Here is a 115,343-nt window from a genome sequence, read left to right on the forward strand (position 1 = left end):
GGCGCCTTTATTGCCGCGCTCTTCTTTAACAACCTGCACCAGAACAACCTGACGGCGTTGAATAACATCTTGAATTTTATAACGCTTGCGTAAGGCCATCCGCTTCTGGCGTGCCTGATCGCTGGCTTTGGCTACGTTATTTCTGCCGCCGCGACCACCGCGACCGCCATTGCGACCATTGCCACGTCCTCTGGACTTGCCGTCGCGATTGGACGATTCTTCATCGGATGCGTCGTCATCATCGCTATCATCGTCATCATTCCCATCTTCCGTCGGCACTTGACCTTCGCTTACATCGATGGTGTCGACACTTTCGTCCTGCTCGACGTCTTCCAAGGTTGTATCCAGCTCTTCGGTCGCTTCGGATCCGATAACCTCTGCTGGTCCTTCGCCTTCTTCTTCCTCGCGCTCACGAAGCTGTGCTTCTTCAGCTGCATGCTCGGCCTCTTCGGCGAGTAAGCGGTCGCGATCTTCTTTGGGGATCTGATAATAGTCGGGATGGATTTCGCTAAAGGCCAAAAATCCGTGACGATTTCCACCATAGTCAACAAAAGCTGCTTGAAGCGATGGTTCTACTCGCGTCACTTTTGCTAGATAAATATTGCCTTTTAACTGTTTATGTTCTGAAGATTCAAAATCGAATTCCTCAATTTTGTTCCCTTTTACGACCGCCACTCGGGTTTCTTCCTGGTGGCGCGCGTCGATTAACATGCGCGTTGTCATTTAATGTACTCCTGGCATGGTGCGGCGAGTATTTTTCCGTCGCGACCATGCAATATAAAAGGGATAACGTCTTCTTGCGCGCGGCCACTCCGATGGTTGTCCATCGATCTGGGGTGCGCAGCGTTATCCGGTTACGTTCAAATATCTTTGAAAAAAATGTGTCTGCAACAAATGCATGGCCCGGGCCGTTAGCCAGAGTCTTTCCGTCCATAGAAACACTTCCCTGTGGAAGAGTTCCGGAGCCGGAGATGTCATGCCTCATGTTGCGTCAACCTGTATGTGCCGGATCTATATCCAGCTTAGCTATGCCGTTTTTGAAATAGTTACTACGACATACATGGGGTGCTAGCACCGCAATTACAAATCAGCAACACAAACTATCGCATGATTGGCCTGCTATGCTAATTTGATGATTGGATTAACGTTAAACAAGAGTGAAACACGGTAAACGCACGGTTAACCAACTCATTTTACGAGAGATTACGATTATGTCCTTAATGGAGTTTTTACCGCAAATAGTGGCGGGAAACCAAGGACGTTATACCTAAATATGAATTTTCACTGGACCAATATGGCAGACGCACTGCATAAGGCATCTATGCCATTTGCAGCAATTATAGCTTCATCGTTATTGACATTAAACCCTGCAATTGCCGGCTCGGTAAGCCGTATTGATAGTAATGATAGCCAAATTATAGTATCCTTTGATGGTGTGGTAGAGGGCGCATCCACATTCTCGCTAATGGGTCCGGACCGGATAGCCATTGATGTTAAAGGGGGCATCGCTGGACGCGGAGGTCGGGCGATGGGCATAGTGAAATCTGTGCGTCAGGGACAATATGACTCCAATACCGCGCGCATCGTATTTGATCTCGATCGCCCGGCCGTCATTACCGGAGGCGGTTTTTCTGCCGATGGGAAAAGTCTGACATTGAGTCTTAAGTCCAGTGGTGCCTATCCTTTTATAACGAGCCGCAAGTCGTTTCTCCCGCCGGCCCAATTCCGCGCTGAGCCGCCTAAGAATAGTTATAGTGTAAAGGTACCGCTGGGTAAGCCGCAAGATACGGTGACATTGCCTAAGATCAGCGGCCCTAAAAATAGTAACCGGCCTCTCGTCGTCATCGATGCAGGGCATGGGGGGCATGATCCCGGAACGGTTTCACCTCACGGCGGCAAATATGAGAAGAACGTGGTGCTGGCCATTGCTAAGGCTGTTCGGGATCAATTGCTTGCTAGTGGACGGGTTCGTGTGGCTTTGACACGCGATACTGATAAATTCCTCGTGCTCGAAGAACGATATGGCATCGCACGGCGGCTTGACGCGGATCTTTTTATATCCATTCACGCAGATGCAGCCGGTAACGAAGCTGCTTCTGGGGCAACCGTTTACACTTTGTCAGAAGTTGCGTCAGACCGGGAAGCAGCAAAATTAGCCGCGCGAGAGAATCGCGCGAATATTATCAATGGTATTAATCTGGGCGGTGCCAATCAAGAGGTGTCGTCAATCCTCATTGACCTGACACAGCGTGAAACGCTGAACGTATCCGCTGATTTCGCCAAATTGCTGATCAGGGAAGGGGAGCGGGCAATCAAATTCCGTACCAATCCGCACCGGTTCGCTTCTCTAGTCGTGCTAAAGGCACCTGATACGCCATCGGTTTTGTTTGAAAGCGGTTATTTGACCAACAAAGATGACGTGGCGTTATTGATTTCCCGTTCGGGGCAAGGCAAAGTTGCCCGTGGAATCGCCAATGCCGTAGAGGCACATTTTGCCCGGAAATTGGCTCAGCGCTGATAGCTGAGCTTTGTCGGTTAATCTTTGAGACATAGCACTATTGTAACATTTGGTACCTGAGGGTGGATCGATAAAATATTTCGTCGATATTTTCTGGAAAATGCCTCCGATAGTGCTAGACAGCGCTCCATATGGACGAATATATACCTGATAATCAAAGCGCCGGTACGACGGAAAGTCTCGCGTATAAGCTGGAACGCAATACTGGCGGTTTTATTAACCGATTAGAGCAGCTGTGGCAGAAACGACTTTTCCGTCTGTTTTTGGGCTTTGTTGCACTATGTCTATTAGCGTGGTTGCTGATTTGGGTCATTTTTGCACGCGATTTGCCTGATGCAAAAACGCTGCAACAATATGAGCCGCCACTGCCAACTATGGTCCGCGCTTACGACGGCGAACCGGTTCATAGTTATGCCCGAGAACGGCGGGTACAACTGGAATATGCTGAATATCCTGCATTGTTGGTGCGTGCTTATCTAGCGGCGGAAGACAGAACATTTTTTGAACACGGCGGTCTCGACTATCCCGGTATCGCTAGTGCGATGATCAGCAATATATCGAGCAGTGGGCGACCCATCGGTGCTTCCACGATCACGCAGCAGGTCGCCAAAAACCTGTTGCTGACAAACGAAGTGTCCTATCGCCGTAAAGTGCGTGAGGCTTTATTGGCCTATCGTATTGAAGAAGTGCTGACCAAGCAGGAAATTCTTGAACTTTATCTCAACCAGATTTTTCTTGGTCGAAATGCTTACGGCGTACAAGCAGCGGCGCAAGCCTATTTTGGGAAAGATGTCGATCAGTTGGCTCTGCATGAAATGGCTTATCTGGCGATTTTGCCAAAGGGGCCGTCTAACTATCGCCCTGAAAATAACGAGCAGCGTGCTATAAATCGTCGGGACTGGGTCTTGGGCCGGATGCTGGAAAATGGTTGGATCAAGAAAGAGCAGCATGATCGTGCGGTTGCACAGCCGTTGGGCGCCATTCGCTCTGGCGGCGCTCGTTTTGAACGGGTTGGTGGTTATTTTATCGAAGAAGTTCGCCGTCAGCTGATCGAGCAGTTCGGCGAGAACGAGAAGGCTGGACCTTTTAGCGTCTATTCGGGCGGTCTTTGGGTTCGGACTTCGCTCAATCCCGAGTTGCAAGAATATACTAAGGATGCTCTGCGCACCGGTTTATTGCGTTATAGTAGCGGCAAGGGCTGGAGCGGTCCGATCAACAAGATCGAAATAGATAATAAATGGGCGCAACGGTTGGCTTCTACCTTCATCGGTACCGATTATGCAGATTGGCGGATAGCAGTCGCCTTAAAGCGTGAGGGCAATGGCGCTGAAATCGGGTTTTCTGATGGCGCAAGGGGGCGTATTGGCGGCGCGCCAAGCGGTTTGGCTGCTGGCGATATAATCGCGGTTAGCCCAGCGGGTGGCAGTAATTATATCTTGCGAAATGTGCCAAAGGTTTCCGGCGGCATGGTTGTTCAAAATCCGCGCAACGGCCGGATTTGGGCTATGCAAGGCGGATTTGATGATCGCATGAGCTCGTTTAATCGGGCAACTCAAGCCGAGCGGCAACCGGGTTCGACGATCAAGCCTTTCGTTTATGCGACTGCGCTCGACCACGGTATGACACCGGCCACGCTCATCGTTGATAGCCCGTTCTGTGTGTATCAATCCGCTTCTTTGGGTCGCAAATGTTTCCAGAATTTCGGTGGTTCTCGCGGAGCAGGGGAACAGACATTGCGATGGGGTGTAGAGCAATCTCGTAACCTGATGACCGTTCGCGCGGCCAATGATGCGGGTATGGAGAATGTCGTCAAAACCATTAAAACAATGGGTATTGGCGATTATAAACCTTATCTCGCTTTCGCACTGGGCGCAGGCGATACAACGGTTGAAAAGCTGACCAATGCTTATTCCATGCTGGTCAATCAAGGCCGTGAGTTAAAGCCGACCGTGATTGATTTTGTTCAGGACCGGCACGGCAAGGTCATTTTCCGCGCCGACAAACGCATTTGTGAAGATTGCAATCTGGATGATTGGGATGGACATTCAATGCCTCGTCCGAAACCTGCAGGCAAGCAACTCATGGACCCTATGACGGCCTATCAGATGGTGAATATCATGGAAGGCGTTATTACTCGCGGGACAGCTCAAAATCTAAAAAGTCTGGATCGTCCACTTTTCGGCAAAACCGGAACGGCGAGCGGTCCGACTAACGTGTGGTTCGTGGGCGGATCACCGGACATGGTCGCTGGTGTCTATATGGGCTTTGATCAACCTGCCAATATGGGGGGCTATGCGCAGGGCGGCACAATGGCTGCGCCGATTTTCAAACAATTTGCTGAAAAAGCAATGGCCGGTATGCCGAAAACTCCTTTCATAGCACCACGCGGTATTCGTATGGTGAAGGTGGACCGCAAGACCGGGAAGCGGGTTTTCGGTGGCTGGCCGTCTGATGATCCAAAATCTTCTGTTATATGGGATGTGTTTAAACCAGAAACAGAACCAAAACGTTCCATCCGCAAGGAAGATCTTTTGGCGCGTTTGGAAGCTAAGAAAGCGCAATTAAAGGCGTCCAAGATTGCTGCGCGCAACCGGGATGCAGCAAATGCCAGTCGTAATAACGGACCGGCACAAAATGATAGTGATTTCCTTCAGGACGAAGGCGGAATTTACTAAGATTTCGTTCGTTTCTATTGAAATAAGCTAATTGTCGTTCATCCGTTAGATTAGCGGAAAATCGGAAGATATGGCTTCTGCAGCCTGAAAAAATGCATGCTGCCAGATCATAGCGGTTAAAGCTGCGTACATTTTGCGCGTTTCCCTGCTGACAGCAGCTATAACCCCTGCTATCGGCGCCCATATGACCGAACGTTCCCATATCCGTAATTTTTCGATTATCGCCCATATTGACCATGGCAAATCAACGCTGGCGGATCGCTTGATCCAGCATACCGGTGGGTTGACTGAGCGCGAAATGAGCGAGCAAGTGCTTGATAATATGGATATTGAGCGTGAGCGCGGTATCACGATTAAAGCGCAGACGGTGCGTCTTCGTTATACTGCCAAAAATGGCGAAACCTATGAACTCAGCCTTATGGACACGCCGGGTCATGTCGATTTTGCTTATGAAGTATCGCGCAGCCTTGCAGCCTGTGAGGGGGCTTTGCTCGTCGTTGATGCGGCGCAAGGCGTCGAAGCGCAGACCTTAGCCAATGTTTATCAATCGATAGAACATGACCATGAAATCATCCCCGTTCTGAACAAAGTTGATCTGCCAGCGGCAGAGCCAGAGCGTGTGCGTCACGAAATTGAAGAAATTATCGGACTTGATGCATCCGAGGCAGTTCTCGCATCCGCGAAATCAGGCATCGGCATTGAAGATATATTGGAACAGATTGTTGCCAAGATACCGCCTCCCGGTGGAGACCGCGATGCGCCGTTAAAGGCCATGCTAGTCGATAGTTGGTATGATCCTTATCTCGGCGTTGTCATTCTTGTTCGCGTTATTGATGGTGTAATAACCAAGGGCCAGCGGATCAAATTCATGGCCCAAGGCACCGAACATCTGGTGGACCGCGTCGGCTGTATGACGCCGAAGATCGAACAATTGTCGGAACTCGCTGCTGGTGAAATTGGCTTTATCACGGCGCAGATCAAGGAAGTCTCCCAAACCGCCGTGGGCGATACGATCACGACAGTGAAGGGCGGCGCGACCGAAGCATTGCCCGGTTTTAAAGAAGTTCAGTCGGTTGTCTTCTGTGGCCTCTTCCCTGTTGATGCTGCGGATTTTGAAAAATTGCGCGAAAGCATCAGCAAGCTACGGCTGAACGATGCGAGCTTCACTTTCGAAATGGAAACCAGTGCCGCATTGGGGCAGGGCTTCCGTTGCGGTTTTCTCGGGCTCTTGCATCTCGAGATTATTCAGGAACGTCTGACCCGCGAATATGACCTCGACTTGATCACCACGGCACCATCGGTGGTCTATCGTATGGTGATGAACGATGGGTCCGAGCAGTTTCTGCACAATCCGGCTGATATGCCCGATGTCGTCAAGATTTCGGCCATTGAGGAACCATGGATTGAGGCGACTATTTATTGCCCGGATGAATATCTCGGCGGTATTCTAAAGCTGTGTCAGGACCGGCGCGGCGTACAGAAAAATCTGACTTATGTCGGTGACCGTGCGCAGGTGGTTTATGAATTGCCGCTCAACGAAGTCGTGTTTGACTTCTACGACCGGCTCAAGAGCATCTCGCGTGGCTATGCGAGTTTTGACTATCATCAGGTTGGATTGCGAACTGGCAATCTGGTCAAGATGAATATCATGGTCAATGGCGATCCTGTTGATGCGCTCAGCATGATTGTTCACCGCGATGCTGCTGAAACACGTGGGCGGCATATGTGTGAGCGGCTGAAGGATTTAATCCCGCGCCATTTATTCAAGATCCCGATACAAGCAGCCATTGGCGGCAAGGTGATCGCGCGCGAGACTATTGCGGCAATGCGCAAGGACGTGACGGCGAAATGCTATGGAGGTGATATCAGCCGCAAGAAAAAGCTGCTCGACAAGCAGAAAAAGGGCAAGGCCAAGATGCGCGAATATGGCAATGTGAGCATCCCACAGGAAGCATTTATTGCTGCGCTGAAAATGGGTGACGAAGGTTAGCTAAGTCCTATTGCCAATCATTGCCAATGGCTATTGTTGTAATGCGCAGGGTTTGATTTCTCCCGGCAACGGCGCTTTGCCGATTGGACGAAACCGTGCGAAATAACCACCTAGTGCTGGCCGCTCCATATAGCCGACTAACTGATAGCCGACGGCCTCGAACTCACAGAAAAGTTGTTTGGGCGGGATACCGTGTTGTGTAAGTTTACGGTCCACATCGACAACAATGACTTCACCGCCATTATATCTGCCACCATCGCGGTCTGAACGGATGGCGGGACGAAGCCGCGAGAGAAAAGCATAAGGCTCTCTCACTTCATGATACATATGGACTAGGAAGATGCGATCAAAGCTGTCTTTGGGCAGGCGCGGATCATCAGGCGCGCCCAATTTGATTGAGACATTGTCGAGTGCATCGCGCGCCACTCGGTCAGCCAGACGTTTAATCGCATCTTCGTCAATATCCTGCGCCAGCACTCGTCCATCGGCCCCGACTTTTTCGGCAAGCCGTACGGTATAATAGCCTTCACCGGCTCCAATGTCCGCGACCGTCATGCCCGGCTCCAGTCCTGCGGCCTTCATAATTTCTTCCGCCTCACCCACCGTATCTCGGGCCGTTTCCGTTGACCATTGATTGCCCGCTAGGTCGGAAACCGGCCGAGATGCTGGCGGGAAAGCCCGCGCAGTTTCTGGCCGATCTGCGTCGACATCGGGTACCCGTTTGCACCCGGTCAGTGAAGTCGCCACCGCAAATGCGGCAAGCGCCATGAGGGGAAGCGAGAGACGGTGCAGCTTAAAAATGTTCATGCAATTATAATTAGGCGAGGGGAGCAAGGGGAGCAATGGTGATTTTTTGCGGTGGTCAAATTGCAGATGTTATTTTGTTGGTCCTATATTGCAGGCGGGTCGGCTGACGACAGCCATAGGTTTGTATCAGGACATATACGGACTGTTGACGGACTAATATCAATTTAGCCTAATAAAGACTGTGAAAAGCAGCGTTTTTTTGGCAGAACGAAATTAGACTGGATAGGTCTGATGATTGAAGGAACAATATGGCTGATCGGGATTCCTATTTACAGGACGTAATCAATTCTCCTGAAGGGCCGCATATCGCTGCTCTGTTCGATTTTGATGGTACGATCATCGCCGGTTATTCCGCGACCGCTATGCTTTGGGAAAAAATCAAGCGTGGGGAATTGGGTGCCGAGGAGCTGATCGAAACAGCCAATGTTATGGCGCAATATTCGATGGGCAGCATGGGCTTTTCTGGTCTGATGATGGCGGCGGCAAAATTCATGAAAGGTGTGACCGAGGACAGCTATTTCGAATTCGGAGAAGAACTTTACGAAAAGCATATAGCGCGCAAAGTCTATCCGGAATCACGCGCTTTGATTGAGGCGCATATTGCAAAGGGACATACGATTGCGATTGTCTCTTCCGCGACGATATACCAGATAGAGCCAACTGCGCGGGATTTGAATATCGAGCATGTATTATGCTCTCAATATGAAGTCGAAAATGGAGAGTTTACGGGCAATATCATTCGCCCGCTATGTTTTGGAGCGGGCAAAGTCATCGCCGCGGAAAAACTGGCAAAGGAGTATAATCTCGATCTCGACAAGAGCTATTTTTATTCGGACAGTGACGATGATCTGGAGCTGTTGGAACGGGTCGGTAAGCCGCGTCCGTTAAACCCCAACGGTAAGCTGACAGAAATTTCCAAGGAACGCGGTTGGCCGCTGCAAAAATTTGATAGCAGGGGGCAGGGTAGGCCAGTTGACTATTTGCGGACGATATATGCAACGGGTTCACTTGTTACGTCTTTTGTCGCGGGATTGCCGATTTGGGCGCTGACCGGATCACAACGTGAGGCAACGAATTTTTCCACCGGACTTTTTGGCGACATAGCAACGGCTTTGACTGGTGTTGAGCTGGATGTTTCGGGTGAAGAAAACCTTTGGGTCAATCGCCCGTGCATTTTCGTCTTTAATCATCAGAGCAAAGCTGATGTGATGATCATGGCAAAGTTGGTTCGCAAGGATGTCGGCAGCATAGCCAAGCACGAGGTCAGAGATACGCCGATTATCGGAAAAGTGATGGAATTTGCCGGAACCGTATTTGTTGACCGCGCAAATGGTCGGAATGCAATCAAGGCAATGGCGCCGCTGGTTGACGCGATAAAGGTTGACGGAAAATCCATTTGCATTGCACCAGAAGGGACACGCACCTTGTCGCCCAAAGTGGGCCCATTCAAAAAAGGTGCGTTCCATCTGGCGTTGCAGGCCGGTGTACCGATGGTACCGATCGTGATCCACAATGCTGGTGATGTTGCTCCCAAAAATGAATTTGTTATGCGCCCTGCAGTCGTCAAGGTGGATGTTCTACCTCCTGTGGATACCAGCGGTTGGACGAGGAAAACGCTGAATAATCATGTTGCAGAGGTACGCGGCATGTTCCTGAAAGCGTTGGGACAGTCAGATGAGGATGCGGTGGTTGCTGCGGCGCCTGTGAAAGCCGAATCCGCGCCGAGAAAGCAGGCAGCTGTAAAACAGACAACACCGGCCAAAAGCGCGCGAGGCGGGAAAACCGAGGAGGCGATCGCTCATACAAAAATAACGCCGATTAAGAAACCTGCATCGCAAAAAACACGCGTAGCGGCAAAGGTCAGCTCCAGAACATCTACAGACGAAAAGGCTGTGAAAAAGCCTGTTGTAAAAAAGACGGTTGGCCGGAAGGCTTCCCAACAAACAGCATCTACAAAAAAGGCTGCTTCTACAAAAGCGGCCATATATAAAAATTAGGGAGCAGGAATGGACGAATCAACGACAATAGCAAAATCTGTACCTCTGCTCGCACAGGGGCCTAAACTATTTGTCATTGATGCCCGTAATCGTGTCGAACGCCGCTATCTTCTCGACTGGCTGAATAGTTCGCTGGCGGAAGGCGGGCAGGCACACGAGTTTAACTGGGTCAGCCTGCCCATTTCCGATGAACGAGTTCACCTGCGGTTGAAGGGATTAAGCCAGAAGCTGGATGCTGAGCCTGATACACTTGTAATACCAGTCCGGATTGCTTGGCGCATTCCGAATTTTGAAAAAAGCAGGGCGCTAAAAAAGCGACATGCGCTGTTTGGTGATCCCCGCACACCGGGCAGCTTTCGCGCGCGGATGATCTTGCTTCGCAACAAACGCCGCGCACAATGTCTCACCGGGCAACCGGCGACCATTGCCGATTTGAAACAGCGTTTTGATCAACAAAATGCAGTTTCTGTTCCTGACGATGAAGAAAATGAATTTGCCGGATTTGTTATTCGACAAGCTAGTCTGGTTCTCGATATCGAAGAACGGGGGCTTCGAGGGCGCCGCTACAAAGTCCCGCGGTTCGTTGCAGATGGTCTGCGTACAAGCCCTAAATTCCGCGCAGCCATGACCGAACTGGCTACAGATCTTAATAAGTCAGAGAGTGCACTGTACGACGAAGCTGGCAAATATATGAGGGAGCTCATTGCTCGTCCCAGTGCGTTATTCATTGATATGAAAGCTCGTCTGGATCGTTTCATGCTTTCGCAAGGCTATGAAGACGAAGTGGTGTTCGACAAGAACGAGTTAACACGGTTGCGTAAAACCATGCGGGATCATCCGACTTTGCTGCTGTTCACGCATAAAACCTATATAGATGGCGTGACGCCCACGGACCTCGCTTATCAAAATGACCTGCCGATGTTGCATGTTTTTGGCGGTATTAATCTGGATTTTTTTGGCCTTGGATTTGTTTTGAGGCGCGCAGGAACAATTTTCATTCGTCGCAGCTTTGAGAATAATCCGGTTTATAAGCTCGTCCTGCGCCATTATGTTAGTTATCTGTTGGAAAAGCGATTTCCGATGACATGGGCATTTGAAGGCACAAGGTCGCGTTTAGGGAAGCTGATGCCGCCGCGTTACGGCTTGTTGAAATATGTTATGGATAGCGCCAATTTGAATGATATTGAAAATGTTCATATCATTCCGGTTGTCACCAGCTTTGATTTGATCCGTGATGTGGAAGAATATGCCTCGGAACAAACCGGCCGGATTAAAAAGGCAGAATCGTTCAGCTGGTTCATAGGCTATTTGCGTAGCTTACGGGAGCCCATGGGCAAGGTTTACGTGGACTTCGGCAAGCCCGTGGTTATCAAAAAGGCGCCGCGGCCCAATGATCGGATTGGGCTATCAAAAATAGCATTTGAGGTTGCTGTGGAAGCCAACAGGGCAACACCGCTGACTCTCACTTCGCTAATGTGCTTGAGTTTGTTGGGTACTGCACCCCGCGCCATGACTGCTGATGAATTGCGCGCTGTAATTAACTTTTTTGTAAAATGGGCAAAGGCGCGGAATATCCGGTTCAGTGATGATCTGACGGAGAAAAATCTCGAAGGTCTTCAGACGGTAGTTGATACGCTGGTGAATAGTGGCCTGTTTCTTCGCTATGATCAGGGGTCGAGTACGGTTTATACCATACAACCGGAAAAACATCCGCTGGCCAGCTATTATCGCAATTCGATCATCCATCATTTTCTCGATAAGGCGATTATCGAATTGTCATTACTCAAAGCGAGGGAAGACAAGGATAAAATAGCGGTCGATGTGTTCTGGGCAGAAACTGACAGATTGCGTGATCTGTTTAAATTTGAATTTTTCTATCCGCCCAAGGAAGAGTTTCGAGAAAATCTGAAAGCGGAATTGACTCGTGCATGCCCTGATTGGGAAATGAAATTGGAACATGGCGGCATTTTGTTGAAAAGCCTGACCAACCGTTTCCAGCCACTCATAGGCCATGCTGTGTTTTTACCATTCGTGGAATCTTACACCGTTGTGTTAGATATATTGTCCCGATTAGGTCCCGGACAGACCATAGACAAAAAAACTTGTGTTGCCGAAGCGTTAAAGGAGGGGCGGCAGGCTTATTTGATGCGGCGTATAACCAGCGAAGCTTCCATCGGTAAAATCCTGTTCGAAAATGGCTTTAAAATGGCGGCTAGCCAAGGTTTGACGAGTGAATCGTCAGAAGAAACTATCGTCAAGCGTAAGGCATTGCTTCGTAAATTTAGGGCATTGTCGCGGAGAATGGAAAAGTCGCGTCTAGAGGTGCTGAGTCTTGCCGACAAAATATTTGAATGAATGAGCCTATAGGAAAGGAGTCTCCCATGACAGGCAAACCGCAGCTCCATCAGCTTAGTGCGCAGGACGCGCAGTTTGTGTACATGCAAACCCCGAACAATCCGACGCATGTCATGGCGGTCTATATTTGCGATCCTTCTTCTATTTCCGGCGGAAAAGTAAGATTTAAGGATATTATCGAACATATGCGTGGTCGTATGAAGGCTTCAGCAATGTTCAAACGCAAATTATACAGACTACCATTGGATATGGATCATCCCTATTGGGTTGAGGACGAGCATTTCGACCTTGAAACGCATATTTCGCACAGCCGATTACCGGAACCGGGAGACTGGCGGCAATTTTGTATTGAAGTCGCAAGGCACCACAGCAAATCTCTCGATATGAACCGCCCGTTGTGGGACATGTCTGTTGTGGAGGGACTGGATAATATCAAGGGGATTGCAAAAGGCAGCTATGCAATTTTGACGCGGATCCACCACTCGACCATTGATGGCGCTTCTGGTGCGCATTTTTTTGCGTCTATCTCGGATATTGATATGAAGGGTACGCCTGCCATCCCGGTTCCGACGGAGGAAACGGAAATCGCATCGCTGCCTGACCCGGTCGAAATTCTGGGCCGTGCGATTAATAGTGCTGTGACATCACCGGTAAAATTGACTCAAGCTGTGTTAAAATTAACCCCTGCTTTGTTAAAAAATGCAGAGAAAAATATCATAGGGGCGCAAGAAGGAGGGGGAGGAAAAGTCCCTGACACTCGTTTCAACGGCCCCGTCTCTCCCCATAAAATGTTTGAGGCGGTAACATTTGATCTGAGCGACTTGAAAACGATCCGTTTGAAGGTCGATGGAACCACTATAAATGATGTTGTGCTGGCCATTTGCAGCGGGGCGCTGCGCAAATATCTGACAAAGCATAAAGAGCTTCCTACCGAATCTTTGGTTGCGGTTGTCCCCATAAATGCGAGGAGCAGCAAGGGAGAAGAAGCCAATCCGGGAACGAATATATCGGCTATGACCGTAAAAATATGGTCGAATATTACAGATCCTTTGACAAGGCTGGAAGCGATCAGAGACACGACGCGTGAAACAAAGGCAGCTAAATCTGGCCTTAGCGCGCGGATTATGACGGATATTACGAAGCATATTCCCGGCGCCACCATGTCTGGGGTTGCCCGTGTACTAAATAGTGAACGATTTTCCCAAAAAGTGAGCAACCTCTTCATTTCCAATGTGCCCGGGCCCCAAGTCCAATTGTATATGAACGGTGCAAAGATAACGCATCAATATGGTTTGGGACCGTTAGGTAATGGTATGGGGCTGTTTATCGCAACACCAAGCTATAACGGAACGATTGCGTTTAGTATTGTTTCTGATAGAAAAATGATGCCGGATATTGAATTTTTTCGGGAATCTATTCAAATAGCTTTTGACGAGTTGTTGGATGCCAAGCCAGTGGTTGGAAAAGCCAAAACAGAGGCAAAGGCCGCGCCAGTGAAAAAGGCTGCGGAAACCGAAGGTAAGTCGGTCATGTACCGGCGGGTATCCAAATCGCCAAGACGAGCGCAGCCAGTGAAGTCGAAATAAAGGAGAGGCAAATATTCCGGGACGCCCGTTAACAGGTGTCTTTCCGCGGCGACACGTGTATTCCGTATCATAGTAAGCGAGTAAGATATGATTTTAAGCACCACTTTAAAGATGGAAAAGGCGATGGCTCAGGCGGAAAATTATTCCGACTGGTCAGATGCTGCCGCAGCGCATGATCGGTCCACTGGCGTCGACAAGTGGAAGGAATCGGATGAGAGTAAGCATTTCGATAGCGCCTCCATCCGTCGCCGTTTGAAAAGGATTTCTAAGCTTTGGAAAGAACAGGATAATGCAGGTCTGCTCTATGCTCTGAACGAAGGTATACACGGAAATATGGACGGTATGGGCAATGATCGCCTGCATCAGAAAGCCAAATTCGGGACCAAGCAATTAATTCAGGATTATGTCGACGCGATTGTTAATTCTTTGGAATATCTGGCCAGTGATAAGGTCGATGATATCCCTTTTGAAGAAAAGTTGGATTTCTTTCGCAGAGCGCAGCATTGTTATGGCCGCTCGGCTTTTTTGATGAGTGGTTCTGGCGCATTTCTTTATTTTCATGTGGGCGTCGTGAAGGCATTATGGTCTGAAGGTCTGTTGCCGCATATCCTGTCGGGGTCCAGTGGCGGATCCGTCGTTGGCGCGTTGGTTAGCACGCATGTCGATGAAGAAATTTCTCCATTTTTTGAGGCTGAAAATCTGGTAACAGAAGGCCGGGACGATGATAATCAGGGTTTTGGTTTGTTCGGTGGTTCCAGAAGCCTTAAAATAGATCAAATACGCGCTCGTATTACCAAGATGATCCCGGATCTGACGTTTCAGGAAGCCTATGAATTGACGGGTCGGCATTTGAATGTATCGATAGCGCCAGCTGAAAAGCATCAGACATCACGGCTGCTAAACGCTATCGCATCGCCCAATGTCTATATTCGTGAAGCGGTTATGGCTTCATGCGCTGTGCCGGGCATTTACCCGCCTGTAACATTAGCTGCGAAAGACCATACTGGGGAGCGTAAGCCCTATTTGCCCAATCGCAAGTGGGTTGATGGTTCGGTTACCAATGATTTGCCCGCCAAGCGGTTAGCGCGGCTTTATGGGGTTAATCATCATATAGTAAGCCAAGCCAATCCCCTAATCACGCCATTTACGACAGATGTGAAGCAACAAAATAACCCGCTTTCCGCTATTAGAAATGCTACGACATCAACAATGAAGGCATGGCTCAACGCCAATGTTGAGATAATGCAGAAACCGCTGTCCCATTTTCCACGGCTCAACAGCTTGGCCAATATGACACTGTCGGTGATTAATCAGGACTATACCGGTGACATTAATATCATTCGCCCTGCGATGTTCTGGAGCCCGGCTAAAATCCTTAGCGATTTGTCTGTCGAGGAAATAGCCGAACTTATTCAACTGGGTGAGCGTATGACGTGGCCGGAAATTGAAATGGTGCGTACCCAGACGAAAATTAGCCAGACGCTGGACCGGATATTGTTCGAATATGAATCTGAACTGGCGCATGATCATGTGGTTGCGATGAAAAGAAAAATCGCATGAAGCACCAAGAAGGTGCGCTGAATCTAATTTCGCCGTCCGCCGGTGCGGGGGCAAGGCTATATTGCCAGAGTTGGAGCCCGGAAGGTCGTTCCAACGCGGTCATCATTCTGGTGCATGGCTATGATGAGCATAGCGGTCGATATGGTTATTTTGCTGAACATTGTGTCAAAAATGGCTTTGCGGTTCACAGTCTTGACCATTGGGGGCATGGAAAATCGGAGGGAGTTAATGGCTTTATTCCCGACTTCTCTGTCTATCATGACGGGCTGGATGCGCTGATTGATGGACTGCCGGCTGATCAACAGGTGTTACCTCGGATATTGGTCGGACATAGTTTGGGCGGATTAATTAGCACGACTTATTTGCTGAAAAACCAGTCTCAATTTGTAGCGGCTGTGCTTTCGGGGGCTGCAATCAAGGCTACCGAGGAACCTTCTTCTCTTATGAAGGGGTTGAGCAAATTGCTGTCAAAAGTTGCTCCAAAAATGGGCGTTTTGGCGCTGGATGCCAATGGCGTTAGCCGTGATTCAGAGGTTGTGGCTGACTATCTTGCAGATCCTTTGGTATCCGGAAGCAAGATCAGCGCGCGTCTTGCGGTTGAGATGATGGCCAATATGGATTTGGTACAAAGAGAGGCCGCTAAGGTTACGCTGCCGCTGCTGTTCCTGCATGGCGGAAATGATAGTCTGGCTGCTCCTAAAGGGGCAATTTTTCTGCATGAGCACATTAGTTCGGATGAGAAGCTGCTTAAAATCTATCCCGAGCTTTTTCACGAAATTTTTAACGAGCCTGAAAAAGACAAGGTGCTGACGGATATGACCAACTGGATAGAGGGTATATTGGCAAAATAGCTGCGTTAAATGCGAACGGGGGAGTTTCATGATGATGATCATTTTATATATTTTGGGCGCAATAATGTTGGCCGGGATGATCGCATATCATGTTTTTCCGCAAATATTATATCGAGCGATATCGGCCATGATCCGCGCGCGCGGCGGTATGCGACCAAAATCGATCAGAGTTGGCGATGATACCTGGCCTTATCTGGAAGGTGGCGAGAGCGACGGCGTGCCGGTGATCTTGCTACATGGCTTTGGTGGCGACAAGGATAACTGGTCTATTTATGCCCCGTATATAACAAAGTGGCATCGTTTAATTGCCCCTGATCTGCCCGGTTTTGGCGAAAATGACCGTTCCCTCGATAGGGAATATGATATTTTGTCGCAGGTACATCGCCTGAACGCTTTTCTCGAGGCCATGCATATCTCCACATGTCATATCGGTGGCAATAGTATGGGGGGCTATATTGCTCTGCAATTTTCAATGGAATATCCTGAGCGGGTTTCATCTCTTACTCTGTTTAATAACGCGGGCACGGTCGGAAAGGATAAAAGTGAATTGGAAATCGCTGCTGAAAAAGGCGACAATTCATTAGCTTTGAATAATCTATCGGACGTGGATCGGCTTATGGCATTTATATCCTTTAAGCCGATACCGATGCCGAAAAATTTCAAGAAATTATTCTTCTCAGAGGCTAAAGCGCATAAAGATGTTCTGGACAAGATATTCTGGCAAATTGCTGGCTCAGGTATCAACAATCCGCTTAATGACCGGTTGGCCGAGGTCAAAGCGCCTAGCCTGATTATATGGGGGCGCAATGACCGTCTGATTGACGTCAGTTGTGTATCGGTTCTGGAAAATGGCATTAAAAATAGTGAGGCTGTAATTTTCGAAGAAACGGGACATGTTCCGATGATAGAAAAGCCGAAAGATACTGCATCTGTACATCTAGCATTTCTTGCAAAACATTGAGTTTCTGGTCAGTTTGATCGCAGGCTTCTCTTTTTGAGAAACACAGTCGCAGGAAATATAGGGAAAAGGCATGAAATTGCGAGTTGGCATATTGGGCGGAGGTTCTTGGGGGACAACGGTAGCCTCGTTAGTGTCGCGCAATGCTCCCGTAAAAATTTGGGCAAGAAACAGTGATACCGTTCATGATATCAACATAAACCACCGCAACAGCAAATACCTACCCGATGCGATAGTGCCGGATGCTGTGAAGGCCACTCATGTTATTGGGGAAGCTGTTTCCGATGCAGACGTGCTAGTTATGGCAATTCCGTCCAGTAATTTTCGCACAGTACTCGAAGAAGCCAAGCCCTTTTTGCGGCCATGGGTCCCGGTAATCAGTCTGACCAAAGGTTTGGAACTGTCCACTGGCAAACGGATGACCGAAGTTATTGAAGATGTGCTGCCGGGACATCCCGTTGGGGTGCTAACGGGTCCCAATTTAGCCCGCGAAATTATGGCAGGACAGGCTGCTGCCAGTGTGATTTCAATGGAAGACGAGATTATCGTCAAACAATTACAGCAACTATTCCATTCTGGTTTATTCCGTGTTTACACTAATACTGATTTATTGGGCTGTGAATTAGGTGGAGTACTCAAAAATATTATCGCTATTGCAGTCGGCATGGGCGACGGTTTGGGGGCAGGAGACAATACCCGCTCTGCTTTGATTACCCGCGGTCTGGCTGAAATTACACGGCTAGGCGTTGCCATGGGCGGGCGCTCGGAAACTTTCTCTGGTCTCACTGGAATGGGTGATATGATTGCAACCTGCACCAGTCCGTTGAGCCGGAATAGACATGTCGGTGTTGAGCTTGGAAAAGGTCGTAAAATCGACGATATTATTGAAGAAATGCTGATGGTTGCAGAAGGTGTGAAAAGCGCGCCCACCGTGATAGCTCTCGCGAAAAAATATAACGTGGCAATGCCCATTGCGGAGGATGTCTTTGAAGTTACGCAAGGCACTAGATCGGCGGTTCGTGCGTATCGCGGTTTGGTGAGTGCATCGGCAGGGTCCGAAGCAGAGGCAGGGTAAATGGTAGCGAAAAAGGTGATTTTTTTTATTCAACTCCATCGGATTGCGGTGGACATACCTGTGCGGACAATATGATTTAACATCAGATTTTATCCAATTTTACAATTGGTTGTTAACCATTTTGTCCCGCATAAGCCTATGGATTTCTCACTTCATTAAGGATGTTGATTAATATATTTACTTTTACTTGCTTCTTTTTGGGGCGTATCATAAAAATATCACCCAAGCGCTTCGGAAATTGTTACGACAAAGTATCGACGTAACCCCGATTATGTGGAGTGTATATATGGACTTACGAAGCCAGGCGGTGAATGATATTGAGAGTGAATTGATCGTTGATGGACATGATTCTCCGATCACAACGCAATTTGGTCTCGACCAAGATATACTGACACAAAAGTTCAATGAACTTGATTTGCGGTTCGATAAAACAGATGAAATTTTCTGGTGTTATATGAACCAAAAATCACGCCCCAGTTACACTTATGAACTGGGTGATGAAATCCAACAGGTTCAGGATTGGATACACACAAATTACGCGATGGATGTATCCCACAATACGGACCCGTTGCGCTATTTTGTCTCTGGATCGCACACACCGGGCATTTACAATCTGGGCGGTGATCTAACACATTTTGCGGATTGCATCCGGCGACGTGATTTAGGCGCGTTGAAGAAATATGCGCGGACTTGTGTGCATATGCAATATGCCAATAGCACAGGCTTTGGCGCTCCCATCATTACCATGGCTTTGGTGCAGGGGGATGCTTTGGGTGGAGGTTTTGAACATGCTCTGGCCTTTGATATTCTCGTTGCGGAAAGAAGTGCGCGGCTCGGTTTGCCCGAAATTTTGTTCAATTTATTCCCGGGTATGGGAGCCTATAGTTATCTCCGACAGCGGCTAAGCCGCCGTGAAACAGAACAGTTCATATTGGAAGGGAAATTGTTCGGGGCCGCAGAGCTTTATGACATGGGCGTCGTCGATATTCTGGCTGAGGATGGCAAGGGCGAAGAGGCAATTGTCGAATATGCCAAGCAAAATGGCAAACGATTCCATGCCGAACGCGCAGTCTATAAAGCGCGGCGCCTGGCCAATCCGGTCACATTAGATGAGTTGTTGGAAATTACAGATATGTGGGCGGAAACTGCGCTTCATCTTGAAGAAGCCGATGTGCGGAAAATGGAGCGATTAGCTAAGGCGCAAGACCGCAAAATCGCGCGTTCACTTGAGGTGGTTGGATAGCAGTTTATCCGGCTGCGCTATAATCCTTGTCGATCCGGCTATTCTGAACAAATTCCGGATCAATCAGATAGCTCGTAATCCGTGACACTTCCTGATTAATCTGGGACAGGTATTCAAAGCGACGTTCGGTGAATTTTAATTCCGTGATGATTTCCAATTCTCCGCACATCTGGGCCAATTTCATTGCGCCAACATTATTGGCACCGCTTTTGAACGCGTGGGCTTGAAAACGGAAAGCTTCGACGTCGCACTCATTTACCGATTGATCAAAGGCGTGCATTATGTCTGTTGTATCTTCGATATAGGCATCAACGATTGACTGAACAAAATCATCGTCACCGATGGATCTTAAATAATCAATCTTTTCTGGGTCGAGTGGCGGGGCAAGTTCGTTGATCCGTGTCGATGTGATGGAACGAACGACGTTAAACGGATCGGATTGTTGAGATAGTCCCACTTCATCGACGCTGATATAATTGCCTGTCTGCTCAGCTACCATATCGAGCAAGAGTCCTGCTTCAATCGGTTTTGTGAGGCGTAAATCCATGCCTGCATCAAGACATTTCTTCTCTGTTTCGTCAGTGGAGTCTGCAGTAAGGCCGATGATCGGAATATGCTCGCGTGGTCCTTCGATCTGACGCCATATTTTACAGCATTCGATGCCCCCAATATTGGGCATGTTGACGTCGAGAAACACTATATCAAAACTTTGCTGTTCAAGTTCATCTAAGGCTTGCTCACCGTCGGAAACAGCGACAACCTTATGGCCCGCATTGGCAAGTATGGTTTGCAAAACCATTTGATTTGTGCGGTTGTCATCCGCCACAAGAATGTTCAGTCCAACGTCGTTGCGGATGGTCCGTCCGACATCATCTTCTGGTTGATTACGGTTTCGGTTGAAGGAACAACCAATTTGAACGACGCTGCGTATCGTATCAAAATCCGGAGATGCAGGTAAGACAGAGGCAAAAGCGGCACGCAGTTTAATCTCATCAAGACTTTTGCTGTTGTTTGAGGAAAGTAGGACCGGCGGCAAATTAGCATCGCGGAAATAGTTCCAAAATATAGCATCATCTTTATGTTGTTCCGCTATCTGATCATCAAGCAGAGCGAGGTCATAAGAGGATAGCTGAAAATTCTGTAGGATCGTTGCCAACTTGTCTGTTGTTGTGCATTGGATATGTTCGATATGGAATTCTTTGGCGTCTTCATGCGATATAAGCGGGCCATGTGGGGCGAAACCCAGTGACAATATCTTGAAGTTTTCGCCATGCAGCGCGTCTTCGTCGTCTTTGATCATGTCAATCGGGCAGGATAGGGTGAAGGTGCTGCCCTCTCCGATAGCACTTACTAAACTCACCTCGCCGCCCATTTGCATCGCGAGTCTTTGGCAAATAGCCAGTCCAAGTCCTGTGCCGCCGAAAGTGTCGACGATGCCGTCATCCGCTTGTTGGAAGACACCGAATATTTTATCGTGGGATTCTGCCGCTATGCCCGGTCCGGTATCAGTCACTGAGCACCATAGCTTCGGCGCTTGTTGTGTGTCGTCGATCCAGCATTTAAGTGTCACAGAGCCGGTAGAGGTAAATTTCACCGCGTTACTTGTCAGATTGATCAGGATATTACGGATATAGTCGAGTTGTCCAGAGACGCGGTGGTCGCTCATCGCTTCGGCTTGGAGATGGATCTCTAAGCCTTTTTCGGTAGCCGCTAATTGCATGATGTCCCGCACATCAGTCAAAATATCCACTACGCTGAATTCTTTGGGTGTGGGCAGCTCTTCTTGCGTGTCAGATTGCGCAAAACTGAGCAATTGGTTTATCAGGTGGAGCAAATGCTTGCCGGCTGAGACACTTGTTCCAACCATTTGTTGCTGGGCTTCGGGCAGCTTCATATCTAACAAATGGGTGCCATAGCCGATAATGGCATTCAGCGGCGTGCGGAGTTCGTGACTAATGCTTGCGAGGAAAAGACTCTTCGCTTTGTTTGCTTGCTCTGCTTCTTTGGTCGCCTGTGAAATTTTGATGATCAGGGTTGAACAATAAGTAGGAACAACTATCAGACCGATTACCAATCCCAATGATAGTGACATATTATGATGCCAGTACGGCACGCTATAAACGGTCCAGCCGAATGAGAGCGCTCCCATCGCCGCCGCTATGCCTAGCCATTTGATACCGAAGCGAAAGCCATAGCCCAATATCACCCAAAGATATAACGGGTAGAGCGCGGCTACAGCCCCGCCAGCTATTTCAAATAGGTAGGTGGAGGCGCCGAAGTCAACCACCAGTCCAGCAAAACGTCTGGCGTTGCTTGGCTCAGGATTGAAACGATAACCGATCAACAGTGCTAAGCTTCCTATTAGATGAAGCTGAAGGCCGAGCATCACATTGGGAGCACCACCTAGGAGATATGTCACTGCTAGCGTTATGATAATTAATATTAGCCGGTTGACGATCATCTCGCGCTCACGGTCGCGGCCACGTGTTACTATATCGTTATGGTGCCCATGATGATGGTGAGCCGAATGTCCGTGTCTATATTTATGCTTATGTTTGCGGAAATGTGTGGGCCGGACAAAGAATAGCATTGGGGCTATCCTATCGCCGAATCGGGGAGGAACTTATTTTGCTTACCGAATAGTTTGGGCAAATTATCGACATGCTGTGGCCGGGCAATTTTAAAGCCCTGTATTTCATCACATCCAGAGACCTGCAGCAATTCCAGTTGTGCGTCATTTTCGACGCCTTCAGCAATAACCCGCATGTCCAGTGCATGGGCCAAATGGGTAATCGTACCAATAATTGCGCGATCGGCGGCAGAATGCTCAATTCGTGAAATGAAGGTGCGATCAATTTTCAGGCAATTGGCGGGCAGGTCACGAAGATATTGGAGCGACGAATATCCAGTACCGAAATCATCAATGGAAATGCCAACACCCGCATCGCGGAGGCGGTTTAACGATTGGCTGACATGGGCGTTATTATTAAGCAGCAATTCCTCAGTAATCTCGACGACTATTTTCGATGGATCGATCCGGTTCAGTTCAATGTTTTCCAATATGTCTTGCCAGACATCCTGATTCTGGAACTGACGCGGTGACACGTTTATGGCCACGCGCGGAAGGTCAACTCCCTCATCCGCTGACCGACGGATTTGGCTGCATACTTCGGCAATGACCCATTTTCCAAGAGTATCCATGATCCCGGTATCATCGGCAACCCGAATAAATTGTAATGGAAGCAAGCGTCCGCGGGTCGGATGGTCCCACCGTAGCAACGCTTCAAGTCCGACATAGTCTAGGGTTTTTGCATCAACAATCGGTTGGTATTCCAACGCAAACTGATTCTGGCTCAACGCATCGCGAAGTTCGATTTCGAGCGCAGCATCAGCTTGGGCGATCTGGTTCATGCCTTCTGAAAAGAAGCGATGGCAATTACGGCCATTGGCCTTTGCATCATACATGGCAAGGTCTGCAAGCCGCAGTAATTCTTCATATTCATCGCCATCGTTCGGAATTAAGCTTACTCCGATGCTGGCTCCAATAACTTGCTCAATACCGCTAATCGAATAGGGCTCGTTTATTGCTTTTAATATCTTGTTGCAGCGGGAATTAATGGCATCAGGACCATCAATTTTTCCCAGAATTATCGCGAATTCATCGCCGCCAATACGCGCTGCAAAATCATCAGGACCAATAATATCAACGAGCCGTTCAGCTACCTCCCGTAAGAGAGTATCGCCGCTGTGATGCCCGCGCGTATCATTTATGACCTTAAAACGGTCGAGATCGAGCAGCAATAGCGCCGCTTCCTGTCCGGTACTCTTACATGTATTAATGGCTTTGCGCACTTTTTCGGCCAGCAAAGCACGATTGGGTAGGCCTGTTAACATATCATGCAGCGCTAGATGGGTCCTATGCTCTTCGGCGAACTTACGTGCGGTAATGTCAACGGCTGTCGACAAAACACCGATTGTTTCGCCATTATGATTAAGGAGAGGGGATTTGTTGCAGTGGAAGATCAGTTCGACGCCATCGCTAGTATGCTTTTCTTCATAATGCGGGATCGGTTGTTCTGATTTCAATACGATGCTGTTTCGGCGTTCAGCGTTTATGGCTAGATCTGGAGCCAATAGTTCGTTGAAATCACGACCGACCATTTCATCAGGCGTTTTGTCGAACAAAGCGGATTGATAAGCGTTGGTAAAAAGGCATCTACCGGAGCGGTCCGTTGCGTTGATCATGATTGGGATCGTATCGATGATCTGTTCCAACATGCTTTTGTTGGCAGGCGCACTTTCATCCGCGATATCATTCAGTGATGCGTGTTTGCGCTCGATTTCCGATGCACGCTTTCTTAAGTTTACACTTTTCTGACTCTTGGTAAGTAGAGACATTGCGCGTTTGCAAAATTCGACATGAGACACAGGACTTTGCAGGAAATCGGTGGCACCGGCATCCAGCGCTGACAGACGGCATTCGCGGTCTTGATGTGCAGTAATAACAATGGCCGGTACGTCGCTGCAACTTGACATTTTACGGACTTTTTTGATGAACTCCGCGCCATTCATCTGAGGCATCCGATAGTCCACAACCAGCAAGTCGGCGCTATTAGAATTCAGCCATTCCAGTGCTTCTACAGGGTCAGCAAAGGTCACGGCGGAGTATTCCTCCCCCATGATTGTTACAAACTGGGCGTAAATCCTTAGATTTGTGGGCCGGTCGTCGACGATGAGAACGCGAGTGGTCATAGGATTGCAATACGTACCGATAATCAAAATAAGGTTAACGTTGCATTGGGATTCTCATTTAAAAGTTCCGATGAACTTTCTATGAAAAATAATCGATAAATGGCTTATTTTAGGTATTTATCCGGGTTATATCACCTCAGGCTGCCGCTATATTTAAGGTGACCGCTTTTTGATGAAAGCGCTCCTGTAAATTTTTATTGTCGTTAAGAGTGGTAAAATAGCCCATTCCCTTACGGCAATCACATTGCTTAAGAAGTGTCTATCGGGTGCCTCATCTTTTCACGAATTTATACGGTGAGCTTGATGTAGCTTGCTATCGAAGCTCAAATTTAGCACTTGTTAGTCCGGCCGAAACAAGAACAATGATGTTCATCACCGACTATCAAATTATCGCTGCATCGGAATAGGGGAAAACCGTGGAATTCACATATGCTGAGATACTGGATATTCTAGTTACCAAGCACAATATTGCGAATAGCAAGCAGGTTGCCTTTCGTGGCCGGTTGCAACATTTTCAGCGCCTCGGGTTTCCGGAAGGTGCCAATACCGGCAAAGGCAATACGGTGTCTTATTCATGGCGGGAATTATTTTTAATCGGCATGGCATTGGATTGTCTGGAAATCGGATCCACGCCCGACCGTAGTGTGAATGAGATTGTAAAATTTGAAGATGTTTTCCTGTCGGCAGTCGCCAGTGTCGCGATTGGTAACAAAAACGAGGAAAATAAAGAGTTTAAATGTTTCCTCATCGTCGAATTGTCGAACCTTATGTCCTTAAAGGAAGAAGCTGATTGGAGCCAAATAGTAAAATTGCTCTCCCATCACGATCTGATGCAAATTCTATCCAGTGAAGGTTTGGACGCGCATCGCTCACCCTATGCATTAATTGATCTGCGACAGTTTCTAGCGGCCATTTTGAACGGAATTTTCAATTGTGTCGCGGGCTCGAAGAAAACCGTTGTCACTGATTTGAAGGTTTGGGCCCGCGAGCAATTATAGCAAAGCTATAGTCGTGTAGAGTGCCGCACTTTCACGTGAAGCATGGATTTGGACACTATTTGCAGACCTTTTTCTAACGATAACGTCAAGGCGCGGACCCAAAATAGAGGCCCCCGTTTAATCCGATGTGGGGTTTAGACTTCGCAATTTTGAAACCAATTGTTCGAAAATTTTGGGGTTTAGCGTTCGTGTAAATTGACATCCATAGTCCTTAAAACCTTCCCACCTGATAGTTGCGCTCAGCGATTGAATTCCCGGTAATCGTATGAAAACGGGTTGAGCGGGGTTGAGGCTTCGTTTGCTCGTCAATTTAAATCCGGAAACTGAAATATCGGACAAGGTAGCACGGCTTAATTTTTGTCCGGATTGGCAAATTAGTATCTCGGTATGGATAGGCTCTCTGGTCGCATTCCTACTCTCGATGACAGAATCGTTGCCGTCAGCAGGATTGATATTATTTGCAATGCCCATGTTTGCCTTCCGATTTTATATATATATTCTTCTCAGAACGGCAAGTTGCTCAAATTTTGAAGGGTAGTAGGGTAAAGATTATTTGCCATGTGATGATTGGACTGACGCAAGGGCGATACGATCTCTGCATTTACCCTCTTTCTGGATGATCGAGATTGCAAATATCTCTGTCTGTTGGTCAGGAAGAGAGAATTTGAACCTTCAGCCTCTTTGTCCTGAATGAGTTTTTCGACCAGGCTGTACTGATAATAAATTGTCAGGTTGAGGATCACAGCCGGGCGGTATAGCGTGACCTGGAATATATAATTGGAGTGAGCGTTGTGATTCCCGGCCAGCATTACGAACAACAATATCTCGATCTGATGCGTCATATCTGGACGCATGGCGATGAACGAGTGGATCGCACAGGGGTAGGAACCAAAGCCGTATTTGGCGCGACGATGCGCTTTGATCTGGCGGACAATGCTATTCCACTTCTCACTACTAAACGGGTGTTCTGGAAAACTGCGACCAGAGAAATGTTGTGGTTCCTGACCGGAGACACGAATATTCGTTCACTGGTGAAACAAAAAGTCCATATCTGGACCGATTGGCCTTTGGATAAATATCGGAAGGAAACCGGCGAGGATATTGATCGTGATGCTTTTGAACAGCGGATTATCGACGATGATGCGTTCGCGCAACAATGGGGTGATCTGGGCCCTGTTTACGGTAAGCAATGGGTTAACTGGCCGCGCTATACGCCAGTAGGAGAGGACCTGTATCGCCTCGAGGAAAAAGGGATTAATCAGATAAAGTTGCTGATTAATGGGTTAAAAAATAACCCAGGCTCGCGGCGGCATATATTTACTGGCTGGAACGTGGCTGAACTGGATCAAATGGCATTGCCCCCATGTCACAAAACCTATCAGTTTTACGTGTCGGGCGGTAAATTATCTGCGATATTATATCAGCGCAGTTGCGACCTTGGACTGGGTTTTGCGTTTAATGTGTATTCTGCTGCATTGTTGGTTCGGATGATCGCGCAGCAATGTGATCTTGAGCCGGGTGAATTGGTTTGGAACGGCGGCGATGTGCATCTTTATCTCAACCATTCAGAGCTTGTGGAAGAACAATTGTCTCGTGAACCCACTGGAGCACCGAAGTTTAAAATATTGCGTAAGCCGAAGTCAATTTTTGATTATCAAATTACGGATTTTGAGGTGCAGGACTACGTTCCGCAATCCCATATTTCTGCGCCTGTTGCTGTTTAATTTCAATGTGAACCAAGCTCTGAAAAGTTGCGATAAATTATCATTGAATTTCCTTTGCAGATAATTTTATTGCAGGGCGGGAATGTATATTCGCGCCAATCTGTGATAATAATGATTTTGTAACGAGTCGCGTAATGCCGAAAATACAGTAGTAAAGTCAGTTCCGAGAGTAGTGAGGCGTAGTCCAAACAATTTTCAGGGAGCTTTACAATGAAATTCCGTAGCAGAACTCGCCTATTACTGATAAATATATCTCCAATCGCCTGTATTGCTGCCTTGGTTGCACCGGCTCAGGCCCAAACCGCTCCGACGATGGTGGAAAATACTCCCCATATTGTCATTCGCGATGACCTAACGCTAAACGATCCGCCACCCGGCGGAATTTTAGACAATATTGTAGATGTCACAGGCGTTGGGCAGATGACTGTTCGATCTAATCAGAACACCACTTCTTTGGGTCTTTGCACGGGTACCCTCATTAACCCGCGTACTGTCATATTCGCCGCCCATTGTGTCAATGACCAAGCCGCTAATAGCTACGGGTTCGCTACGGGAGGCACTGCTATCGCCTTTGGCTTTAGTGCCAATAACCTTCCTGCCGTTCGCCGCTGGGTTGGACTTGACGGTGGTATAGCAAACCAGACGGACTTGGGTTTCAATATCTATAATGTTGAGCAAGTTTGGTATGACGAACGCTCCCTAGCAACAGGATTTCTTGAGGCAGATGTTGCGCTGGCAACTCTTGATACACATGCTGACGGAGTGCCGACTTGGACCATGTTATTCTCTCCATTAACTGCAGAAACGCACGGCATTATAAACGGTTATGGGGCAAGAGGTTTGGGGCCTAATGGTTCAAATCTGGGCATTGATTTCCGTCGCCGTATTGCCGAGAATATGATTTCGTCTGCAAGTTCGCTAAACGATAGAAATAACTTCCTCTTCGGCCCGGATGATTATGGGTTACCGCAAACTCTATATAATACCGATTTTGATAGCCCGGCTGGTCAAGATGCTTTTGATGACACAAATGGGATGTTCGACTTCGACCTTTATGACGGCGCCGCGTTGCCGCGCGAAGGAACGACAGCCGGCGGTGATTCCGGCAGCGCATTGGTTGCGGATGAGCTTTTCGACACGCCAGTTATAACCGCGGTTTTGTCCGGTGGTTCGAGGTTCTTCGGCAATAATCCGGCAGACCCTTTAACATATCAACCATTTTCATCTTATGGGACACAAAGCTTCTATCAACCGCTTTATTTGTTCTGGGATCAGATCGTAGCCAATAATAGCTATGTTTACGCTTCGAGCCGCTCTGGAACGCGCAACTGGTTAAACCCGAACCATTGGGTGCAGGATATGGACCCCAATTATGGGATTAGTGTTGATGGCGAACTCGTCAACGCACTCCCCGGGTTTGAAGCACCCGGTGTTACAGGAGATACACCAAAATTTGGTAATCTCTGTTTTCTTGATGATTGTATCGACCTTTCAACTTTAAGCGTCGAATTAGATGAGGGAACGCCTAATAGCGTTTATATCGAAGGTGGCCCTGGTAGCCTAAACTTCGTTCCTAATAATATCGTTGCTGATCCATCGGCTGACATTCGAGCTCGCTATTATGAAGTGACATTGGCAGCGAACGGGACAACTAGATTGCGCGATGACGTGACTATTGATCGTCTTAATATAGAGGGAGCAGCGAGGCTTGATATCCTTAGGCGCGGCAACCTGAAAGTCTGGGGTGATTATACCCAAACCGGCGGGTGGCTCGACCTTCGCGGCAGCCTAACAACAGGAGAGGCTTTCCTTGGTACAGGGCTTTTAACAGGTGATGGTTTCTTTGATCCCACTTATCTGACTTCGGTTAATGGAACGATAGCGCCTGGTCAGGACTTCGGGGATACCGGCACTTTAACAATTGCGGGTGATGTGATTCTGGCATCCGGCACGTTGTCTATTTTTGATGTCGGACGTTACGGTAATGACAAATTAGCGGTAATTGGTGACGATGATAATCTTGGTGTGATTTCGTTGGGCGGTACAGCTGCCGTGATCAACGCCTTTGGTCGAGGCAGTGCTCGTTACGGCCAGACTTTCCAGATTATCACAGCAGAAGGTGGCGTCGAAAATAGTTTTGATGACGTTGTCGGACGGATTGGCATATTATATCCAGAGCTGATTTATGGTCCGAATAATGTAACCGCGCGGATGCGGGCGCTTCGGTTCTCTGATTTCTTCAACAGTCACGGTATTACCAACCCATTTTCACTAGCATTTGGTAACGCATTAGATAGCGCTCGAGGCAGCTCCTACACTGATCTTTCTAATGTTTACGGGTTGATTGATGTGATGGAAGCCGGTGAATTAAACGCAACTTTCCAGAGCCTGTCAGCATCGCAAGCTGGGAGAACAACAACTTTAGACGAAAAACAGAGCAGATCTATGCGGACATTGGTTTCAGACCGATTGTCGTTGCTCGGCACAGAGCAAGGCGGTGCGGGCAAAATTCGTATCATTGGCGCGCCGGAGGTTCTTGATAGCCGACAGCAACTGACTGGAAGTACGGCATCTCAGATTAGCTTCGCCAAAAATTATCAGTCATCCAATTGGAACGCGGTGAGGCTTCCAGAGAATATAAGCGGCTTTATGTCTGTAGGATATAATCGGTCGTCTCTTGCCTTTTCGGGTGACAATGTCGGAGCGACGCAAGGTAGCTGGCATATCGCGATGGGACTGGAATTTGGCTTAAATGATCGTACCACATTCGGTACCGCCTTTGGCTATGCTGATGGCATCCAAGAGGTTGGCGGTAGTGTTGCCAATGTCCAGACAAACCAAGCGTCCGTTTATGGCAATTATCGTCTAGGTGGAAACTTCTATGTCGGCGGACAGGCATCCATGTCTCATTCTCGGATTGATTCTAATAGCCGGATTACTGGGGGGCTGTCGGTAAATAGTCTGAATACCACTTCGTTGGCTTTTGCGAGTGAGATTGAAGCCGGGTATAATGTCGATGTGGATGGGTTGATGCTCACACCGCGTGCTAGTATTGGTTATTCGTCCTATAATGTTAACGGATTCCGAGACAGCGCGGGCAGTCTGGGAATGGCAGTGGATGAGATTAACCGCTCAGGCTTGGAAGCTAAGGTGGGATTGAAGCTATCCGGTAGCACCAAAATGGCGTTTGTATCGGGATGGTCTTTCCAACCTGAAATGAAGCTGGATTATATAAACAGGATTTCCGGGAATGATACGGATTTCCGTTTACGGTTCCTCGACGCTGACAATCTTCCATTTGCTTTGCCCATAGGATTGCAAGATGCATCTTATGGCGAGATGAAAGGCGGGTTTAACTTTACCAATGGAGCTCTGAGCTTTGGTGCCGCAGTTGAAAGTCGGCTGGGGCAACAGCTTTATCGGGATGACCGGGCGATGGTGAACATGGCGATGCGCTTCTAAAAACTGATATCGCTGTAGGTGGCGTTGAAAGGAGGAGCAGTGAACTGCTCCCCCTTTTTATTTGTAAGCATAGGACAGAGGTATTGACCTTTATGGACAGTTGAAATAATATAACAAATAATTGAAATAAATCTAAGCTGTAGCGTTGCAGCCGAACAGGAGAATTTGGATGGCTGATGACAATAGCAAAATCAATTTGCCGCCATTGTCTTTGCATATTCCCGAGCCGAAATTTCGGCCGGGTGATCCGGTCGATTATAGCGATGTAATCATTCCCAAAGCAGGCGACCAGTTGCGCCCTGATACAAGTTGCGCTCCGGACGATATGCGCGAAATGGTCTATGACATGATCCGCGTGTTGGATGATGACCATAAATCTGTTGGACCTTGGGATCCTAAATTATCTGACGATAGTTTATTGAAAATGCTGAAGACCATGGCGCAGGTTCGGGCTTTTGATGACCGGCTTCACCGAATGCAGCGGCAGGGTAAAACCAGCTTCTATATGAAATGCACTGGCGAAGAGGCGACATCGGTTGCTGCTGCAATGGCGTTACACAGCGACGATATGTGCTTCCCGAGCTATAGGCAGCAGGGCATCTTGTTTGTACGCGGCTATCCCATGGTGGATATGATCAACCAGATTTTCTCTAACCGGGAAGACAAGTTGAAAGGCCGCCAGCTGCCCATCATGTATTGTTCGCGCGAACATGGATTTTTCTCGATCTCGGGCAATTTGGCAACTCAGTATCCGCAAGCGGTTGGCTGGGCGATGGCCAGCGCGGCCAAGGGAGATACAAGGATCGCCGCGACTTGGTGTGGTGAAGGTTCAACGGCAGAGGGAGATTTCCATAGCGCGATGACCTTTGCGACTGTTTATAATGCGCCCATCATAATGAATATAGTGAACAATCAATGGGCAATCTCTTCCTTCTCAGGCTTTGCCGGTGCGGAACGAACGACTTTTGCGGCGCGTGCGGCTGGCTATGGTATCGCTGGATTGCGCGTTGATGGTAATGACCCTCTAGCCGTTTATGCAGCAACCCAATGGGCTGCGGAGCGGGCGAGAACGAATAACGGGCCTACGTTGATTGAGCATTTTACCTATCGCGCAGAAGCGCATAGCACTTCCGACGATCCAGGTGCCTACCGCAGCGCGCAAGAGCGAGAAGAATGGCCATTGGGGGACCCGATTAATCGGCTGATGCACCATCTGATTCAGCGCGGAATCTGGAGCAAGGAGCAGCATGAGGCACTCGACAAAGAGTGCATCGAAGCCGTGAAGATTGCGACTAAGGAAGCCGAGAAAAACGGCATCCTAGGCCATGGCCTGCATCAGCCGTTTGAAACGATGTTCCAGGACGTGTTTGAAGAAATGCCGTGGCACTTGAAAGAGCAGAGCGAACAGGCGAACAGAGAACGGGAAATCAAATGGCCGTCATGAACATGATAGAGGCCATTAACAGTGGCCTGGACAATATGATGGCGCGCGACGACAATGTCGTCGTCATGGGTGAGGATGTCGGCTATTTCGGCGGCGTATTTCGCGCGACGGCTGGTCTTCAGGAGAAGCATGGCAAAACGCGTTGTTTTGACACCCCGATTAGCGAATGCGGGATTATCGGCGTGGCTGTCGGTATGGCGGCTTATGGCATGCGGCCCGTGCCTGAGATTCAGTTTGCTGATTATATCTATCCGGGCCTTGATCAGTTGGTCTCCGAAGCAGCGCGCTTGCGCTATCGGTCTGCTGCTGAGTTCACCAGCGCGATTACCGTGCGGTCACCCTTTGGCGGCGGTATCTTTGGCGGTCAGACACATAGTCAGTCGCCAGAAAGCATGTTTACGCATGTTTGTGGTTTGAAGACGGTCATTCCGTCAACGCCATATGATGCGAAGGGCCTCTTAATTTCTGCGATTGAAGATAATGATCCGGTGATGTTCTTTGAACCTAAGCGGATATATAACGGCCCGTTTACTGGCTATTATGACAAGCCGGTGGAGCCGTGGTCGAAGTTTGAAGCGTCCCAAGTTCCCGAAGATTATTATAAGATACCTCTGGGCAAAGCGAACATCGTCCGCGCCGGTGAAGCGGTGACCATATTGACCTATGGAACAATGGTGCACGTCGCCAATGCGGTTGTCGAAGCGCATGGGGTGGACGCAGAAGTTATAGATTTGCGTACGCTCGTCCCGTTGGATATCGAGACGATTGAAGAGTCGGTCAAAAAGACCGGGCGCTGCATGATTATTCATGAAGCCACGCGGACTAGTGGTTTTGGTGCAGAGCTATCGGCTTTGGTTCAGGAGCGCTGCTTCTATCATCTGGAAGCACCGATAGAGCGCGTTACTGGTTTTGATACGCCTTACCCCCATTCCCTCGAATGGGCTTACTTCCCGGGACCGGTTCGGATTGGTGAGGCTTTGGATAAGATAGTCGGAGAACTGACGTCATGAGCATTTATACTTTCAACCTCCCAGACATTGGTGAAGGCATTGCAGAAGCAGAGATTGTTGCCTGGCATGTGAAGGTAGGTGACCGGGTTGAAGAAGATGACCGGATTGCCGATATGATGACGGATAAAGCGACCGTGGAGATGGAAGCGCCGGTATCGGGGACGGTGGTTGCGGTTGCTGGTGAAGAGGGAGACATCATCGCCATTGGTTCGATGCTGGTTCAGATAGAGTCTGAAGTTGACGAAGGTGCCGTGGAAAGCGAAGAAACACAAAGCGAGATAGCAGCGATTGACGGCAGTCATGACGCCTTGACGTCAAGTCAAGTAATTGATAATAAACAAAATATTGAAATTGAATCAGATTTTCCAGCGTCCGCGCCAGAAACCCCTGAAGCAGCGCCTAAGCCACCGAAAACTGACGTCATGGCGGCGGATTTTAAGCCATCGACAAAGGTTCTTGCAACCCCCGCCGTGCGTAAACGCGCCGCTGATCTGGGCGTCGACCTTAGCTTGGTAAAAGCGCAGGGAGATCATATCCGGCATAGCGATCTCGACACCTATTTAAACTATGGCAGCGGGCAGGGATATCGTCCCTCAGGCGTCTCTCAGAAGCGGGATGACGAGACGATAAAGGTCATCGGCATGCGCCGTAAAATCGCACAAAATATGGCAGAATCGAAACGCCATATTCCGCATTTTTCCTATGTCGATGAAATTGATATGACGGCGCTTGAAGACATGCGGGCAGACCTGAATGCCAATCGCGGTGACCGGCCAAAGCTGACCATGTTGCCGTTAATGATCGTCGCGATCTGCAAATCCTTGCCGCAATATCCGATGTTAAACGCCACCTATGATGACGAAGCAGGCCTTGTGACACGTTATGGCGCCGTGCATCTGGGAATGGCCACACAGACCGATCAAGGGCTTATGGTGCCCGTTATACGGGATGCTCAGGACAAGAATATATGGCAGTTGGCAGCGGATATCGGTCGTTTATCGGCCGCTGCACGCGATGGCAGTGCCAAGGCAGAGGAATTGTCCGGTTCTACGCTGACATTGACGTCTCTGGGGCCTTTGGGCGGTATCGCGACCACACCCGTGATCCAACGCCCGCAGGTCGCCATTATTGGCCCCAACAAGATCGTCGAACGCCCCATGATCATCGACGGCGAGATTCAAGCGCGCAAGCTTATGAATCTGTCGATCTCGTGTGATCACAGGGTCGTGGATGGCTATGATGCCGCCAGTTATGTGCAAGCGCTCAGGCATTTGCTTGAGACACCTGTTTTATTATTCGCTGACTAAAAGGCAGCGAATTTTAAACCAACCAACCCTTTAAAGTCCCAAACTTCCAAGAGTTTGCTGGTCGAATTTCAGGCGGAAGGTGATGAAGGGCCCATCTCTGGTATAGCGGCTTTCTTCAAAGTCGCGGTCTTCAAAACCCACCACATTATAACCGAGCGAGATATAGCCGTTTTTAAACGGTGTGATCCCGACACTCGGTCCCCCGCTATAGGCAATGGTATCAAAATCAGTGCCTATGCGCGCGGTCGCCTGTCCGCCGATATCAATGGTATCGGAAAGATCGAACTTGACGTCCGCCCCGATAACATTGCTCCAGCCTTCGACATCATCTGCACCAAATTTATCGAAAACATAGCGGCTTCCCCAAAAGAAGCTATATTCTCCGGACTCAGTGAAAATTCCGTCATCCACGTCAATCGGCGTATAATTGACGCTTAAACTGTTGATAATTCTACGGGAAGTTACGTCTCCGTTTACGAGCAGCGGCGCGCCGCCAATCGGTCCGGATGTGCCCGCTGTTGCATTGCGGATTTTATCTTCACGAAACTCGAGTTTTTCAAGCCAGGACCAACGGCTATCTATTGGGCGATGGGCCCAGCTGGCTTCCGCTTCGATGACTTGCGTGCTGGTTCCGGTTTCATCTTCTGCGTGGAAGATGCTGCCCAATGCTCCCAAAGCGCTGCCTTCGCCGATTTGTTTCAATACGGCAGAGGTAAAACCATAACGCTCACTGAGATCACCATCACGATATTCTGCGCGGGATACCCAGCTCCAGTCATCATCGCGATAGGTTGCGCCAGCGGTGACCGCGACGAAATCTTCCGTCAACGAGCCATCATTGCCAAGGAAACCGCCCGACGCGACAGGTTGTTCATCATTAATCACATCGCTGCGATCAAAACCGCCCAAGGTTTCATTGCCGTCGAGCGAGAAATCGATTGTCCACTTGTCGTCCAGCGGAATGCTCTGCGTCAGGCCGTAAGCGGCAAAGGTGCGCGGACCATATTCGGTAATTTCCTGTTGATTGGCGCTAACCACGGCGCGGGCTCCATCCCACGGCGCGACATCAACACCAATACGGGCAGTGCGCGCATCAATATTCTCGCCATCGGCAATTTCATAGGTACCCACCAATTTAACGTCATTGGTTATAGCATAGCGTGCCGTAAAGGTATGACGGGCAGGGAAATCAATGCTTTCATCCTGTCCGCCGAGCGCGAATTCGGTTTGTGCGTCCAGTTCCAACTTGCCGTCGAACAATTTTTGTGTGGCGCCAAGGCGGGCCAAAGTGGAACGATTGACGCTACCGTCAGACAATTTGTCTTCAGCGTGAACAATGCCTGCGCGCAGGACCGTATCATCGTTACGATATTCGACTTCTGCGGTACCGGCCCGCCGACGGGCAGAGGAGGTCAGGAAATTTTCCTGATAGCCGCTGGCGGATAGCGATAGCTTGTCGCTGATACGAACCCGCGTATCGATGCCGAATTTGCGGGTGCCGCTTTCCGAAGCGTTAAGCTGGCCCAAGCCAAAACCTGCCGTCTGTTCGCGCACATAGGCGAGTATATCGAATTGAGAGCCATGATGTTCTGCTTCGACTAGCCATGCTGTGGCGCTACCGCTCGAACTAGGCGTGCCATCCAATATATCGGCCAGTTTTTCTTCATTGTCGGTTGAAGCCATTTCGGCGCGAAATTCTGTATTAAGATTAGGGCGATAGCGCACGTCGACGCCTACCAAATCGCTTTTAACGCTTTCGTCTTCATCATGAATCGCAGTTGCGCCGATTTTGAATTTTTGATCTTTCGATTGATAGGTCATCCGTCCACCAGCGTTTAAATCACGGCCACCAATACCCAAAACTTCATATTCAGCGATGATAAATTGCGGATCAAGGCCACTGCTGCGGCTCAAAACAGGTTCGCGGAAACGCACAGTACCAGCGAGATAATCGATATCATAATCGATATGACGGGTTAATTCACGGCGCTCGATAATCCGGTCAGAACGTAATCTATCTCTTGTTTCCAAGGTGATATGCTCGCTATTTGCGATAATATCTCGGGTAGAAAGGGCATAAGGACCCGATAAACCATTGCCTTGTATCTCCTCACGCCGGAAACGGTTGGCGGCGTCGGCACCAAATGCCAATGCACTAACTTGATCGTTGCGATATTCGGCTTTGACGCCATTAAACGCACGCTGATAACGGGCCAGTTCCGGTTCGTTAATGCCGGTCTCATAATCGCCAAATAACGCGTAAAATTGCGGACGTTCAAGCTTCAGATACAGACGGCGCACCGAAGCGGCATCGTAACGCTGTTCCGAACGATCAGCATAAACCGTATAATAGCGGCGCGGATCGATAATACCTGCAAAGCGGGTTTCATCTTCTTGCTTGTCCGTGTCATAGGCCAGCGTCATCAGCCATTTGCCGGTGACACGGCCTTTTGCATACAGCGCAACACGGCCATCGACATTGATATTATCATCATCGTCAACCAGATCTTCGAGCCGTTCATCAAGCGTGTTAAAACCCACGGTTCCGGCTGCAAAGCCGACGACTGTCCATGGACGATTACCCGGATCAAGCCATGTTTCGATGCGCTGTTCGCGCGATACTTCGCCGTCCTGGAAGGGGAAGGTAATGCTAACAGAGCCGGAAGCCGTTGTCGGTGCCAATTCAATATAGGCAATACCTTCGTCGCCCTCTACGCGCCACACAGGAGCACCGCGTTCCAGACCGGAAAGCTGGTTGGCCTGTTGTGCATCAACCTCAATGGCCGGCGTATAGGGGGCAGGAACGCTGAAATCACCTACCAGACCATGATGGGCAGGCTTGCCGTCGCGATCTGTCAGCCGCACGGCGATAACGGGCCGTGTAACGCCATCGGCTATCAAGACAGATTTGTCTTTAAGCAGCTCGGCGTGCAGCGGACTGGCGGAATAATGGACTTCACGGGTGAGTTTTTCAACCAGCTTGCCATTTTCTGTCAACACACGGGCCGTAAGTATGTTTTTCCGGTTCTCAATTTCCAGACCGCGCCAAACGCTAATCTGAACTTCGCCATTTGCACTTTTCTTGGTTCCGTCAAAGGCGAAGGCGTTTACCGGCTTGCCATTGACAGAAAGCTCGACTTTCTGATCGGGGTGATGTTTGATTGCAACGCGCAGCGCCTTGACCCGCGGATTATAATCTTCCGCGGGAAACACCCATGCAATGCCGGGGGCTTGATCCGCGAGCCAATTGCGTTCTGCACCTGCGGCTTCAGGATCGGAGAGTATTTCCGGCTTTTGATAGGTCTCAATGGCTTGAATTTCACGTGCAGCCACTTTGTGAGCGCGGAAATCTGCACGTTTCAAGGCACCACCGCGGCCTTCGACGAAGCGCGAAATGTCGCTGCCAGCGGCGCGCGTATTTTTTGCGCAGTCTATCGGTGCCATATCGGCAGGGAAGGTTGACGGGTCGACCTGAACAACGTGCAGGCCTGGCTTCATGCCTTCAAAATGATAGCGGCCATCCCTATCCGTGACGGTATAGGTTCCGTCCTGTAACATGACCCGAATTCCGCCAATTCCTTGCGCTTTATTCGGGTCTACGGTGCATCCACCATCGGTTATGCGGCCGATGATCGTAAATCTTTCGGAAATTCCGTCACGTTCGATACGAACGGGGGCACTGGTGACTAAGCTTTCTGCGCCGCGATTGTCGCGTGCTTGCGCGGTGTTAATTGCATCGCCAGGCTGGGCATCTTGTCGTATTTCCGCCAAATAGGTCAGCAATCCGCTGCTAGCGGGGGCAAGGGCAGGTACATTGACCGCGAAATTCTGACCATTGGGCTGGACAATCGGCGTTACGAGTGCGCCATTATAGCGAACAGTATCGACGCGCAGGCGCATCGCATTCGGCAGTTGGTCCTCGATTGTAATGGCGCCGGTGGTGCGAACTGCGTCGCTATTCTGGACAGTAACCCGATACTGGATAGCATCACCTAGCACGGCAACTGCGGTAGATGCAGTCTTTGTAATGACTATCGGTACGCCGGGCCGGTCCATAGGCACATCTACACGAACAGGGGACGGGTCGCTTAGCGTGATGATACCGCCGTAGGAGCCATCCACGATTGTGAATGGCCGTCCGTCGGTTCGCAGGAAAGCTGACAATTCAGCGGGAGTGGCGGCTGATGGTGCTGTGTAGGGGATTGGAGGCTCGATCAATAACCTGTATCGGCCGGGGCGAGCGAAGGGGAATCTGTAAAAGCCTTCTGCAAAATCATATATATTTCCGCCGCTGTCGGTGACGGTTCCGCCGGAAATGATGGTGCTGGGGAACACAGAAACACCGTCATCACCGAAAACGTCCGCTGGTTGGCCGGTCGCGTTATCTATCAACGTGACCCGTGTCCCCGATATTGGTTTCCCATCACCGCTGTCAAAGGTTTCACCAAAGGGATCAATTAAAATCCCGATCGCAACTGTCCCGAGTGCATTACCGCTCACTTCGTCAATATCGACGTTAAGTTGATCGCCAGGTCGCACAGACAGAACGCAATCGTTCCGGACCGGTGCTGGCGGTATTGCTGCGGTATTGATCATGCCGACAAAACGGCCGCTATTCACTGCAGTTTCAACGATATTGATGACCTCACTGTCGCCAGATGGCGTCTTGAGAACAATATCGAAACTATCGATAGCAGCAGTATTTACGTTCTTGTTTGGGGCAAGAACGGACACAATTAGCGGTTCGCCGGCGCGAATTTTGCTGGTTTGGGCAACAGCAGCCGGGCTGGTATTAATCCCGGCAAAAACACCTCTGAGCTCTACGGGGATATTACCGCCGGAGCCTCTACAGATTGTGCCGGGAAGAGAAAGCTGTTCTGCACCGGGCGGATCATCGAAACGGTACATAGTGATTTCAGGCGGCACAATCGGGGGGGCTACAACCTGAATATCGACGCGATTGGAAGGTTTTTGCAGGCGTTGATCGCCAATATCCCACTCCGCCTGAGCAACGTTGCTGATCAGGGGGAATGTTTGCGCATGTGCGGGCACCATAGAGGCAGACGCGACTAACGCGCCTGCAGCGATTAATGGCCCCAAGGGCTTAAAGAACGTGGTTAATCCCATCATTGGAAAAAGGGCGGGCGGTTAACCAATAGATACTGGTTAACCGCCATATACCCTATTTTTCCTAGTCTACCGTTACACGGAAGATCAGGGCACGGGCCGAATTGGCCGCGATGTCTGACAATGTGCCGCTGACGATTGGATCGCTGAACGCGCCGCCAGCCGAACCGCCGGTACAGGTCTGCGATGCACCCGGGCTGGTGACTGTGCCGTCAACCCGGATGGAACCGGTGCTGAAAGTCACACCGCCAGCAGCCGTGTCAGCCGGCAATGTATCTGAAATAGCAACGCTGGTAGCTGTTGCTGAGCCAGCCGCGTTGGCAACCGAGATGCAATATTCTACGATAGCGCCTGGAATTGCTTTAGGATTGGACGCTCCGTTGATTGGATCGCTAACCACGCGACTGCTTTTAAACACGGAAATGTCAGCCGCTGCGACGGTGTAGTCATCGCCAGCCGCTTCGGTTGCATTTGCGCCGGTATCAGCAAATACGGTTTCAACCGTAGTTGCACCATTTGCAGTGCCGTTGTTATTGGTCAGTGCAGCGCCAAGTGTTGCAGCAGCATTATCTTCACGCGCAACCGCCGTTAAAACAACGCCGGATACATCCCCAGTGGCGCGGCCGGCGGCAACGTTACCAAGAATATATACCGTTTTGTTAGCATCGGCTGCAAGCGCATTTATGAATGTCGCGGTGTCTTCAGCTGGCTGATAACCGGGCGTAGCGCCTGATTCAACGAACACCTGAAGGCCCGATACATCAAAATTATCGGTACCGCCATTGGTGGCAGGACCTTGGGTTGCCGCAAGACTGAAGTCCAGCGATGCGTTTGATGTGTTGGTGACGACAAAGGTGGTAATCGCGCCATTTTGGCCCGGCGAAACATTGGTTGTTGCCGTATCCGAGGCGGCTACCGTCAAGTTAATCTTTCTATCGACTACGAACGTGTCTGAACCCGTTGCTGCGGTTTGCGTGACGCCTCCAACTTGGAAGCTGACATTCACATTATTCGTAATCCCGGTGCCTGAAGTGGTTCCTGCAGCAAATGCTGGGTTTGCACCCAATATTGCGGCGGTAACAACGCCTGTGGCAACGAGAAGCTTCAGTTTACTGGTCATTACTGGTCTCCTGGTATGCTATTTGTGGATCACCCTACCCCCGCGGCGATCCGATACGGTTTGCGGTCATTTTACTTTCCCGCGAAATACAAGCTTCCCTTCAGAACCCACCGAAAGAGAGCGACTAAATTTCCATCTGATATGCGTGACATCGCTCATCAGGGCAGGGCCAACCTCTCCATTTGAGCGCGTATATGTAAGAGCCGTAAGCGGCCCCCAGTTTTTGCCTCCATCTACAGAGACAATTTCAGTGCCATCGGACGTTCCATTAAACGTCACCGCTTTGGGGAGCGGATTGGTGACAGAAAAATCAGTTGCTGGCGCATGGCCAACATTTTTATATTTTACGATAAAGACAAGGTTGTCGCCCGGCGTCACCGTCGTTGGTTGTTCAAGCATGATGGCGGTTTTGCCGTCCGGTTTTTCAACTTTTCGCTCAACAAAAACATCGCTGGACAGCGCAACATTATTGGCGGCCATTGCCATGGTCGGAGCGACAAGCGCGACTATTATGGATAGGTTCTTTAAGATACTGATTTTCATGAATTATTCCTCAATCAATCGTTACTTGGAATGTGATGGTGCGGCTTTGGCCACCTGACACAGAGCCAAGCGCTACTGCGATCTTGCTGCCGTCAAAGGCCCCGGTGTCAGTGTCAGCCTCATCGGTAAGCGCAGATCCCTCCAATGTGATGCTTTGGTCGACATAGGTGGCGTCAGTGGGAATATTGTCAGCTATGACCAAATTGGTCAGCGTTCCGGAACCTTTGGCGGTTGCAACCAGTTGGTAGGTAATGGTTGCGCCTGGAACAGGCTGCGCGCCGCCAAATTGATCGACTACAATAGCATTTTTTACCAAAGAGACGTCGGCGGCCTGGATGATGAAAAAGCCGCTATCTTCTGCATTTGCACCAGTTGAGCCGACGACCGCGTCACCGCCGCCATCTCCTTGGCCGACAATTACGTCGCCAGCGTTTCCGCTGCCGGTATTTGCGACGGCTGATAATGCCACCTCGGCGCGCTCGGCATCATTGGCGGTGTCCGGGATCGTAGAGAGAATGAAAATAGTAACACTGACATCAGGAGCCAAAACAGGATCATTTGCGCCGGCTGTATATACGGTATCGACGCCGGGATCATAAACGCCATTGCCATCATCGATTATGATTTGTTCGAATGTCGCATCAAAATCATCACCAGTTTTGCTGGTATCGGCGGTTAAAGTGAATGATTCGGTGCCGTTACCGGTGTTGGTCACTTGATAGGTTAGGACTTGCGACGTTGCACTTGGAGAAGCGCTTACGTCTCCCGGATTACCGGAAACAACGCTTACGTCCAAAAGTTCGTCGACCTTGATCGTGACTGGATTCGAGTCAACGGTGATGGGACCGCTCGGGCCATCATATGAGGCCTGAGCAATATTGACGATATCCGTGCCGGCCAATGTCCCGGCTGCATGTGCGGCGGGCACGTCCATTGCGAAGGAACAGGTTCCTGCGAGAAGCGCTATGGCGCCGCCCACACGAACATGATTCGCAATGACATTTCCGATCGTTAACATGCTGGTCCCCAATGAATTCTTGGGTTTTCTATGCATGAGAAAGGAAAATATTTCGTAAATATGGCGTCAAAAACTCGGTGACGCCATCGTCAATAAAAGTCCCTGAAAACTGCGGTATATTATGAAATTTAACCGACTTTTAAGAGTTATGTTAAGATCTTTTTAACCGTAACAAAATGTAACATCGTCAAATGTCCAATGTATATTCATCCGAAACGGTTGTTTCCGTCGTCAGTCTTTTATCTGGATTAAATATGTCAAATTGACGTCAAATCGATTATTCTGGCATCGGTTTTGACCCAAGCCGATCGGCACCAAAAAAATTTTCTTTGCATCTTTGCAAGAGTGTTGTTGACAGTCAGGCAGAGCTCTTATACTTGCGCTTCTCCACTGCATATCCCGGCGAACATGCCGGTGCATAAGCGGGTGTAGCTCAGTTGGTTAGAGCGCCGGCCTGTCACGCCGGAGGTCGCGAGTTCAAGTCTCGTCACTCGCGCCATTTCCCTTAAAAAGGGAAGTGGCGATTTAGGAACGGAATTTTCTTAAGAACGGAATTTCCCAGTATTCATCCATATAAGCAGCGGTTTGATGGGGAATATCCAAACTATCCCTGCAAATATATAGATCGGCAATTGCAACCAGAAGTTCAGGTTGCTTATCCAGTCCATCATGCTGACAACAATCCCGCACCAAAGCAGAATCAAAGCCATGATAAGGATCATCCCAAATGGCTGACGCCAGCTGGGTGCGGTCGGTGGGTTATGGGGAGCTTTATCGTCTGGGCCTACTGTCATGATGTCATATCAACTCTTTGAATTATTTCAGATTCAGTGACTATCATGTGCAAAAACATATCGTGGGGTTGTCGCGGAACGGAATCGGTCTCCTGCACGGACCAGGCAAGGCCTATCCGCAATGCATCCGGATATTTTGCGAAGGTTCGGTCATAATGACCGCCGCCTTGTCCGAGGCGACCCATTGACCGATCAAAGGCAATCAGCGGGGTGATGATCAGATCGGGTGTAACTGCAGGGCAATCCGTATTGGGTTCGGCTATATTCCGATAGCCAGCCTCAAGCAGGTCGATGTTATCAACCCTGCGGAATTCTAGTGGCGAATCCCCCATAAAGGCTGGAAATGCCAATGTTTTTCCGGTTTCCGTAAGATATTCTGCCAGTCTGGCAGTGGGAGCTTCTGAACCTGTTGCGCTATAAAGGGCGATGACTTCGCTTTGTGCAATCAGCTTTGCTAAAGGGGAAGGGGGGCGCCGGAAAGCTAAACCGCGTGTGGCCATATCCAATTGGCTGTGGAATGCATCTCGCCGCCGCCGAAATTCTTTACGCAATTTCTGCTTTTTATCTGATAAGTTATTCAAAGAAATGTCTTTCTTGAAAAAGTGACGGGACCACCTAGGTCGTTTGCCGGAAAATCCTCTGACGCCTATTACGTCAGGTGGGCGCCATATGCGTCGGACCCGACTTCAAAAAAGTCCGCAATCCGGGCAGGGACAGCTCCCTATGTTGTTATATCGCCTCAGGGATGTTCGCTTCAAGCTCGTATCAGGCAGTACCCGTCACAATACTATCTAGGGACGATTGTCACTGTGCTCAAGGCTATTTGCAAAAGCTTCTGCACGATCCGCTAGCTTTTCAAGGGCCAAAATTACCCGTTCATCTTCTACATCAGCGGATTTCTGCGGCTTACCGGTCGCTGGGATGGCTGCTTGAGGCGCTGGCTCATTGGGGGGTGTATTTTTCATGCCATGCAGTTCGTCGGCTAGCAGGAGTGACGTAAACAGCAACATGCGGCTTTCTGTCAATCCAGCAGGATCGCCGGCTTCTCTGGTCTTTGTATCAACTATCGCGCCGAGCTTGCCCAGATGCTCTTCTTCCCCGTCCTGACAGGTCACCAAGAATGATCGGCCGCCAATTTCCAGTTTTACCTGTGCCATATTAGCGCTCCTGCCGGGCAATCAGCCCGTCGATAGTATGAATGGCCTGTTTCATTTCGTCTTTCAACGCTGCATGCCGCTTTTGCATCGCAGCGTCAGCCACTTGGTTGGAAGAGGTTTCTTTAGCGGTTTCTATGCGACTCAGCGCCCGTTCGATACGGCCGATCGCAAGGATCACACGTTCGTTTTCCATGACTTGGTTCCGACATATAAGTTATTGTGTTTCATTGGTAACAATCTTGGGCCGCCTCGTAAACAGGATATCGTTGCACCTCGGCCTTGACGATACGGAGCTAGGCTATCAAAGGGTGTGTCAAAATGGCGAATCGGTAGATTTCCTTAGTCCATCGTCATCATAACCTGATCACTGCTGGGGGATCTGAGAATATCATGACCGTTTCCGAAAAAAATTCTGAAAAAAATATGGCAAATGCCATCCGTGCGTTGTCGATGGACGCAGTACAAGCTGCCAATAGCGGCCATCCAGGCATGCCCATGGGGATGGCGGACGTTGCAACCGTGTTGTTTAGAGACTTCCTGAAATTTGATCCCAAAGCGCCGAAATGGGCGGATCGTGACCGTTTCGTCCTTTCTGCGGGGCATGGATCAATGCTTATCTATTCCTTGTTGCACCTGACCGGATATGAGCGTCCGACGCTTCAGGATATCAAGGATTTCAGGCAATTATCATCGCCTTGTGCCGGTCACCCGGAAAATTTCAAATTGGAAGGCGTTGAGGCGACTACCGGTCCATTGGGACAGGGTTTTGCTATGGCCGTCGGTATGGCGATCGCAGAGCGGCACTTAAACGCCCAATTTGGCGACGATCTGGTGGACCATAAAACCTGGGTTATTGCTGGAGATGGCTGCCTGATGGAAGCGATCAACCACGAAGCGGTTGGTTTAGGCGGGCATTTGGGCCTTGGTCGTCTGAACGTGTTGTGGGATGATAACGGTATTACTATTGATGGCAGCACAGACTTATCTACTAGCGAGGATATTCCCGCACGCTACCGCGCTTCTGGTTGGCATGTCGTTTCCTGTGATGGACATGATTTTGATGATATCCGCACAGCTCTGAAAGAAGCAGAAGCCGATCCGCGGCCTTCATTAGTCGCCTGTAAAACTATTATTGGCTACGGCGCGCCGACAAAACAGGGTACTTCCGCTACCCATGGTGCACCGCTTGGTGATGAAGAGATTGCAGGCACACGCGCAGCATTAGGCTGGGATTATGAGCCATTTGTTGTTCCTGATGATGTGCGAGCCGATTGGTTGCAATTGGGTGAAAAGGGAGCTGCCGCCCATAAAGCTTGGAATACTCGCCTTAACGGACATAGCGATAAGGTGGAATTTGAACGGCGGATGTCGGGAGCTTTGCCGGATGGAAATGCTATGCAGGTCTATCTGGAAGGCTTGGCTAAAGATCCTCCCAAGGTCGCAACTCGCAAGGCTTCCGAAATGGCATTGGGCGCGATTACCGCCGCTTTGCCTGAAATGGTTGGTGGTAGCGCCGATTTAACAGGTTCAAACAATACCAAAACAGATTCCACTAAGCCTCTGACTAAAGACGATTATTCTGGGCGCTATATCTATTACGGTATTCGTGAATTTGGTATGGCGGCCGCGATGAATGGTATGGCGCTGCATGGCGGCATCATTCCTTACGGTGGAACATTTCTGGTCTTTACCGACTATTGCCGCGGTGCCATGCGGCTTTCGGCTATCCAGAATTCGCGCGCTATCTATGTTATGACCCATGACAGTATTGGATTGGGTGAAGATGGACCAACTCATCAACCGATCGAGCATATTCAAAGCCTTCGTCTGATGCCGAACATGCATGTTTTCCGGCCTGCTGATGCTATTGAGACAGCCGAGTGTTGGGCGCTTGCACTGAAGCGTTCGGACGGGCCCTCAACCCTAGCATTGACGCGTCAGAGCTTGCGGCCGTTCCGCCATGACGTCAGCGTAAACCTTTGTGAAAAAGGCGCTTATTCGGTTAAATCGGCAGAAAACGGTCAACGGGTTGTTCTAGTTGCCACAGGTTCTGAAGTGTCGCTGGCAATGGATGTCGCGATACAGCTTGAGGCAAAGGGCATTGGGGCGGACGTCGTTTCTATGCCATGCACCGAGCTGTTCGATGCGCAATCAAATGATTATAAATCCGGACTTCTGGGCGGGGATGATATATTGCGGGTGTCCATCGAAGCTGGAACGACATTCGGTTGGGAGCGCTATACGGGCCTAAACGGCCTGCGCTTTGGTATAGACAGTTTTGGCGCATCAGCGCCGATTGACGACCTTTTTGAGCATTTTGGTCTGACTGCAGATGCAATTACGCCGCAGATAATGGCAAAATTAGGCTGAAAACAGGTAAAATTAGAATTCAAAGGAGCAATATTTATGACAAAAGTAGCAATTAACGGATTTGGCCGCATCGGCCGCTTGGTCGCCCGCGCCATTATGGAGCGTCCGGACTGCGGTCTTGAGCTGGTAGCCATTAATGATCTTGCGGATGCTGATGCCAACGCGCTTTTGTTCAAATATGATAGTGTTCACGGCCGTTTCCCCGGCGAAGTCACTGCGGATGGCGACAGCATTTCTGTCAACGGCCACAAAATTGCTGTAACATCAGAGCGTAATCCTGGCGATTTGCCGCATCGCGAGATGGGCATTGATATTGTTTTGGAATGCACCGGATTTTTCCAATCAAAGGAAGCCGCGCAGCCGCATATTGATGCTGGCGCGAAACGCGTTCTGATCTCGGCTCCTGCCAAAAATGTTGATCAAACGGTCGTCTATGGCGTGAACCATGACGTATTGACGTCATCAGATATCATTGTTTCTAATGCATCTTGTACCACAAACTGCCTTGCGCCGGTTGCTAAGGTACTGAACGACACCGTGGGCATCGAGCGCGGTTTCATGACCACAATTCACAGCTATACCAATGACCAGCGCATGCTGGATCAGATGCATAGCGATATGCGCCGCGCCCGTGCCGGTGCGGTTAACATGATTCCGACGACAACTGGCGCTGCCCGTGCAGTTGGGTTGGTATTACCAGAACTAAATGGTAAGCTTGATGGATCTTCGGTTCGCGTGCCGACGCCAAATGTCAGCCTCGTCGATTTGGTCATCACACCAAGCCGCGATACCACCGTAGAAGAAATCAACAATGCTCTCAAAGCCGCCGCAGACGGGCCAATGAAGGGCGTTCTGGTGTTTGAAGACAAACCACTTGTATCCAGTGATTTCAATCATCAACCGGCCAGCTCCTCCGTGGATAGTCTGGAAACGACGGTGATGGACGGCAAGTTGGTCCGCGTGGTTAGCTGGTATGACAATGAATGGGGCTTTTCCAACCGGATGATTGATACCGCCGGTGTAATGGCAGGCTTTCTCTAAACAGAAAGGTTCTGAGCAATGGCTGGTAATAGCTTTAAAACACTAGATGATATTGAGAATATCACAGGAAAATGCGGTTTTGTCCGGGTAGACCTGAATGTTCCGATGTCAGACGGCAAGGTTACTGACGATACAAGGCTGAAAGCGGTTATTCCAACCGTGACTGAATTGGCCGCTCGCGGCGCCAAAGTGCTGTTGCTGGCTCATTTTGGGCGACCAAAGGGTAAGGTGGATATGAAATATTCGCTGGAGCCCGTGGTTGCGCCGTTGGCCGCAGTTTTGGGCCGTGAAGTCGGCTTCATGCAACGACTCAGCCGTGACGCCATTGATGCTTTGCCAAATGGTAGCATAGTCGTCTTGGAAAATAGCCGTTTTGCGGCGGGTGAGGAAGCTAATGATCCGGAGATGGCCAAAGCAATAGCCTCCTTTGGTGACTTTTACGTCAATGATGCGTTTTCTGCTGCCCACCGCGCGCATGTCACAACCGTTGGTTTGGCCGAATTCTTACCAGCCTTTGCCGGTCGTTCGATGGAGCGGGAGCTTAGTGCGCTGAACAAAGCGCTCGGTGACCCGGAACATCCTGTGGTTGCCGTTGTTGGCGGGGCGAAAGTTTCTAGCAAGCTGGACGTTTTGCGGCAAATGGTCGAGAAAGTCGATCATCTGATCATCGGCGGCGGTATGGCGAATACATTCCTGGCCGCGCGCGGCGTCAATGTCGGCAAATCGCTTTGCGAACATGACCTGACCGATACCGCTAATGAAATATTGGAAGCGGCGGATAAAGCCGATTGCACGGTACATCTACCTTATGATGTCGTTGTATCGAAAGAATTTGCACCCAATCCGCCGACCCGGACAGTGAATGTGCATGAGGTTGCGGCCGATGAAATGATCCTGGACATCGGCCCTGCGGCGGTCGAAGCTCTGTCCGATGTACTGAAAACCTGCAAAACTTTGGTATGGAACGGTCCCTTGGGTGCATTTGAAACTCCGCCTTTTGATAGGGCGACTGTCGCTTTGGCAAAAACGGCGGCGGCTCTGACCAAGGAAGGTTCGTTGCTGTCTGTAGCTGGCGGCGGTGATACGGTTGCCGCGCTTAATCACGCTGGTGTAGCGGATGACTTCACCTTTGTTTCGACTGCGGGCGGCGCCTTTCTTGAATGGATGGAAGGCAAAGAACTGCCCGGCGTTGCCGCGCTGCAAAAATAGACAAAACTCTGTTAACGAAAAATCGAGGACGAAATTTCATGCATGATCCGAAAATGATGGACAAAATCGAAAATGGCGGCGGCTTTATCGCTGCCTTGGACCAAAGTGGCGGTTCGACGCCAAAAGCGCTCAAAGGCTATGGCGTCAACGAAGATGCCTTTAGCAACGATGATGAAATGTTCGCCCTGATCCACGATATGCGAAGCCGTATTGTTACGGCACCCAGTTTCAATGGAGACAAAGTCATCGGCGCCATATTGTTCGAAAAAACGATGGATGGTGATGCGGATGGAAAGCCTTTGCCGGCGTTGCTTTGGGAACGCGGTGTTGTTCCGTTCCTGAAAGTGGACAAAGGTCTGGAAGATGAAGCTGACGGCGTGCAGATGATGAAGCCGATGCCGGAACTGGGTGCGTTGCTAGACCGAGCCAAAGCCAAAGGCGTGTTTGGTACAAAAATGCGTTCGGTCATCAATCTGGCTTCGCCAACGGGCATAGCGGCTATCGTCAAGCAGCAGTTTGAGGTTGCAGGGCAGATTTTGGATCATGGCCTGATGCCGATGATCGAGCCTGAGGTGAACATTAAAAGTGCAGAGCGTACGCAATGTGATGCCATATTGCTCGAAGAGATCAAGAAACAGCTCGATGCGCTGCCAGAAGATCGAAAAGTCATGCTGAAATTGTCGATCCCGACCGAAGCTAATCTTTACGAGCCGCTTGTCAACCATCCCCGGGTCGCCCGCGTTGTCGCGCTTTCCGGAGGCTTCTCTCGCGACGAGGCCTGCGCAGAGCTTGCTAAGAACCGCGGTATGATCGCCAGCTTCTCTCGCGCCTTGCTACAAGATTTGCGCCATCCAATGACCGATGAAGAATTTGACCAATCGCTAGGCAGCGCTATCGATCAGATCCATAAGGCTTCGACCGTTAAAGAATAACGTGACCGAAGCCTCATCTTGCCAACTATATCTGATTTCACCGCTCGATGTGGGCGGTGATTTTCCGGTGTTGTTGCAAGAAGCATTGGGGGCAGGGCCCGTTGCTGCGTTTCAATTTCGGGTAAAAGATATTGGTCTAGACGAAGCTGCTGCTTTAGCTGAGCCACTCAAAGCAATATGTGATGCGCATGATGTCGCATTCATCGTGAATGATGATGTTGCGCTCGCCAAGCGGTTGTTGGCGGATGGCGTGCATTTGGGGCAGACGGACGAGCAGCTTGAAGATGCCCGGGCGGAATTGGGTGATGAGGTGCAAATCGGGATTACTTGCCACGACAGCAGGCATCTTGCGATGGAGGCAGGAGAGGGCGGAGCGAACTATGTGGCCTTTGGTGCCTTCTTCCCGACACAGACCAAGGAAACTAGCCACCGGCCAGAAGTTGATGTGTTGCAGTGGTGGTCAACCATTATGGAGATTCCAAGTGTAGCCATTGGTGGGATCACGCCCGAAAATTGTCAGCCGCTAATTGATGCGGGAGCAGATTTTCTTGCCGTTAGCGGGGCGGTTTGGAATGATCCCGACGGTCCGGCGCATGCCGTGAAGCGGTTCATTGAAATATTCGAAAATTAATCCGTCTTAGGATGAACTTTCTGTCACCCCGATATTTGACCGAACATATTGTTCCAAAAACTGGTCTGTCGAAGGCGGCGAAAAATTGGGAAGCTGTTCCAAGTCCCTGACATATCCGGACATCGGGATGAAGGATTGCACCCTGCCGTCACGAATGGAGTGACCGAATACGCCTGCAGCAATAGTCTTACATTGATCCGTTTTGGCGGTCATGCGGTCTATCGGGGTTTTAGAAAAGTCAGCTTTTACCATGCGGGTTAATTACACTGATATAAGCGCTGCGTATTGTATGAAACAGACAGCTCGCTAACATTGATATGTTTTTGATATTTTGCGTATGCCGATGGATATCGGACTCCATATGTCCAAATCAACGGTCGATTATGTAAAATCCTTTTCTCCCTTTTCGGAAATTTCTAACAAAGCTTTCTTCCGAAGAGATGTCGAAATGGGGCATGCGTTCTATTTCACTGAGAAACCCGACGTGGGATGTGGGGGGGACAAGCGGGACCAATGATACGGCCCCGCTGAACAGTCTGGTCGCAGGGGCAGATGTTTCTTCGGGCGCCATCTTGTCCAGGATATTTTCCATTACCCGACGCCTAAGGGGCGTGTAGGGCATTGTATTGTATGAAAACGCCACATCTGATCTTCGCTGTGCTTGCCTATCTCCGTCGCTCGTTATACAGGGCCGCAACACAAGATTTCCGAAAGCGAGATGTTCCATGAAAATTAGCGGCGTAGATATTCGTCCCGGCAACATACTGGATTATGAAAAGGGCCTGTGGAAGGTCTCCAAAATTCAGCATACACAACCTGGCAAAGGCGGTGCCTATATGCAGGTGGAAATGAAGAACCTGGTTGACGGGCGCAAAACCAATATTCGTTTTCGCAGTGCTGATACGGTTGAGAAAGTTCGTCTGGATACCAAGGAATTTCAGTATTTGTTTGCTGATGGCGAAATGCTGACCTTCATGGACAAAGAAAATTACGAACAAATCACGCTGCCAACCGATTTGCTTGGCGATGCCGCAGAATTTTTGCAGGACGGCATGGATGTTATGCTGGAGCTTTATGACGAAAAGCCGATTTCTGTGCAATTGCCTGACCAGATTGAGGCCGAGATTGTTGAAGCCGATGCAGTGGTTAAGGGCCAGACGGCTTCTTCCAGTTATAAGCCGGCTGTTCTTGATAATGGTGTGCGCGTCATGGTGCCGCCGTTTATTTCTGCCGGTACACGGATCATTGTTGACGTTTACGCCCGTGAATATGTCAGTAAAGTATCGTAAGGGTTTTAACGACTCTTAGTCCTGAGCTTGCTTTGGGCTACCTGCGATCGTCGATATGCCAGTTTTGACAGGCACACTATTAACGGGCAAGCAATTGCGACCCCGATACTGAAAGCATAAGACATGCCAGCACATTCCGCCCTTATTACCGTTATGGAACGCGCCGCACGTATGGCCGGATCACGCCTGCGTCGGGATTTTGGTGAGGTTGAACATCTTCAGGTGTCCAAAAAAGGACCGGCTGATTTTGTGTCAAAAGCCGATATGCGGTCTGAACGCATCCTTTATGATGAACTGATGAAGGTCCGTCCGGGCTGGGGGTTTGTTCTAGAAGAAGGCGGCATGATCGAAGGAGAGGAAGGCAAGCCACGCTGGATTGTTGATCCTCTCGATGGCACTACCAACTTTCTTCACGGTATTCCCCATTTCGCAATTTCCATCGCGGTGCAGGAACGGTCATTCGACGGGATCGGTTGGGGCAAAATTACCAGTGGCTTAATCTATGAACCTGTTTCCGATCAGACTTGGTGGGCCGAAATGGACAAGGGCGCTTATCTCGGCGACAAACGCCTGCGGGTTTCCGCACGGCGCGATCTTTCTGAGTCGCTTATCGCTACCGGCATCCCGTTTAACGGACATGGCGACTTGGGCGAATGGGCTCGAATTTTTGGTTCAATTGCTCCGCGAGTGGCCGGTATCCGCCGCAATGGCGCAGCCTCGCTGGACCTCGCTTGGCTAGCCGCTGGCCGCTTTGATGGTTTTTGGGAAGCCGATTTGCAAGTTTGGGACGTAGCTGCTGGCATTTTGATGGTTCGCGAAGCCGGCGGTTTTGTAAGCGATTTTACCGGCGGTGACCAACCAATTGGGCAGCGTGAAATTTTGGCAGCTAATGAAGCATTGCATAGCAAGCTTCATAAAATCTTGGCTAAGTCGCTATTGTAACGACGTAAACAGCATTAGATACCGCCAATTCAGGGAATTTGGCCCTTGCAGCTTGGGGAGCCTATCCCTAAAAGCGGCCTGAATTTTAGAGAAATGAGTCTTTTGTGGTCGATCTGTCTGAATATGCACCGATACTATTATTCCTAGCAGTAGCTCTCAGTTTGTCCGCCCTGTTCGTTTTTTTACCTATGGGCGTGTCCCGAATGATTGGGACACATCGTCCTAATTCTGAGAAGCTTTCTGAATATGAATGCGGTTTTCCTGCTTTTGAAGATTCTCGTAGTCAGTTCGATGTGCGCTTTTATCTAGTAGCCATCCTGTTTATCATTTTTGATCTGGAGGCTGCCTTTCTTTTCCCATGGGCGGTATCGCTTGATCAAATTGGTTGGGTCGGATGGTCGACGATGATGATCTTTCTCTTCGAACTGGTAATTGGCTTTATATATGCTTGGAAAAAAGGAGCGTTAGATTGGGATTAGAGACCGTCAATAGCCCGATTCTCAATGCTGATGGTACGCCGATGGCTCCCAACACGCAGCCAGACGAGGCGTTTTTCAAAGACCTGAATTCGGAAGTGAATGACAAGGGGTTTCTTGTCACGTCCACCGAAGATCTGTTTCAATGGGCGCGGACCGGTTCGCTCTGGTGGATGACCTTTGGTCTGGCTTGCTGTGCGGTGGAGATGATCCACGTAAGTATGCCGCGCTATGATATGGAGCGATTTGGCGTCGCGCCTCGGGCGAGCCCGCGTCAGTCCGATGTGATGATCGTGGCGGGGACATTGTGCAATAAAATGGCACCGGCGCTGCGTAAGGTTTACGATCAGATGTCGGAGCCGAAATATGTAATTTCCATGGGCAGCTGCGCCAATGGCGGTGGTTATTATCATTATAGCTATTCGGTTGTTCGTGGTTGTGACCGGATCGTGCCGGTCGACATTTATGTGCCGGGATGTCCGCCTACAGCAGAAGCGCTACTCTATGGCGTGATGCAATTGCAGCGTAAAATTCGCCGCATCGGGACGTTAGAGCGTTAGTATGGCAAACGGGGCACCGATAATTTCCAGCAACGAAGGCGTTGCTGCGACACTCGCTAAATCCTTGGGCGCGGCTGTGCTCAGCACTGTCGAGGCTTATAATGAGATTAGCTTTACCGTTGATCGCAAAACACTTCCTGCGGTGATGGACAAATTACGGGATGAGCATGAATATCAGCAACTCGTCGAGATTGCGGGTGTTGATTATCCTGAACGGCCCGAGCGGTTTGAGGTTTGCTATCATCTGCTCAGCCTGACGAAAAACCATCGTATCCGTATAAAAGTTACAACCGACGAAGATACACCGGTGCCAACGGTTACTCATATCTGGGAAGTCGCTGGCTGGCTCGAGCGCGAAGTGTTCGACATGTATGGCGTGTTATTCGATGGTAATCCCGATTTGCGCCGGATTTTGACCGATTACGGTTTTCAAGGGCATCCGTTCCGTAAGGACTTCCCACTAACCGGCTATGTCGAAATGCGTTATTCGGAAGAAGCCAAGCGCGTGGTGTATGAGCCCGTTAAACTGGCACAAGATTTTCGCAGCTTTGACTTTATGTCTCCATGGGAAGGCGCTGATTACATCCTGCCGGGTGATGAAAAAGTTGGTGGCGAGGCGCCTCCACCAACGCCTAAGAGCACGGAAAGCACAAAAGATACCGGGGCTGGTAAAAAGGCGAATAAAGCTGCAGTTAAGAAATTACCTCCGAATAAAGCGGCTGTAAAAAAGCCAGCGCCCAAGCGCACCAAGTCGGGGACTAATAAATCTGCGCCAAAGGATAAAAGCTAATGGCTGATTATCTCGACGAAATGGACGGATTGGCCGACGCTGCGGATCCCACTGTTGGCGATCTGGAAATCCAGAACTACACGATCAATTTCGGTCCTCAGCATCCTGCAGCGCACGGCGTCTTGCGGCTGGTGATGGAGCTGGACGGGGAAATTGTCGAACGGCTTGATCCGCATGTTGGATTGCTTCACCGCGGCACTGAAAAGCTGATCGAGCATAAAACTTATTTGCAGGCTTTGCCTTATTTTGACCGGCTGGATTATTGTTCTCCGTTGGCAATGGAGCATAGCTATGTACTGGCGATTGAAAAATTGCTCGACCTAGAAGTGCCCTTGCGTGGTCAATATTTGCGTGTGTTATTTGCTGAATTGACGCGTATTTGCAATCATATGCTCAATATCGGCGCGCATATCATGGATGTTGGCGCGATGACGCCGAACCTTTGGGTTTTCGAAATTCGCGAACAGTGCCTCGAATTTTTTGAGCGTGCCAGTGGTGCCCGGATGCACAGTGCCTGGTTCCGGCCCGGCGGCGTGCATCAGGATGTGCCGTTGAAATTGTTGACCGACATGGCGGATTGGCTCGACGAGTTCCCTAAATTATTCGAAGATGCGATGAGTCTGGTTGTCGGAAACCGGATTTTCAAACAGCGTAACGTAGATATCGCGACTGTGTCCAAAGAGGACGCCGTCCGCTGGGGTTTCTCTGGTCCAATGATCCGGGGCAGCGGGATCGCTTGGGATTTGCGCAAGTCGCAGCCTTATGATGTTTATGACCGTATGGAATTTGATGTGCCCGTTGGGACGCGCGGCGATTGCTACGATCGGTTCATGGTCCGGGTCGAAGAAGTGCGTCAGTCTGCACGCATCATGCGGCAGTGCCTGAATGAAATGCCGGAAGGCCCTGTGTCTAGTAACGACCGTAAAGTCGTGCCACCTAAGCGCGCCGAGATGAAACAATCGATGGAAGCTTTAATCCATCATTTCAAGCTTTATACTGAGGGCTTCCACGTTCCCGCTGGCGAAGTCTATGTCGCGACTGAAAGCCCTAAAGGCGAATTTGGCGTGTATCTGGTCAGTGATGGAACCAATAAGCCCTACCGCTGTAAGATTCGACCGACCGCTTTCTCGCATCTGCAGGCAATGGATTTCATGACCAAGGGGCATATGCTGTCCGATGCCACTGCCATTTTGGGTGCCATGGATATTGTGTTCGGGGAGTGTGACAGATGAGTCTGGGCCCTCTTGCAACCGCTGAGCAGATGATTGCATTTTATAATGCGCAAGATGTCGATGGCTACGTCTCGCTAATGACTGATGATGCATGCGAGGCTGGCTATCGCGGTGCAGTTTTGCGCGAAGGAAGAGAAGGCGTACGTGCCGGGTTGTTAGCGATGTTCGCCGAATATCCGGAAAACCGTGCAGAAATTCTCACATCGTTTGAACTTGGGTCACATATAGCGTTGCACGAACGTGTGTTTCGTTCCTCTTCCACTGAGCCGTTTGAAGTGATGTCGGTATATAGTTTTGAAGGCGATAAAGTGTCGCGCGTGGAGTTTATTCGCTGATGGCTGAAGCACCAAATATACCGGATGAGACTGAAACTCGTGCCAAATGGGGTGACTTTAAATTTACCCCAGCGAATGAGAAGCTCGCTAAGTGGCAGATCGCGAAATACCCGGAAGGCCGTCAGAAATCGGCGGTCATGGCACTGCTTGATCTGGCCCAGCGTCAGGTCGGCGCGGATACGAAAACACAGGGTTGGTTGCCTGTTCCGGTAATTGAATATGTCGCTGCCTATCTGGATATGCCTTATATGCGGACCTATGAAGTCGCGACTTTTTACACCATGTATAATCTGGCTCCTGTTGGTCGTTTCCATGTGCAGGTTTGCGGTACAACGCCTTGCATGCTGCGCGGCAGCGATGATGTTATGGCGGCCTGTAAGAATAAGGGTATGGCGAAAGGCAAGACGACACCAGACGGCTTGTTCACGCTGATCGAAGTCGAGTGCATGGGCAATTGCTCCAACGCACCGATGGTTCAGATAAACGACGATAATTACGAAGATCTCGACTACGATATCATGTCTCGCATATTGGAAGACTTGGCCGAAGGAAAAGATATTTCGGTCGGTTCACAAATTGGTCGCAAGACGAGTGAACCCGAAGGCGGTCCCGTGGTGTTAAAAGATATGGTCAAGGCCAATCATGACTACCGGAAGGAGTGGTAATATGCTGCTCGACGGATATGCAGGATGGGTTGCGTTGGCTGTTGTTGCGATTGCGGTTGCAGGCGGCCTTTGGGGCCGCAGGAGTAAGAAATAATGGCTTTTGATTTTCTGCAGGACAAGGACCGGATTTTTACCAATGTCTATGGCTTCCAGTCGTGGAAGCTAAAAGACGCGCAAAAGCGTGGTGACTGGGACAATACCGCGGATATTATCAAGCGCGGTAATGACAAGATTATCAACGAGATGAAGGAAAGCGGCTTGCGCGGTCGCGGCGGGGCGGGTTTCCCAACCGGCCTGAAATGGTCCTTCATGCCGAAAGAGTCGCCAGATGGACGACCAAGTTTTCTGGTCATCAATGCCGATGAGTCCGAGCCGGGCAGCTGTAAAGACCGCGAAATATTGCGCAATGATCCGCACAAGCTTATCGAAGGCGCGTTGATCGCTGGCTTTGCGATGCGGGCGCGGGCCGCCTATATCTATATTCGCGGTGAGTATATTTTTGAGGCCAAGGTCATGGAGGCGGCGGTCAAGGAAGCTTATGACGCTGGCCTAATTGGAAAAAATGCTTCCAAATCTGGCTATGATTTTGATGTATTTATCCATCGCGGCGCAGGCGCTTATATCTGCGGCGAAGAAACCGCGATGATTGAAAGTCTTGAGGGCAAAAAAGGCCAGCCGCGCCTGAAACCGCCATTTCCTGCTGGTGCGGGCCTTTATGGTTGTCCGACGACGGTCAATAATGTGGAATCAATTGCAGTCGTTCCAACGATTCTACGGCGCGGGGCGTCTTGGTTCGCGAGTTTCGGGCGTGAAAATAACAAGGGCACAAAGCTGTTTCAGGTTTCTGGCCATGTCGAGAAGCCAGCAGTATTTGAAGAAGCTATGTCGATCCCTTTCAAAGACATGATCGAAAAGCATTGTGGCGGCATTACCGGTGGGTGGGACAATCTACTCGCCGTTATTCCGGGCGGCTCCTCGGTCCCATTGGTTCCTGCCGAGCAGATCATGGATGCACCGATGGATTTTGATGGCCTTAAAGAAGTGGGCTCGGGGCTAGGCACTGCGGCGGTTATCGTGATGGATAAGTCCACGGATATCGTTCGCGCGATCTCTCGGCTCAGCTATTTCTACAAACATGAAAGCTGCGGCCAATGCACGCCTTGCCGTGAAGGCACTGGTTGGATGTGGCGCGTGATGGAAAAAATGCGCGATGGTAATGCGGAAATTGGCGATATCGATACGCTGTATGAAGTCACCAAACAGATTGAAGGCCATACGATCTGTGCGCTTGGTGATGCAGCGGCGTGGCCGATCCAGGGACTGATCAAGCATTTTCGTCCGGAGATGGAGCGCCGCATAAGAGAGCATCATGGCGAAGAAATGATGGAGGCGGCGGAATAATGCCTAAAGTCACCGTAGATGGCATCGAAATTGAAGTTCCTCAGGGCGCGACTGTGTTGCAGGCCGCTGAGCTAGCCGGTAAAGAAATCCCACGTTTCTGCTATCACGAACGCCTGAGCATCGCGGGCAACTGCCGCATGTGTTTGGTCGAGGTAAAACCGGGACCACCAAAGCCGCAGGCGAGCTGTGCTTTGCCTGCCGCCGATGGGCAGGAAATCCGTACCGACAGCGAAATGGTCAAAAAGGCGCGCGAAGGGGTGATGGAATTTCTCCTCATCAACCATCCGCTTGATTGTCCCATTTGCGATCAGGGCGGCGAGTGCGACTTGCAAGATCAGGCCATGGCCTATGGCAAAGGTGGATCGCGCTACGAAGAAAATAAGCGCGCGGTTACTGAGAAATATATGGGCCCCGTGGTCAAGACTGTTATGACCCGCTGCATCCATTGTACTCGTTGTGTGCGTTTTGCCGAAGAAATTGCTGGAGTCGAAGAAATCGGTGCCATTGGACGCGGCGAGGGGATGGAGATTACTTCCTATCTTGAAGGTGCTGTACATAGTGAACTGAGCGGAAATGTCGTTGATCTTTGCCCCGTGGGTGCCTTGACCAGCAAGCCCTATGCTTTCGAAGCTCGGCCTTGGGAATTGACCAAGACCATGGGTATCGATGTCATGGATGGTGTCGGCACCAATATTCGCATCGACAGCCGCGGCCGTGAAGTGCTGCGCGCACTTCCTCGCGTTAATGATGATGTGAATGAGGAATGGGCGACAGACAAGACCCGCCACGCGATTGACGGCTTGATGAAACGCCGCCTCGACAAACCTTATATCCGGCGCAATGGCAATTTGGTTCCTGCGAGCTGGGATGAAGCTTTTGAAGAAATTGCGGCTGTAAAGGCTGGAAGTTCGGTTGCCGCGATAGCCGGTGACTTGGTCGATTGCGAAACCATGTATGCGGCCAAAAAATTGCTGAAATCCATGAGATCGGAAATGCTCGAAGGGCGTCAAACCGGCCTATCTTATGATGTGTCCAGTCTCGCTGCAGTGAACTTCAATACGACCATTGGGGGTATTGAAGAAGCCGATGTGATCATTCTGGTGTCCACCAACCCGCGCTGGGAAGCGTCGCTGGTGAATACACGGATCCGCAAGGCTGTGCGCAAAGGCGGAGCAAAAGTCTTTGGTATCGGACCAGAAGTAGATCAAACCTATCCGGTTGAATGGTTGGGTGACGATATGGCTTTGTTGACCAAGCTCCCCAAAGCGGCAGTTGATGCCTTAAAAAATGCCGAGAAGCCTGCTCTTATTTTGGGCGGCGGCGCTTTAAGTGTCGAAGGTGCGCATGGCGCGGCTTTGAAGCTGGCTGCAAAATATAAGCTGGTCCGTGATGGCTGGAATGGCTTTAACATATTGCATATCGGCGCTTCTCGTACTGGCGGACTGATGCTCGGCTATGCTTATGATGGCGGGATAAAGGCGATTGCTGCGAAAAACCCCAAACTGCTGTTCTCGCTTGGTGCGGATGAAATGAATTATGACGCATTTGCGAAGAGTTTTAAGGTCTATATCGGTCACCATGGTGATGCCGGTGCGCATGCAGCAGATATTATTCTACCAGCAGCTGCCTATACCGAGAAAAATGGTACTTATGTAAATCTGGAAGGCCGTGTTCAGCGTTCTAACAAAGCGATTTTTGCCCCCGGCGACGCGCGGGAAGACTGGAGCATTTTGCGGGCTTTGTCTGATGTAATGGGCAAAACCTTGCCTTTTGACAGTTTTGAAGAACTGCGCGTCAAGATGTATAAAGACCATCCGCAGCTGGCTGTGGAAGGACTGGTGTCCTTTGATTGGGCGCCGCCATCCGGATTGCCAGATAATCCCACGGGACAGGGGGTTCATCCGATCAAGGATTTCTACCTTACCAACAGTATCGCCCGCGCCAGCGCAACGATGCAGCGCTGCTCGGCAGAATTGCTGCATGGTGATGATTTGCTGGAGGCGGCAGAATGACCGAATATCTCCAATCCACATTCCTCGGTGTTGAACTTGGCTGGTTTGTTGCCACGCTCGCGCTGACCCTGATGATTGCCCTGCCGCTGATGCTGGCCGTTGCAATGACCATTTATGCTGATCGAAAAATTTGGGCCGCCATGGCTTTGCGGCGCGGACCGAATGTGGTCGGGCCCTTTGGTCTACTGCAGTCTTTCGCCGATGGACTGAAGGTGTTTCTACAGGAAACCATTATTCCATCAGGTGCAAACAAAGGCTTGTTCCTTCTTGCCCCAATATTGACCTTTACCGTCGCACTGCTCGCATGGGCGGTCATACCGTTTAGCGAGACGATGGTACTCGCGAATATCAATATCGGTTTGCTTTATATTCTCGCGATTAGCTCGCTCGGCGTTTACGGCGTGGTTATTGCCGGTTGGGCGAGTAACTCCAAATACCCCTTCTTCTCTGCCATGCGTGCCGCGGCACAAATGATAAGCTATGAGGTTTCCATCGGCTTCATCATTATTTCGGTGGTGCTCTGGTCCGGAACATTCAATCTGAATGATATTATCAAAGCGCAAGAAGGGCATGTGTTCGGTTTAGTTAATGCCTTTGGTATCAATCCCTTGCTGTTCCCAATGGCTGTCATGTTCTTCATTGCTTCATTGGCGGAAACCGCACGCCATCCTTTTGATCTGACCGAAGCAGAGTCCGAATTAGTAGCGGGTTATCAGACCGAATATAGCTCGATGAGTTTTGCGCTCTTCTGGCTAGGTGAATATGCCAATGTCTTGTTGATGTGCGCCCTGAACGTCATCCTTTTCTGGGGTGGGTGGTTGCCGCCTATTGATTGGGAGCCGCTTTATGCCGTTCCAGGCATAATCTGGTTGTTTGCCAAAATGTTTATGTTCTTCTTTGTTTTTAGCTGGGTCAAAGCGACCGTGCCGCGTTATCGTTATGATCAACTGATGCGTCTGGGCTGGAAAATATTTTTACCCGTGTCGATCTTCTGGGTATTCCTGGTAAGCGGCTATCTTATGCTGACGAGGTATGGCTAATGTCTATCGCCCAAACTATTAAAGCATTCACATTGTTCGAATTTATCGGCGCGCACTGGTTGACGCTGAAATATTTCTTCAAGAAAAAGACAACGATCAACTATCCTTATGAAAAGAACCCGATTTCACCGCGGTTCCGGGGAGAGCATGTGCTGCGCCGCTATCCCAATGGTGAGGAACGTTGCATAGCATGCAAATTATGTGAAGCAGTGTGTCCGGCGCAGGCTATTACGATTGAGGCTGAGCCTCGTGAAGACGGCAGCCGGCGTACGACGCGCTATGATATTGACATGACCAAATGTATTTATTGCGGCTTTTGTCAGGAAGCTTGTCCTGTGGATGCCGTCGTCGAAGGTCCTAATTTTGAATATTCAACCGAGACACGCGAAGAATTAATTTACGACAAAGCCAAATTGCTCGAAAATGGTGACAAGTGGGAGCGAGCAATCGCATCCAACCTTGCCGCCGACGCACCATACCGTTAAGGCGCTGACAAGATTCTAAGGGGGTTACGGAAACCGTTATAATGCAAATATTTGCTTTCTATCTGTTCGCATCGATCGTTATTGCCAGCGCGGCTTTTTGTATCTTTGCGCGTAATCCTGTTCACAGCGTGCTGTGGCTGATTTTGGCGTTTTTCAATGCCGCCGGACTGATGCTGTTGGTTGGGGCCGAGTTTATCGCTGCCCTGCTGGTTATCGTCTATGTTGGCGCAGTGGCTGTTTTGTTCCTTTTCGTCGTAATGATGCTTGATATTGATTTTGCAGAATTGCGCGCTGGATTTATGAAAAACCTGCCCTTGGGGCTTTTACTGGCTATCGTATTAATGGCTGAAATAATCTTTGGCATCGGGGCATGGAGTGCTGGCGGCATGGGGGATGCGACCGCAGTTGTTGGCCCGGTAGCCGGTGGACCTTCGAATATCGAAGCCTTGGGCGCGCTCCTCTATACAAAATATATATTTCTGTTCGAGGCTGCAGGGCTTGTTCTTTTGGTTGCCATGGTGGGGGCTATTGTTTTGACCAACCGTAAGCGCGGCGGTGTCCGTGTACAGAATGTACAAGCGCAGGTTAGAAGGCGGCCCGAAGATGCTACACGCAATATGCAGCCTGAAGTGGGTAAGGGGGTCGAACTATGATCGGCATTGAACATTATCTGGTGGTCAGTTCCATCCTGTTCGTGATGGGCATGCTCGGCATTTTCCTGAACCGCAAAAACATCATCATCATATTGATGGCAATTGAGTTGATATTGCTCGCGGTCAACTTGAACCTCGTCGCGTTCAGCGCCTTTTTAGGTGATATAACCGGACAGATTTTTGCGATGTTCGTGCTAACCGTTGCCGCAGGTGAAGCTGCGATCGGGCTCGCTATATTGGTTATCTATTTCCGTCAGCGCGGCACGATTGCCGTCGATGATGTCAACCGGATGAAGGGTTAAGGATTTGACGATTCAGCTTATCGTTTTCCTGCCCTTGCTGGCAGCAATAGTCGCAGGCTTTGGCAATCGCATGATTGGTAATGTTCCAGCGAAATTTGTCACGACAGCAGCTTTGTTCGCATCATGCGCACTGAGTTGGCCGATATTCATCGACTTTATCATGTTGTCCCGCGCCGCTGAAGTGGTGCCGGTGCTGACATGGGTGCAGTCGGGTGATCTGAATTTTTCATGGGCGCTTCGCGTTGACGCGTTGACCGCCGTTATGCTGGTTGTGGTGACCACGGTTTCGACCTTGGTCCATCTCTATAGCTGGGGCTATATGGATGAAGATCCTGACCAACCGCGCTTTTTCGCTTATTTGTCACTGTTTACCTTTGCAATGTTAATGCTGGTGACTGCCAATAATCTGGTTCAGATGTTCTTTGGCTGGGAAGGCGTTGGATTGGCGTCTTATCTTCTCATCGGTTTCTGGTTCAAAAAGCCCAGTGCCAACGCGGCCGCGATCAAGGCGTTTGTCGTCAATCGGGTCGGTGATCTTGGCTTTATGCTGGGCATTTTTGGTACCTTCCTCGTTTTTGGCACCGTATCGATTCCTGAAATATTGGAAGCGGCTCCTGCAATGGCCGGATCGAGCATTGGCTTCGCTGGTATGCGTCTTGATACAATGACCATATTATGCCTGTTATTGTTCATCGGTGCGATGGGTAAATCGGCACAATTGGGTCTGCACACCTGGCTTCCTGATGCAATGGAAGGACCGACACCTGTGTCAGCGCTTATCCATGCGGCTACGATGGTTACCGCCGGTGTCTTCATGGTGTGCCGTTTGTCGCCGATGTTTGAGACGAGTGAAGTGGCTTTGACGGTGGTTACGGTGGTGGGCGCTTGTACGGCGATTTTTGCAGCGACCGTCGGGCTTGTCCAAACTGATATCAAACGCGTGATCGCTTATTCAACCTGTTCGCAATTGGGCTATATGTTCTTCGCAGCTGGCGTCGGAGCGTATAGCGCTGCTATGTTCCATCTGTTCACCCATGCGTTCTTCAAGGCATTGTTGTTCCTAGGCGCGGGCTCGGTAATCCATGCCATGCATCATGAGCAGGACATGCGTTATTATGGTGGGCTTCGGAAAGAAATACCGTTGACCTTCTGGGCAATGATGGCGGGTACGCTTGCGATTACCGGCGTTGGCATAGTCGGACTTGGCGGTTTCGCGGGTTTCTATTCCAAAGACGCAATTATTGAGGCGGCTTTTGCTAGCGGCACCAGTACCGGCCAGTTCGCCTTTGCAATCGGTGTCACAGCTGCACTGCTGACCAGCTTCTATAGCTGGCGCCTGATGTTCCTGACGTTCTGGGGCACGCCGCGCTGGATACAGTCTGAGCATATTCAGCACAGCGTTCATAAAACACCGGAAACTGCCGAAGATTCGACAGGTGGCTATCATCCTCATGAAAGCCCCGTGACCATGTTGATTCCGCTGGCTGTGTTAAGCCTTGGCGCCATTGCGGCAGGCTATATATTCCATAATCAATTTATCGATGCCACGGAAGGCTTTCGCTTCTGGGCCGGTAGCTTGGCTTTTGATCGTCATTTGATGCATGCAATGCATGAAGTTCCGCTTTGGGTAAAGCTGGCCTCTACCGCCGCGATGTTAACCGGATTGCTAATCGCTTATCTGATGTACTTCCACGGAAATAATCGTCCTGCACGATTGGCAGCGACCTTCCAGCCGCTATACACTTTCTTCTTCAACAAATGGTATTTTGACGAGCTCTATGATCTTATTTTCGTGCGCCCTGCCTTTTGGTTCGGACGGCTATTCTGGAAAACGGGCGATGAAGGCATGATTGATCGCTTTGGTCCCAATGGTGTCGCTAGTGTTGTCGCAAGCGGTGCAGGTCTCGCGAAACGCTTCCAGACCGGATATCTCTATAGCTACGCACTGGTGATGTTGCTTGGATTGGCCGCTGCGGTAACGTGGCTTATCTTGCGGGGAGCGAACTGATGAACCAGCTTGATTTCCCAATCCTATCGCTGATGATGGGCCTTCCCATGTTGGCCGCGATTATTTGTTTATTCCTCGGCGCACATGCCGCGCGTTTATTGGCGCTTGCGACAACGCTGGTGCTATTCGCTCTGGGCGTGGTTTTATGGGCCAATTATGATATAGGCGGACCGCAATGGCAATATGTCGAACGGGCTGATCTCTTCGGTAATTTCGCTTGGGCGCTAGGCATAGATGGCATCTCGATGATGCTGATCATGTTGACGGTATTCCTGATGCCGATCTGTATCGGCGCGAGCTGGGAGTCGATCAAGGAACGCGTTGGCGAATATATGGCGGCCTTCCTGTTCATGGAAGTGCTCATGATTGGCGTGTTTGCGGCGCAGGATATCTTCCTGTTCTACATCCTTTTCGAAGCTGGCTTGATACCGATGTATTTGATTATAGGTGTTTGGGGCGGCGCGAACCGGATTTACGCGAGTTACAAGTTCTTCCTCTACACATTGCTTGGTTCCGTCGTGATGCTGATCGCGATGCTGTGGATGGTTCAGGATGCTGGAACCAGCGATATTCCAACCTTGCTCAATTATGATTTCGCGGTGGAGGCACAGACGTGGCTCTGGTTGGCGTTCTTCGCCAGCTTCGCGGTAAAAATGCCAATGTGGCCATTTCATACATGGTTGCCCGATGCGCACGTTCAGGCTCCGACTGCCGGTTCAGTGATCCTTGCTGGCGTGCTCTTGAAAATGGGCGGATATGGTTTTCTACGCTTCTCACTGCCTATGTTCCCTGAGGCATCAGCGCAATTTATCTGGCTGATTTTTGGCCTGTCGATGGTCGCGGTGATTTATACTTCTCTGGTTGCGCTGGTGCAGGAAGATATGAAAAAGCTCATCGCTTATTCCTCCGTTGCCCATATGGCGATTGTGACGGTCGGCCTGTTCGCCTTTAACCGTCAGGGTATTGAAGGCGCGATCATTGTTATGTTGAGCCACGGACTGGTATCTGCTGCTTTGTTCCTATGCGTTGGCGTGATTTACGACCGGCTGCATACGCGTGAAATCTCGCGCTATGGCGGGCTTGCGATCAATATGCCGAAATATGCGGTATTTTTTCTGCTGTTCACGATGGCCTCGATCGGTTTGCCGGGCACCAGCGGGTTTGTTGGCGAGTTTCTATCGCTGATAGGTCTTTACCAGGTGAATAGCTGGGTTACGCTGGTTTGTACCGTGGGTATCATATTGGGTGCAGGGTATATGTTGTATCTCTATCGCCGGGTCGCTTTTGGCGAACTAATGCATGACGATGTTAAAGCTATGCCCGATATGTCCATTCGTGAAATTGCGTTGCTCGCTCCGATTGCGGCTGCTGTAATGTGGATGGGTGTCTATCCGGAAAGTTTCATGGCGCCTATTCGCGGTGATGTAGGGGCATTGGTTGCCCGGATTGACCGCGCTACGCCACAAGGGGATGCGCATTTGAAAATGGGGCAGGTAAAAGCTTCGCCGACAACTCATGAAACAGAATCTAGTCATGGGGAGTCGCACTAATGGATTACGGACTTTCACTGATATTCACTCTGCCCGAGATTATTCTGACGGTAAGCGGTTTGATATTGCTGCTGATCGCGGCATGGGGCGGCGGCAAGTCTGCACGGTTGATCACAATATTGGCAGTGGTCGCGCTGTTTGGCGCTTCGGCTTATGCTCTCGAATTTCTCACCAATCCCTCGTTTGAGTTTGGCGGAGATGCTTTTGACGGTCTCTACCGGATGGATAGGTTCGGCAGCTTCGCTAAATTGCTGATCTATTTCGCTGCGATTGTGTCTCTGATCGTGGCTCCGCGTTTTTTTAAGGATAATGGCAGTTACAGCCCGGAATATCCGGTGCTCATCCTGTTCGCGACCATCGGTATGGGCATGATGGTATCAGCCGTCGATATGATGACCCTATATATCGGCTTGGAATTGAACAGCCTGTCAGCCTATGTTTTGGCTAGCTTTATCCGTAATGATATTCGGTCATCCGAGGCCGGTTTGAAATATTTTGTGCTGGGCGCCTTGGCTAGCGGAATGCTGTTGTTCGGGATATCTCTTGTCTATGGTTTTGCTGGATCGACCAACTTCACCGTTATAAGCGAAACTTTGACGGGGGAGCTCTCCACCGGACCACTGATCGGGGTTGTATTGGTTCTTGCCGGTTTGGCCTTCAAGGTCAGCGCGGTGCCCTTTCATATGTGGACGCCTGATGTTTATGAAGGCGCACCGACACCGGTCACCGCCTTTTTTGCAAGTGCACCAAAAGTTGCCGCTATTGCGCTGACTGTACGTGTGATTATTGATGCTTTTGGTGGTCAAACATCGACATGGCAGCAGATTATCGTATTTGTGGCCCTTGCATCAATTGTACTCGGCGCTGTGGCGGGTATCGGTCAGCAGAATATCAAACGCCTGCTTGCCTATAGTTCCATCAATAATGTTGGTTTTCTTTTGATAGGGCTTGCTGCGGGAACGGCGCAGGGTATTTCAGCAATGCTGTTCTATCTTGTTATCTACGTTGTGATGACTTTGGGTAGTTTTATCTGCGTCATGGAAATGCGCGATGCGGAGGGCAAGCCGCTCGAAACATTGTCGAGCTTGGCCGGTCTATCACGGACCCGTCCGGGCTTGGCGGCGGCTTTCGCTGTCTTTATGTTCTCCCTTGCCGGTATCCCGCCGTTGTTCGGATTTTGGGGCAAGTTTCTGGTCTTTGATGCTGCCGTTGCGGCGGGCATGTTGCCGCTGGCCGTTATCGGTATTGCTGCTTCGGTTATTGGTGCATTTTATTATATCAAAGTCGTCAAAATCATCTATTTCGACGATCCATCTGGCGAAATTGTTAAAACGGGCCATAAAACCGAAAATGCACTAATTGCGTTATTGGCCGTGGCTGTTTCCCCGCTCGGATATTTGGCGATTCCGCTATTGGCACCGGTAACAGCAGCGGCGGCTCAGGCTTTATTCTGACCTTTCATGTTGAAACGATAGCCGAAACCGCATCAACCAATGCGGATATGAAAATACGCGCCCAAAGCGGCATTGCGGAAGGGCTATGGTTACGGGCCGAGAGACAAAGCGGCGGCGTGGGACGGTTGGGCCGCAAATGGGAAAGCCCTGAAGGCAATTTATATTGCAGTACTATGGTCGGTTGCCATCCTGATGATCCCGCTCCATCGACCCTGACCTTCGTTGCCGCCTTGGCAGTGCATAAGGCGATCAGCGCGTATCTTCCGCATGACGATGTACGGTTGAAATGGCCTAATGATATATTAGCCTCTGGCATGAAAATTTGTGGTATCCTGTTAGAGCGTGCAGGAAATGCCGTTATCGTCGGAATCGGAGTGAATATCGCGATAGCACCGCAGGTTGAAGGACGTGCAGTCACCAGCTTGCATCGTGAACGTGCTGACATAAATTTGGGGCCAGCGGAGTTTTTGGACACGCTTGCCCAGTATTTTGCTGATACAGTAGAAGAATGGCGACGATCTGGTCTGGCTGCGATATTGACCGCATGGCAATTAAATGCTCATCCGGTCGGGACCCGTTTGGTGACCAGTGATGCTGACGGTGGCCGCCTGGATGGTGAATATGCTGGCCTGTCAGATGATGGTGCTCTGCGCTTGAGAAAGGCTGACGGAGCGATTATCGAAATACATGCCGGTGATGTTCATGTCGGTTAGAAGGAAGGTTCAATCATGCTGCTCGCGATAGATGCTGGCAATACGAATGTAGTATTTGCGCTTTTTGATGGATCGAACATCAAGGCGCGGTGGCGTATTGCGACGGATGCTCGGCGCACGGCTGATGAATATGTTGTTTGGCTTCGGCAATTGCTCGATTTGAACGGCCTTACGCTCGACGCTATTGATGCTGTTATTATTGGGACGGTTGTGCCAAGGGCGCTTCACAATTTAACCGTTTTGTCGGAAAAATATTTTGGCGTGACGCCCTTAGTCGCCGGTCGCGGTGAAGCCGCGTGGGGTGTCGCACTCGATGTCGCTTCGCCGGAAACGGTCGGAGCTGATCGGGTGCTGAACATCATCGCTGCCCATGAAAAATATAAGCAGGACGTGGTTATAATAGACTTCGGGACAGCAACGACCTTTGATGTGGCGGATTATGACGGGGCCTATAAAGGGGGCGTTATTGCCCCCGGCATCAATCTGTCACTCGACGCCCTTGTCGGAAAAACAGCACAGCTTCCGCGCATTGCACTGGAAGCGCCGGATGATGACAATGTTATTGGACGGACGACAGAAAGCCAGATGTTGATCGGGATTTTCTGGGGCTATATTGCAATGATCGAAGGGCTGGTCAAACGCACGAAAGCTCAGATAGGCCGCCCTACCATAGTCATCGCCACCGGCGGACTGTCCATATTATTTGACGACCATACGGACGTTTTTGACCATCTTGAGTCCGACCTCACATTGCGCGGACTGTTAATCCTCTATCAGAGAGCAACCAACATCTAATGATAAAACCAAAAAATGAACTTCTCTTCCTGGCTCTTGGCGGGTCAGCGGAGATTGGCATGAACGTCAACCTATATGGCTGTGAAGGAAAATGGGTGATGGTCGACCTCGGCATGACTTTTGGAGATGCTGGCTATCCGGGTATTGACCTGATTCTGCCCGATCTTGAATTTATTGAAAAGCAGGCGAAAAACTTGCTCGGTATTGTGCTGACCCATGGGCATGAAGATCATATTGGTGCGATCCCCTATTTTGCGGGGGAGTTGGACGTACCGCTTTATGCGACACCGTTTACCGCAGGCCTTATACGCCGGAAATTGGCGGAGGCCGGTCTGGAAAATGATGTTGAGCTGAATATCATTCCCAACGAAGGCAGCTTTGACCTTGGGCCTTTTGGATTTCGCTATTTACCGATTGCTCACAGTATTGCTGAGGGCAACGCACTGCTTATCGACACGCCTTACGGGAAGATTTTCCATACCGGTGATTGGAAGCTGGATGACGAGCCGATGCTTGGCGTTCCATCAACGCCCGAGCAGTTAAAAGCGGTTGGTGACGAAGGCATTCTGGCGATGGTTTGTGATTCCACCAATGTCTTCAACAATACGGCTTCGGGATCGGAAGGCGATGTTTATCGCAATTTAATGCGAGTCGTAGAAAATCTTAAAAATCGGGTTCTAGTTACGACATTTGCGTCAAATGCGGCGCGGCTTCAAACGCTTGGCGAAGTTGCGAAACATTCGGGACGACAGTTATGCGTCGCAGGGCGTTCGCTAGACCGGATGATTGAGAATTGCCGCGAAAATGGTTATTTAAAAGACTTCCCGCCGACCGTCGATTTCGATGAAGCGATGACTATTCCGCGCGACGAAATCATGATTATTGCTACTGGCGGTCAAGGCGAGGCAAGAGCTGCACTTGGACGGATTGCTGGTGAAAGCCATAAAATTAGGTTGACCGAAGGGGATAACGTACTGTTCTCCTCGAAACAGATACCCGGAAACGAGATCGCCATTGGTCGGATCCAAAACCAACTTGCTGCGAAGGGGGTTGTCATGATCACCGATCGCCAAGAAGATATTCATGTGTCCGGTCATCCAGGGAAACCGGAATTGGCTCAAATGTATAAATGGATACGGCCCGAAATTTTGGTGCCGGTCCATGGCGAGATACGTCATATGAAAGAACAGGAGCGCTTTGGTGCAGAGCAGGGCGTTCCGAAGAATATCTTCCAGCAAAATGGCGATGTCGTTCGGCTGTCTCCCAATGGCCCTAAAATCATAGGTCAAGAAAAGACAGGACGTCTGGTCGTCGATGGGGATGTGATTATCCCAGCCGACGGCAAGACGCTTAACGATCGCCGTAAAATCGCTTATAATGGGATGATTTCCGTAGCGATCGGCTTGGATAACCGCGGCAGAATTTCTGGCCAGCCGATTTTGCGACTCTTGGGCGTACCGCTAGAAGAAGATGAAGAGGATTTTCTCGATGAAATGTGCGAGGCAATATTGAAGAAATTCAAGAAGCCCGTTGGCGATATCACCAGATTTTCCGAAGAATTGCGGCTGATGGTTCGCCGCAGCGCAACAGAATGGACTGGAAAGAAGCCGATTGTTTCGGTGATGGTGGTGGAGGCCTAATAACCATGCAATTGGTGTCGATTATATTTATTTATGTGCTCTTTTGGACCGTGTCGGTGTTTATCGTTCTACCCATTGGGATACGTAATCATCGTGAAATGGGCGTAGATATGGTGGAGGGGCAATCGGACGGTGCACCGGCCAATTATAAACCCGTTAAACTGATCTTCTATACGACGTTGCTAGCAACCGCTTTTTTTGCCTTATTCTATCTAAATTATAGCAATCAATGGATAACCATTGAAAACCTTGATTTTTTTGGAAGCCGGGAGCGTTTGGGGCTATAGGCCCTAACTGCGAAGGCGTTCAATCGCCTGAGCAAGGGCGACATAGAGTTTTCCGATGTCAGACGACAATAATGTAACGCTTATCGCGCTACCGTCACGGGTCGCCAAGACACCGCGGAGCATAGCTTCAAAGTCGTGGATATAACGGTTCACATGTTCCCGGAACTCGGAATTATTGTCATATTCTGTCAAAATTTCCCGAACCTCTCCGCTATCGAGCAGGCGTACTGCGCGGCGGGTAAATATACCGCGATCACCCTTTAAATACGCGGCCCATTCTGTGTCGGTTACTTCATTCGACAGCAATTTTGTCACATCAATGGCTGTGGAATTCAGGGACTCTGTTAGCAGCGCGACGCGGCGTGAGAAATTTTCATCTCCACTTTGCTCTGCTTTTTCCTTCGCGAACAAGATGCGTTGTTCCAACTTCGCGGTCATGTCTTCAATGGCGTTAAGCTGCCCCGCCAGTTGACCAGCAGTTGATTCCGTTGCCGCCATAGCCTTAGCTATAGCGGTTTCCAGTTTCGGTGCGATCGTGGAAATTTTATCATCGATAATTTTATTGAGCGCTTTTTCACTGACTTTTTCGAAAGCTGCTGCAGATCCAGAAATTGAATTTTCTAAAGCTTGCCGTGAATGTTCCGATGCTTGTCTTGCGGTATCCTTTACACGCATCAGGGCACTGATGAGTTTCTCACCGGCACTTTCGGCTAAAGCCTCATTTTGTTCGCGAACCTTCTGCAATTCTCTCGCCAAGCCATCGATTTTGCCGAGAACATTGTCTGTCGCAATATTGCCATCATCACTGAGCTTTGCGAGTTTGACGCGTTGTTCTTCGATGGCTTCATCGGATTTTTCAATTTTCGAAGTCACTTCGTCGGTAACCGCGCCAACCTTTGCCGCTTTCTGCGCCATATGGCTAAACAAGGCCGAGCTGGCTTCAGATTTCTCATTCATCCGGTCGAAGGCTGCTGGTAATGTTTCGTCCAGTTCGCGTGCGCCACTATCAAGTGCAACAAGCAGTTTTTCCATGCGCTCGATCATATCGTCGGCGGTGTCATGACCTTGCGCGATTGATTGTTTCAGCGATTCGCTATTCTGTTCCAGCGCTGTCATCGCAAAGGCTAGCTTCGCTGTTTTTTGGCCACTTTCATTATCCAAAGTCGCGACTTTCGTCGTGATTTCGGAAATGCTTTGATGCAGTTGGGACACCAGCTCTTTCAAGCGAGCCTCTTCGCCATCGGCGGTTATGCCTACCAATGTTAAAGTATCGGTCAATGCCGTTAGGTCGGCTTTTAGGGTCTGTGAGCTTTCGGACGTTTCCGTTGCAAGCTCGGCCCGCGTCTGGTGCAGGGCTTCGATGACTTCTGTAGAAGCATTTTTCAAAACAGTTGCTATGCGAGTTGACTCAGTTTCTGCCTCAGAAAGCTGCTTCGCAAATTTTTCTTTAATTTTTTCAGCAGTCGTATCGAGATTGTTCAAGGAATCTTCTGAACGTTGGCTCAACTCATCCAGACTTTTCTTCGCAGTCGATCCAACCTCGCCAATTCGCCGTAGAACCGTGACCATACCAGCCATTTCTGTCTGTGCTGCGCGGCCAGAATTGCCTATTTGATTGGTCACGTCTTTTGCGGTGTTTATGACGAATGGCAAATGCGTCCGCAGCTGTTCCAGATTATTATATGCTGTTCCGCTGACATCATCCAATTTCTTCATCTTCGAAAGACCCTCGCTCAAAACCGCTTTAATATTTCCAGCAGCTTTGTTGAGCTTGTCTGACGATTGTGAACCGAGTGTTTCCAGTTCCCGCGTTTCACCGGCCAAAAATTCGCGCGCCATAGACAGTTCATTATTCACAGTCTTAAGGCGAAATTCCAATTGCTCAGATTCCAAACGGAGAGAAGAGGATACATCTCCAAAGCGTTTGGCTTCACGCGTGCTGTTGCGCATATAAAGCAGATAAATAATTGCAAAGGTTGCGACTGGCAGACAATATTGAGAAATTAGATCAATCCCCACCTTCATTGTCGGAATCGTTGTAAAAATGTCGCGATAGGCCCAGCCAAAAAAGCCAGTCCATATCAATATGGAAAGGCCCAATAATACGGGCGGAATATTGTGACTTTTGGATAAAGAAACGGGGTCCTCATCGGCATAATGACTCCATTCGTCATCGCTGCCGTTTTGATCAACTGTTTGATTCGCACCGCTTTCCATTTGGTCGCTGCGATCATCATCACTCAGCACTGGCGGTTGATCGCCATCTGCTTCATCAAACTCTATATTTTCAATGTGCGGCTCTTGGCTGCGGTTGCGTCTGATACCGATAATTTTTGATCCACTTGTCATAAGCCCTATTTACCATAAAATTCGCTGAGAGAAACTATAAGTTAACCACGGCGCTATATGATACTCAAATGTCATTCGATTATGGAGCGCTCGACGCGGCTTTAACCGCCGCAGTTGGTGACGATCAGTCACTTATCGCAGAATTGCGCATGGCCTTTTTGGAAAGTGCCAAGCGTCAGGTTGACTTGCTTCACCGGGCACGTTGCGATGCCAATTGGCAATATGCTGCTTGGCGCCTTAAGGGGCTGGCAGCAAGCTTTGGTGCGACTCGTGTACTGAACTTGGCGGAAGAGGCAGCAATAGCTGCACCCGGAGAACCCACGGTGCTGACAAAGCTTGAACGAGCAATTGCCGCGATTGAAAACCACCGCGACTAAATAGACTGCGATTAATCAATACACTCATTAATACCCGCGAGCGAGAGATATAGCTTTAATGCCGCTCGCCGAAATCCTATATGATGCTCATGTTGTTTGACGCATCATTTGGGGTGTATTTTTGAGATTGGCACTAATTTCCTTAGCGACCGAGGATATGACGGGGCATGGCCCCGCAGGCCTATTGTCGCTATTTGACGGTAATATTGTCGAAAAGCAAGTTGAGTCCGTTCGAAATATGGGCGCGGAAAAAATTATATTCCTATGTCCGACAATGCATGGCGCGTTGCTCCAATATATCGATATTCTGAAAGGGCAGGGCATTGATGCGGAGATAGTTCGCAATGCCGGCGACCTTGGTCAATATGTTTCGCAGGATGACGACATGGTATTTCTTGGCGATGGGATAATTCCATGGCAATCGCTGGAAAAGCATTTGTCGGAGCAATCGGGTGAGCTTGTATATGTCGTTACAAATGCAAACTTATATGAGAATTTTGAGCGTATAGACCTTAGCCAAAGGTGGCTTGGCATCGCACTTTTAAAGGCCATGCGTCTTGAAGAAATAGCGGAAATCCCGGATGATTGGGATATTGGATCGGCTCTGCTTCGCACCGCGGTGCAGTCTGAGTGCTATAGGGAGTTGGTATCTGACGAGGATATGCGGGCAGATGCTGTTCCGCAGTTGCTCGATGCAGAAGCCAGTGTGACATATGCCAAGAGGCAATTAGATAAAGTCGAGATACCCAAGCAGAATTTTCTCGATAGATTTTTAGTCTGGCCGCTTATGCGAAGGGCTATACCATCGCTTTGGAAAGCTCATGAGGGGAAAAGATATATAGGCTTGGCCGGCATGGCTTGTGCAGTCATAGCAGCAGGCCTCTCCCTGATTGTTTCACCCGCCATTTCTTTTGGTTTCTTGTTTCTTGGGGCGCTCTGCATCGCACTTCATAACCGGATTGCGATCTTTTCGGTAAATGATGGAAAACGCGACTTAACGAGCCTTTCTTTCTATGGGGTGGCAGCGATTGTTTTGATCTTTACGGTTTTCCAAGAAGGGTCGCGATCGACTATATTCGCAGATATTGCGATATTATTTTTATTCGTCGGCAATTTCTGGATGGTCATTAGAGCATCGAACAATTCTAAGTTAAATTTAATTAGACCTGATATCCTTTTGGTTTTATTAATTTTATTAATTGCCAGCGCCGCCGGGTTCTTTTCAATTGGTCTATATATCTCGGCGTTATTATGCATGGCCTATCTCATCACTGCACAAACTGATTTTCTCGCTTCAAAACAGCTAATTGAGCCACATAATTAGGCAATATTGCACTTAGCCAGATATTAACCACATTGGTGTACGGTTAATTCTATGGCAAAACGAGATTTCTCAATGGATCAGAATCCAGGCGATGGCCTTGTGCAAAAAGCTGCTGCAGTTGGCGTGGCAAGCGCCTATGTTTCCGATGATCTTGCCGCTGCCTTATTTCCCAAGTCCGGCATTAATTTGTCGGACCGAATGCTGTCCAATGGCCTCCAATATTTGCGAGCGATTATCCGAGAAATCGAGATCGAAATCTGCATGATCGCAGCAGAAGAATTCGGCCTAAAACATGATATTATTATCGAGATTGGCAATAGCGGGAGGGGGCATAGCTATGCTCTTCTCCAAAGCGCAGGATTGCTGGAGTCAAAAAACCTGCTAGAATATGTATTCACATGTATCCAGCGCGTTGAACTTGGCACCCGGCTTCTACAAAAAATTTCCCAAGCCGACCTCGAATCGGTTTTGATACGCCACCTTGATTGTGAAGACGCCGTGATAGCGGACGCTGCGATGGCTTTGCTCGTGGCGCAAAGCCGGGACAATGGCGGTTCGGGTTTAATTCATGCGCATATCTCCAATTTGCCAGCAGATATATTGTTCGCATTGACGTGGCCGATTACCGCTGCGTTGCAAAAATTATCAGGCTACGAAGGCCAAGAACTTATAAAAGCAGCAGAAAAACTGTTGGGGGGGCACGATGAAGGTGCTGCAATCCAAAGCCGCGCGCGGAGACTGGCCCAACTTGTCGATCACATCGCCGGGAGCGCGGAGAGTCCGCACCCGTTGCACGATGGTGTCGATCTTTTTCTGGCGCGATTGGCGCAGCGATCCGGACTGTCAGTTGATCAGCTAATATTGTTTACAGCAGAACCGAAGATGATGCGGCTTGTCTTGGCCATGCGTGCTATGGATATTTCGACCGATCATGCTTTGTCGATTTTCGGAGCCTTGGACGGCAGCGGACAAATGCTCACACCCGCGTCCTATAATGAAATTGATGTCGATAGGGCATCGGAACTCGTCAGCCAATGGTCGGGTAATGGGCTGCTTCAGGACGCCCAGCGTAAGCTTAACACCCATTTTTCAGGGTTATCTGTCTAGTGATGGTTTCCGGCAATCTTGCTGAGCCTGTGCGCGGGCAATTGGATGCTGACGGCCGTCTAGTCTCGGCCGATCCACTTCTATTACGTCTGCATTTACACTGCGGCGGCTATGAAGGTGGTCCATTGGCCGTACCGCAGCTTTCAAACTTATGCCGTCTGAGTCGACAGCTTAATATGAATTTGTCGCGTTCTGTGCAGGCAGCGGATGATGATAATTTGATCAGCATGTGGGTCGAAATTCGACTGGAACGTGGGGAACAGGACGGCAATGTTGCGATCAGCATTATTGACTGGAAAGAAACGCCTTCGCAAACGGCCTATAACCAAATATCGGGACGGCAACGCGATTTTGACCGGCTGAATGGACGCGGTTCCATTCGTACCGATGCGTCATTGCGTATCATGGCACTCTCCCTGCCCGGTGAATGGGACATGGTTGAAAAATATATTGGTCACTCGCTTCTCGACGTGTTTGATTTTGTTGAGCCGTCCAAACAAAGCGTTTTGGTCGAATCTATTTCCGAACGCCAACCTGTGCGGGGGCAGCATGTTCGTCAAAAGAATGAGAAAAAATCGCATTATTATCTCTCAGGACAACCTTTAATCAATAATGACGGCTTGTTTTCCGGCTATCGTTTTGCGTTGGAGCTAGATGAAGAGCGAGAACAACTGGCGCGAAATGATGCGGATCGTTCGGGCATCGAAAAAGGTGATTTGATAAGTGACTCTCTTTTCGGGTCGCAACTGGGCCCCGCTTTGCGTCAGCCTCTGGGCAAGATTATTGCGAATGCGGAAACTATTGGTAGCCGTTTAGAAGGCCCATTACGCGGCGATTATTCTGATTATGCCAAGGATATTGCCTCCGCTGGCCGTCATTTGATGGACTTGGTCAATGACCTGTCAGACTTAGAAGCGATCCAACGGACAAGCTTTTCAGTCGCGGCCGATGATATTGATCTAGTTGATTTGGCGCACCGGGCTGCTGGATTGCTGGCGGTGAAGGCCGCCGATCATCAAATCAGAATTGATTTGCCCAGTAAAGATAAGAAAATTCCGGCACAGGGCGAGTTCCGCCGGGTTCTGCAGGTCTTGGTCAACCTGATCGGCAATGCGATTCGCTATTCTCCCGATGGTTCGGTTATAAAATTGCAGGCGATGCACGGAGACGAGCTATCTGCGATTTCAGTCCGTGACCAAGGCGACGGTATTGCAGAAGATGATCAGCAGCGGATTTTCGAGAAATTTGAACGGTTAGGGCGTTCTGGCGATGGTGGTAGTGGGCTTGGTCTATTTATATCCCGGCGCCTAGCCAATGCGATGGACGGTAGCCTGACCGTAGAAAGCGCAGTTGGCAAAGGTTCCACATTTACGCTCAGACTGCCGACACGTATAGATTAGGCACAAAAAAGGGGAGCGATGAAGCCCCCCTTTTCGTTTTATCATTTCGATTAGCGTTTGCCGATTTCGACATAATCGCGGTGGGTTGGCCCCGTGTAAAGTTGACGAGGGCGACCGATACGCTGACCGGGGTCAGAAATCATTTCATTCCATTGCGCAACCCAGCCAACTGTCCTGGCAAGAGCGAATAGAGCGGTAAACATCGATGTTGGAAAACCGATTGCTGAGAGAATGATGCCCGAATAGAAATCGACATTCGGGAATAGTTTTTTCTCAATGAAATAAGGGTCATTGAGAGCCATTTCTTCCAGTTGCAGGGCAACGTCAAATACTGGGTCGCTAACTTTCAATGCAGCAAATACCTCGCGAACGGTTTTCTGCATGACGGTCGCACGAGGGTCGTGATTTTTATAAACCCGGTGGCCAAAACCCATCAAACGGAATGGATCGTCTTTGTCCTTGGCACGGGCGATATATTCAGGAATCCGGTCAGGATGACCAATTTCATGGAGCATGTTCAGTGCCGCTTCGTTAGCGCCGCCGTGGGCAGGGCCCCAGAGGCAAGCGATGCCGGCCGCAATACAAGCGAAAGGATTAGCGCCAGAAGATCCGGCAAGTCTTACGGTTGAAGTCGAAGCATTTTGCTCATGATCAGCATGGAGGATGAAAATCCGGTCCATGGCTTTTTCAATTACCGGGTTCACCTCATAAGGTTCTGCTGGAACACCAAAGGTCATCCGCAGAAAATTGCCTGTGTAACTCAGGCTATTATCCGGATAAAGTGGTGGCTGACCGACTGCATATTTATAAGCCATAGCCGCGATGGTTGGCATTTTCGCAATTAGCCGGTGACTGGCGATCATCCGTTGCTGCGGGTCGTTAATGTCTGTGCTGTCATGATAGAAGGCGGAAAGCGCACCAACCACACCGCACATGATCGCCATCGGATGAGCATCCCTGCGGAAGCCATTATAGAAACCGCGCAGTTGATCATGGAGCATCGTGTGACGGGTAATGGTGTTGGTAAAATCAGCATATTCATCGGAAGTCGGTAATTCGCCGCGTAGCAATAAATGAGCAACTTCCATAAAGCTGCTCTGCTCTGCCAATTGTTCGATGGGATAACCGCGATGTAGTAAAACGCCTTCATCACCGTCAATGAAGGTCAATTCTGATTCGCAGCTGGCAGTGGACGTGAAGCCAGGATCATAAGTGAAAGCGCCGGTTTGCGCATAAAGTTTCCGAATGTCGATGACGTCCGGCCCTTCAGTGCCTTTCATTACTGCGAATTCGTGATTTTCGCCGTTTAAACTAAATCCTGCGCTATTGTTGCCCACAATATTGTCCTTTCTGACCCTGAAAAATCAGGTTATTAAATTTGATCTGCAAGACGGTCCAATGACTCTTCTTTGCCCAAGAGGATTAGCACGTCAAAAATTCCGGGTGAACTGGCACTTCCGGTTAAAGCTGCCCGCATAGGTTGTGCAAGCTTTCCTAACCCCAATTCATTAGCCTCCGCTATCGTCTTCACTCTGTCTTCGGTCGTTTCAATTGTCCAGTCGTCAAGATCAGTCAATGCAGAATGAATCGATTCCAGCAGTTGCATTGCGTCAGCGTCTAGCAGAGATTGTGCCTTCTCGTCGAGGTCAAGTGGTCGTTTTTTATAGAGAAAAAGGCTATTATTGGCCAGTTCGATGAGGTTTTTTGCTCTGCTTTTCAAAACTGGCATCGCTTGAGCCAATAATTCCCGTTCGGAAGGCGTTAATTCCGTTCCAAGCTCTTCCTCAATCCATGGCGCGGCAAGGGTAACTAGTGCGCTATCATCAGCTTCCCGAATATACTGACCATTTAGATTTTGGAGTTTTTTAGCGTCGAAGCGCGATGGCGATTTTCCGACGCCGGAAAGGCCAAACCATTCCGTCGCTTGCGCCCGCGAAATAATCTCGTCATCGCCGTGCCCCCAACCGAGCCGCAGCAGATAATTGAACATCGCATCGGACATGATACCCATATCGCGATAGGCCTCGACGCCTAACGCGCCGTGGCGCTTGGAGAGTTTCGCGCCATCATTGCCATGGATCAACGGAATATGCGCGTATACAGGTTCTTTCCATCCCATAGCGCGGATCAAAGCCAGTTGCCGGAAAGCGTTATTGAGATGGTCATCACCGCGGATTAAATGGGTGACGCCCATGTCGTGGTCATCAACTACCACTGCCAGCATATAAGTTGGCGTGCTATCGGAGCGCAGGAGAATAAAGTCATCAATTTCGCTATACTGAACAGAAACCTCTCCCTGAACAGCGTCAGTGATGGTCATCTTTCCACCGGTTTCGGTCTTTAGCCGGATTACATACGGCGCTCCATCCGGTGCTTCCGATGGATCGCGGTCACGCCAGCGACCATCATAGCGCATGGGTTTCTTTTCCGCCTTTTGCTGTTCGCGCATGGCGGTGAGCTCTTCGGGCGTCGCGAAGCATTTATAGGCGTTTCCGGCGGCGAGCAACTGATGCGCCACTTCAGCGTGGCGGGCGGCGCGTTCGGACTGAAATACCGGTTCGTCATCCCAATCCAAGCCAAGCCATTCTAGTCCTTCCAAAATCGCATCAATGGCTTCTTGAGAGGAACGTGCCTTGTCGGTATCTTCTATCCGTAGCAGCGCTTTGCCGCCGTGGTGCCGGGCAAATAACCAGTTAAACATCGCAGTTCGGGCGCCGCCAATATGCAAAAAGCCGGTTGGAGAGGGCGCAAAACGCGTGACGACTTGTTCTGTTTCATTAAGAGTCACGCTTAGTGTTTTCCTCTGTTAAGCAAATGGGATGCAGAATGGCTTCGACCCGAACAGCCTTGGTGTGACTGCCGATAATATCGGCACGGCAACCATTTCTGGCTCGGATGACAAGGCCCTTAGCATGTGGTTTCGTGCACGACAATTGCCTGAATATATAAGAAATCAGCAAATTTTTATAAGCCTTGAAATACAGCTCGAAAAAGAGCGAGAACGATTGGCTTTATGGGTGCCGGTAGGAGTCGGAACGGGAATCGCTATCTGGTTTCTGCTCTCAAATTTCTGGTTATGGGGAGCGTTTCTTGCGTGCTGCGGAGGCTTGGCCTTAAGTGTCAAAGTGATGAATCGGGGCGGGCGGACCAGTAACGCCGTTTTCTGGTTCTCATTGTTGATGGCCATCGGATGTGCTTTAATGTGGATGCGTAGCTGGGCTGTCTCCGCGCCAGTGCTGGAACGCCCGACTGTATCGACTTTCTACGCAAAGATTGAAGCGACCGAAGTCGTTAGTGCACGCAACATAGTCCGATTGATATTGGCTACGCATGAAAAGGGAGATTTACCGCCCCGCGTGCGCGTGAATGTGCCTGTTGGCAAGTACGGAACAGATTTACGGGCAGGTGCGATCATAAAGCTGCGCGCGCGGTTAATGCCGCCGGCTATGGCAAGCCTGCCCGGCGCTTATGATTTCTCTCGCCGTGCTTGGTTTATGGGATTGGGCGCGACCGGTCAGCTTTTAGGTGAAATTGAGGTAATACAACTACCGAAGCGATCGTGGGGGCTAGTTTCGGAACTACCCAATTATCGCAAAAAGCTATCCGGTCATGTGCAGTCGCGTATGGCCGGAGGTGCTGGTGCAATAGGTGCAACTTTAGCAACGGGTGATCGCGGAGCGATTAGCGAGGCCGATGCGGAGGCAATGCGGCGTAGCGGGTTGGCACATCTCTTGTCGATTAGCGGGCTTCATGTGACAGCGGTGGTCGGCGCGGTTTATTTGCTGGTGTTGCGAATCCTTGCGCTATCCCCGCTATTGGCTTTGCGTTTTCGATTACCGTTAGTGGCCGCTGGCTGTGCTGCGGTCGCAGCTCTTGCCTAGACGTTGTTGACGGGGGCAGAAGTGCCTACAATTCGAGCCTGCGTAGCAGCTTTATTGGTACTCGCGGCGTTGATCATGGGACGAAATGCTATAACATTGCGCGTGGTTGCCGCAGGCGCCTTGTTCATACTTGTTTTCTGGCCGGAATCGCTCCTCGGACCAAGTTTTCAGCTTAGTTTTGCCGCGGTCACGGCGATAATCGCTATGCATGAGAATCCCAAGATACAGGCGCTGTTCGCTCGCCGGGATGAAAGGTTTTTGAAGCAAACTGGTCGTTTCCTTTTTTCTCTCTTTCTAACTGGCTTGGTTGTCGAGTTGATACTTATGCCCATTGCTTTGTTTCATTTTCACAAGGCGGGCATTTACGGTGCACTTGCCAATATCATAGCCATTCCACTGACAACATTTGTGATCATGCCGTTAGAAGCATTTGCACTGCTTTTAGACACAGCCGGTTTGGGCGCTCCGATATGGTGGATTTGTGAGAAGGCGCTGGACGGCTTGTTGGTTGTTGCGCATTTTGTGTCCAGCCGTCCAGGGGCGGTAACAATGCTGCCCACAATGCCGCAATCTGCTTTTTCTTTGGTAATTGTTGGCGGACTATGGTTGTTTTTATGGGCTCAACGCTGGCGTCTGTGGGGCTTTCTCCCGATTTTTCTAGGTCTGTCTATAATAGTCTCAAACCGAGCGCCGGATCTTTATATTACCGGTGATGGACGCCATGTGGGTGTACGTAATCACGTTGGCGAGCTTGCGATGCTACGCATCCGTAGCGGAGAATTTGTTCGGAAAATACTGTTGGAAAATGCAGGCGTTGAAGGGGAGGCTGCTGCACTGGAACAATGGCCGAATGCCAGGTGCAACCCGGATAGCTGCACCATTGTCATAGAATCTGAAGACAGAAAATGGGTGATATTGGCGACCCGCAGTTCTTATTATATTCCAGCGCTCGCGCTTTCAGCGGCTTGTCGCCGTGCCGATATTGTCATCAGCGAACGGGGTCTTCCTGCAAGTTGTCAGCCGCGTTGGTTCAAAGTGGATCGCCAGCTTTTGCGGCAAACCGGTGGTATGACAATTGATCTTGCAAATCAGGATGTCACTACGGTGTTAGAGCGTTCTGGCCATCATCAATGGATGCAGTTCATCGCCCCAAAAGCACGAATCAATCGTAGGCTGGCTCAGCCTAAACCGAGTGGTGATAAAACCAATCCGGTCTCAATTATAACGCCGCAATAAACCGGCCATTTTTCCCTGAATTCTTACCTCGCCCGCGCCAAAAATCTGTGGTTCATAGGCTGGATTCGCTGGATCAAGCCGGACCTGCCCATTTTCTTTAAACAGATATTTGAGCGTGGCCTCTTCATCATGGACAAGTGCCACAACAATCTCGCCATTACGCGCGGTCTCGGTGCGTTGAATTAGGGCATAGTCCCCGTCCAATATACCGGCTTCGATCATGGAATCGCCGGAAACTTCCAAAGCATAATGCTCACCGGAACCCAGTAAAGCAGCCGGAACACTGAGCACAGACTGGCCTTCAAGCGCTTCAATCGGGACACCCGCGGCAATCTTGCCGTGTAGAGGGATTTCAATCACATCATTGGCCACAACCGGAATTTCTTTCACAGATGCCGACCGCACGGGATCCGCTGCAATATCGATTACATTGGACGCAAGCGGTTTCAAATTTCCGCCTTCGGGGAGCTTGGTGACTTCCAAAGCTCGTGCCCGATTGGGGAGCCGCCGTAAAAAGCCGCGCTCTTCCAAAGCGCTGATCAACCGATGAACACCAGACTTGGATTTCAAACCCAATGCATCCTTCATCTCTTCGAAGGAGGGAGACACGCCTGATTCTTCCAAGCTGTTATGGATGAAGCATAGAAGTTCATGTTGTTTCGGTGTGAGCATATTTCATGTCCTTATCGGGAACGAATAAGGAACAATTATGAAACAAACCATGCCAAGTCAAGTATTTATTATCAAACGGCGATATAAGAAACCGCTGCACCAATTGGTTGTTCGGGACTATGGGCTGGACGAATGAGCAGCGCGTTGGCCGCAGCCAGTACTGAGAGCTTTGCGCTGTCTTGGTTATCAAAGGCGGTGATGCCCTGACCATCGACCTGTGCTCTCAGGAATTCAGCGCGCTGGGTCGTTGCGGGTAGCGGGGTGCTTGTATTTGCTATGTGGATGACGGGCATATGCTTCTTTGCGCCCGCCAAGTAACGGACTATCGGCAATAGGAATAATGTGGCTGTAACAAAAGCGGACCCCGGATTGCCGGGCAGGGCGAGAACGAGGCTGTTACCTAGCTTGCCAGCCATGAGCGGCTTGCCCGGCTTCATCGCGATTTTCCAGAAATCCGTTTCGCCGCCAAGCCGTTGGAAAGCTGGTGCTACCAAATCATGATCGCCCACGGACGCCCCCCCGATGGTAACGATGATATCGCAGTCTTTGGCGCTTTCCAGCGCTTCACACAGGCTTTCCATATCGTCCTTGATGCGGCTGATAGAACGGGACTGGGCGGGTAGACCCGCCAGCATAGCTGCTATCATGACGTCATTGCTGGCCGGAATCTGATGCGGCTTTGTATCCGAGCCGGGTTTGATCAATTCATCCCCGGTCGAGAGGATCGCTACTTTGGGACATTGCCCCACGCTGATGCTACCCAGCCCGGCAATCACCGCATGACCCAAGGCTGCTGGTTTCAGATATGTTCCTGACTCCAGCGCAATGTCGCCTGCCTTGAAATCACCGCCTTGATGGCGAACATGATGGCCTCGGGCGGGTGACGGATCGCTGGTCAGGTGGATCATATCGCCGTCTCGTTCGACATTTTCCTGCATGACAACTGTGTCGGCACCGTCTGGCATCAAAGCACCGGTAAAAATACGGGCCGCTTGTCCCGCCGTTATCGGCGGGCAGGGCGGGCTTCCCGCCTTGCATTCGCCAACCAATTGCCATGGTCCATCGCGATCTTCAAAGCGGATCGCATAGCCATCCATCGCGGACATATCGGCGGCAGGCTGGTTACGCTTGGCAGTAACGTCTTCCGCAAGATAGCGGCCTAACGCCTCTTCGACCGGAACCGTTTCTGCGGGCAAGGGCCGCGCCATGGCAATTAACCGCTTTTGTGCGTCTTCCAAGGGCAGCAATGGCTTCATTCGGCGGTCCAGTCTCCTGATTTTCCGCCCGATTTCGATAATAGACGAATGTCGCTAATTACCATGTCTTTCTGCATGGCTTTTGACATGTCATAGACTGTTAAAAGTGCGACTGAAGCTGCTGTTAAAGCCTCCATTTCAACGCCAGTTTTTCCGGTAAGGCGTGCCATCGCCTGAACCTTGATACCGTTATCCAGAAATATAAAATCCACGGCCACTTTGCTGAGTGCCAGTGGATGACAAAGCGGGATAAGATCGCTGGTTTTCTTTGCCGCCATGATCCCGGCGATGCGTGCAGTAGCCAGCACATCGCCCTTTTTCATTGCATTGGCTCTAATGGCTTCCAGAACCTCCAGCTTCATGCTGATCACACCTTCGGCGCGCGCTTCACGTATAGTCTTATCCTTGGCTGAAATATCGACCATATGAGCTGCGCCGTCGCCATCGATATGCGTGAGTTTGCTCATTGCAGTTCCTGGCTGCCGGTTAGAAGCAAACGAGTCGCCGCTTCGACATCATCCTGCCGCATGAGCGATTCTCCGACCAAAAATGCGCGTGCGCCGGATTGTGACAATCTCTGGCAATCTTCATGCGAGAAAATCCCGCTTTCCGATACCATAATCCGGTCTTCGGGAACCAGCATTGATAAATGTTCGGTTTGCTCAAGGCTGGTTTCGAAGGTCTTGAGATTACGGTTATTAATACCCAAAAGCCGGGATTTTAATTTTAACGCCCGTTCCAGTTCCGCTTCATCATGCACCTCTATCAGCGCGTCCATGCCCAATTCCAATGCGGCGGCCTCAATCTCGTTAGCGGCGGCATCATCCAATACCGCCATGATAATTAAGATTGCATCGGCGCCAAGGGCTCGGGATTCTTCGACTTGCCAGGGATCGATCATGAAGTCTTTGCGCAGGCAGGGCAGCTTGCTCGCCGCTTGAGCCGCGACAAGATATTCATCTGCACCTTGGAAATAGGGCATATCGGTGAGAATTGAAAGACAGGCTGCGCCTCCGGCCTCATAGGCGCGGGCGTGGACGGGCGGATCAAAATCCTCCCGGATCAAGCCTTTGGACGGGCTGGCTTTCTTGATCTCCGCTATAAGAGCAAATCCGGTTGCCGATTTTTGCTCTATCGCCTTGATAAAGCCGCGTGGCGGGGCTTGATGCCTGACCTGATCATGCATATCGGACGTTGAAATCTGCGATTTCCGCTTCTGTACGTGTTCGCGTTTCGCTTCGCAAATTTCGGTAAGTTTGTTCATCGACCGCGCCTCATTGATTAGCAATCCAGCAATTGAGCAGTGCATTGGCTAGACCCTTGTCCAGAGCTTCAGCGGCTTCTTCGGCGCCTGCTTCCCAGCTATCTGCTTCGCCTGCAACCATTAATGCGGCCGCACTATTGAGCAATACAGCATCACGATAAGCCGATGGCTCACCCTGCAACAGTGCCCGCAGGGCAGCGGCATTATGTTCGGCATCACCGCCTTTGATGGCGTCAGCAGGATTGCGCGGCAGGCCAAGGTCTTCAGGTATAATCCTGCTGTGAGTAATGGAGCGCCCTTCGACGACGGCTATTTTCGATGGTCCGGAAATGCTGAGCTCATCCAATCCTTCTTCGCCGGAAACGATCATGACCTTTTCATAACCAAGCTGCGCGGCAGCTTCGGCATAGGTTTCCACTAGATCAGGAGAAGCCACGCCAATGAGCTGACGTTTCACACGCGCCGGATTACATAGCGGGCCAAGCAAGTTAAAGATCGTGCGCCGACCAATGGCCTTGCGAATGGGCGCTAGCGGGCCGAGCGCGGGATGATGATTGGGCGCAAAGAAAAAGGCGATACCTACGTCGCGTAGGGATTGCTCACCGCCAGTCGCGGCCTTGGTGAGGTCCAGTCCCAGAGCCTCCAGCGTATCTGCCGCCCCTGATTTGCTGGATGCGGCGCGGTTGCCGTGTTTTGCCATCGGAACGTCGCAGGCGGCAACGACCAAGGCCGTCGCGGTTGAGATATTCAGGCTATGGCTGCCGTCACCGCCAGTCCCGCACACATCAATTGCATTGGCGGGGGCTTGGACGGAAATCATCCTCGCCCGCATCTCATGTGCTGCTGCGGCAATCTCGGTCGCCGTCTCACCGCGATCGGTTAGTGCTATTAGGAAGCTCGTGATATCGGCGCTATCCGCTTTCCCGTCGAGTATCGTTGCGAAAGCATTGCGTGCGTCGGCTTCTGACAAAGGGGAAACAGGATTGGGTAAAGTGGTCATGTGATTCGCTTCGGTGCCAAGCCGGCCAGACGCATGAAATTGGCGAGCAAATCATGGCCATATTCCGTGGCAATGCTTTCGGGATGGAATTGCACACCATGGATAGGTAAGCTTTCGTGTCGAAAACCCATAACAGACCCGTCTTCAGCTGTGGCGTTTACCAGAAGGCAATCGGGAATATCCTCGACAATCAACGAATGATAGCGGGTCGCGGTATATGGCGATGGGATATTCGCAAAAACGCCGCTATTATCATGTGTGACCGGTGATGTTTTTCCGTGCATTAATCCGCCGCGCACGACTTTCCCCCCGAAATGCTGGCCAATGCTCTGATGTCCCAGACAGACACCCAGTAGCGGTTTATGCGCGTCGGCGCAGGCGGCCACGAGATCAAGTGAAATTCCGGCTTCATTTGGTGTACAGGGACCCGGCGATATCAAAAATGCATCAGCGCCGGTTGCCAAAGCCTCACTGGCGCTCATCGCGTCATTGCGTTCTACCCGGACCTCCGCGCCCAGTTCCATCAAATAATGGACCAGATTAAAGGTAAAGCTGTCATAATTATCGATAACCAAGATCATGAAATGCTGCCTAATGATAAAAACGCCGCAGGCCAAGTTTTTCCGCTGTGAATGATGCAGATCGTTTGACGGAGACAATCCGAGTGATATTGGGGTGGCAAGGGGAAATTACATCATGGCTGAACCGGTAACCGTAACCATTCCGCATAAACTAGGACTGACAGAAGCCCGAGATCGCATTGGCAAAGGGGTCCATATGCTGAGTGAAACCGTTCCCGGCGCGACTATGACCGACCATCATTGGGAAGACGACACGATGCACTGCACATTGGAAGTCATGGGCCAGCATATTGGCGGCAAAATGCAGGTCCGCGAAGAGGAGGTTTACGCGATGTTCGATTTGCCGCCGTTGCTAGCGATGTTTGCCAATAAAATTAAGCAAAAGCTTCAGAAAGAAGCGCCAAAAATGTTGGAATAGGGTTTGCTTCTACTGGAATGGAGCCGCTGACGGAGTTTATTGCCCAAAGCCTGCGTCCTGTGCACGGCGCATTGCTTCTTTCGCCGCCGCTAACAAGGCGCCTGATTTCGCTTCACATTCGCGCAGTTCATAGGCGGGTTCACTGTCCGCTACGATGCCGGCACCGGCTTGAACATGGAGAATGCCGTCTTTGACGATACCGGTGCGAAGGACGATGCAACTGTCCATGCTGCCATCGGGGGAGAAATAGCCGACACCGCCAGCATAGGCGCCGCGGGTTTCTGGCTCTAGTTCCGCGATGATCTGACAGGCGCGGACTTTTGGTGCGCCGCTTACTGTGCCAGCTGGGAATCCTGCGAACAGTGCGTCGAGCGCATCTTTATCCGGTGCCAATTCTCCCACCACGTTGGAGACGATATGCATGACGTGGCTGTAAAATTCGACCGTATAACTGTCTGTGACCTCGACACTATTTGCAGCGCTCACCCGGCCTACATCGTTGCGGCCAAGGTCCAGCAGCATCAAATGTTCCGCACGTTCCTTGGGGTCGGCGAGAAGACTTTCACGATTGGCTTTGTCTTCGGCAGCATTGGCACCGCGCGGACGGGTTCCAGCTATGGGCCTGATCGTGACTTCACCGTCGCGGGCCCGCACCAAAATCTCCGGGCTCGAACCGATTAGGGCAAAACCGGGGAGATCGAGGAAAAACAGAAAAGGAGAAGGGTTTATCCGGCGCAATGAGCGATAAAGCTCCACCGGAGGTAAGGTAAAGGGCGCGGTGAAACGCTGGGCCAAAACGACCTGAAAAATGTCACCCGCCTCAATATAATCTTTGGCACTCAGCACCATATCCTTATATTGCTCGGGCGTCAGCTTCGCTTCAAAGGCAAGATCATCCGGATTGAGATCGTGGGTTTGGGAGGTCAATGCCGGAACCGGTGCTGCAATCTGCCGCTCTACTTCATCCAACCGTTCTTCGGCGCGAGCTATCTTGCTCTCGGCATCACCAGCAGTTTCCGGCCAGACTGGAGCGACAAGAAACATCTCATCTGCCAATCGGTCAAAAATGACGACAACGGTGGGCCGGACAAATAGCATGTCTGGCAAATCTAGTTCGGACTGCGGCGCTCGCGGCAGTTTTTCTACCAAGCCAATTGTTTCATAGCCAAAATAACCGACGAGGCAGGCAAGCGCCCGGGGCAGGCCTTCCGGTACGTCCATCTGGCACCGTTTGACCAATTTGCGCAAGGCATCAAGGCTGCTGTCTTGCTCGGCCTCGAAGGCTTCGCGATCGCTCAACCAATTCGGGTTGATCTCTGCCTGCTGACCATTGGCGCGAAAGACAAAGTCCGGAGCGAGGCCGATCAGGCTATGCCGCCCTCGAGTTTCGCCGCCTTCCACTGATTCCAGCAGAAAATCACCACGCTCGGCTTCCATCAGTTTTAGCGCCGCCGATACCGGTGTTTCGATATCCGCTACTTGCTTGCGCCAAATTAGCGCAGGCTTACCTGACCGCAACGCTTCTTGCGCAGCCTCTATGCCGAAGTTACGTGCCATCAGTCTGGAACAGCCCTTAAACCAGCCATTTAGTTACGACCGCTCAATTGGTTTCTTAATGTGGTCAGCGCTTTATCATTTTTCTCTACGCCGACATCAACTTTCATCGCGTTGATAAACTGCTCTGTATATTCATTACCAAAGACCTGTTTAAACTGTGCACCCGTTGCCTTGAGCAAATCTTCGCGTTTTGATGCATCACCGCGATCAATCTTGCTGAGATTGACGACAAACCAACCTTGATTTTGCGGAGCCTTCAATGTTTTGGCGGTGCCCTCTGCCATGCTGAACATCAAGGTGAGCGGAGGTGGAACCTGTCCTTGCTGGCTCTGTCTAGCGAGATCAGCGCGAGTGCTTTTGATGGTTTCTATTTTGGGTAGCTTCACTTTCGCATCGGCAACCGCCTTAGAAATGGACATGCCGCCGCTTACCTGCTTGGCTATTTGATCGGCGAAAATTTTGGCCTTTTTGGAACCTTCATTCAATATATAGTCGCGTGTCACGATTTGTTGGATCGATTTGAGAGGAGGCGGGGCCGCAGGAGCGATTTCGACGACAGACATAATCGCATATTGCTGGCCGGGAATAATCTCCACGACTTGCGGATCGGAATCTTCCTCTAACGAGAAAGCAACAGCCAGTATGCGTTGCATTTCTGGTATCGGACGATAATTGGGATCTTGCGGATTTTGTCCATTGGCAAGCAGCATCGGAGTTGATTCAATCTTCAATGCTTCCGCTTTAGCGACATCTGCCAGTGAAGAGCCAGCGGCAAATTCATCCTCCATTTTGACGGTTAACTCGGCTAACACATCGTCTATTTTAGCGCGGCTAAGTTCGGCCACAATTTGCGCACGAACTTGCTCCAGGCTTTGAGCCGGAACTTTGCGAACGTCGTTAATCTTGGCTATATGCCAACCCAGTGCACTTTGTGCCGGAGTTGATACGCCGCCCGAAGGTGTTGCAAAGACAGCGTTGGCAACAGACTGCGATGCCGATTCTGCTAGTGCGCTTTTGTTGACAGCTCCTACTTCCGATACGGAAAGGCCAACCGATTTCGCTGCGGCGCCAATGCTCATCCCACCGTTAATTTTATTAGCAAGCGCTTTTGCAGCCGCTTCGGTCGGCAAGATGACCTGATTGATATTGCGCGCCTCACTCGCGGCATATTTGGCTTTATCAAGATTATATTTACCCTGAACTTCTTTCTCAGTCGGTTTTACCTTTTCGTTAAACCTGTCTTTGGAAAATAAAGCATAGCTGACTGACCGGCGTTCAGGAATAGTATAGCGTGATCCATTCTTACTATAGAAAGCAGCCAAAGCGGCGTCCGCAGGCTTGATGTTTTTTATAAATGCTGCGGATGGGATAATCGCTATGTTGCCCTGTCGCGCTTCCAAGAGTAGCGATGCATAAGGGGTCACTAGTTTTTGTGGTGCAAAAGCGCCGAATCCGGCGACAGACAGAAGCTGATCCGCCAGCAAATTACGGGTGAAATCATCACGCAGTTGTTGTTCTTTAATCCCTTGCTGTTGCAGAGCGCGGCGGAAGTTTTCTTCGCTAAATTGGCCATCGGCACCTTGGAATGACGATATGCCTGCAATTTCGCCATCGACCAGACGCTTGCCAGCGGTCATACCATATTTGTCACCGAAGGCGGCAATAGCGAAGCTGTTGATTAAGCGTTCCAAAATGCTGTCAAAACCGCCGCCTTCAACATAGGTCTTCAGATCGAGCCCAGTATTTTCACGCTGTTCCGCACGAAAGGCGTTGTTGACCGACTGACTAAGTTCAGACGTTGTCAATTTGGAGCTACCGACCTTCGCTGCAGTGCCAGAGCCCGTAACCCCTCCAAAGGCACCTGAACCAGTGACATCGGCAGACGCAAAGGCAATCGCGATCAGGCCGACAAATCCCAAGGTCAGGAACAAACCGATTTTCGATGAGAAGATATTGCGAAAAAATGTGATCATGAAAATGCTGCAATTCTGTTAGGGTAAATATATTTTCTGATGCTTTAGGCGGCTTGCGTTTTTCGTTCAAGCAAAAGGGGCAGAGTCGGCCAAAAGCTATTCTGGGCAAACCTGTTTAAACTAAACATGTTTGGCAGACGTGAAGTTATTTGTTAGCGCGGGTATGATTCCAACTGGGAAATAAGCAAGGGGCAAAATGAATATGGTGAGCAGGAAATATATCGTCGGCAATTGGAAAATGAACGGTCTGCGCGACCAGCTAACCAATATCGCTGAAATAGCGAAGGTTGCTGACGAGTATCAAGCTGTTGATGTCGCTATCTGTCCACCTGTGACGCTTATTGCGCAAGCTGTTACCAATTTTCCCGGGTTTGCGATCGGCGCTCAGGATTGCCATTTCGCGAAAAGTGGAGCGCATACGGGCTGCCTTTCTGCCGATATGATCCGTGAGGCGGGCGCTTCCATGGCCATATTGGGCCATAGCGAACGGCGCGCTGACCAGCATGAAACGGACGCCGAAGTAAAATCGAAGGCCGAGGCGGCGCATAATGCTGGTCTTGGGGTTATTATTTGCGTTGGCGAAAGCGAAGAAGAGCGTGATGCAGGAAAGGCTGTTGAAGTTGTTTGCGGCCAGTTGGAGGGCTCTTTTCCTGATGGCGCTAATGTGGATTGGTTGACTGTCGCTTATGAGCCAGTTTGGGCGATCGGAACTGGGCGCGTGCCAAAAGCCGCTGATGTAGAAGAAATGCATGCTGCTATCCGTAACGCACTAAGAAATCTGATGGGCGAACGTGCAGGGGGCGTGCGTATACTTTATGGTGGTTCAATGAACGGTGGAAATGCATCGGAATTGCTTTCTATTCCCAATGTCGATGGCGGTCTTGTTGGAGGCGCAAGTCTGACGGCGGAAAAATTTGGACCTATTATCGAGGCTGCGGCCGCGTTCTGACGGGGTGATGTGGTTCGTGTTTAGCTGGCTTGTTCCTATCCGTTAGCTTTTGGTTTGCTATAGTCGTCGATAACATGCAGTTTCATCGCTTGAACTCGTACTGACCAATCGCTATGTGCGCTGTTCTCAGTTAAACTATTACGTTCGGACCTTTTGCATGTTTTTATTTCTTACCGTTGTTCAGGCGATTGTCGCAGCTGCCTTAGTTGGCGTTATATTGATGCAGCGGTCAGAAGGTGGCGGACTGGGAGTGGGCGGTAGTCCATCCGGAATGATGTCTGCGCGCGGCGCAGCAGATTTATTGACCCGCACAACGACGGTGCTGGCGGCTTTATTTGTGACCTTGTCCATTTCCTTAGCCTTTTTGGCGGCATCGGAAGGTCAGCCTTCTACTATCGATCAGAGCTTGGAGCGTGACACCAGCGCTCCAATATCTCAGACCCAACCTGCAGATAGTGTGCCTTTAGCCGGTGACGATCCCTTGGCTGCCGCCGCCGTTCAAGCGGGTTCATCCAAGGAACAAGCGCCAGCCGTTGATGGAACGGTTCCGCTCGATCAATAGTCTCTCCAATTGACGGTTGTGACTGTGCGAATGCGAAAAATATTTCGCATAAAAAAATAAATATCGTTTTTTCGGATTCGCGTGCTTGCCATTTCCACTGGACACGCCTTAAGCCTCTCCTCCCATGGCGCGATATATTTTTATTACCGGCGGTGTGGTCTCCTCACTTGGCAAAGGTCTCATGGCAGCGAGCCTCGGCGCGCTTCTTCAAGCACGTGGATATTCGGTGCGAATCCGCAAGTTGGACCCTTATCTGAACGTTGATCCGGGCACGATGTCGCCTTACCAACATGGTGAAGTCTATGTGACTGACGATGGTGCAGAAACCGATCTGGACTTGGGACATTATGAGCGCTTTACCGGCGTTCCGTCGCTGCAATCGGACAATGTTACATCCGGACGAATCTATCAGTCGATTATTACCAAGGAACGCCGAGGTGACTATCTTGGTGCGACAGTGCAGGTCATCCCTCATGTTACTGATGCGATTCAGGAGTTTGCTCAAGACAAGCTCGACGGCATAGATTTCGTGCTTTGCGAAATTGGCGGAACGGTTGGCGATATTGAAAGCCTGCCATTTATTGAAGCGATTCGGCAACTGCGCAATAAAGTGGGCCGCGCCAATGCGATTTCGGTTCATGTGACGCTGGTTCCCTATATAGCTGCCGCTGGAGAGTTAAAGACCAAGCCTACGCAACATAGCGTACGGGAGCTGACGTCTTTGGGAATCCAACCGGATATCTTGTTGTGCCGCTGCGAGCACCCTTTGCCAGATAGTGAGCGCTCAAAAATTGCTCAATTCTGCAATGTTCGGAAGGAAGCGGTGATCCCAGCGCTGGATGCCAGCAGCATCTATAATGTACCGCTGCAATATCATAATGAAGGCCTGGATCGCGAAGTTTTAAACGCATTCGGGATAATTAATGCACCGGACCCGGACCTAACTCGCTGGACCGATGTAATGGAGCGTATCGAGAATCCAGAAGGTGAAGTCATTGTGGGTGTAGTCGGTAAATATGTCGGTCTGCAGGATGCCTATAAATCCCTTCAAGAGGCGCTGTTCCATGGCGGATTGGCGAATCGGGTAAAAGTGCAAGTGCGATGGCTTGATGCCGAAATGTTCGAGGATGCCAGTGATTTGGCCGCTAAACTTGAACCGTTGCACGCGATCCTTGTCCCGGGCGGCTTTGGTGAGCGTGGTAGCGAGGGGAAAATCGGTTCTGTACGGTTTGCACGAGAACATAATGTACCATTTTTCGGTATTTGTTTGGGTATGCAAATGGCATGTGTCGAGGCTGCGCGCAATCTTGCGGGCATTGATACCGCGTCGACGACTGAATTTGGTGAAACGGATGAGCCTATAGTTGGATTGATCACCGAATGGATGACCGAAGAAGGGCTCCAAAAGCGGGAATCGGGTGGCGATCTTGGTGGAACCATGCGGCTTGGAGCTTATGAAGCGCACTTGAGGCAAGGGTCTAAAGTGAGTGAAATCTATGGTTCGGACGTAATTAGTGAACGGCACCGGCATCGCTATGAAGTGAACAAGGGCTATGTTGAACGGCTCGAGAAGACGGGCCTGATATTCTCCGGTATGTCGCCAGATGGTGAACTTCCAGAGATTGTTGAGCGCCCAGACCATAGTTGGTTTGTCGGTGTGCAATATCACCCGGAATTGAAGAGCAAACCCTTTGACCCGCATCCACTTTTTGCCTCTTTCATTGAGGCGGCGGTAAAACAAAGCCGACTTGTCTAATTTATCCAATCCTTTTTACACCAAGTGACTATTGTCACAGTCAGGCAATGAGAACTGGTTATCAGGACGTTTACTTATTGCAACGAACTGGGTTGGAGCAGAACAGTGAAGGCCGAAGAACTTGCAGGCATATTGGCAGAGCATAGTTTATTCGCTGATTGTGACGAGGCGGAATTGGCAGATTTGATATTGCGTGGGCATTTCGTGCAATATGAAAAAGGGGATGATTTGATCATGCAGGGCGATCCGGGCAATTCTTTGCTGATATTATTATCAGGCAATGCACGGACCAGCATGGTCGCTAGCAATGGCCATGAGATTGTCTTGGATTATGCTGAGCCGGGACAGGTCTTGGGAGAAATTGCTTTGCTCGATGGCGGTGAAAGAACCGCGAGCGTAACGGCGATTGAACCGACCACCGCACTAACGATAACGCGCGTAGCCTTCGAAGATATTTTGAAAAATCACAAAAATATGGCTTTACGGCTATTAAAGGTGATGGCGAACCGTATTAGAACAGCCAACACCATGATAGAGGGCGATCGCGCTTACACATCGGGGCCGCGACTTGCTCGCTATTTGTTGAGATTGTCAGTCGTTGGCGCGGAAGAAGGGCGTTTAAAACTAGATTTGAGTCAAAGCGAACTTGGCAATTTTGCCGGGATGTCGCGTGAACATATTAATCGGCAACTTTCAACCTGGTCAGAAGATGACATTGTTTCGGTTGAAAGCGGAAAGGTACGGATATTGAATCACGCCGTCCTTTCCAACATTGCCAATGCGGATTCTTGAACGAAGTTGGCCATTTGCGACCCGGGCTAATTTCGTCAAGAGTGACACCACGCGGGTGTCAGGGGCAGTCGGATCCTCATCTGGCTGCCCCATTTTTTTTGGGAATCATAAACGGAACTTAGAAAAAAAGGCAGCCAAGGCTAATCGGCTGCCCTTCATTTTGCTTGAGGTTAGCGGCTAGGCAGCCTTTTCCTTGGAATTTTTAGGTTTGTGATCAATCTTGGTGACATTGTCCCCAGCGTTGATCTCAATTTTTTGTGGTTTCATTGCATCGGGGATTTCACGCACCAAATCGATGGATAGCAACCCATCGCTCAAAATTGCATTGTCAACACGAACAAAATCGGCAAGTTCGAAACGGCGTTCAAAATTGCGGTTGGCAATCCCCATATGTAGAAATTGCTTTCCTTCATTCTCATCACTGCCCTTGTTACCAGCCACTAAAAGCAAATTTTGCTGAGCGGTGATTTCAATCTCATTATCTTTGAATCCGGCTACAGCAAGCGTAATCCGATAATGATCTTCACCGCTGCGTTCGATATTGAAGGGGGGGTAGTTTTCTGATTGCTGGGCGCGGGCATTATTCTCAAGCAAGTCGAAAAGCCGATCAAAACCAACGGTTGAGCGGCGATAGGGGGTGAAATCAAAACGGTTCATCTTTTTATCCTCTTTAGAGCAATTAAAATTATGGACCCAAATGGCGTCCGGTTTTGTTTTGCGAGATCCAAAAAAGGCATTTCGCTTAATAAAGATATTATTGGATTTTGGGATTTCAAGAGGGCGTAACGGCGAGATATTGTTCGGGAAACAAAAACGCCCGGAGCCATTTCTGACCCCGGGCGAAAATGGTGACGATAATATCGTCCCCCTGTTTTCCTGTCTTATTCAACACCGGTTGTCCCCCAACACCCGGTGGAACCAGATAGGATCCCTGAACCATGACCTTTAGACGGCAATCGATTCTGTCACTATCTCTGATCGGAATGGCCTCTATTGTCATGCAAATTTTCATAAATTTGAAATATTGGTTCAGGCTTGTGTCATAATGGCAACAGCATTTTAACCAGCACAACTCTTGCCTGCGACGTCTCACAACCGTAAAGCCACAATAGTTTTTCAGGAAGATCAAACTCCTATGCTCCTATCCCGTTATGAATGGATCATCGCAAAACGTTATCTTCTCCCGGGCAAGGGGGAAGGTTTCATTTTCTTAGTCGCAAGTATCAGTTTGGTCGCTGTGATGTTGGGCGTCGCCGCATTGATCGTTGTGATGAGCGTGATGAACGGCTTTCGCGCCGAATTGTTCGATAAAATTGTCGGCTTGAATGGTCATGCCGTTATTCAAGGCTATGGTGGACGCCTTCCTGACTGGCGTGACTTGCTCGAGGATACAAGAAATACTGAAGGCGTTGTTTCGGCTTCTCCTTTAATTGAGCAGCCTCTTCTCACCACATTTAATGGGCGGGTTGAAGCCATTTTAGTCAGGGGGATGCTCGTTCCCGATATTCTTAACAATGAAACATTGGATGGAAAGACGATTGCGGGAGATTTAAGTCGTCTCGTGCCAGGTGAGGGGCGTGTGGGTATTGGAAGCCGGTTGGCTACGGCTTTGGGCGCCCAAGTGGGAAGCCGCATCACGGTTATCAATCCGCAAGGTAGGTCAACACCCTTTGGTACAGTTCCGCGCGAAATATCTTATGAGGTTGCCGCGATATTTGAAGTGGGTGTTTATGATTATGACAAGGCCTTTGTCATCATGCCTTTGGAAGATGCCCAGACCTTGATGCTATTGGGCGATCAAATTGGTATGATTGAAGTTAAGACAAATGATGCTGATAATGTCGCAGAAATCATGGCACCGCTTTACCCAAAGGTGGCGGACCGCGCCGTGATTACAGACTGGAAGGCTATGAACGCATCTCTGTTTGAGACTCTTCAGGTTGAGCGTGTGGTGATGTTTGTGATTTTATCCATCATTATATTGGTGGCGGTTTTCAACATTTTATCTTCATTGATTATGTTGGTCCGGGCAAAAACGCGCGATATTGCTATCTTGCGGACGATGGGGGCCTCACGGGCTTCTTTGACGCGGATATTCGTTACTGTCGGGACAGCGATAGGGACATTAGGTATCGCAGCCGGTATAATACTTGGCTTGATAGCGATATATTTTAGACAGAATGTGATCGGCTTCGTCCAGATTATTACAGGTCAAAACCTTTGGGATCCGTCGATACGCTTTTTAACTGAATTGCCCGCAAGAACAGACCCGATGGAGGTATTTGGCATCGCCATGCTTGCGCTTCTGTTCAGCTTTCTTGCGACCCTTTATCCCGCCTATAAAGCGGCGAGTACGGATCCAGTGCAGGTGCTGCGTTATGAATGAATTGAGAAATAAAGTTGTTGAACTGCGCAATGTGAAGCGGAGTTTTAAACAGGGCGATGTGCAGATAGACGTTCTTCAGGGTGTCGATCTTGATATTCGATCAAATGAGATTGTGGCACTGCTCGGCCCTTCGGGATCTGGTAAATCAACCTTGTTACAAGCAGTCGGCTTGCTCGAAGGCGGGTTTGAGGGATCGATTAAGTTGAACGGCGAAGAAACGGCTCATATGTCAGCCAGCGGGCATACGAGAATACGACGGGAATTATTGGGTTTTGTTTACCAATTTCACCATCTATTGCCTGATTTTTCCGCACTGGAAAATGTGGTCATGCCGCAGCTAATAGCCGGGATATCGCAGTCCGATGCTGAACAGCGCGCAGCCTCTTTGCTTTGTAACCTTGGACTGGGCGAGCGATTGGATCATAAGCCCAGTAAATTGTCGGGCGGTGAGCAGCAACGCGTTGCTGTTGCGCGAGCGCTGGCAAATGCGCCAAAGCTGGTACTGGCCGATGAGCCGACAGGAAATCTGGATGAAAAAACCGCCGATATAGTTTTGGCTGAGCTTATGGCTTTGGTTCGCGAAGAAGGTAGTGCTGCGTTAATCGCCACGCATAATGAGCGCTTGGCTGCGAAAATGGATCGCGTTGTTCGACTACATGACGGAATATTAAGTTAGTGTTTTCATAGTGAAGCGAGATAGGCTTTGACTTTTCGTAGATGAATATCGATCTGATGTAGTTCATCGGGGTAAAAAATTGCAAAGAACGGGGTGCATCTATGCAAATTGCAGAATTTGAAATTAAGCAAGCAGATGGTTCGATAGCGGACCTGTCCAAATATAAGGGCAAGGTACTGCTTATCGTAAATACTGCTTCGAAATGTGGCTTCACTCCGCAATATGAAGGGTTAGAGAAACTCCATAAAGAATATTTTGATAAAGGTTTGGAAATACTTGCCTTTCCGTGCAACCAATTTGGACATCAGGAACCCGGGGATGCGGAAGAAATTAAAAATTTCTGTACGCTGAATTATGACGTAAGCTTTCCGTTAATGGCCAAAATAGACGTTAACGGCAACGATGCTGACCCATTGTGGAAACATCTAAAATCTGAAAAATCAGGTCTGTTAGGGTCACGAATTAAATGGAATTTCACCAAATTTCTGATTGATCGTGATGGCAATGTTGTGGCCCGGCATGGGCCGGCTGTGAAGCCTCAACAGTTGAAGAGCGAGATTGAAGCGCTGCTTTAGCAAAACGCTCAACTAGTTGTGGAAAACAGGTCGATAGATTCCACTAGCGTCATCTGTGCGTAGTCAAAACAATGTTACCGCGCTAGAGCTTGAGAATGTCACAGATTCCCTTCGTTCATCTGCGCTCTTTTTCAGCCTATACCATCCTAGACGGCGCGATGGAGCCGAAGGCAATTGGTGCTGTCGCCAAAGAGCGGGGTTTCCCGGCGGTAGCATTAACCGACCGTATCGGTCTGTTTGCTTCGATGGCATTTGATGACGGTTGCCGTGCTAACGGTGTCCAACCCATAACGGGTTGTTTCTTAAGAGTAGCCCGTCCCGGTAGCAGCGGGAGCGACAAGCCTGCATTAGACTGGATTGCGCTATATGCGCAGAATGAGGACGGATATCAAAACCTATGTAGGTTGGTCTCGGCATCCCATCTGGACCGCCCGGCGGATCAGGATGCACATATCCCGTTGGAGATGTTGGAACATCATAATACCGGACTTTTGGCATTGACTGGTGGAGGAGAGGGTGCCGTAGCTCGGTTGATTGCAGAGGAGCAGCAGCCGGAGGCACAAGCCTATCTAACGCAGCTTCAGCAATATTTTCCGGATCGCCTATATATAGAGCTGTCGCGCCGTGATGATCCGGTTGAAGTGGCCGCAGAATCCGGTTTAATTTCATTAGCGATGGACCGGAATATTCCTTTAGTAGCGACTAATCCGAGTTGTTATGCCGAACCCGGTTTCCATGAAGCCCATGACGCAATGAAATGTATCGCGCAGTCAGCTTATGTGGAAAATGATGATCGCGAAAAGCCTTCCCCACATCTATGGATAAAAAGTGCTCTTGTGATGGAGGACTTGTTCGCAGACCTTCCCGAAGCGTTGGAAAACACTTTGGTAATCGCAAAACGCTGTGCCTATTCACCCCCACGGCGGGCTCCCATCTTGCCCAGTTTGGCAGGTGATTTAGCGGGAGAAGTTGAGCAATTACGCCGCGACGCAACTGCGGGGTTGGAGGCGCGGCTTGCCCATCTTGGCGGAATAGAAGGAGAAGAGCGTCAGGAATATTTTGATCGGCTTGATTTTGAGATAAACGTGATCGTAAATATGGGGTTCCCCGGATATTTCTTGATCGTTGCCGACTTTATAAAATGGGCCAAGGATCATGATATTCCTGTTGGACCGGGTCGTGGTTCTGGTGCCGGTTCTGTTGTTGCATGGGCATTGACGATTACCGATCTCGATCCGATAAAATTGGGTCTGTTATTCGAACGGTTCCTGAACCCAGAACGGGTGTCCATGCCCGATTTTGATATCGATTTCTGTGAAACCCGCCGTGGAGAAGTTATCCGCTATGTGCAGGATAAATATGGCACAGGGCAGGTCGCTCAGATTATTACCTTCGGTAAACTAAAGGCGCGGGCGGTGCTGCGAGATGTTGGCCGTGTTTTGCAGATGCCATATGGTCAAGTTGACCGGCTGACCAAGTTAATCCCCAATCATCCGACTGATCCATGGGATTTAAAACGGGCCCTTAACGGGATTTCGGAGCTCGCGCAGGAATATAAGCAAGCTGATGTAAAGCGGCTGTTTGATCTTGCGATGAAATTAGAAGGACTTCCGCGGCATAGCTCAACCCATGCTGCCGGGGTTGTTATTGGGGATAGACCGCTTGATCAGTTGGTTCCGCTGTATCGCGATCCCCGCTCGGATTTGCCTGTAACACAATTTGATATGAAATTTGTCGAGCAAGCCGGTTTGGTGAAGTTCGACTTTTTGGGTTTGAAGACGCTTTCGGTCTTGAAAAAGGCAGTGGAATTTCTGGCAGAGCGTGACATTGAAGTCGACCTGTCTGCGCTCTCTTGGGATGATCCCAAGGTGTTCGAATTGCTGCAGAGCGGCGATACCGTTGGGGTCTTCCAACTTGAATCGGAAGGGATGCGCCGTACTCTCGCCGCTGTTAAACCCACGAATTTTGGTGATATTATCGCGCTGGTGTCGCTCTATCGCCCTGGTCCGATGGACAATATTCCCCTATTTGGCGATCGTAAAAATGGACGGGCTGAGCTGGCCTATCCACACCCTTTGCTCGAAGATATTCTCAAAGAGACATACGGCATCATCGTCTATCAGGAACAGGTGATGCAGGCAGCACAGATCATCGCCGGCTACTCGCTTGGCGAGGCGGATATGTTGCGGCGCGCGATGGGCAAAAAAATTCAGTCGGAGATGGATGTTCAACGCAGCATTTTTGTTGAAGGTGCTGCTAAAAACGGAGTAAATGGCCCGCAAGCGAACGAACTATTCGACTTAATAGATAAATTTGCAGGCTATGGTTTCAATAAAAGCCACGCGGCGGCCTACGCCTTACTTGCTTATCAGACAGCATGGCTAAAAGCTCACTATCCGCACGAATTTTACGCAGCATCTATGTGTTTCGATATGCATCAGAGCGATAAACTCAGTATTTTTGTCGACGATATCAAGCGGCTTGGTTACACTATATTACCGCCATCGATTAACAAAAGTCGGCCCAATTTTTCCGTTGAACAGCAGCAAGGTGCTTCGCTCACTGTTCGTTATGCCTTAGCCGGGCTTAAAAATGTGGGCGAGAAAGCGATGCAGTCGCTTGTGGCGGAGCGCGCTGAAAATGGGACGTTCCGGTCAATGGATGACTTTGCAAACCGAGTTGATCCGTCAGGAATGAATAAAAGGCAAATTGAAAGCCTTGCCGCTGCGGGTGGTTTTGATGAGCTGGAGCCCAATCGGGCCGCCGTTTTTGATGGAGCTGACATGCTGCTTTCGGTAGCTAACAGCGCGGCTGACGCCCGCATTAGTGGGCAGGGTGGACTATTTGGTGAAGGCGGAGCCGGCGATATGCAGGCGATCCGATTACCCGTAAATAGCAGCTGGAATCTTAGTGAGATCATGGTGCGGGAGCGGGATGCCTTTGGCTTTTACTTCGCCTCACATCCCGTAACCCAATTTCAGGCGATAACATCTTCCCATGGGGCAATGAGCTATGCGGCATTGTGTGAGGAGGGACCTATCGCCGAGGGGCAGCGAAAGCCAGCGGTTATGGCTGCCTTGGTCGAAGGTGTGCGATGGCGGGAGAGTAAACGCGGCAAGCGGTTTGTATTGGCAGACCTTTCAGATAGCAGCGGACAATTTTCGGGTAGCTGCTTTGAAGAAGAACAATGTGATCTGCTGGCAGAAATGGCGAAAGAGGGGAGCTGCGCTCTGCTCAACGTCGAATTGGATCAACGTTCTGACGACGAAAGTCCGCGGGTCGCTATTCGTCGGGCCCAGTCTATGGATGGTCTGGAAAAAACTACGCGTACCCGAATGGAACTGGATGTGCTCAATTTATATGGGCTTCAGGAGTTGAAGAATCTATTGGCACCGTTAATCGGCGGTAAGAGCGAGCTGATCGCCGCGGTTCCAAGCTTTGAGGGGGAGGTCGCGCATATATGTCTTGGTCGATCCTTTCAATTAGATGCACAAGTGGCGGAGACGCTCAACCATGTTAATGGGCTATCGAATATTCGCCTAGGGCCGGCCACTGGTTCGCGGCCGGTTCGGAACCGGAGGCCGAATTTAAGACTTGTAAGCTGAGCTGTTTCCATCAAAAAAGACGATATAGAATAATTGGAGAGATTAATGGCTGGTTCTATGCAGAATAGTGCGCTTAAAATTACGGCTTTGATTGACCATGCCGCGCGGGAACATGCCACGCGCGAGATTGTCAGCTATTGGGCGGACGGTTCTCTTACACGCAGCAATTGGGGCGATGTCGGTCTTGAATCGCGCAAATTTGCACAGGCACTTAGACGGCTGAGCATTAACAAAGGCGATCGCGTCGCTACAATAGCGATGAACCATGCGCATCATTTAACGAGCTGGTATGGCTGTGCGGGCATTGGCGGTATTCTCCATACGATAAACCCGCGCCTGTTCGAAGAGCAGTTGGTATATATCATCAACCACGCCGAAGACCGCGTCTTGTTGTTTGACAAGATGTTTACACCGATCATTGAAATATTGAAGCCGCAGCTGAACACGGTGGAACATTATATCCAGTTTGATGGTGAGAAGGGCGACTATCCCACATTCAGGGAACTTATTAATGCCGAAAACGGGAATTTTGACTGGGTGGATGTGGATGAGAGCGATCCTTGCGGCCTTTGTTACACCAGTGGTACAACCGGAAATCCTAAAGGCGTGCTGTATGAGCATCGTTCCAATGTCTTGCACGCCTTAACCGAAGTGCAGCCGGACATTATGGATCTGGCCACGCGTTCCGTGATGTTGCCGGTGGTCCCCATGTTTCATGCCAATGCTTGGGGACTGCCATTTGCCTGCGCCGCTGTTGGAGCCAAAATGGTGTTCTCGGCGAGCAACGAAGCAGAGGTTTTGTGGAAGTTGATCCGTGAAGAAGGCGTGACCCACAGTGCTGGCGTGCCTACTGTGTGGCTCTCCATGTTTGCTGACATGGACGAAAATGGTGGCGATTATGGCAATCTGCAAGTCATCACCATTGGTGGATCAGCTTGCCCGCGGTCGATGATTGAGCGTTTGATGAAAAATGGCATGCGGGTTGCTCATGCTTGGGGAATGACGGAAACTTCTCCTATCGGCACGGCTGGGTCGCTCCCTGCCAACTGGGATGATCTGGATTTTGATGCACAGGTGGATGTTATCAGTAAACAAGGTCGTCCGCCTTTTGGGGTTGAACTGCGTGTCGTCGATGAGGAGGGCACTGTCCTGCCCCGTGATGGCGTTTCCAGCGGAACGCTTGAAATTCGGGGGCCATGGACCATTCAGCGCTATTATCGCGCTGATGAAGATACAGTGGAAGATGATCTTTGGTTCGATACCGGTGATGTGGCGGTGCTTCATCCCGACGGTACCATGCAAATTACTGATCGCGCTAAGGATGTGATCAAATCAGGCGGTGAATGGATTAGCTCAATAGAACTGGAAAATGCTGCTGTGGGTTGCCCAGGTGTCGCAGAGGCTGCGGCCGTTGGTGTATATCACCCGAAATGGGATGAACGGCCGTTATTATTGGTAGTCAAGAAAGCCGGCGCAGACGTGACGGGTGATGATGTCATCGCTTTCTTGAATGACAAAGTGGCTAAATGGTGGTTGCCGGATGAAATCAAATTCATCGACGAATTGCCTCACACGGCGACCGGAAAAATATTGAAAAGGTCACTGCGTGAGGAATATAGGGATTATAAGCTGAAGAACCTCGTCGAATCTTGAACTGATAGGCGCATAATATCAATGACTGTTCAAATCGACGCCGCCGCGTTTGACTTAAAAATATCGCTTGTTTGCTGGATAACAAGCTCTGCATTTTCAAATCCAGGTGAGGTTAATGATAAATCATCAAGTGCGAGATCGAACTGATCATCAGTCATTTTCTTGCGCGCACAAATAAAACTGTCGGTATAAAGAACATTTAAATATCGCATGGTTGCTGAGTGAGAGATATCCATTTTATTTGAGAGTGTTGCAGCATTTATTGAGCAATCATCAATTTGGTGAATATATAATAACAATATTATATCCCAAAAATGGTCGGTAAAATATTCCCGGCCGAATAATTTGTTTCGATTCTGTCGGACTGATACTAATTCATGAATATTTATGTTATTTTTATCTTCTTTATGATTTTTATCAAAAATTATTGGATATATTCTTTCTATTTCTGTGATCATACTAATATATTCTAATTTTGTTATATAATTTTTTCATTACTTTTAATACATCAGTGGTTTCTATAAAGCACGTCACGCTCCCACGTGACAAACCTCTTAAAGGTAAGGGGTATCCTCTTTTTCGAGCATTGGCGAGTTCCCTAGATTCATGGCTCTTTTATACTATCCAATATTATTGGATAGGTTATTGTCTTTATCTAATTTCCTTGCGTAGAACAGTATAGTTGCAATGAAATTAGTGAACCCTCCAAGGCTCCTTGGCTGGAAAAGTAGGGCAAGACAGTGGTATTTAGGTGGAATCCGGTTGGTGACAAAAATACAGTTTCTTCTCAACTGAACGAATTATCGCGTCAGTTGATGGCTAACGGCGTGGCTGCGATATCATATCATATTACACCGCCGTTTTACTCCCAAGTGTCAAAGCGTTCATCGGTCTATCATTTTGGATATCCCGAGGAGATAGTCGCCACTTATTTGAATCCCAAAGTATTTGAATCCGATCCCATTCCCGATCATGTTATGAACATCGGGCACGTGATGACGTGGCGACAGGCCATAGCGGATCAAAAATTATCTAAAGACCACCTAAACTTTGTGAAGGCAGCGGAGAAACTGGGATTTATAGATGGGGTCGCGGTGCCGCTATTCGGTCCTAAAAGCAGAAATTCATATTTTTCGATGAATTTTGGTAAAAATATGTCAGCAGATGATGAGGCCATTGTCAGGCCATTGGTGGGTATCGCACAATCCTGCCACAGAAGGGTATGTGCTATCATAAACCAAAATAGTGATTCCGAACCAGCTCTTTCTGAGCGGGAAAGTCAGGTTCTATATTGGATCTCTCGCGGAAAATCTAACGCTGATATGGCGATCATATTGGATATCTCTCATGCGACGGTGGACTCCTATGTTCGCCGACTATTTAAAAAACTTCAGGTACACGACCGGATATCTGCCGTTATCATGGGATTAAGCAATTCCCTTTTGAAGTTATAGTAAATTCCTGATTTATAACGCTGTGCGTAGCGATCAAAGTTCAGGAAAGACGCGTTTGGGCAAGGTCGATTGCAGGTAAGAAACACCGGCCGTTCCACCGGTACCCAGCTTTCCACCGATAATGCGTTCTACCGTTAATACATGCTTGTCTCGCCAAGTGGCCATGGCATCGTCAAGATCGATCAATTTTTCGCCCAGTTGATAGAGCTCCCAATAGCGTTCGGGATCACGATATACCACTAGGAATGCTGCTTCTACTTCTGGTGACGGGACATGGGATAGACTGAAATCGTGTTCTAATTGATCTGGCGATATCGGAAAGCCTGCGCGCGCAACAGTTGCGATAGTATGATCCCAAAGGCTTGGCGTCTCCAATGCCGTTTGCATAGCGACTTGTGATTCTGGCCGGTCTTGCTGATACTTCAAAAAGGACTTGTCCTTTAACCCGAGCAGATATTCGACCGTCCGAAACTGATCGGACTGAAAGCCGGAACTTGCGCCCAACACGTGCCGGAATCGGCTATAATCGCGGGGGTTAGGGTTGAGAGCACATCCCAGCTTAACGTGATGACAGCCTGAATTCGGCTCACCCGCGCTAACGCCTTATAAGCTGGCACCAATGCATCATTGTTAATTTGCTTTATGGCGAAATGCAATTCGCGGATAATCTGTTTCAGCCACAATTCTTTTGTCTGATGAATAATGAGAAAAGCATTTCATCGTCGAAATCAGATTGTGGGTGCTGCGCCGACAGCAGAGTGTCGAGAGCAAGATAGTTTGCGTATGTAATATTTTGTTTCTTTGTCATTCTAAAATGTAGCTCCGGCATCTTATAAAGGAAAGAGAGCCGCCTCGGTCCGTGATAATGTCCTAAAATAGCTCCAATTGGCTGCCTTTAAAGATTGGCCGTCTGAACAAATCTGCTCTGAGATCAAATTTCGCTTTTCCAAGGCCATGTTTACGGGCTGCGATGGCAACGCGGTGATGAAGCAATTCAGCCCAAGGACCTTGGCCTTTCATGCGGCTGTGAAAATCGGGATCATTTTTCTTTCCCGCACGGAGGGATGCAATGATACCCATGACCTTACGCTTGCGATCCGGAAAATGGGTTTCCAGCCATTGCTCAAACAAAGGCGCTACTTCATGAGGGAGCCGCACCGGAATGACCGAAACACTTTGTGCGCCATATTGCGCGGCAGCAGCAACAATCTCTTCTATTTCATGATCGGTGATTGCAGGAATAACAGGGGCGATGTTGACATGGACGGGAATAGACTGTTCGCGTAATTGGCTAACCGCTTCCAATCGTTTGGCTGGAGAAGGGGCGCGCGGCTCTAAAATTCGTGAAATATTTCTGTCTAGGCTGGTCAAGGATATAGCGATAGCCGTGAGATCCAAGCTAGCCAACTGGGAGAGAATATCCCGATCATCAAGAATCCGGTTGGACTTGGTCGTAATCCCGACAGGATGTCTAGTTTCCAGCATGACCTCTAATATCTGCCGGGTGATCTGGTAGCGCTTTTCAATGGGCTGGTAGGGATCGGTATTGGTCCCTATAGCGATGGGCGCTGGACGATAAGTTGGTTTCGCAAATGTTCCGCGCAGCAAATGGGCGGCATTGGGTTTTGCAAACAGCTTTGTTTCAAAATCGAGGCCGGGCGATAAATCATGATATGCGTGGGAAGGCCGAGCGTAGCAATAGATGCAGCCATGCTCGCAGCCGCGATAAGCGTTGATTGAACGGTCGAATGGGATGTCCGGCGATTGGTTAAAACTCAATATCGATTTAGGAGATTCGATCGTGACCTGGGTTCGCAATTTTGCGGGAGCGTCGCCCAATGAAATGCGATCATCAAGCCAATCGCCATCGTCCTCGCGCATTGGCAGATTGAATCGATGACTTTCACTGTTGGTGACTGCACCGCGCCCCTTTCGGGCGAGAGAGGGCGACCTCTTATTTTGTTCCATAGCTTTATCTAGCATAAGAACAAAAATAGAACAAATATCTATTTTTCGAGTAGTCTCGGCATTAATTCGACAAAATTGCAAGGACGGTGCCGGCTATCGAGCTGGGTATCCAATATGCCGTCCCAGCCATCTTTAACTGCACCATTTGAGCCCGGTAGCGCGAATATATAAGTCCCTCTGGACACCACGGCGCAGGCGCGAGATTGAACTGTCGATGTGCCAATTTTGTCATAGCTCAGCCAGCGGAATAGCTCGCCAAAGCCCGGGATATCCTTGTCCTTCACTGCATCAAGTGCTTCCGGTGTGATGTCACGCCCGGTCAGGCCAGTACCGCCGGTGGTGATGACCGCATCGACGGTTTCATCATCAATCCACTGATGAAGTTGCGCGATAATTTTTGATTTCTCATCGCGGATCAGGTTGCGATAAATCAGCGTATGGCCTTTGTTGGCAATGCGCTCCGCGAGGATATCACCGGATGTGTCTTCCTTTATCGAGCGGCTATCGGACACCGTCAAAAGGGCAATGTTGATCGATTTGAACGTGCGGCTTTCGTCTATAGGCATGAGGAGACTCCGGTGATTTTTCGGCTGCGTTATAACTCATATTGTCTGACTTTTCTAAACCATAAAGAATAGGGGCTTTTCGCGGATGCTCTAACCGTCTAATCGCTTGTATTAATGTCGAACGTTCCGGATTTAACCGCTGTCATATTAGGCCTGATTCTAGCCGCTTGGTTGGCTGCGTCCGCATGGGCAATATGGACCGGCCTGGCGATGAAAAATCGTGCGGAGACAACCTTGCGCCAGTTCGGCCGGTTAGGAAGGTTGTTGGAAACGTCGCCGGCTCTGCCGCTATTGGTGCGTTCTGATGGCAAGCTGGAGGCCTCGCAGCGGTTAATGCATTGGTTGGGCTTTGACTATTTACCGTCCCATATTTCCGAGCTTCACAGCAATGATGCGGGGATGAGTCGGGAGGATTTGGAAGGGCTGACACAAGACGTCAATCTCGCCCAAAAATCCGGCAGCAGTTTTACCCGTGCGATCAAGGTTGCGGGATCAAACAAGGCCTTGCTGATCCGCGGCGGCTTGGCCGATCAGCAGATTGCCCCCAATGGCAGCGCTTTGTTATGGATATTTGATGCCACAGATAGTCAGGGGCAAATTGAAAAGCTGCGCACGGAAAATGAAGAGGCGCGGGCTGCCTTTGATGCGCTGTCAGCTTTGATTGAGGCAGCGCCGATGCCGATGTGGCATCGTTCGCCGGACCTCAAGCTGACATTAGTGAACAGTGCTTATGTCAAAGCGGTGGACGCCCATGATGGCGCTGAGGTGGTGGACGAGAGCATTGAGCTTATCGAGACGATTAACGGCGTCAGTCCAGCCCACGCTGCCGCGCAAGCCAAAGAAAAAGGCGAACCCTATGAGCGCGTAGTGGCGACCACGGTTGGCGGGCAACGCCGTACAACGCAGGTCGTTGATGTACCACTCGGAAAATCGGGCATCGCCGGTTACGCCATTGATATTCAAGAATTGATAGACTCGCGCAAAGAGCAAAGACGTTTCAACGAATCGCAGCGCGATATGCTGGACAGGATATCGGCAGCGGTGGTGCAGTTTGATGCAGACAAGTCTTTGCAATTTTGTAATCTGCCTTTCCAACGCATATTTTCGATGCGTCAACAATGGATCGCAGAGCGTCCTGAGTTTCCAAGGGTATTGGACCGGATGCGCGAGATGAACCGCATTCCGGAAGTAAGAGATTTTCCGGAATGGCGCGAAGATCGAACGAAGTGGTTCAAATCATCTACTTCGATTGAAGAAAATTGGTTGCTGGCCGATGGTACCCATTTACGGGTCATTGCCAATCCGACACCCGATGGCGGCTTGTTGATGATAATCGAGGATCGAACTGAACAAGTCCAATTGGCAAGCGCGCGGGATACACTCTTGCGCGTCCGTACGGCGACATTCGACAATTTGTTTGAATCACTTGCGGTCTTCGCTGCCGACGGAAAGCTCAACATCTGGAACCACCAATTTGCAAATAATTGGAACCTAAGCGAAGAAGAATTGGGCAAGCATCCACGCGTCGATTCCTTAATGCAAAAAATGGCAGTGCAATTAAAACAGCCCGCCAGAATATCGGAAGTGCGTTCTATGGTGCGGACTGCCACTTCAGAACGTGTGCAACAAAGTGGACAAATTTCCTTTGCCGATGGGAGACGGTTTGAGTTCGCGGCGATACCGCTGCCGGACGGCAATGCGCTGTTCACTATGTTGGATATTTCCGATAGCCGCCGCATTGAGTTGGCGCTCCGTGAACGAAACGAGGCTCTTGTAGAAGCGGATTCAATAAAGGCGTCCTTCCTATCAAATATGAGTTATGAATTTAGAACGCCGCTGACTTCCATCGGGGGGTTCGCAGAGCTATTAGATAATGAAGTTGCAGGACCGCTGACCGATCAGGGGCACGAATATGCCCGGGCAATATTGCAATCTGTTAAAAGACTTGGAATGCAGATCGATAATGTTCTGGACCTCAGCCAGAGTGAGGCGGGGGCTTTGCCCATCGCAAAAGAAAAGGTGAACCTTAACAAGTTGATCGAAGACGTGGCATCCCAATTTTCCGATGATGCCAAAGCGCAAGATATTGAAGTTGAACTGCAGCTGGATCAGACACTTGGTTCTGCACTAGCAGATAAGAAGCGCCTGTCGCAGGCGGTATCACAGATAATCGATAATAGCATAAGATATACTGGCCAGGGCGGGCGTATCCTTATCAACGGCAGTGGCAATGTGAAACAGGCCGTTATCCATATTTCGGACAATGGCCCCGGTATGAGTGCAGGGCAACAATCCAAGGCGTTTGATAGTTTTGCAAGATCGCGTAAGAAAACCGGGGAAAATGTGGGTGGATTGGGTTTGCCATTGGCCCGCCAATTGATGCTGGCACATGGCGGAGAACTGACATTAACCTCCGAGCCGGGTCAGGGCACGCTCGTCACCATTCACCTTCCACGACAATAGGCAGGATATCGTGTGAACTTAGATACTGAATCAGCGACGATCTCCTTGGGGAAGCAGCTAGCAGATGCTTTGCGGCCCGGTGATAAGATCGCGCTGACCGGAACGCTAGGGGCTGGAAAAACAACCTTGGCACGAGGCATATTGCGCGGTTTGGGATTTATTGATGAGGTTCCGAGCCCGACTTTCGCCATTGTTCAGCAATATGAACCACCTGAAGTCCGTCTTCCGGTTGCGCATGTAGATTTTTATCGCATTGAGGGGCCTGATGAGATTCAGGAACTCGGTCTTGATGATGTTTTGATGGACGGCGCCATTATCGCAGAATGGCCGGATCGGATGCCGGCTTCATTCTGGGCCGATGGTTTGCAACTCACTCTGCAGATTGAAAATGATAACACTCGCCAGTTGACTTGGATGGCTGGCCCAACTTGGAAAGACAGATGGCCAATAACATGACACCCCCCGCAGCGGCACAGGATTTTTTGAACGAGCTTGGTTGGAATGATGCAGATATTCTACCTGTAGCCGGAGATGCGTCTTTCCGCCGCTATTTCCGCGTTATTTCCGGAGACCGCAAAGCCATATTGATGGATGCACCGCCGCCGCATGAAGATCCGCGGCCTTTTATATATATCGCCCGCCACTTAAAGGCGCAGGATTTTGCTGCTCCGGAAATTTTTGGAGAAGATCTAGATCATGGTTTGGTCCTGCTGGAGGATTTTGGTGACCATAGGATGCGCGAACATCTGGATGATCATCCGGAAGATGAAGAGACTATTTATCGGCAAACAGTTGATCTGATAAAGGCGCTGCACCAAAAACCTGCGGCTAACACAGCTGAATATGATTGGGATCAATATCTCAGGGAGGTTAACTTGCTTCCCGAATGGTATTGTCCAGCACAGTCGCTGGATGTTGATCAAGCGGGTTTTGTTGATGCATGGCAGACGGTTTTGCAGCCGGTAATTGCCGCACAAACTTCTCCTGTCACTGTTCTTCGTGATTATCATGCCGAAAATATTATGCTGCTGGACGATAATCGTTTGGGACTGCTCGATTTTCAGGACGCTCTCGCGGGGCATGCAGCCTATGATCTTGTGTCGATGCTGCAGGATGCTCGCCGTGATGTTTCGGATGATCTGGAAGAAGCTATGCTGGCATATTATCTGGATGATCGGTCAGCCGACGATGCAGGGCAATTTCGCAGTCATTATGCGATTTTGGGGGCACAGCGTAACACCAAGATAATCGGTATATTTACACGGCTTTGCATCCGTGATGGCAAAGCGCGTTATCTTGATTTTCTGCCCCGCATGTGGCGGCTGCTCGAAAAAGATGTGACCCATCCTGATCTTGCGCCGGTTGCGGACTGGTTTAATCGCAATATCCCCTCGGATATTCGCGACCAGCCGATTGCGGTACCGCAGGTATGAGCAAAGTTGAGACCGCGATGGTCATGGCGGCTGGCCTTGGCAAACGGATGCGCCCCTTAACCGCAACACGGCCCAAGCCGCTTGTTAAAGTGGCGGGCAAAGCAATGATCGATCATTGTCTCGATAAGCTTTGGGAAGCGGGTGTGATGAAGGTCGTAGTCAACGCTCACTATCTGCCCGATGCTTTGGAAGCCCATTTAAAGTCGGTTAATTATCCTTTTGATATCCGGATTTCAGATGAACGCGAGCAATTGATGGAGACTGGTGGCGGAATGGTCAAAGCTGCGCCACTTATTGACGAGGACCGGTTTTTCTCCATTAATAGTGATAACCTCTGGACCGATGGACCGACCAATAGTTTGGAGCGCCTCGAAGAACGCTGGGACGATGCAGAAATGGATGCGCTCTTGTTGGTGGTGCCGCAAGCATCGGCACATAATTATAAGGGCGCCGGGGACTTTAAACTGGATGACAATGGCCGAGTTTCACGGCGGCTACCGGATCGTCAGGCACCCTTTATTTATACTGGCATCCAACTGCTTTCCAAACGCTTGCTCCGCGATGCACCGGAAGGGCCGTTCTCGACCAACATATTGTGGAGCCGCGCGATTGAAGAGGGGCGGCTATTTGGATTAGTCCATGAAGGCCGTTGGTTTGAAGTAGGATCACCGGAGGCTATAGCCCCGACCGAAGCGGCGCTTAACGGTGCGTAACGCGCATGAATAAGCGGTCTCAACCCGCAATTTATAATATCGCCGCACATGGCGGCTTTGCTGATGCTCTGGCGCAGGGATTGATTGATCGTTTCGCCAAAGATCCACTGGGTCTGGCGCGAGGCCTTATCATCCTGCCGAACAATCGGGCGCGCCGCGCAGTCCATGATGCTTTTGTAAGGCTTAGTGAAGACGGTTTGTTGTTGCCGCAAATGGCGGTGATCGGGGATTTAGAGTTGGATGAATCGATTGGCGTTGCGCTGGATCGGGGCGAACTGGCCTTGGATATTCCGCCTTCCATTGACCCGTTGGACCGCCTGCTGATGCTGGCGAGGCTGATCGAAAGGGAAAGCGCGGCAAAGGGCGTTGCGCTATTGTCAAAGGAAGCGCTGCGGCTGGCCCGTGAATTTGCCCGGACGCTCGACCAACTGACCGTCGAGGAAATTGGTCTCACTCAGCTTTTCAATATTGATGTAGAGCCGGAACTATCTGGTCACTGGCAAACGTCGCTCGCCTTTTTCCGGGTTATTGCCGAGAAATGGCAGGCAAAACTGGTAGAATTGGGTGTGGTCGATGAAGCGGCCCGCCGCAATGCCCTGTTCGACCAGAGTGTGATGGCATGGAAATACACACCGCCTAAAAATTTTGTCGTTGCCGCCGGTATTACTACATCCGCACCGGCTATAGCCCGTTTTTTGCGCGCTATAGCATTTTTACCAAACGGCATGGTTGTGTTGCCGGACCTTGATATGGTGATGGCCGATGAAGAGTGGGATATGCTCGGACCATTTGCACCTGATGCCGAAAATGGCCAAGCCAAACGAGCGCAGGAAACCCATCCGCAATATCATATGAAGTTGCTGCTTGAACGTATGTCTATTGCGCGGGCAGAGATCATACGTTGGCCGCGCACCGGAACAAGCGGCGCTGCATCAAAGCGCAGCCGGGCCTTAAGCAATGCTTTTGCGATTCCAAAACTGACTTCGCGGTGGCAATCGCTTGATGCTGATGAACGTAGCTTGGCCGGTGTGCAGTTAGTCGAAGCGCGCAACAGTGCAGAGGAGGCGCAGATCGTTGCGCTATTAGCGCGAGAGGCTTTAGAAATGCCGGAGCGCCGCGTCGCGATCATTACTCCTGATAGGGCATTGGCACGTCGCATTTCCGCCCATCTCGAACGCTGGATGATCACGGCAGATGATACAGGCGGCCAACCCTTATCAAAAAAGCCCGAAGGTATATTTTTTCTAGCACTGCTTTCCGCTGCAACGGATGGCTTCCCTCCAGCCGAATTTTTAGCGTTGCTGAAGCATCCCTTAGTGCGAGCAGGTGACCAACGGCTTGAATGGTTAAGGCAGGTTCGCAAACTTGACTTGTTGATGCGTGGGCCGCGGCCAGCGCCGGGATTGTCCGGAATTGATAGCTTATTTCAGAGTGAAGATCGCAGAACAAAAAAGTTGAGAGATGATCTGCTACCTTGGTGGCAGGATGTGCGAGCGGTTTTTGAACCAGCTGCTAAAGCCTTGAGTGGATCTATGGATTGGTCTGAAATGCTAACAGAAATCCGGCAACTCGGAGATTCATTGAGCAATGGTCAGCTCTGGGTGGGACCAGCAGGGCGCTTATTAGCCGACTTTTTGTCGGATATGGAAGATCGCGCGGCGTTCGGACCGATCAAAATCCAACCTCGGGAAATTACCAGCTATTTTGAGACATTTCTCGCCGATATGCCAGTTCGTCCTCCTTACGGCGGGCATCCGCGGATTGCACTTTACGGTCTGCTGGAAGCACGCCTTCAACAGGCGGATTTGGTGATTTGCAGTGGGCTGAATGAGGGTGGTTGGCCTCAAGCCGTCACGCCGGACCCATGGTTGGCCCCGATGGTTCGCAAGTCATTGGGGCTATCCGCCCAAGAACGGCAAATCGGTTTGTCTGCCCATGACCTTGTTGGTGCTATGGGAGCCCATGATGTAATTTTGACGCGGGCGCAGCGGGATAGTTCCGGCCCTGCAATTGCTTCGCGATTTCTGCTTCGTCTGAAAGCTATGTGCGGAGATAATCTCAAAGAACATCCGGTTGTTCAGGATTGGGCGCGGCGCATAGATAAACCATTGGAAACGGTGAGAATCGGTCAACCTGCACCGAATCCTCGCGCAGAACAGCGTCTGGTGAAATTGTCTGTCACCAATGTTGACCGGCTGATTGCCGATCCATTTGCCTTTTATGCAGCTAAGATCATGGGGCTTGGAACGCTCGACATGATCGATGCAGAACCAAGTCCGGCATGGCGAGGTTCGATTATCCACGATATATTGGATAAGTGGGCCAAAGAGGATGATTATGATCCCGATGCGCTAAGGCGTCGTGCTTTGGCTTTCCTGAATGAACGATCATCACATCCGCTTATGCGTACATTGTGGGCACCCCGATTAATCGAGGGCCTTATGTGGGTTGCTGACATGGTTGCCGAACAGCGCGCAGAGGGGCGTTTGCCGATTAAATCGGAACAGAAAGGTA

Annotated in this window: 94 protein-coding genes, 1 tRNA gene and 2 pseudogenes (2 of these 97 only partly in view); 65 read left to right on the plus strand and 32 right to left on the minus strand. The window is 50.0% G+C overall.

The genetic code is table 11. From position 1 onward, the window contains the following. On the minus strand, positions 1-723 hold the beginning of the coding sequence (locus tag V7676_RS03065; RefSeq protein WP_335658186.1) for an Rne/Rng family ribonuclease. It extends 1,986 nt beyond the left edge of the window; only the first 723 of its 2,709 coding nucleotides appear in the window; the start codon lies at positions 721-723; its stop codon lies beyond the left edge, outside the window. 550 nt (positions 724-1,273) lie between these two features. Between V7676_RS03065 and V7676_RS03070 the strand changes: the two genes are divergently transcribed. The 3 genes from V7676_RS03070 (at position 1,274) to lepA (ending at position 7,183) form a co-directional block, all read left to right on the plus strand. After that, positions 1,274-2,518, plus strand: coding sequence for an N-acetylmuramoyl-L-alanine amidase (locus V7676_RS03070; protein WP_335658187.1), 1,245 nt, complete (start codon positions 1,274-1,276; stop codon positions 2,516-2,518). 131 nt (positions 2,519-2,649) lie between these two features. Next, positions 2,650-5,193 carry a penicillin-binding protein 1A gene (locus V7676_RS03075; protein WP_335658188.1) on the plus strand — a complete coding sequence of 848 codons (2,544 nt, stop codon included), beginning with the start codon at positions 2,650-2,652 and terminating at the stop codon, positions 5,191-5,193. A gap of 184 nt (positions 5,194-5,377) precedes the next feature. Further along, complete coding sequence (gene lepA, locus V7676_RS03080; protein ID WP_335658189.1) at positions 5,378-7,183, plus strand: translation elongation factor 4; 1,806 nt, start codon at positions 5,378-5,380, stop codon at positions 7,181-7,183. 30 nt (positions 7,184-7,213) lie between these two features. Here lepA and V7676_RS03085 read toward each other — a convergent pair whose 3' ends face one another. Next, positions 7,214-7,990, minus strand: a complete 777-nt coding sequence (locus tag V7676_RS03085) for a class I SAM-dependent methyltransferase (protein ID WP_442955388.1) — start codon at positions 7,988-7,990, stop codon at positions 7,214-7,216. A gap of 248 nt (positions 7,991-8,238) precedes the next feature. Here V7676_RS03085 and V7676_RS03090 point away from each other — a divergent pair, with 248 nt between their 5' ends. From V7676_RS03090 to V7676_RS03125, 8 genes are all read left to right on the plus strand, one after another. Further along, positions 8,239-9,987, plus strand: a complete 1,749-nt coding sequence (locus V7676_RS03090) for an HAD-IB family hydrolase (protein ID WP_335658190.1) — start codon at positions 8,239-8,241, stop codon at positions 9,985-9,987. Positions 9,988-9,996: 9 nt separating this feature from the next. Next, positions 9,997-12,342, plus strand: coding sequence for a glycerol-3-phosphate 1-O-acyltransferase (locus tag V7676_RS03095; RefSeq protein WP_335658191.1), 2,346 nt, complete (start codon positions 9,997-9,999; stop codon positions 12,340-12,342). Positions 12,343-12,368: 26 nt separating this feature from the next. After that, complete coding sequence (locus tag V7676_RS03100; protein WP_335658192.1) at positions 12,369-13,928, plus strand: WS/DGAT/MGAT family O-acyltransferase; 1,560 nt, start codon at positions 12,369-12,371, stop codon at positions 13,926-13,928. Positions 13,929-14,015: 87 nt separating this feature from the next. Continuing rightward, a complete protein-coding gene (locus tag V7676_RS03105; RefSeq protein ID WP_335658193.1) occupies positions 14,016-15,488 on the plus strand; it encodes a DUF3336 domain-containing protein in 1,473 nt (490 codons plus the stop codon). Next, on the plus strand, positions 15,485-16,339 hold the full coding sequence (locus tag V7676_RS03110) for an alpha/beta hydrolase (RefSeq protein ID WP_335658194.1): 855 nt from the start codon (positions 15,485-15,487) through the stop codon (positions 16,337-16,339). The genes V7676_RS03105 and V7676_RS03110 overlap by 4 nt, the downstream gene beginning before the upstream one ends. A gap of 28 nt (positions 16,340-16,367) precedes the next feature. Continuing rightward, positions 16,368-17,300: an alpha/beta fold hydrolase gene (locus V7676_RS03115; protein WP_335658195.1), complete on the plus strand. Its 933-nt coding sequence runs from the start codon at positions 16,368-16,370 to the stop codon at positions 17,298-17,300. A gap of 70 nt (positions 17,301-17,370) precedes the next feature. After that, positions 17,371-18,372, plus strand: a complete 1,002-nt coding sequence (locus V7676_RS03120) for an NAD(P)H-dependent glycerol-3-phosphate dehydrogenase (protein WP_335658196.1) — start codon at positions 17,371-17,373, stop codon at positions 18,370-18,372. Positions 18,373-18,658: 286 nt separating this feature from the next. Continuing rightward, positions 18,659-19,615, plus strand: a complete 957-nt coding sequence (locus V7676_RS03125; protein ID WP_335658197.1) for a crotonase/enoyl-CoA hydratase family protein — start codon at positions 18,659-18,661, stop codon at positions 19,613-19,615. A gap of 4 nt (positions 19,616-19,619) precedes the next feature. On the opposite strand, the gene V7676_RS03130 is transcribed toward V7676_RS03125, so the two are convergent. Continuing rightward, entirely contained in the window at positions 19,620-22,205 is a 2,586-nt protein-coding gene (locus V7676_RS03130; RefSeq protein WP_335658198.1) for a response regulator, read from the minus strand. Positions 22,206-22,210: 5 nt separating this feature from the next. Continuing rightward, positions 22,211-24,367 carry a GGDEF/EAL domain-containing response regulator gene (locus V7676_RS03135; RefSeq protein WP_335658199.1) on the minus strand — a complete coding sequence of 719 codons (2,157 nt, stop codon included), beginning with the start codon at positions 24,365-24,367 and terminating at the stop codon, positions 22,211-22,213. Between the two features lie 416 nt (positions 24,368-24,783). Here V7676_RS03135 and V7676_RS03140 point away from each other — a divergent pair, with 416 nt between their 5' ends. Further along, entirely contained in the window at positions 24,784-25,365 is a 582-nt protein-coding gene (locus V7676_RS03140) for a hypothetical protein (RefSeq protein WP_335658200.1), read from the plus strand. 117 nt (positions 25,366-25,482) lie between these two features. On the opposite strand, the gene V7676_RS18820 is transcribed toward V7676_RS03140, so the two are convergent. After that, positions 25,483-25,836, minus strand: coding sequence for a PilZ domain-containing protein (locus tag V7676_RS18820; protein ID WP_442955391.1), 354 nt, complete (start codon positions 25,834-25,836; stop codon positions 25,483-25,485). A gap of 311 nt (positions 25,837-26,147) precedes the next feature. Between V7676_RS18820 and thyA the strand changes: the two genes are divergently transcribed. The 5 genes from thyA to V7676_RS03165 all read left to right on the plus strand — a co-directional run bounded on the left by thyA (position 26,148) and on the right by V7676_RS03165 (position 34,312). Further along, complete coding sequence (thyA, locus tag V7676_RS03145) at positions 26,148-27,089, plus strand: thymidylate synthase (protein ID WP_335658201.1); 942 nt, start codon at positions 26,148-26,150, stop codon at positions 27,087-27,089. Between the two features lie 210 nt (positions 27,090-27,299). Continuing rightward, positions 27,300-30,551 carry an autotransporter domain-containing protein gene (locus V7676_RS03150; protein WP_335658202.1) on the plus strand — a complete coding sequence of 1,084 codons (3,252 nt, stop codon included), beginning with the start codon at positions 27,300-27,302 and terminating at the stop codon, positions 30,549-30,551. A gap of 169 nt (positions 30,552-30,720) precedes the next feature. Continuing rightward, on the plus strand, positions 30,721-31,995 hold the full coding sequence (locus tag V7676_RS03155; protein WP_335658203.1) for a 3-methyl-2-oxobutanoate dehydrogenase (2-methylpropanoyl-transferring) subunit alpha: 1,275 nt from the start codon (positions 30,721-30,723) through the stop codon (positions 31,993-31,995). Continuing rightward, on the plus strand, positions 31,992-33,005 hold the full coding sequence (locus V7676_RS03160) for an alpha-ketoacid dehydrogenase subunit beta (protein ID WP_335658892.1): 1,014 nt from the start codon (positions 31,992-31,994) through the stop codon (positions 33,003-33,005). Before V7676_RS03155 ends, V7676_RS03160 begins: the two co-directional genes overlap by 4 nt. Beyond that, positions 33,002-34,312 carry a dihydrolipoamide acetyltransferase family protein gene (locus V7676_RS03165; RefSeq protein ID WP_335658204.1) on the plus strand — a complete coding sequence of 437 codons (1,311 nt, stop codon included), beginning with the start codon at positions 33,002-33,004 and terminating at the stop codon, positions 34,310-34,312. Before V7676_RS03160 ends, V7676_RS03165 begins: the two co-directional genes overlap by 4 nt. 30 nt (positions 34,313-34,342) lie before the next feature. Here V7676_RS03165 and V7676_RS03170 read toward each other — a convergent pair whose 3' ends face one another. The 4 genes from V7676_RS03170 to V7676_RS03185 form a co-directional block, all read right to left on the minus strand. Continuing rightward, positions 34,343-39,442, minus strand: a complete 5,100-nt coding sequence (locus V7676_RS03170; RefSeq protein ID WP_335658205.1) for a hypothetical protein — start codon at positions 39,440-39,442, stop codon at positions 34,343-34,345. Positions 39,443-39,503: 61 nt separating this feature from the next. Further along, positions 39,504-40,559 carry a hypothetical protein gene (locus V7676_RS03175; protein ID WP_335658206.1) on the minus strand — a complete coding sequence of 352 codons (1,056 nt, stop codon included), beginning with the start codon at positions 40,557-40,559 and terminating at the stop codon, positions 39,504-39,506. Between the two features lie 66 nt (positions 40,560-40,625). Continuing rightward, complete coding sequence (locus V7676_RS03180) at positions 40,626-41,102, minus strand: hypothetical protein (protein ID WP_335658207.1); 477 nt, start codon at positions 41,100-41,102, stop codon at positions 40,626-40,628. Between the two features lie 10 nt (positions 41,103-41,112). Continuing rightward, positions 41,113-42,120, minus strand: coding sequence for a hypothetical protein (locus V7676_RS03185; RefSeq protein ID WP_335658208.1), 1,008 nt, complete (start codon positions 42,118-42,120; stop codon positions 41,113-41,115). A 422-nt stretch (positions 42,121-42,542) separates the two neighbouring features. On the opposite strand from V7676_RS03185, the gene V7676_RS03190 reads away from it, so the two are divergent. After that, positions 42,543-42,619 (plus strand) — tRNA-Asp (locus V7676_RS03190). 43 nt (positions 42,620-42,662) lie between these two features. On the opposite strand, the gene V7676_RS03195 is transcribed toward V7676_RS03190, so the two are convergent. The 4 genes from V7676_RS03195 to V7676_RS03210 form a co-directional block, all read right to left on the minus strand. Beyond that, positions 42,663-42,914, minus strand: coding sequence for a DUF2842 domain-containing protein (locus tag V7676_RS03195; RefSeq protein ID WP_335658209.1), 252 nt, complete (start codon positions 42,912-42,914; stop codon positions 42,663-42,665). Continuing rightward, on the minus strand, positions 42,911-43,495 hold the full coding sequence (locus V7676_RS03200) for a 5-formyltetrahydrofolate cyclo-ligase (RefSeq protein ID WP_335658210.1): 585 nt from the start codon (positions 43,493-43,495) through the stop codon (positions 42,911-42,913). Before V7676_RS03200 ends, V7676_RS03195 begins: the two co-directional genes overlap by 4 nt. Before the next feature lie 210 nt (positions 43,496-43,705). Further along, positions 43,706-44,071 carry a cell division protein ZapA gene (locus V7676_RS03205; protein ID WP_335658211.1) on the minus strand — a complete coding sequence of 122 codons (366 nt, stop codon included), beginning with the start codon at positions 44,069-44,071 and terminating at the stop codon, positions 43,706-43,708. Between the two features lies 1 nt (position 44,072). Beyond that, positions 44,073-44,264, minus strand: a complete 192-nt coding sequence (locus V7676_RS03210) for a hypothetical protein (protein ID WP_335658212.1) — start codon at positions 44,262-44,264, stop codon at positions 44,073-44,075. Positions 44,265-44,461: 197 nt separating this feature from the next. Between V7676_RS03210 and tkt the strand changes: the two genes are divergently transcribed. From tkt to thiE, 5 genes are read left to right on the plus strand one after another with little or no spacing between them, the layout of a single operon-like run. Then, positions 44,462-46,441: a transketolase gene (gene tkt / locus V7676_RS03215; protein WP_335658213.1), complete on the plus strand. Its 1,980-nt coding sequence runs from the start codon at positions 44,462-44,464 to the stop codon at positions 46,439-46,441. A gap of 36 nt (positions 46,442-46,477) precedes the next feature. Further along, positions 46,478-47,482, plus strand: coding sequence for a type I glyceraldehyde-3-phosphate dehydrogenase (gene gap, locus V7676_RS03220; protein WP_335658214.1), 1,005 nt, complete (start codon positions 46,478-46,480; stop codon positions 47,480-47,482). An 18-nt stretch (positions 47,483-47,500) separates the two neighbouring features. Then, positions 47,501-48,691 (plus strand): phosphoglycerate kinase, encoded by a 1,191-nt coding sequence (locus tag V7676_RS03225; protein ID WP_335658215.1) that lies wholly within the window; start codon positions 47,501-47,503, stop codon positions 48,689-48,691. A gap of 38 nt (positions 48,692-48,729) precedes the next feature. Then, complete coding sequence (locus V7676_RS03230) at positions 48,730-49,623, plus strand: fructose bisphosphate aldolase (RefSeq protein WP_335658216.1); 894 nt, start codon at positions 48,730-48,732, stop codon at positions 49,621-49,623. 1 nt (position 49,624) lies between these two features. Then, complete coding sequence (gene thiE, locus V7676_RS03235) at positions 49,625-50,254, plus strand: thiamine phosphate synthase (protein WP_335658217.1); 630 nt, start codon at positions 49,625-49,627, stop codon at positions 50,252-50,254. A 6-nt stretch (positions 50,255-50,260) separates the two neighbouring features. Here the strand turns inward: thiE and V7676_RS03240 are convergent, their stop codons facing one another. After that, entirely contained in the window at positions 50,261-50,467 is a 207-nt protein-coding gene (locus tag V7676_RS03240) for a hypothetical protein (RefSeq protein ID WP_335658218.1), read from the minus strand. A 512-nt stretch (positions 50,468-50,979) separates the two neighbouring features. On the opposite strand from V7676_RS03240, the gene efp reads away from it, so the two are divergent. The 21 genes from efp to V7676_RS03345 all read left to right on the plus strand — a co-directional run bounded on the left by efp (position 50,980) and on the right by V7676_RS03345 (position 70,883). After that, positions 50,980-51,543, plus strand: coding sequence for an elongation factor P (gene efp, locus V7676_RS03245; RefSeq protein ID WP_335658219.1), 564 nt, complete (start codon positions 50,980-50,982; stop codon positions 51,541-51,543). A 123-nt stretch (positions 51,544-51,666) separates the two neighbouring features. Next, positions 51,667-52,485 carry an inositol monophosphatase family protein gene (locus V7676_RS03250; protein WP_335658220.1) on the plus strand — a complete coding sequence of 273 codons (819 nt, stop codon included), beginning with the start codon at positions 51,667-51,669 and terminating at the stop codon, positions 52,483-52,485. A gap of 104 nt (positions 52,486-52,589) precedes the next feature. Next, positions 52,590-52,964: an NADH-quinone oxidoreductase subunit A gene (locus tag V7676_RS03255; protein WP_335658221.1), complete on the plus strand. Its 375-nt coding sequence runs from the start codon at positions 52,590-52,592 to the stop codon at positions 52,962-52,964. A 41-nt stretch (positions 52,965-53,005) separates the two neighbouring features. Beyond that, positions 53,006-53,521: a NuoB/complex I 20 kDa subunit family protein gene (locus V7676_RS03260; RefSeq protein WP_335658893.1), complete on the plus strand. Its 516-nt coding sequence runs from the start codon at positions 53,006-53,008 to the stop codon at positions 53,519-53,521. A gap of 1 nt (position 53,522) precedes the next feature. Then, positions 53,523-54,311 (plus strand): NADH-quinone oxidoreductase subunit C, encoded by a 789-nt coding sequence (locus V7676_RS03265; RefSeq protein ID WP_335658222.1) that lies wholly within the window; start codon positions 53,523-53,525, stop codon positions 54,309-54,311. Beyond that, a complete protein-coding gene (locus V7676_RS03270; RefSeq protein ID WP_335658223.1) occupies positions 54,311-55,543 on the plus strand; it encodes an NADH-quinone oxidoreductase subunit D in 1,233 nt (410 codons plus the stop codon). Before V7676_RS03265 ends, V7676_RS03270 begins: the two co-directional genes overlap by 1 nt. After that, positions 55,540-55,878 carry a nuclear transport factor 2 family protein gene (locus tag V7676_RS03275; protein ID WP_335658224.1) on the plus strand — a complete coding sequence of 113 codons (339 nt, stop codon included), beginning with the start codon at positions 55,540-55,542 and terminating at the stop codon, positions 55,876-55,878. The genes V7676_RS03270 and V7676_RS03275 overlap by 4 nt, the downstream gene beginning before the upstream one ends. Continuing rightward, positions 55,878-56,543, plus strand: a complete 666-nt coding sequence (locus V7676_RS03280; RefSeq protein ID WP_335658225.1) for a complex I 24 kDa subunit family protein — start codon at positions 55,878-55,880, stop codon at positions 56,541-56,543. Before V7676_RS03275 ends, V7676_RS03280 begins: the two co-directional genes overlap by 1 nt. Positions 56,544-56,636: 93 nt before the next feature. Beyond that, positions 56,637-57,944 carry an NADH-quinone oxidoreductase subunit NuoF gene (nuoF, locus tag V7676_RS03285; protein ID WP_335658226.1) on the plus strand — a complete coding sequence of 436 codons (1,308 nt, stop codon included), beginning with the start codon at positions 56,637-56,639 and terminating at the stop codon, positions 57,942-57,944. Beyond that, on the plus strand, positions 57,944-59,956 hold the full coding sequence (gene nuoG, locus V7676_RS03290) for an NADH-quinone oxidoreductase subunit NuoG (RefSeq protein WP_335658227.1): 2,013 nt from the start codon (positions 57,944-57,946) through the stop codon (positions 59,954-59,956). Before nuoF ends, nuoG begins: the two co-directional genes overlap by 1 nt. Then, positions 59,953-60,996 carry an NADH-quinone oxidoreductase subunit NuoH gene (nuoH, locus tag V7676_RS03295; protein WP_335658228.1) on the plus strand — a complete coding sequence of 348 codons (1,044 nt, stop codon included), beginning with the start codon at positions 59,953-59,955 and terminating at the stop codon, positions 60,994-60,996. The genes nuoG and nuoH overlap by 4 nt, the downstream gene beginning before the upstream one ends. Next, positions 60,996-61,481 (plus strand): NADH-quinone oxidoreductase subunit NuoI, encoded by a 486-nt coding sequence (gene nuoI / locus V7676_RS03300; protein WP_335658229.1) that lies wholly within the window; start codon positions 60,996-60,998, stop codon positions 61,479-61,481. The genes nuoH and nuoI overlap by 1 nt, the downstream gene beginning before the upstream one ends. Positions 61,482-61,519: 38 nt before the next feature. Beyond that, entirely contained in the window at positions 61,520-62,134 is a 615-nt protein-coding gene (locus V7676_RS03305) for an NADH-quinone oxidoreductase subunit J (protein WP_335658894.1), read from the plus strand. Then, a complete protein-coding gene (nuoK, locus tag V7676_RS03310) occupies positions 62,131-62,436 on the plus strand; it encodes an NADH-quinone oxidoreductase subunit NuoK (RefSeq protein WP_335658230.1) in 306 nt (101 codons plus the stop codon). The genes V7676_RS03305 and nuoK overlap by 4 nt, the downstream gene beginning before the upstream one ends. Before the next feature lie 4 nt (positions 62,437-62,440). Continuing rightward, the gene (nuoL, locus tag V7676_RS03315) at positions 62,441-64,444 is read left to right on the plus strand and encodes an NADH-quinone oxidoreductase subunit L (RefSeq protein ID WP_335658231.1); all 2,004 of its coding nucleotides are present in this window, start codon (positions 62,441-62,443) and stop codon (positions 64,442-64,444) included. Further along, the gene (locus V7676_RS03320) at positions 64,444-65,994 is read left to right on the plus strand and encodes an NADH-quinone oxidoreductase subunit M (protein ID WP_335658232.1); all 1,551 of its coding nucleotides are present in this window, start codon (positions 64,444-64,446) and stop codon (positions 65,992-65,994) included. Before nuoL ends, V7676_RS03320 begins: the two co-directional genes overlap by 1 nt. Beyond that, complete coding sequence (gene nuoN, locus V7676_RS03325) at positions 65,994-67,448, plus strand: NADH-quinone oxidoreductase subunit NuoN (protein WP_335658233.1); 1,455 nt, start codon at positions 65,994-65,996, stop codon at positions 67,446-67,448. Before V7676_RS03320 ends, nuoN begins: the two co-directional genes overlap by 1 nt. A 17-nt stretch (positions 67,449-67,465) precedes the next feature. Continuing rightward, positions 67,466-68,161 (plus strand): biotin--[acetyl-CoA-carboxylase] ligase, encoded by a 696-nt coding sequence (locus tag V7676_RS03330; protein WP_335658895.1) that lies wholly within the window; start codon positions 67,466-67,468, stop codon positions 68,159-68,161. A 15-nt stretch (positions 68,162-68,176) separates the two neighbouring features. Then, positions 68,177-68,956 carry a type III pantothenate kinase gene (locus V7676_RS03335; protein WP_335658234.1) on the plus strand — a complete coding sequence of 260 codons (780 nt, stop codon included), beginning with the start codon at positions 68,177-68,179 and terminating at the stop codon, positions 68,954-68,956. 2 nt (positions 68,957-68,958) lie between these two features. Next, the gene (locus V7676_RS03340; protein WP_335658896.1) at positions 68,959-70,596 is read left to right on the plus strand and encodes a ribonuclease J; all 1,638 of its coding nucleotides are present in this window, start codon (positions 68,959-68,961) and stop codon (positions 70,594-70,596) included. 5 nt (positions 70,597-70,601) lie between these two features. Then, the gene (locus V7676_RS03345) at positions 70,602-70,883 is read left to right on the plus strand and encodes a DUF1467 family protein (RefSeq protein WP_335658235.1); all 282 of its coding nucleotides are present in this window, start codon (positions 70,602-70,604) and stop codon (positions 70,881-70,883) included. A gap of 3 nt (positions 70,884-70,886) precedes the next feature. On the opposite strand, the gene V7676_RS03350 is transcribed toward V7676_RS03345, so the two are convergent. After that, positions 70,887-73,232, minus strand: a complete 2,346-nt coding sequence (locus tag V7676_RS03350) for a hypothetical protein (protein WP_335658236.1) — start codon at positions 73,230-73,232, stop codon at positions 70,887-70,889. Between the two features lie 68 nt (positions 73,233-73,300). Between V7676_RS03350 and V7676_RS03355 the strand changes: the two genes are divergently transcribed. From V7676_RS03355 to V7676_RS03370, 4 genes are all read left to right on the plus strand, one after another. After that, entirely contained in the window at positions 73,301-73,609 is a 309-nt protein-coding gene (locus tag V7676_RS03355; protein WP_335658237.1) for an Hpt domain-containing protein, read from the plus strand. Between the two features lie 238 nt (positions 73,610-73,847). After that, entirely contained in the window at positions 73,848-74,933 is a 1,086-nt protein-coding gene (locus tag V7676_RS03360; RefSeq protein ID WP_335658238.1) for a hypothetical protein, read from the plus strand. 72 nt (positions 74,934-75,005) lie between these two features. Continuing rightward, a complete protein-coding gene (locus V7676_RS03365) occupies positions 75,006-76,040 on the plus strand; it encodes a hypothetical protein (RefSeq protein ID WP_335658239.1) in 1,035 nt (344 codons plus the stop codon). Between the two features lie 2 nt (positions 76,041-76,042). Beyond that, entirely contained in the window at positions 76,043-77,440 is a 1,398-nt protein-coding gene (locus tag V7676_RS03370; protein ID WP_335658240.1) for a sensor histidine kinase, read from the plus strand. 50 nt (positions 77,441-77,490) lie between these two features. Here the strand turns inward: V7676_RS03370 and V7676_RS03375 are convergent, their stop codons facing one another. Both V7676_RS03375 and gltX read right to left on the minus strand, forming a co-directional pair. Further along, positions 77,491-78,777 (minus strand): citrate synthase, encoded by a 1,287-nt coding sequence (locus tag V7676_RS03375; protein ID WP_335658241.1) that lies wholly within the window; start codon positions 78,775-78,777, stop codon positions 77,491-77,493. Positions 78,778-78,812: 35 nt separating this feature from the next. Further along, a complete protein-coding gene (gene gltX, locus V7676_RS03380; RefSeq protein WP_335658242.1) occupies positions 78,813-80,228 on the minus strand; it encodes a glutamate--tRNA ligase in 1,416 nt (471 codons plus the stop codon). 124 nt (positions 80,229-80,352) lie between these two features. On the opposite strand from gltX, the pseudogene V7676_RS03385 reads away from it, so the two are divergent. Beyond that, positions 80,353-82,557: pseudogene (locus V7676_RS03385) on the plus strand (ComEC/Rec2 family competence protein). On the opposite strand, the gene lexA reads toward V7676_RS03385, so the two are convergent. From lexA to V7676_RS03415, 6 genes are all read right to left on the minus strand, one after another. Further along, positions 82,537-83,229 carry a transcriptional repressor LexA gene (gene lexA / locus V7676_RS03390; protein ID WP_335658243.1) on the minus strand — a complete coding sequence of 231 codons (693 nt, stop codon included), beginning with the start codon at positions 83,227-83,229 and terminating at the stop codon, positions 82,537-82,539. The pseudogene V7676_RS03385 and the gene lexA overlap by 21 nt on opposite strands. A gap of 71 nt (positions 83,230-83,300) precedes the next feature. Beyond that, complete coding sequence (locus V7676_RS03395) at positions 83,301-84,485, minus strand: molybdopterin molybdotransferase MoeA (protein WP_335658244.1); 1,185 nt, start codon at positions 84,483-84,485, stop codon at positions 83,301-83,303. Further along, on the minus strand, positions 84,482-84,952 hold the full coding sequence (gene moaC, locus V7676_RS03400) for a cyclic pyranopterin monophosphate synthase MoaC (protein ID WP_335658245.1): 471 nt from the start codon (positions 84,950-84,952) through the stop codon (positions 84,482-84,484). The genes V7676_RS03395 and moaC overlap by 4 nt, the downstream gene beginning before the upstream one ends. After that, positions 84,949-85,749, minus strand: a complete 801-nt coding sequence (gene trpC / locus V7676_RS03405; RefSeq protein WP_335658246.1) for an indole-3-glycerol phosphate synthase TrpC — start codon at positions 85,747-85,749, stop codon at positions 84,949-84,951. The genes moaC and trpC overlap by 4 nt, the downstream gene beginning before the upstream one ends. A 10-nt stretch (positions 85,750-85,759) precedes the next feature. Beyond that, positions 85,760-86,749 carry an anthranilate phosphoribosyltransferase gene (trpD, locus tag V7676_RS03410; protein ID WP_335658247.1) on the minus strand — a complete coding sequence of 330 codons (990 nt, stop codon included), beginning with the start codon at positions 86,747-86,749 and terminating at the stop codon, positions 85,760-85,762. Next, a complete protein-coding gene (locus tag V7676_RS03415) occupies positions 86,746-87,330 on the minus strand; it encodes an anthranilate synthase component II (protein WP_335658248.1) in 585 nt (194 codons plus the stop codon). Before V7676_RS03415 ends, trpD begins: the two co-directional genes overlap by 4 nt. A gap of 115 nt (positions 87,331-87,445) precedes the next feature. Here V7676_RS03415 and V7676_RS03420 point away from each other — a divergent pair, with 115 nt between their 5' ends. Next, positions 87,446-87,748, plus strand: coding sequence for a polyhydroxyalkanoic acid system family protein (locus tag V7676_RS03420; protein ID WP_335658249.1), 303 nt, complete (start codon positions 87,446-87,448; stop codon positions 87,746-87,748). A 36-nt stretch (positions 87,749-87,784) separates the two neighbouring features. On the opposite strand, the gene trpE is transcribed toward V7676_RS03420, so the two are convergent. Both trpE and V7676_RS03430 read right to left on the minus strand, forming a co-directional pair. Beyond that, positions 87,785-89,305: an anthranilate synthase component I gene (gene trpE, locus V7676_RS03425; protein ID WP_335658250.1), complete on the minus strand. Its 1,521-nt coding sequence runs from the start codon at positions 89,303-89,305 to the stop codon at positions 87,785-87,787. A gap of 29 nt (positions 89,306-89,334) precedes the next feature. Further along, entirely contained in the window at positions 89,335-91,278 is a 1,944-nt protein-coding gene (locus tag V7676_RS03430) for a peptidylprolyl isomerase (RefSeq protein ID WP_335658251.1), read from the minus strand. Positions 91,279-91,480: 202 nt separating this feature from the next. On the opposite strand from V7676_RS03430, the gene tpiA reads away from it, so the two are divergent. The 4 genes from tpiA (at position 91,481) to V7676_RS03450 (ending at position 95,337) form a co-directional block, all read left to right on the plus strand. Next, a complete protein-coding gene (gene tpiA / locus V7676_RS03435) occupies positions 91,481-92,227 on the plus strand; it encodes a triose-phosphate isomerase (protein ID WP_335658897.1) in 747 nt (248 codons plus the stop codon). A 157-nt stretch (positions 92,228-92,384) separates the two neighbouring features. Continuing rightward, positions 92,385-92,789 carry a preprotein translocase subunit SecG gene (gene secG, locus V7676_RS03440; RefSeq protein WP_335658252.1) on the plus strand — a complete coding sequence of 135 codons (405 nt, stop codon included), beginning with the start codon at positions 92,385-92,387 and terminating at the stop codon, positions 92,787-92,789. 124 nt (positions 92,790-92,913) lie between these two features. Next, positions 92,914-94,545: a CTP synthase gene (locus tag V7676_RS03445; RefSeq protein ID WP_335658253.1), complete on the plus strand. Its 1,632-nt coding sequence runs from the start codon at positions 92,914-92,916 to the stop codon at positions 94,543-94,545. Positions 94,546-94,650: 105 nt separating this feature from the next. Then, positions 94,651-95,337 carry a Crp/Fnr family transcriptional regulator gene (locus V7676_RS03450; RefSeq protein ID WP_335658254.1) on the plus strand — a complete coding sequence of 229 codons (687 nt, stop codon included), beginning with the start codon at positions 94,651-94,653 and terminating at the stop codon, positions 95,335-95,337. Between the two features lie 177 nt (positions 95,338-95,514). Here V7676_RS03450 and V7676_RS03455 read toward each other — a convergent pair whose 3' ends face one another. Both V7676_RS03455 and V7676_RS03460 read right to left on the minus strand, forming a co-directional pair. Then, a complete protein-coding gene (locus tag V7676_RS03455) occupies positions 95,515-95,994 on the minus strand; it encodes an Hsp20 family protein (RefSeq protein WP_335658255.1) in 480 nt (159 codons plus the stop codon). Positions 95,995-96,109: 115 nt separating this feature from the next. Next, on the minus strand, positions 96,110-96,337 hold the full coding sequence (locus V7676_RS03460) for a hypothetical protein (RefSeq protein WP_335658256.1): 228 nt from the start codon (positions 96,335-96,337) through the stop codon (positions 96,110-96,112). A gap of 135 nt (positions 96,338-96,472) precedes the next feature. Between V7676_RS03460 and V7676_RS03465 the strand changes: the two genes are divergently transcribed. The 5 genes from V7676_RS03465 (at position 96,473) to V7676_RS03485 (ending at position 104,232) form a co-directional block, all read left to right on the plus strand. Further along, the gene (locus V7676_RS03465) at positions 96,473-97,723 is read left to right on the plus strand and encodes a lipoprotein-releasing ABC transporter permease subunit (RefSeq protein WP_335658257.1); all 1,251 of its coding nucleotides are present in this window, start codon (positions 96,473-96,475) and stop codon (positions 97,721-97,723) included. Beyond that, positions 97,716-98,399: an ABC transporter ATP-binding protein gene (locus V7676_RS03470; RefSeq protein ID WP_335658258.1), complete on the plus strand. Its 684-nt coding sequence runs from the start codon at positions 97,716-97,718 to the stop codon at positions 98,397-98,399. Before V7676_RS03465 ends, V7676_RS03470 begins: the two co-directional genes overlap by 8 nt. A 101-nt stretch (positions 98,400-98,500) precedes the next feature. After that, positions 98,501-98,974: a glutathione peroxidase gene (locus V7676_RS03475; RefSeq protein ID WP_335658259.1), complete on the plus strand. Its 474-nt coding sequence runs from the start codon at positions 98,501-98,503 to the stop codon at positions 98,972-98,974. A 95-nt stretch (positions 98,975-99,069) separates the two neighbouring features. Beyond that, positions 99,070-102,579 carry a DNA polymerase III subunit alpha gene (gene dnaE, locus V7676_RS03480; RefSeq protein WP_335658260.1) on the plus strand — a complete coding sequence of 1,170 codons (3,510 nt, stop codon included), beginning with the start codon at positions 99,070-99,072 and terminating at the stop codon, positions 102,577-102,579. Between the two features lie 45 nt (positions 102,580-102,624). Further along, entirely contained in the window at positions 102,625-104,232 is a 1,608-nt protein-coding gene (locus V7676_RS03485) for a long-chain fatty acid--CoA ligase (RefSeq protein WP_335658261.1), read from the plus strand. 29 nt (positions 104,233-104,261) lie between these two features. On the opposite strand, the gene V7676_RS03490 is transcribed toward V7676_RS03485, so the two are convergent. Continuing rightward, on the minus strand, positions 104,262-104,690 hold the full coding sequence (locus V7676_RS03490) for a hypothetical protein (protein WP_335658262.1): 429 nt from the start codon (positions 104,688-104,690) through the stop codon (positions 104,262-104,264). A gap of 282 nt (positions 104,691-104,972) precedes the next feature. Between V7676_RS03490 and V7676_RS03495 the strand changes: the two genes are divergently transcribed. Next, entirely contained in the window at positions 104,973-105,686 is a 714-nt protein-coding gene (locus tag V7676_RS03495) for a helix-turn-helix transcriptional regulator (protein ID WP_335658263.1), read from the plus strand. Between the two features lie 33 nt (positions 105,687-105,719). On the opposite strand, the gene V7676_RS03500 is transcribed toward V7676_RS03495, so the two are convergent. The 4 genes and pseudogenes from V7676_RS03500 to moaB form a co-directional block, all read right to left on the minus strand. Further along, positions 105,720-106,112 (minus strand): tryptophan 2,3-dioxygenase family protein, encoded by a 393-nt coding sequence (locus V7676_RS03500; RefSeq protein WP_335658898.1) that lies wholly within the window; start codon positions 106,110-106,112, stop codon positions 105,720-105,722. A gap of 39 nt (positions 106,113-106,151) precedes the next feature. Then, positions 106,152-106,369 (minus strand): annotated as a pseudogene (locus V7676_RS18825) (tryptophan 2,3-dioxygenase family protein); the annotation flags it as partial. Between the two features lie 187 nt (positions 106,370-106,556). Beyond that, positions 106,557-107,654 carry a PA0069 family radical SAM protein gene (locus tag V7676_RS03510; RefSeq protein WP_335658264.1) on the minus strand — a complete coding sequence of 366 codons (1,098 nt, stop codon included), beginning with the start codon at positions 107,652-107,654 and terminating at the stop codon, positions 106,557-106,559. A gap of 38 nt (positions 107,655-107,692) precedes the next feature. Then, a complete protein-coding gene (gene moaB, locus V7676_RS03515) occupies positions 107,693-108,220 on the minus strand; it encodes a molybdenum cofactor biosynthesis protein B (RefSeq protein ID WP_335658265.1) in 528 nt (175 codons plus the stop codon). Positions 108,221-108,334: 114 nt separating this feature from the next. Between moaB and V7676_RS03520 the strand changes: the two genes are divergently transcribed. The 5 genes in view from V7676_RS03520 to addB are tightly spaced (at most 12 nt apart) and all read left to right on the plus strand, a layout consistent with a single transcriptional unit that may run on beyond the window. Continuing rightward, positions 108,335-110,683, plus strand: a complete 2,349-nt coding sequence (locus V7676_RS03520; RefSeq protein WP_335658266.1) for a sensor histidine kinase — start codon at positions 108,335-108,337, stop codon at positions 110,681-110,683. Between the two features lie 12 nt (positions 110,684-110,695). Then, entirely contained in the window at positions 110,696-111,139 is a 444-nt protein-coding gene (gene tsaE, locus V7676_RS03525; RefSeq protein ID WP_335658267.1) for a tRNA (adenosine(37)-N6)-threonylcarbamoyltransferase complex ATPase subunit type 1 TsaE, read from the plus strand. Continuing rightward, positions 111,136-112,116: an aminoglycoside phosphotransferase family protein gene (locus V7676_RS03530; protein ID WP_335658899.1), complete on the plus strand. Its 981-nt coding sequence runs from the start codon at positions 111,136-111,138 to the stop codon at positions 112,114-112,116. Before tsaE ends, V7676_RS03530 begins: the two co-directional genes overlap by 4 nt. Next, the gene (locus tag V7676_RS03535; RefSeq protein WP_335658268.1) at positions 112,113-112,829 is read left to right on the plus strand and encodes a nucleotidyltransferase family protein; all 717 of its coding nucleotides are present in this window, start codon (positions 112,113-112,115) and stop codon (positions 112,827-112,829) included. Before V7676_RS03530 ends, V7676_RS03535 begins: the two co-directional genes overlap by 4 nt. A gap of 5 nt (positions 112,830-112,834) precedes the next feature. Continuing rightward, positions 112,835-115,343 carry the 5' portion of a double-strand break repair protein AddB gene (addB, locus tag V7676_RS03540; protein ID WP_335658269.1) on the plus strand. Its footprint extends 491 nt past the window's final position, so only the first 2,509 of its 3,000 coding nucleotides appear in the window; it begins with the start codon at positions 112,835-112,837; its stop codon lies beyond the right edge, outside the window.

Source organism: Parasphingorhabdus sp. (assembly GCF_036963805.1).
GTDB lineage: Bacteria > Pseudomonadota > Alphaproteobacteria > Sphingomonadales > Sphingomonadaceae > Parasphingorhabdus.

Coding starts and splice junctions, on each gene's coding strand:
- V7676_RS03150 (WP_335658202.1), top strand. CDS start 27,300: ATGAAATTCCGTAGCAGAACTCGCCTATTACTGATAAATATATCTCCA.
- nuoG (WP_335658227.1), top strand. CDS start 57,944: ATGCCTAAAGTCACCGTAGATGGCATCGAAATTGAAGTTCCTCAGGGC.
- nuoK (WP_335658230.1), top strand. CDS start 62,131: ATGATCGGCATTGAACATTATCTGGTGGTCAGTTCCATCCTGTTCGTG.
- V7676_RS03195 (WP_335658209.1), bottom strand. CDS start 42,914: ATGACAGTAGGCCCAGACGATAAAGCTCCCCATAACCCACCGACCGCA.
- V7676_RS03120 (WP_335658196.1), top strand. CDS start 17,371: ATGAAATTGCGAGTTGGCATATTGGGCGGAGGTTCTTGGGGGACAACG.
- V7676_RS03275 (WP_335658224.1), top strand. CDS start 55,540: ATGAGTCTGGGCCCTCTTGCAACCGCTGAGCAGATGATTGCATTTTAT.
- V7676_RS03205 (WP_335658211.1), bottom strand. CDS start 44,071: ATGGCACAGGTAAAACTGGAAATTGGCGGCCGATCATTCTTGGTGACC.
- V7676_RS03135 (WP_335658199.1), bottom strand. CDS start 24,367: ATGACCACTCGCGTTCTCATCGTCGACGACCGGCCCACAAATCTAAGG.
- V7676_RS03395 (WP_335658244.1), bottom strand. CDS start 84,485: ATGAAGCCATTGCTGCCCTTGGAAGACGCACAAAAGCGGTTAATTGCC.
- V7676_RS03420 (WP_335658249.1), top strand. CDS start 87,446: ATGGCTGAACCGGTAACCGTAACCATTCCGCATAAACTAGGACTGACA.
- V7676_RS03070 (WP_335658187.1), top strand. CDS start 1,274: ATGAATTTTCACTGGACCAATATGGCAGACGCACTGCATAAGGCATCT.
- secG (WP_335658252.1), top strand. CDS start 92,385: ATGTTTTTATTTCTTACCGTTGTTCAGGCGATTGTCGCAGCTGCCTTA.
- V7676_RS03460 (WP_335658256.1), bottom strand. CDS start 96,337: ATGACAATAGAGGCCATTCCGATCAGAGATAGTGACAGAATCGATTGC.
- V7676_RS03415 (WP_335658248.1), bottom strand. CDS start 87,330: ATGATCTTGGTTATCGATAATTATGACAGCTTTACCTTTAATCTGGTC.
- V7676_RS03180 (WP_335658207.1), bottom strand. CDS start 41,102: ATGAAAATCAGTATCTTAAAGAACCTATCCATAATAGTCGCGCTTGTC.
- V7676_RS03240 (WP_335658218.1), bottom strand. CDS start 50,467: ATGACCGCCAAAACGGATCAATGTAAGACTATTGCTGCAGGCGTATTC.
- gap (WP_335658214.1), top strand. CDS start 46,478: ATGACAAAAGTAGCAATTAACGGATTTGGCCGCATCGGCCGCTTGGTC.
- V7676_RS03350 (WP_335658236.1), bottom strand. CDS start 73,232: ATGACAAGTGGATCAAAAATTATCGGTATCAGACGCAACCGCAGCCAA.
- trpE (WP_335658250.1), bottom strand. CDS start 89,305: ATGGCACGTAACTTCGGCATAGAGGCTGCGCAAGAAGCGTTGCGGTCA.
- efp (WP_335658219.1), top strand. CDS start 50,980: ATGAAAATTAGCGGCGTAGATATTCGTCCCGGCAACATACTGGATTAT.
- V7676_RS03115 (WP_335658195.1), top strand. CDS start 16,368: ATGATGATGATCATTTTATATATTTTGGGCGCAATAATGTTGGCCGGG.
- V7676_RS03510 (WP_335658264.1), bottom strand. CDS start 107,654: ATGGAACAAAATAAGAGGTCGCCCTCTCTCGCCCGAAAGGGGCGCGGT.
- V7676_RS03160 (WP_335658892.1), top strand. CDS start 31,992: ATGAACATGATAGAGGCCATTAACAGTGGCCTGGACAATATGATGGCG.
- V7676_RS03250 (WP_335658220.1), top strand. CDS start 51,667: ATGCCAGCACATTCCGCCCTTATTACCGTTATGGAACGCGCCGCACGT.
- V7676_RS03365 (WP_335658239.1), top strand. CDS start 75,006: ATGGATCAGAATCCAGGCGATGGCCTTGTGCAAAAAGCTGCTGCAGTT.
- dnaE (WP_335658260.1), top strand. CDS start 99,070: ATGTCACAGATTCCCTTCGTTCATCTGCGCTCTTTTTCAGCCTATACC.
- V7676_RS03490 (WP_335658262.1), bottom strand. CDS start 104,690: ATGATCACAGAAATAGAAAGAATATATCCAATAATTTTTGATAAAAAT.
- V7676_RS03445 (WP_335658253.1), top strand. CDS start 92,914: ATGGCGCGATATATTTTTATTACCGGCGGTGTGGTCTCCTCACTTGGC.
- V7676_RS03170 (WP_335658205.1), bottom strand. CDS start 39,442: ATGATGGGATTAACCACGTTCTTTAAGCCCTTGGGGCCATTAATCGCT.
- V7676_RS03355 (WP_335658237.1), top strand. CDS start 73,301: ATGTCATTCGATTATGGAGCGCTCGACGCGGCTTTAACCGCCGCAGTT.
- V7676_RS03455 (WP_335658255.1), bottom strand. CDS start 95,994: ATGAACCGTTTTGATTTCACCCCCTATCGCCGCTCAACCGTTGGTTTT.
- V7676_RS03265 (WP_335658222.1), top strand. CDS start 53,523: ATGGCAAACGGGGCACCGATAATTTCCAGCAACGAAGGCGTTGCTGCG.
- tkt (WP_335658213.1), top strand. CDS start 44,462: ATGACCGTTTCCGAAAAAAATTCTGAAAAAAATATGGCAAATGCCATC.
- V7676_RS03530 (WP_335658899.1), top strand. CDS start 111,136: ATGACACCCCCCGCAGCGGCACAGGATTTTTTGAACGAGCTTGGTTGG.
- V7676_RS03175 (WP_335658206.1), bottom strand. CDS start 40,559: ATGACCAGTAAACTGAAGCTTCTCGTTGCCACAGGCGTTGTTACCGCC.
- trpC (WP_335658246.1), bottom strand. CDS start 85,749: ATGAACAAACTTACCGAAATTTGCGAAGCGAAACGCGAACACGTACAG.
- lepA (WP_335658189.1), top strand. CDS start 5,378: ATGACCGAACGTTCCCATATCCGTAATTTTTCGATTATCGCCCATATT.
- V7676_RS03320 (WP_335658232.1), top strand. CDS start 64,444: ATGAACCAGCTTGATTTCCCAATCCTATCGCTGATGATGGGCCTTCCC.
- V7676_RS03085 (WP_442955388.1), bottom strand. CDS start 7,990: ATGAACATTTTTAAGCTGCACCGTCTCTCGCTTCCCCTCATGGCGCTT.
- V7676_RS03110 (WP_335658194.1), top strand. CDS start 15,485: ATGAAGCACCAAGAAGGTGCGCTGAATCTAATTTCGCCGTCCGCCGGT.
- V7676_RS03470 (WP_335658258.1), top strand. CDS start 97,716: ATGAATGAATTGAGAAATAAAGTTGTTGAACTGCGCAATGTGAAGCGG.
- V7676_RS03270 (WP_335658223.1), top strand. CDS start 54,311: ATGGCTGATTATCTCGACGAAATGGACGGATTGGCCGACGCTGCGGAT.
- nuoI (WP_335658229.1), top strand. CDS start 60,996: ATGTCTATCGCCCAAACTATTAAAGCATTCACATTGTTCGAATTTATC.
- V7676_RS03130 (WP_335658198.1), bottom strand. CDS start 22,205: ATGCTATTCTTTGTCCGGCCCACACATTTCCGCAAACATAAGCATAAA.
- V7676_RS03280 (WP_335658225.1), top strand. CDS start 55,878: ATGGCTGAAGCACCAAATATACCGGATGAGACTGAAACTCGTGCCAAA.
- V7676_RS03155 (WP_335658203.1), top strand. CDS start 30,721: ATGGCTGATGACAATAGCAAAATCAATTTGCCGCCATTGTCTTTGCAT.
- V7676_RS03485 (WP_335658261.1), top strand. CDS start 102,625: ATGGCTGGTTCTATGCAGAATAGTGCGCTTAAAATTACGGCTTTGATT.
- V7676_RS03430 (WP_335658251.1), bottom strand. CDS start 91,278: ATGATCACATTTTTTCGCAATATCTTCTCATCGAAAATCGGTTTGTTC.
- V7676_RS03090 (WP_335658190.1), top strand. CDS start 8,239: ATGGCTGATCGGGATTCCTATTTACAGGACGTAATCAATTCTCCTGAA.
- nuoH (WP_335658228.1), top strand. CDS start 59,953: ATGACCGAATATCTCCAATCCACATTCCTCGGTGTTGAACTTGGCTGG.
- V7676_RS03225 (WP_335658215.1), top strand. CDS start 47,501: ATGGCTGGTAATAGCTTTAAAACACTAGATGATATTGAGAATATCACA.
- V7676_RS03260 (WP_335658893.1), top strand. CDS start 53,006: ATGGCTCCCAACACGCAGCCAGACGAGGCGTTTTTCAAAGACCTGAAT.
- V7676_RS03370 (WP_335658240.1), top strand. CDS start 76,043: ATGGTTTCCGGCAATCTTGCTGAGCCTGTGCGCGGGCAATTGGATGCT.
- tpiA (WP_335658897.1), top strand. CDS start 91,481: ATGGTGAGCAGGAAATATATCGTCGGCAATTGGAAAATGAACGGTCTG.
- V7676_RS03100 (WP_335658192.1), top strand. CDS start 12,369: ATGACAGGCAAACCGCAGCTCCATCAGCTTAGTGCGCAGGACGCGCAG.
- V7676_RS03185 (WP_335658208.1), bottom strand. CDS start 42,120: ATGTTAACGATCGGAAATGTCATTGCGAATCATGTTCGTGTGGGCGGC.
- V7676_RS03095 (WP_335658191.1), top strand. CDS start 9,997: ATGGACGAATCAACGACAATAGCAAAATCTGTACCTCTGCTCGCACAG.
- V7676_RS03335 (WP_335658234.1), top strand. CDS start 68,177: ATGCTGCTCGCGATAGATGCTGGCAATACGAATGTAGTATTTGCGCTT.
- V7676_RS03165 (WP_335658204.1), top strand. CDS start 33,002: ATGAGCATTTATACTTTCAACCTCCCAGACATTGGTGAAGGCATTGCA.
- V7676_RS03465 (WP_335658257.1), top strand. CDS start 96,473: ATGCTCCTATCCCGTTATGAATGGATCATCGCAAAACGTTATCTTCTC.
- nuoF (WP_335658226.1), top strand. CDS start 56,637: ATGGCTTTTGATTTTCTGCAGGACAAGGACCGGATTTTTACCAATGTC.
- V7676_RS03360 (WP_335658238.1), top strand. CDS start 73,848: ATGGGCGCGGAAAAAATTATATTCCTATGTCCGACAATGCATGGCGCG.
- V7676_RS03125 (WP_335658197.1), top strand. CDS start 18,659: ATGGACTTACGAAGCCAGGCGGTGAATGATATTGAGAGTGAATTGATC.
- V7676_RS03520 (WP_335658266.1), top strand. CDS start 108,335: ATGTCGAACGTTCCGGATTTAACCGCTGTCATATTAGGCCTGATTCTA.
- V7676_RS03475 (WP_335658259.1), top strand. CDS start 98,501: ATGCAAATTGCAGAATTTGAAATTAAGCAAGCAGATGGTTCGATAGCG.
- V7676_RS03075 (WP_335658188.1), top strand. CDS start 2,650: ATGGACGAATATATACCTGATAATCAAAGCGCCGGTACGACGGAAAGT.
- V7676_RS03210 (WP_335658212.1), bottom strand. CDS start 44,264: ATGGAAAACGAACGTGTGATCCTTGCGATCGGCCGTATCGAACGGGCG.
- V7676_RS03230 (WP_335658216.1), top strand. CDS start 48,730: ATGCATGATCCGAAAATGATGGACAAAATCGAAAATGGCGGCGGCTTT.
- moaB (WP_335658265.1), bottom strand. CDS start 108,220: ATGCCTATAGACGAAAGCCGCACGTTCAAATCGATCAACATTGCCCTT.
- nuoN (WP_335658233.1), top strand. CDS start 65,994: ATGGATTACGGACTTTCACTGATATTCACTCTGCCCGAGATTATTCTG.
- V7676_RS03535 (WP_335658268.1), top strand. CDS start 112,113: ATGAGCAAAGTTGAGACCGCGATGGTCATGGCGGCTGGCCTTGGCAAA.
- V7676_RS03105 (WP_335658193.1), top strand. CDS start 14,016: ATGATTTTAAGCACCACTTTAAAGATGGAAAAGGCGATGGCTCAGGCG.
- trpD (WP_335658247.1), bottom strand. CDS start 86,749: ATGACCACTTTACCCAATCCTGTTTCCCCTTTGTCAGAAGCCGACGCA.
- V7676_RS03345 (WP_335658235.1), top strand. CDS start 70,602: ATGCAATTGGTGTCGATTATATTTATTTATGTGCTCTTTTGGACCGTG.
- lexA (WP_335658243.1), bottom strand. CDS start 83,229: ATGCTCACACCGAAACAACATGAACTTCTATGCTTCATCCATAACAGC.
- V7676_RS18820 (WP_442955391.1), bottom strand. CDS start 25,836: ATGGGCATTGCAAATAATATCAATCCTGCTGACGGCAACGATTCTGTC.
- moaC (WP_335658245.1), bottom strand. CDS start 84,952: ATGAGCAAACTCACGCATATCGATGGCGACGGCGCAGCTCATATGGTC.